This is a genomic window from Streptomyces sp. NBC_01352, assembly GCF_036237295.1.
Lineage (GTDB): Bacteria > Actinomycetota > Actinomycetes > Streptomycetales > Streptomycetaceae > Streptomyces > Streptomyces plumbiresistens.
In genome coordinates this window covers 4745949-4860378 of sequence record NZ_CP108354.1, presented here as the reverse complement: position 1 = coordinate 4860378, position 114430 = coordinate 4745949, and the positions used below count along the sequence as shown (strand labels likewise).

Below are 114430 nucleotides of genomic sequence, written 5' to 3'. Positions count from 1 at the left end.
GGGATGACGGCCGCACTCGCGGCCGCCAAGCGGGGGCTGAGCTGTGTCGTGGTCGAGAAGGCCGCCACCTTCGGTGGCTCGGCCGCCCGCTCCGGTGCCGGGATCTGGGTACCGAACAACCCGGTGATCCTCGCCGCCGGTGTTCCCGACACCCCTGCCAAGGCCGCCGCCTACCTGGCCGCCGTGGTCGGGGCGGACGTCCCCGTCGACCGGCAGCGGGCCTTCCTCGCCCACGGGCCCGCCATGATCTCCTTCGTCCTGGCCAACAGCCCACTGCGCTTCCGCTGGATGGAGGGATACAGCGACTACTACCCGGAGCTTCCCGGCGGGCTCCCGAACGGCCGCTCCGTCGAGCCCGACCAGCTCGACGGCAACCTCCTCGGCGCCGAACTCGCCCGCCTCAACCCGCCGTACCTCGAAGTCCCGGCCGGCATGGTGGTCTTCAGCGCCGACTACAAGTGGCTCGCCCTGACCGCGGTGAGCGCGAAGGGCATCGCCGTCGCCGCCGAGTGCCTGGCCCGCGGCACGAAGGCCGCCGCGCTCGGCCAGAAGCCGCTCACCATGGGGCAGTCGCTCGCGGCGGGGCTGCGCCTCGGACTCCGGGCCGCCGGCGTGCCGGTCTGGCTCGGCACCCCGCTCACCGAGCTGTACGTCGAGGGCGGGAAGGTGACCGGCGCCGTGGTCACCAAGGGCGGCACCCCAGGGCTCGTCCGCGCCCGGCGCGGGGTCGTCGTCGGCTCCGGCGGGTTCGAGCACAACGCGGCGATGCGGGCGCAGTACCAGCAACAGCCGATCGGCACCGAGTGGACCGTCGGCGCGAAGGAGAACACCGGGGACGGAATCCGGGCCGGGCAGCGGCTGGGTGCCGACCTCGCCCTGATGGACGACGCCTGGTGGGGGCCCGCCATTCCCATCCCCGGCCAGCCGTACTTCTGCCTCGCCGAACGCACCCTCCCCGGCGGGCTGCTGGTCAACGCCGCCGGCCGCCGGTTCGTCAACGAGGCCGCCCCCTACGGCGACGTCGTCCACACCATGTACGAGCGGAACCCGACCGACCCCGACATCCCGGCCTGGCTGATCACGGACCAGAACTACCGCAACCGCTACCTCTTCAAGGACGTGGCGCCGACCTTCCCGTTCCCGGACGACTGGTACACCTCCGGTGCCGCGCACAAGGCCTGGTCCCTGGACGCCCTGGCCGCCGCCATCGGCGTGCCCGCGGCCGCCCTCCGCGCCACCGTGGACCGCTTCAACTCCCTCGCCCTGAAGGGCGACGACACCGACTTCGGGCGCGGCGACAGCGCGTACGACCACTACTACACGGACCCCGCCGTCCTCCCCAACTCCTGCCTGGCGCCCCTGTGGCTGCCCCCGTACCACGCCTTCCGCATCGTCCCCGGCGACCTCGGCACCAAGGGCGGCCTGCGCACCGACGCCCGCGCCCGCGTGCTGCGCCCCGACAACTCGGTCATCCCCGGCCTGTACGCCGCCGGGAACGCCAGCGCCGCCGTGATGGGCCACAGCTACGCGGGCGCGGGCTCGACGATCGGTCCGGCGATGACCTTCGGGTACATCGCGGCACTGGACCTGGCGGGAGCGCTCTAGAGAGGACCTGCCCGGACAGGCCCTACCCGGCGGCCTCCAGCGGCTTCCTCACGATCAGGGACGCCTGCGGGGTCGGCTCCCCGCGCGTCTCGTCCGGCTCCCGCACCGTCCGGGCGACGGGGGCGAACCCCGCCGCCGACAGCAGTTCGGCGATGTCCTCCGGCCGCCTGCGCTGGAAGTCCAGCGACACCGGGTGGCCGAAGGGGCGGTCGTGGTGCCGGGGCTCGTCGCCGACCTGGAAGGCGACGAGCAGATGGCCGCCGGGGGCCAGGACGCGGTGGAACTCGGCGAAGAGGTCGGGCAGCCGGTCCACAGGTGTGTGGATGGACGAGTACCAGGACACGACCCCCGCGAGCGCCCCGTCGGCAAGCTTCAGCTCCAGCATCGAGCCCTGCTCGAACCGCAGCCCCGGGTTCTCGCGGCGGGCCACCGCCAGCATCGACTCGGACAGGTCGAGCCCGAACACGGACAGGCCGAGCGAGGCGAGGTGTGCGGTCACCTGCCCCGGCCCGCAGCCCAGGTCCGCCACCTCGCCGCCGGCTCCGACGAGTTCGGCGAACCCGGTGAGCACGGCCCGGTCCAACGGCGTCTTCGCCAGCACGTCATGGAAGCGGGTGAAGTAGTCCTCGGCGATGGCGTCGTAGAAGGTGCGGGTGTCGGTCAGGAAGGCGGTGTCGTGGGTCATGGGCGGGGACCTTAGCGGCGGCCACCGACAGCCACGGCGACCCGACAACCGGATCAGGCCACCCCGACCACCCGCAACCCGGCCGTCACCCCCGCCGCCCCCAGCACCACCACCGCGAACGGCGCCCGCCGCCACGCCAGTACGCCGCCCGCCAGCACTCCGGCCGGCCGGGCCCACCCCGCGAAGCCGCCGCCCTCGGTCAGCGCCCCCGTGGCCAGCAGGGCCACCAGCAGCACGACCGCGCCGGCCGACAGCAGCTCCTGTGCCCGCGCCGGGAGCGTCACGCGCCCGTGGAGGACCGGTCCGACCAGCCGGAAGGCGTACGTCCCGACCGCGAGCGCCACGATCATGGCAACCGTGGCACTCATGTCGCCGACCCCTCCCGCACGTTCGCCGAGTTCCCGCGGCCGTACAGGGCCAGCCCCGCGAGCGCCACCAGCACCGGCACCCCCGCCGGAACGGCCGGCGTCACCGCCAGCGCCAGTGCGGCGCCGAGCAGCGCGGATCGCCGTACGGCCGCACCCTCGCGGAGCGTGGGGAGGACCAGCGCGACGAGTACGGCGGGGAAGGCGGCGTCCAGGCCGTAGGTGGCCGTGTCGCCCAGCGCGCTGCCCGCGAGGGCGCCGGCGAGGACGGTCGCGTTCCACACGACGAACAGGCCGACGCCACAGATCCAGAAGGCGGCCCGGCGCCGGGCCGGGTCCGGCTGGGCGAGGGCGAAGGCCACCGTCTCGTCGGCGACGAGGTGGGCGCCGACGAGACGGGCGAGGCGGCCCCGGCCGATGGTGTCGGCGACGGCGAGGCTGAAGGCGGCCGTACGGGTGTTGAGCAGGAGACCGGTGGCCGCCGCGGCGACCGGGCCGCCCCCGGCGAGCAGCACGCCGACCGCGCTGAACTGGGAGGCGCCCGCGTACACGACGAGCGACATCACCACCGGCACCCAGACCGGGAGTCCGCCGGTGACGGCGATCGCGCCGAAGGAGACGCCGACGACGCCACTGGCCAGCCAGATGAGGGACGCGTCCCGGACCAGCTCCGGGTAGCGCGTGACACGGGGTGTTCGCTCTGCCGTACGCATGTTCTCTACAGTGGACAGAAGAGACCGCGTTCGTCAAGGCGAACGAACATACCGATGGAGCGAACGGAATGGCCGACGGCGCGACACCCCCTCCCCGCCTCCCCCTCGACTGGATCGCCGCCTCCCTGCGCCGTGAACGCACCCGCGCCGGGCTGTCGTTGTCCGAGCTGGCCAAGCGGGCCGGCATCGCGAAGTCGACGTTGTCGCAGCTGGAGGCGGGGAGCGGGAATCCGAGCGTGGAGACGCTGTGGGCGCTGGGGGTGGCGCTGGGGGTGCCTTTCAGCGCGCTGGTGGAACCGCCGGCGTCTTCCGTTCAGGTGATCCGGGCGGGGCAGGGGCCCGCGGTCGCGTCCGAGCGGGCGAACTTCGTGGCCACGCTGCTGTCCGCCAGTCCGCCCGGGGCGCGGCGGGACATCTACCACCTGCGGGCGGAGCCGGGGGCGGCGCGCGAGTCGGAGCCGCACATTCCGGGCACGGTGGAGCATCTGGTGGTGAGCACGGGGCGGGTGAAGGCGGGGCCGCGGGGGGAGGAGGCGGAGTTGGGGCCCGGCGACTACATGACGTATCGCGGGGACGTGCCGCACTCGTACGAGGCGCTGGCGGCCGGGACGACGTTCGTGCTGGTGATGCAGCACGTCTGAATGTCAGGGGGCGCAGGTCCTCTGAACGTCAGGGGGCAAGGGCAGGAGCCCCGTCGCCTTGCGGCGCGGGGCTCCTTGGGTACTGCTGTCGATTCCGGATCAGAGCTTTGGGCTCATGAACTCAGACAGGGGTGACGTTCTCCGCCTGCGGGCCCTTCGGGCCCTGGGTCACGTCGAAGGAAACCTGCTGGTTCTCCTCCAGCGAGCGGAAGCCGCTCGCGTTGATCGCGGAGTAGTGGACGAAGACGTCGGGGCCGCCGCCTTCTTGGGCGATGAAGCCAAAGCCCTTTTCGGCGTTGAACCACTTCACGGTTCCGGTAGCCATAAGCCCTCCTTGGGCCCAAAGGGTTGCCCTGCTCCAGAACCCTGCAAGTGTGAAAACAAAATGCCGCACAACTGCATACGTCTGAAAACGACTAGAGCCCGCGGTTACATGCTCCGCAGGCTCTGTACTGCAAGGGAAACCAAACTGCAACTTGCGGCGAGCCTAGCATGTGGGCAGCCGAAAGCAATAGAGGTCAAGATCACGTCACCCGGACGTTTGAAGGGCCCGTTTCGAGGTTGACAGGACCCGCTTCGGGGTTGACGGGACGGCAGTGAAGCAGAGGTGACGCGTGAGCCACAGACAAGTCACGCTTGAGCCGCACCCGGGCCCTGCACGCTACCCCATGGGGTCTAGTGTCGCGATGTGGACATTTCTCGCACCCGGCCGCGCGTCGGCCACATCCAGTTCCTCAACTGCCTGCCCCTCTACTGGGGGCTCGCGAGAACCGGCACGCTGCTCGACTTCGAGCTGACCAAGGACACCCCGGAGAAGCTCAGCGAGCAGCTGGTGCGGGGCGACCTCGACATCGGGCCCATCACCCTGGTCGAGTTCCTCAAGAACGCGGACGACCTGGTCGCCTTCCCCGACATCGCGGTCGGCTGCGACGGGCCGGTGATGTCCTGCGTGATCGTCTCGCAGGTTCCGCTGGACGAGCTGGACGGCGCCCGGGTCGCCCTCGGTTCGACCTCCCGCACGTCCGTACGCCTGGCCCAGCTCCTGCTGTCCGACCGCTACGGCGTACAACCCGACTACTACACCTGCCCGCCCGACCTCAGCCTGATGATGCAGGAGGCCGAGGCCGCCGTACTCATCGGAGACGCGGCGCTGCGCGCGAACCTGCTCGACGGGCCGAAGTTCGGGCTCGAAGTGCACGACCTCGGTGCGCTGTGGAAGGAGTGGACCGGGCTGCCGTTCGTCTTCGCCGTGTGGGCGGCCCGCCGCGACTACCTGGAGCGCGAGCCCGCCATCACCCGCAAGGTCCACGAGGCCTTCCTCGCCTCCCGCAACCTCTCCCTGGAGGAGGTCGGCAAGGTCGCCGAGCAGGCGGCCCGCTGGGAGGCCTTCGACGAGCAGGTCCTGGAGCGCTACTTCACGACCCTCGACTTCCGCTTCGGCGGCCCGCAGCTCGCGGCGGTCGCCGAGTTCGCCCGCCGGGTGGGTCCGACGACGGGGTTCCCGGCGGATGTGAAGGTCGATCTGCTCCAGCCGTAACCGTGGCGGGTACGGCGCACTACGCTGCTGATGCTTTGGCAGTGGCACGGGGGAGGAGTGACGCCATGCAGCCGCTCGGAGTCGACGAACCCACCGTCGTGGGGCCCTACCGGCTGCTCGGCCGGCTCGGCTCCGGCGGTATGGGCCGGGTCTACCTCGGCCGCAGCGCGGGCGGCCGCACGGTCGCGGTGAAGATCGTGCACCCGCACTTCGCGCTCGACGAGGAGTTCCGCGCCCGTTTCCGACGCGAGGTCGACGCGGCGCGGCGGGTCGGCGGCGCCTGGACCGCGCCGGTCCTGGACGCGGACCCGGAGGCCCCGGTGCCCTGGGTGGCGACCGCCTACGCGGCCGGCCCGTCGCTGTCCGCGGCGGTCGCGGACGGGGGCGCGCTGCCCGCGCACTCGGTACGGGCGCTGGGAGCGGGGCTCGCCGAGGCGCTGACGGCGGTGCACGAACTCGGCCTGGTGCACCGGGACGTGAAGCCGTCGAACGTGCTGCTGACCCTGGACGGCCCCCTGCTCATCGACTTCGGAATCGCGCGGGCCCTGGACGGCACGGCCTCCCTGACCTCCAGCGGCGTCTCGATCGGCTCGCCCGGCTACATGTCGCCCGAGCAGATCCTCGGCAAGGGGGCGACCGGCGCGGCCGACGTCTTCTCCCTCGGCGCGGTGCTGACGTACGCGGCGACCGGGGAGGCGCCCTTCCGCGGGGACTCCTCGGCGGCGCTGCTGTACCGGGTCGTCCACGAGCCTCCCGAACTCGGCTCGCTGGAAGGTGACGTGCGGCCGCTGGTGGAGGCCTGCCTGTCCAAGGAACCCGACGAGCGGCCGACGCCCGCGGAAGTGGCCCGGCGCTTGGCCCCCGAGGGCGCGGCGCGGCTGGTCGCGGGCGGGTGGCTGCCGGGGGCGCTGGTGGAACAGGTCAGCCGGGGGGCCGTACGGCTGCTGAACCTGGACACGGGGCAGGAGGTGGCGTCCGGGCCGGTGGAGTTCAGCAGGACTTCGGATGCCGCGCCGGTGATGGTGAAGCCGTCGCCGCTCGGGGAGTTCGGGCCGCCGCCGGTCATGACTCCGCCGCCTTCTTCCGTTGAGGCTGCGGTGGCCTCGCCCGGGTCCGTCCCCGAGCCCCGTGACGCGCGCGAACCCCGTCCGCACGACACCGCACCCTCCGACCGCGGCCCCGGCAAGCTCTCTGTCTCCGTCTCCGCCACGGCGGCCCCTGCCGCCACCGGCCGAGGGCGCCGGCTCAGCTGCACGGTGGCCCTCGCTGTCGCGGGGGCGCTGGCGGCGGTGACCGTCGGGTCGGTGTTCGTGTTCGACCTGCTGCCGGACAACGACAGGCCAAGCGCCGCGGGCGACTCCGACAGCGGCGCCCACTCCTCGACACCGAGCGCGAGCACCGGCGGCGACGCGGTCGCGCTGCCGGCCCGCTACCTCGGTACCTGGCAGGGCCAGGCCGCCGCACTCGACGGCACGCTTCCCATGGGGACCTTCCGGCTGACCGTCGCACAGGCCGACGTGGGCGAGAAGTTGGGCACCCTGCGGCACACCGATGTGCTCGGCGGGGTCTGCGACGACGTACTGACCCTGAAGAGGGTGACGGACAAGCAGGTCGTGGCGACCGCCGTCGGCGCCGAGTCGAACCGGGGCGTGTGCAGCCAGGCCGCCCACACGGTCCGGCTCACGCCCGTCGGCGACGACCTTCAATACGACTCCGACAGTGAGGACTCGGGGCGGCCGAAGGCACGGCTGTCGAAGGTCGAGCAAGGATGACCGGTCTCTTGGTCACCGTCGCCGTGGTGTGGGGAGCGGCGGCGGGGGCGCTGCTGCCGCGGGCCGCGTACCGGTTCTCGGTGCCCGCGGAGGAAACCTGGCGGGAGCGGTGTCCCGGGGGGCATCCGATCCGGGGGCCGGTCCGTGGCTGGCTCGGGCTGGCCCGGTGCGGGGAGTGTGCGGGCCGGGTTGGGGTGGGGGCGGACGCCGAGACCGTCGTGACCGCGGACGCCGAGACCGTCATGGCGAAGGAGTTCGCGCACGGGACGTACGGCCCCCGCACCCCCGTCCTCGCCCTCACCACCGCTCTCCTCTGTGCCGCCCTCGCCGCCGCCACCGGCACCCGGCCCGAGCTCGCCGTCTGGCTGCTGCTCGCGCCGGTCGGCGTGCTGCTGGCCGTCGTGGACTTCCGGGTGAAGCGGCTGCCGGACGTGCTGACGCTGCCGCTCGCCGGAGTCGCGCTGGTGCTGCTCGGGCTGGTCGCGCTGGTGCCCGAGCATGCCGGGGACTGGCCGTCCGCCGCGCTGGGCGCCCTTGCGCTCGGGGCCGGTTACTTCGTGCTGTGGCTGATCAACCCCGGGGGCATGGGCTTCGGCGATGTGAAGCTGGCGCTCGGGATCGGGGCCGTGCTCGGCTGGTACGGCTGGGGGACGGTGCTGCTCGGTACCTTCGCCGGGTTCCTGCTGGGGGCGTTGTACGGCGGTGCGCTCGTCGTGGCGCGGCGGGCCGGGCGCCGGACGACGATCCCGTTCGGGCCGTTTCTGATCGCGGGGGCGTACCTCGGGCTGCTGATCGGCGCGTACGCGGCCTGAAGTCCGTAGCCGAAAACGGCTGGCGTAGGCTGGTTCGGACCCGTCCTCCCCCCTTGACGAAAGGGACGCCCCCGGTGACCGAGAAGGCCGACCTTCAGTCCGTCCTCGACCGTGCCGCCGAAGGTGGGCGCATCACTCCCGAGGAGGCGCTCCTCCTCTACCGCGACGCCCCGCTGCACGCGCTGGGCGCAGCCGCCGACGCCGTACGGCGGCGCAGGTACGCGGGGACCGAGCACATCGCGACGTACATCATCGAGCGCAACATCAACTACACGAACGTGTGCGTCACTGCGTGCAAGTTCTGCGCCTTCTACGCCGCGCCCAAGGACACCGCCAAGGGCTGGACCCGCGATCTGGACGACATCCTGCGCCGGTGCGCGGAGACCGTCGAGCTCGGCGGGACGCAGATCATGTTCCAGGGCGGTCATCACCCGGACTACGGCGTCGAGTACTACGAGAAGCACTTCTCCGCCATCAAGCAGGCCTTCCCGCAGCTGGTCATCCACAGCCTGGGGGCGAGCGAGGTCGAGCACATGGCCCGGATCTCCAAGGTGAGTGTGGAGGAGGCCATCACGCGGATCCACGCGGCCGGTCTCGACTCCTTCGCCGGTGCCGGTGCCGAGTTGCTGCCCGCCCGTCCGCGCAAGGCCATCGCGCCGCTGAAGGAGTCCGGCGAGCGCTGGCTGGAGATCATGGAGACCGCGCACGGGCTGGGCGTCGAGTCCACGTCCACCATGCTCATGGGCACCGGCGAGACCAACGCCGAGCGCATCGAGCACCTGCGGATGATCCGTGACGTACAGGACCGGACGGGCGGCTTCCGCGCCTTCATCCCGTACACCTACCAGCCCGAGAACAACCACCTGAAGGGCCGTACGCAGGCCACGCTCTTCGAGTACCTGCGGATGATCGCCATCGCGCGGCTGTTCATGGACAACATCGCCCACATCCAGGGCTCGTGGCTGACCACCGGCAAGGAGGTCGGCCAGCTGTCTCTGCACTACGGTGCCGACGACCTCGGCTCGATCATGCTGGAGGAGAACGTCGTCTCCTCCGCCGGCGCCAAGCACCGCTCCAACCGGATGGAGATCATCGACCTCATCCGCAAGGCGGGGCGCGTCCCGGCCCAGCGGGCGACGACGTACGAGCACCTCGTCGTGCACGACGACCCGGCGAACGACCCCGTCGACGAGCGCGTGATGTCCCACATCTCCTCCACGGCGATCGCGGGCGGCACGGCTCATCCGGAGCTGAAGCTGCTGGCGTCCAACTGACGCCGCTGTGCTGACGGTTCACGCCGCCGACCTCCTGATCACGGGGGATCGGCGGCCGCCCGTGCCCGGCGGGGCGGTACTCGTCGAGGGGCGGGAGATCGCGGCCGTCGGGCGGTACGAGGAGCTGGTCGCCGCACATCCGACGGCTCGGGTGCGGCGCTGGCCGGGGCTTCTGACGCCCGGTCTGGTGAACGTCCACGGGCCCGAACTCCTGGAGCGGGCCTACCATCCCGATCCGCGCGAGGCCGACGAACTGGGCACCGAGCCGATCGCCGGCGCGGCCCTCGCGGCGCTCGCCATGACGGACGCGCGGTGGGGTGCGAGCGCTCGGCGCGGAGTGCAGCGGATGCTGGCCCACGGGACCGTCGCCGTGGCGGGGAGCCTGTGGCGGCCCGGCGCCGTCGACGCCGTGTACCGGGCGGGGCTGACGGTCGAGGAGCGGTTCGAGGATCCCCCGGGCCCGCCGACGCTCGACCCGTTGGCCGGGCGGAGCTTGGCGGAGGCGATCCTGCTGCCGTTTCCGCCGGACGGTGTACGCGGCATCGACGCGACCTTCGCCGTGTTCGACGTCTCCGACGAGGCCGTGCTCGCCGAACGCGGAGCCGTGAGCTGCGTGGCGACGGTCGTCAAGGGACGTCTGGTGTACCGGCGCCGGTAGGTGCCGACGCGAGCTCAGCCCGCGAACGCCTCCGCGAACGCCCCCGGACTCTGCTTCACCCCGCTGCAGTCCGTCGCCGCGTCGTCCTCGCCGGAGCTGCCCTCCTCGCACTGCTGGTCGCGTTCGGCCGACCACATCGACACCCACGCGATCCCCTTCTCCTCCGCGAACGACCGCACCTGGGCCGCGTCGGAGAGCGTGAACGTCTCGTTCTCCACGTCGTTGACGCCGATCATCGAGGTCAGCGCCATGCCCCGCCAGGCGGCCGCGTCCGCGAGACCGAACACGTCCTTGAGCTGGGTGTGGGCCGCCTTCGCCGAGGTGAGCGCGTAGCCGCCCATGTCGCCGTCGTACGACTCGGCGTAGTTCATCGTCATGAGGTTGACGGTGGAGACCTGTACGTCGTGCTCGTTGGCCGACTCCAGGAGGGCGAGGCCGGCTTCGTCGAGGCCGGACGGCATGACCGGGAGCGTGAAGGAGACCTCCAGGTCGGTGCGCTCCTCCTGCAACGCGGCGATCGCCTCCGAGCGCAGGGCGACCGAGTCGGAGTCGGTGAGTTCGTCGCCCTCGATGTCGAAGTCGGCCTGGGTGGAGCCGGCCGCGTCCAGCGCCTTGCCGTACGCCTCGGCCAGTTCGGACGCGCTGTCGCAGGTCGCCGCCAACTCCTCGCCGGAGGCGCCGCCGAAGGAGACCCGGACCGTGGCGCCGTCCTCCTTGAGCTGCGCTATCCGGGACTTCACGGACGAGTCATCGATGGCATGCGTCTCGTTCCACTTCGGCGTGCAGCCGCTGCCCTCTGCGATCACGAAGGCCAGGTTGTACGTCGTGGGGGAGGCGGCGGAGTCGTTGTCGGACGCGGTCGTGGCGTTGACGTAGGGGGCGTACGAGGTGGTGGAGACGGGCTCCTGGGCGGGGGACGCGCTCGACTGCGCGGGGGCGGCCGACGCCGCGTCCGAGGTGTCGTCGGACCCCGCTGAGCACCCCGCGGTGGCCAGGACGAACAGGCAGGTGAGCCCGGCCGCCGGCTTCAGGAAACTCCGCATTGAGTATGCTCCCGCTCTCGTGATTTCTGTCTCAGGACGGAAACAAACCGCGTTTCCGAAGTGGAAATGTCTCACACGGAGCAGAGCTCCGGGCGGACGACGACCGCACAGGCGCTTCATGGGCACAAGCGGTCAAAAGGCGCTCAACGGGCGAGCAATTCAGGCATACGACACCTTTCGCTCCGCTCGAAGTCGCGCAGGCTTTCTGGGAATCTCTCAGCGAAAGGAAAGATTTCCGGGTTTCTCATGGTTCTCTCACAAGGAACCCTGAGTTTAGGCCACATAAAGGCTCCCTAATATCCGGGGAATGCATTCCGAGCCTGCCATCGAAAACCGCGCCGCCGCAGTCGTGCGCGGTCGCCGCCGCAAACGCGGCAACGGGTCCCCGACCGAGGGTCCCGTGTTCGTTGACAACTCCGGACGCCGCTCCAAGGCGCTGCGCCGGATCGGCCTCCTGGTCGGTGTCGTCTGCCTCGGGTACGCGGTCGTCCTGGGCATGGCCTTCATGGGCGTCGGCATCTCGGTCAACCCGTCCTCGCTGGTGCCGTTCGGCGGAGGCGGAGGCGGCGGGAGCGGGGCCGGGCCGGGCGGCACGGGCCCCGGCGGCTACCAGCCGCAGGGCGGCATCGGCGACCGGGGCGTCCGGCCCAGCGGGGCCCCGTCGGCGCTGCCCTCGGTCAGCCCCTCGGCCATCCCCTCGGTCACCGCAGCCCCCTCGGCGGCGTCATGAGCACGAACATGAGCCCGAGCCCGAGCCCGAGCCCGAGCCCGAGCCCGAACCCGCCCGCACGCCGCCGCCGGCGTGCCCCCTCCCGGATCGAGCGGGCGGCGGGCAAGGCCGCGGCGTTGCAGAAGCCACGGGTCATCCTCGCCCTGCTGCTCCTCCTCGCCCTGACCAGCATCATGCTGCTCGACGGCTATCTGCGTGCCGAGGTCGGCGGCGACCAGCGGGTACGCGACGGGGCCAGCGCCAACAAGGTGCCGGACAAGATCCTCAACGGCGGGCCCATCGTGAGCTTCCGGGGCGGTCAGGCCACGACACTGTCCGTACCGGACAAGACGATCGCGCTCACCTTCGACGACGGCCCCAACCCGACGTACACGCCCCGGGTCCTGGAGATCCTGGAGAAGTACGACATCCCCGCCACGTTCTTCGTGGTCGGCTCGATGGTCTCGCGCTACCCGGGCATCGTGAAGGACATGGTCGAGCAGGGCAACGAGGTGGGCATCCACACCTTCACCCACGTCGACCTCTCCTACCAGAGCGACGCCCGCATCCGGCGCGAGATGGAGCAGACGCAGCTGGCGCTCGCGGGCGCGGCCGGCATCACGACCACGCTGTTCCGGGCGCCGTACTCCTCGGAGACGGACGCCATCGACAACTACAGCTGGCCCGTCTACCAGCAACTCGGCGCGGACGGCTACACCAGCGTCTTCGTCGACACCGACAGCGACGACTGGAAGAAGCCGGGCGTCTCGAAGATCGTCGAGTGGGCCACGCCGTCGGGGACCGACGGTGCGGCGGTGCTGATGCACGACGCGGGCGGCGAGCGCGAGCAGACGATCAAGGCGCTGCCCCAGTACATCGAGAAGATGCAGGCGAAGGGGTACACCTTCACCACCATCAGCGGTGTCATGGAGCAGCAGAACGGGGGCGCCGCGCAGGCGGCGGGGGCCGTGCAGCCCGGTGGCGTGCCGAACGGGCAGGCGGCCGGTGAAGCGGGGGGCACGGCGGAGGGGCAAGCGGGGGCCCAGGTTTCGGCGTCCGACCGTCTCCAGGCCGCGCACCGCGAGGCCACCGGTGCGACCCTCTACGAGGGCAAGGCCCTCCTCGTGGCCGTCGCCGTCGCCGAGTGGACCGTACCCACCCTGTCGGTCGGGCTGGTCGTCGTGGGCGTGGCGGTCATCGGCCGGTTCGGCATGATGCTGATCCTCGCCCGCAGCCACTACCGACAGCGCAACAGACGCCGGTTCAGCTGGGGAGAGCCGGTCACTCGCCCGGTGAGCGTGATCGTCCCGGCGTACAACGAGAAGGAGTGCATCGCCAACACCCTCAAGTCGCTGGCGCAGAGCACCCACCCGATCGAGATCATCGTGGTCGACGACGGATCGACGGACGGCACCTCCGAGATCGCGCGCAGCGCGGCCGACTCGCTCGGCATGTTCAACGTCCGGGTCATCCGCCAGGAGAACGCGGGCAAGCCGGCCGCCCTCAACAACGGTGTGCGCAGCGCCAGTCACGACCTCGTCGTGATGATGGACGGCGACACGGTCTTCGAGGCGGACACCGTACGACAGCTCGTGCAGCCCTTCGCCGACCCCGAGGTCGGCGCGGTCGCCGGCAACGCCAAGGTCGGCAACCGCGACACGGTCATCGGCGCCTGGCAGCACATCGAGTACGTGATGGGCTTCAACCTCGACCGCCGCATGTACGACCTGCTGCGCTGCATGCCGACCATCCCCGGCGCGATCGGCGCGTTCCGCCGCGAGGCGGTCCTCCAGGTCGGCGGCATGAGCGAGGACACCCTCGCCGAGGACACCGACATCACCATCGCCATGCACCGCGAGGGCTGGCGGGTCGTCTACCAGGAGCACGCGCGCGCCTGGACCGAGGCGCCGGGTTCCCTGAAGCAGCTCTGGTCGCAGCGGTACCGGTGGTCGTACGGCACGATGCAGGCGCTCTGGAAGCACCGCAAGTCCCTCACCGACAAGGGTCCCTCGGGCCGCTTCGGCCGGGTCGGCATGCCGCTCGTGGTCATCTTCCAGATCGTCACGCCGGTCTTCGCCCCGCTCATCGACGTGTTCACCGTCTACTCGATGATCTTCGTCGACTTCCGGGCGGCGCTGCTGGCCTGGCTCGCGGTCCTCGGCGTGCAGCTGTTCTGCGCGGCGTACGCCTTCCGGCTCGACCGCGAGAAGTACCGCTACCTGCTGATGATGCCCCTGCAACAGCTGGCCTACCGCCAGATGATGTACCTCGTCCTCATCCACTCCTGCATCACCGCCCTCACCGGCGGCCGCCTGCGCTGGCAGAAGCTGAAGCGGACCGGCGAGGTGGGCACCCCGGCGGGGGCGCCCTGATGGGGGCACACAGCAAGGGCGGTGTTCGAGAGGTCGACGCCACGACCTCGCCGCGGACCGCCGGACGCGACCGGTACTTCGACACGCTCAGGGCAGTCGCCCTGATCCGTGTCGTCGCCTACCACACCTTCGGGTGGGCCTGGGCCGGCCTGGTCTTCCCCTCCATGGGGATCATGTTCGGCCTGGCCGGCACGCTGATGGCCAAGTCCCTGGAGCGACCGCCGCTCACGGTGGTGAAGAGCCGACTGCGCCGACTCCTGCCGCCGTTCTGGTTCTGGGGCTTCTTCGTAGTCGTCGCGATGCTGGTCCACGGCTGGATGCCGGGCTGGCAGATCGTCTACTGGATCGTCCCGCTCGGCGACCCGCCGGGCAACGCGTGGGGCGTACAGGCCTGGGAGATCCTCTGGTACCTGCGGACGTATCTGTGGTTCGTCCTGCTCTCCCCGCTCCTGCTGAAGGTCTTCCGGCGCGCCCCCGTCCCGGTGCTCCTGCTGTCCCTCTGCCCGATTCTGGTCCTGACCTTCCTCTGGCCGGGCCCGGACAACCGCTTCGGCAGCGCACTGTGGGACCTGTCGACGTACCTCTTCTGCTGGCTCCTCGGCTTCGCCCACCGCGACGGCGTGCTCCAGCGGACGCGGCCCGCCGTGGTGGTCGTGCTGTCGCTCGCCGCGATGGGGTACGGCGGCTGGTACGCGGTCGGCCACCAGGCCGAGTTCGGCACCTACGACCTCGACGAGATCCCCCTCGCGCAGGCCTTCTGGTCGGCCGGTTTCGTCCTGCTCCTGATGTGGGCCAAGGCCCGCTTCCGGATCGACTTCGCCGGGCTCACCCGCTTCCGGCGGCTGGACAGGCTCGTGACGGTCTTCAACGCGCGCGCGGTCACGATCTACCTCTGGCACGAGATCGCGCTGATCCTGGCGGTCCCGCTGATCGACCGGTTCTGGCAGGTGCCGGCCTTCGAGACGTATCTGCCGCTGGAGAGCCAGTGGTTCATGTTCGGCGTCGGCTGGATCCTGATCGCCGGGTTCGTCCTGGGATGCGGATGGGTGGAGGACGTGGCGGCGAGGAGGAAGCCGCGGCTGCTCCCCTGAGCTGGCGCGAGGGGACGTACTGCAACAATGGCCCCGTGACCCGCGCTTCCCTGAACAAGCAGCCGCACGAAGTCGCCTCGATGTTCGACGACGTGGCGGAACGGTACGACCTGACGAACGACGTGCTCTCGCTCGGCCAGGACCGGGTGTGGCGCAAGGAGGTCGCCAAGGCGGTCGACGCCCGCCCCGCGCAGAAGGTCCTGGATCTGGCCGCCGGTACCGCCACGTCCTCGCTGCCCTTCGCCCGCACCGGCGCGTACGTCGTCCCCTGCGACTTCTCCCTCGGCATGCTCCAGGTCGGCAAGCGCAAGCACACCTGGCTGCCGTTCACCGCGGGCGACGCGACGAAGCTGCCCTTCAAGGACGACACCTTCGACGCCGTCACCATCTCCTTCGGGCTGCGCAACGTGCAGGACACCGACACGGCCCTGCGCGAGATGTACCGCGTGACCAAGCCCGGCGGCCGGGTCGTGATCTGCGAGTTCTCGCACCCGAGCTGGGCGCCCTTCCGCACCGTCTACACCGAGTACCTGATGCGCGCCCTGCCGCCGGTCGCGCGCGCGGTGTCGTCCAACCCCGACGCGTACGTCTACCTCGCCGAGTCCATCCGCGCCTGGCCCGACCAGCCCGCGCTGGCCGAGCGTCTCCAGAAGGCCGGCTGGTCGAGGGTGGCCTGGCGGAACCTGAGCGGCGGGATCGTGGCGCTGCACCGGGGTTTCAAGGCGAGTTGAACCCGGCCACGGCGTAGTACGGGGCGCCCGGTTCGTCGAGCTCGCGCTGCATGCCGCCGCCGCCCGGACGCGGCAGGCGCGGCTCGTGCACGCCCGCGCCCCCGCCGCCCTCACCCTCGCCGAACTCGAACCACACGGTCACCACGGCCCCGCGCGGAATCTCGGCGCCGGGTGGCGGGTACTGCCGTACGACGTACTCCACGACCGTGCGACGGAAGTCGGGCCGGTCGGGAGCGGCGAGCAGCACGCCGCCCGCCTCGGCCGCCTCGCGCGCGTCCACGGCCATCAGACCGACCAGCTTCGGCACCCGCACCTCGGGCGATTTGGGTGTTATTCGCACAGATGTCACCCCCAGCGGTACTGGCAGGGTAACCCCGGGTGCGTGCCACCCGGAAGCTCCAAGTGTCTTTCTGTGACAGTCGGTTACTGAGCGTAATCATCGGCTTCTGTGGCCGGCCGATCTCGATCTCGCCCGTCGGCCCCCGGTCCGGGGAGCTCGGTGCACTGGGCAGCCCTTCAGCCGGGTGATCAATTCTGCTGAATAGACTGCCCATGTCCAGTGCCGGTCGGCACGCAGATTCCGAACTTGGGGAGATCCCGCCGTGACCGAGCCCCTCTCCGAAAACACCGCCGATGTGATCGTCGTCGGCGCGGGGCCAGCCGGCTCCACCACCGCCTACCACCTCGCCAAGGCCGGACTCGACGTACTCCTGCTGGAGAAGACCGAGTTCCCGCGCGAGAAGGTCTGCGGCGACGGACTCACCCCGCGCGCCACCAAACAGCTCGTGGCCATGGGCATCGACATCTCCGAGGAGGCCGGCTGGCTGCGCAACAAGGGCCTGAGGATCATCGGCGGGGGTGTGCGGTTGCAGCTGGACTGGCCGGATCTCGCCTCCTTCCCGGACTACGGCCTCGTCCGCAAGCGCGACGACTTCGACGAGCAGCTGGCCCGGCAGGCACAGAAGGCGGGAGCGCGGCTGTACGAGCGCTGCAACGTGGGCGCGCCGATCCTCGACGACCGCACCGGCCGCATCACCGGCGTCCACGCCAAGCTCGGTGACACCGGGGAGAAGCGCGAGGTCACCTTCCACGCGCCGCTGGTCGTCGCCGCCGACGGCAACTCGACCCGGCTCTCCCTGGCGATGGGCCTGCACCGCCGCGAGGACCGCCCGATGGGCGTGGCCGTCCGTACGTACTTCACCTCGCCGCGCCACGAGGACGACTACCTGGAGTCCTGGCTGGAACTGTGGGACCGGCGGGGCGCCGAGGACCGTCTCCTCCCCGGCTACGGCTGGATCTTCGGCATGGGCGACGGCACCTCGAACGTCGGCCTCGGCGTCCTGAACACCTCCGACTCCTTCAAGGAACTCGACTGGCGCGAGGTCCTGAAGGCCTGGTGCGCGTCGATGCCGGAGGACTGGGGCTACACCCCCGACAACATGACCGGGCCCATCCGCGGCGCCGCCCTCCCCATGGCCTTCAACCGCCAGCCCCACTACACCAAGGGCCTGCTGCTGGTCGGCGACGCCGGCGGCCTGGTGAACCCCTTCAACGGCGAGGGCATCGCCTACGCCATGGAGTCCGGCCAGATCGCCGCCGACGTCATCGTCCAGGCCCACGCCCGCTCGACCCCTTCGGGGCGCGAACTGGCCCTTCAGCGCTACCCCCGCGTCCTCAAGGACACCTACGGCGGCTACTACACGCTGGGCCGCGCCTTCGTGAAGCTCATCGGCAACCCGAAGGTCATGAAGATCGCGACCCAGCGCGGCCTGTCGCACCCCCTGCTGATGAAGTTCACGCTGAAGATGCTCGCCAACCTCACCGACCCGACGGGCGGCGACGCGATGGACCGCATCATCAACGGCCTGAGCAAGGTGGCGCCGAAGGCGTGATCAGGCGCTGAGGGCGGCTGTGTTGGCGGCCCGGCGGGCGAAGACCTCTTCGCGCCGGTCCGCCACCTGCCGCAGCGCGTCCTTCCGCTCCCGCTTGGAGAGCCGGTCGAGATACACCTGCCCGTTCACATGGTCGGTCTCGTGGGCGAGGCAGCGGGCGAAGTACCCCGTGCCCTCGATGACGAGCGGCTCGCCGTCCTTGTCGAGCCCGCGCACGACGGCCCGGTCCGGACGCGGTACGTCCATCACGGCGCCGGGCACCGACAGGCACCCCTCGTTGTCGTCGAGCAGCCGTCGCCCGGCCGGGGGGAGCGGATCCAGCACCGGGTTGACGATGTGTCCGACATGCCGGACACCGTCGTCGTCCGGGCAGTCGTAGACGAACAGCCGCAGATCGACGCCGACCTGGTTCGCGGCGAGTCCCGCGCCGTCGGCGACGTACATCGTCAGGAACATGTCGTCGATCAGCGCCGCGAGATCGGGACCGAACTCGGTCACGTCCCGGCACGGCTTGTGCAGGACTCCCTCGCCCACCTCGGTGATACGCCGTACCGACCCGCGCCGGGCGTCGGGTGCGAGCGGGGGATACGAGTCGACGGGCCTGCCCTGTACGAACACGCTCGGCATGGCTGTTTCTCCTGTCGTGTGCGGTGGGGAATCCGGGTTCCGGCCTTCCGGAGCCCCTCCCCACCCTCCGTTGCTCATGACAACAGACCACACACAGCAGCCCCGGAACCAGACCGGCCGGACCGGCCACTCCCGCAGACGGTTCCTGACGGGCGCCGGGGAACCCGCCCCGTGCGACGCCCTGCGGACGGACTGGATCGACGACCGGCTCCGGCCTCGGACGAGCCGGATGGGGCCGCAGCCCTCGAGCGGCTGCGGCCCCATCCGTACTGTTGTCGCTCGCGTCAGAGCACCCGCACCGCTCCGGTCGGCGGGTCGTAGGACAGCGGCTTCTCGGCGACGCCCGTGGACGGGTTCTGCGCGCCGACGAACATGCCGTCACCGACGTACACCGCCACGTGGTACGCGCTGCCCGCGCTGCCCCAGTACAGGATGTCGCCCGGCAGCAGGTTGTCGAGCGAGACCTGGGTGCCGGCCGTCGACTGGTCCTGCGAGACGCGCGGCAGGTCGATGCCGACCTGCTTGAAGGCGGCCTGCATGAGGCCGGAGCAGTCCCAGGAGTTCGGGCCGGTGCCGCCGGAGACGTAGGCGTCACCGACCTGCGCCTTGGCGAAGGCGATGACCGCGGCGGCCGTGCCGGTGGCCGTGGACGTGCTCGTGGACGTGCTGGCGCTCGCCGAGGCGGACAGGGTGGCCCGCTCGGTGGTGCGGGACGCGCGCTCGGCAGCGGCCTTGCGAGCGGCCTCCTGGGCCGCCTTCTTCTTGTCCTCGGCCTTCTGCTTCGCCTCCGCGAGGTCCGCCTTGGCCTGCTTCGCGGCCTTTGCGGCGGCCGCGTCACGCTCGGCCTGCAGCTGGTAGTTCGCCGCCGCCTGCTGTGTGGCGTCGGCGGACTCGGCGACCTGCGTGGCCAGGTCGGCCGTCAGGGTGGGCAGTTCAAGCGTCTGCGTCACAGGCTCGGCAGCGTTCGCCGAACCCGACGCCCCGGCCACTGCCAGGGTGCTGAGAACGCCACCGGCAACTCCGGCCCGCATCGCGATTTTCGACGCGCTGCGGCGGGGCTTCCGGTGGCTGCGTATGTGAGCGGTGTGGGACATGAGAACAACCGGTATCAGGGGCTCCTCCATACCTTCAAGAAACGTGTGGTGCGCCACAGTTGTTCAATCGGTGTTCCGAACGCCGGGCGTGTCGTTCTTTATTGACGCCGTAACGGACATTGCGGACGCGAGTGATCATGCCTGTGATCATGGGCTTTCATTGTTACGCCCGAATTGCCCGCCACCTACCACTGGTTGGGACAGGTGGCCAACCCCGCTTCTCGTGGGCTTCTCGGGGGTGTGGTGGAGGTCACGCAACGGTTACGAGTGCGGGTGCGTCCGGTGTGCGGAACGCGTCGAGCCGAGCTCGTGAATGTGTGCACGCGTCCACACCGCGCACCGCGGCTCCCCCTGATGTGTGAACGCGGTCCTCTATCAAGGTGTCGCGTCCAGCACCAATTTGCATGCAAGGGAAGTCTCTTGATATGGAGACTCACCTTTCGACCTGCACCGACGAGCGAAACTGTCACGTCTGGTGATCACTCGGACGCTTCTCGTACGAAGATCGACACTCGTCCGGCTTCATGATCCTTCGTCAGGTGGTGGAGATCACAAAGCTTGTGCAATACCCCGTGTCGCAGATCACAGAGCGGCAGGCATAAGATGCGAGGCAGTTGGGCTTGTGACCTGCTTCACATGTTCGCGATCTTCGCCGGGACTAGCGGGGCTCTCGGGACATGTGAGGCGGATGTGAGTCCGATGTGCCATCGCCAGCAGTCAGTGCCGACTGAGAGGAGCGAGGAGCGGTGAACGCGTATGCGCCCATCCTCGTACTGGGAGCCCTCGGGGCAGGCTTTGCGATCTTCTCCGTGGTCATGGCCACGCTGATCGGTCCGAAGCGGTACAACCGGGCCAAGCTCGAGGCCTACGAGTGCGGGATCGAGCCGACCCCCACGCCGGCCGGCGGCGGGCGCTTCCCCATCAAGTACTACCTGACGGCGATGCTCTTCATCGTCTTCGACATCGAGATCGTCTTCCTCTACCCCTGGGCCGTCACCTTCGACGCCCTGGGTGTTTTCGGGCTCGTGGAGATGCTGCTCTTCGTGCTCACCGTCTTCGTCGCGTACGCGTACGTATGGCGGCGCGGCGGCCTGGAATGGGACTGAGGGGCCTTTAGCCATGGGACTCGAAGAAAAGCTGCCGAGCGGTTTCCTGCTGACCACCGTCGAGCAGGCCGCGGGCTGGGTGCGCAAGTCGTCCGTCTTCCCCGCCACCTTCGGCCTCGCCTGCTGTGCCATCGAGATGATGACCACCGGCGCCGGCCGCTACGACCTGGCGCGCTTCGGCATGGAGGTCTTCCGCGGTTCGCCGCGGCAGGCGGACCTGATGATCGTCGCCGGCCGGGTCAGCCAGAAGATGGCGCCGGTGCTCCGGCAGGTCTACGACCAGATGCCGAACCCGAAGTGGGTGATCTCCATGGGGGTCTGCGCCTCCTCGGGCGGCATGTTCAACAACTACGCCATCGTCCAGGGCGTCGACCACATCGTGCCGGTCGACATCTATCTGCCCGGCTGCCCGCCACGGCCCGAGATGCTGATGGACGCCATCCTCAAGCTCCACCAGAAGATCCAGTCCTCCAAGCTCGGCGTGAACGCCGAGGAGGCGGCCCGTGAGGCGGAGGAAGCGGCGCTCAAGGCCCTGCCGACGATCGAGATGAAGGGGCTGCTGCGGTGAGCGACGCGAACGGCACCAACGGGGCGTCGAACGGGGTGAATCCCGAAAAGGACCTCGGCGCCTCCAACCTCCCCGGCCAGCGCGGCGAGGGCGGTGAGGAGATCCGCGTCCAGCGCGGCATGTTCGGCGCCAACAACGGCGGCGACACCTCCGGCTACGGCGGCCTGGTCCGCTCCATCCGGCTCCCGGGCCCGACGAGCCGCCCCTACGGGGGATGGTTCGACGAGGTCGCCGACGAGCTGGAAGGCGCGCTGGAAGAGCAGGGCCTCCTCCCCGAGAACGCGATCGAGAAGACGGTCGTCGACCGCGACGAGCTCACCTTCCACATCGAACGCGAGCACCTGTTGCGCGTCGCCCGCACCCTGCGCGACGACCCCGCCCTGCGCTTCGAGCTGTGCACGGGCGTGAGCGGGGTCCACTACCCGCACGACAAGGGTCGCGAGCTGCACGCCGTCTACCACCTGCGCTCGATCACCCACAACCGGCTGATCCGCCTGGAAGTCAGCGCTCCGGACAGCGACCGGCACATCCCGTCGCTGGTCTCCGTGTATCCGACCAACGACTGGCACGAGCGCGAGACCTACGACTTCTTCGGCATCGTCTTCGACGGTCACCCGGCCCTGACGCGGATCATGATGCCGGACGACTGGCAGGGCCACCCGCAGCGCAAGGACTACCCCCTCGGCGGCATCCCCGTCGAGTACAAGGGCGCCCAGATCCCGGCTCCGGACCAGCGGAGGTCGTACTCGTGAGCACTTCCCACGCCTCCCCCAGGGAGACCACCGAAGGCACCGTATACACGGTCACCGGCGGCGACTGGGACGAGGTCGTCCAGTCCGCGGCCCGCGCCGACGACGAGCGCATCGTCGTCAACATGGGCCCCCAGCACCCCTCCACCCACGGCGTGCTGCGCCTCATCCTGGAGATCGACGGCGAGACGGTCACCGAAGCCCGGTGCGGCATCGGCTACCTCCACACCGGCATCGAGAAGAACACCGAGTTCCGCACGTGGACGCAGGGCACCACGTTCGTGACGCGCATGGACTACCTGACGTCCTTCTTCAACGAGACCGCCTACTGCCTCGCCGTCGAGAAGCTCCTCGGCATCGAGGACCAGATCCCCGACCGCGCCACCCTCATCCGGGTGCTCCTGATGGAGCTGAACCGGCTGTCCTCGCACCTGGTGTGCATCGCCACCGGCGGCATGGAACTCGGCGCCACCACGATCATGATCTACGGATTCCGTGATCGTGAAATGATTCTCGACATCTACGAGCTCATCACGGGCCTGCGGATGAACCACGCGTACATCCGCCCCGGCGGACTCGCGCAGGACCTGCCGCCCGGCGCGGTGGACCACATCCGCGAGTTCGTGAAGAAGATGAAGAAGAACCTCCCGGAGTACGACAAGCTCGCCACCGGGAACCCCATCTTCAAGGCCCGCATGCAGGACGTCGGCTATCTCGACCTGACCGGCTGCATGGCCCTCGGCGCCACCGGCCCGATCCTGCGCTCCGCCGGCCTGCCGCACGACCTGCGCAAGTCGCAGCCGTACTGCGGCTACGAGACGTTCGACTTCGACATCCCCACCGCCGATTCCTGCGACTCCTACGGCCGCTTCCTGATCCGGCTGGAGGAGATGCGTCAGTCCCTCAGGATCGTCGAGCAGTGCCTGGACCGGCTGCAGCCCGGCCCGGTCATGGTCGCCGACAAGAAGATCGCCTGGCCCGCCCAGCTCGCCCTGGGGCCGGACGGTCTGGGCAACTCCCTCGACCACATCAAGAAGATCATGGGCACCTCCATGGAGGCCCTGATCCACCACTTCAAGCTGGTCACCGAGGGCTTCCGGGTACCGCCGGGACAGGCGTACGCGGCCGTCGAGTCGCCCAAGGGCGAGCTCGGGGTGCACGCCGTCTCCGACGGAGGCACCCGCCCCTACCGGGTCCACTTCCGGGACCCGTCCTTCACCAACCTGCAGGCGATGGCGGCGATGTGCGAGGGCGGCCAGGTCGCCGACGTCATCGTCGCTGTCGCGTCCATCGACCCCGTGATGGGAGGCGTCGACCGGTGACCACCTCTTCTTCGGAGCGGGGCGTCAGCCTGGGCATGCCCGAGCTGCCCGCGCCCGCATACCCGGACGACGTCCGCACCCGGCTGGAGACGGACGCGCGGGAGATCATCGCCCGCTATCCGGACTCCCGCTCGGCCCTGCTGCCGTTGCTGCATCTCGTGCAGTCGGAGGAGGGCCATGTCACGCGCACCGGGATGCAGTTCTGCGCGGACGTGCTCCGCCTGACCACGGCCGAGGTCACCGCGGTCGCCACCTTCTACACCATGTACCGGCGCCGGCCGAGCGGTGACTACCAGGTCGGCGTCTGCACCAACACGCTGTGCGCGGTCATGGGCGGCGACGCGATCTTCGAGTCCCTCCAGGAGCACCTGGGCGTCGGCAACGGCGGGACCACCGAGGACGGCAAGGTCACCCTGGAGCACATCGAGTGCAACGCGGCCTGCGACTTCGCGCCGGTCGTGATGGTCAACTGGGAGTTCTTCGACAACCAGACCCCGGCGAGCGCCAAGCGCCTCGTCGACGACCTGATCGAGGGGCGGCCGGTCGAGCCCACGCGCGGGGCGCCGCTGTGCACCTTCAAGGAGACCGCCCGGATCCTGGCCGGCTTCCCCGACGAGCGGCCCGGGGCGGTCGACGCGAGCGGCGGAGCGGGACCCGCTTCGCTGGTGGGCCTTCGCCTGGCAAGGGGAGAGGCCGCACCCGCGCGCGTGGTCCATCCGCGCGACGGCGGACCGCACGACGGCGGACCGCACGACGAGCCGCACGACACAGCGGTGCACCACCCGTCACCGACGGAGCACTTGAGCTCGCACGACGCGCCGCAGGACACGTCGGCCTCCGACCCGGCCCACCCGGCAGGGCCTACCGCCGAGGAGGGGGAGTGATGACCTTGGCACCCGAGATCAAAGACACCAGCCCCGAGAAGCTGCTCGCACCCGTGCTGTCGGCCTTCTGGGACGAGGACAGGTCCTGGACGCTGGACGTCTACCGAAGGCACGAAGGGTACGAGGGACTCCGCAAGGCGCTCGCCATGTCGCCGGACGACCTGATCGCGTACGTCAAGGACTCCGGTCTGCGCGGTCGCGGCGGTGCGGGATTCCCCACGGGAATGAAATGGCAGTTCATTCCCCAGGGGGATGGAAAGCCGCACTATCTAGTTGTCAACGCCGACGAGTCGGAGCCCGGAACGTGCAAGGACATTCCGCTCCTCTTCGCGAACCCGCATAGCCTCATCGAGGGCATTGTCATCGCGTGTTATGCCATCAGGTCTTCGCATGCCTTCATCTATCTGCGCGGTGAAGTCGTCCCTGTGTTGCGGCGGTTGCACGAGGCCGTGCGTGAGGCCTACGAGGCGGGCTACCTGGGCGAGAACATCCTGGGCAGCGGACTCGACCTCCAGCTCACCGTGCACGCGGGCGCGGGCGCGTACATCTGCGGTGAGGAGACCGCACTGCTCGACTCGCTCGAAGGCCGCCGGGGTCAACCGCGGCTCCGTCCCCCTTTCCCTGCTGTCGCGGGCCTCTATGCGTGCCCGACTGTTGTGAATAACGTCGAGTCGATCGCGTCGGTTCCCGCCATCCTGCAAAAAGGAAAGGAATGGTTCAGGTCGATGGGCAGCGAGAAGTCCCCGGGCTTCACGCTCTACTCGCTCAGCGGCCACGTCGCCAGCCCCGGCCAGTACGAGGCCCCGCTCGGCATCACCCTGCGCCAACTCCTCCAGATGAGCGGCGGGATGAGGCCCGGGCACCGGCTGAAGTTCTGGACGCCCGGCGGCTCCTCGACGCCGATGTTCACCGAGGAGCACCTCGACGTCCCTCTTGACTACGAAGGAGTGGGCGCCGCGGGTTCCATGCTCGGCACAAAGGCTCTGCAGTGCTTCGACGAGACGACCTGCGTCGTGCGTGCCGTGACCCGCTGGACCGAGTTCTACGCCCACGAGTCCTGCGGCAAGTGCACACCGTGCCGTGAAGGGACGTACTGGCTCGTGCAGTTGCTGCGCGACATCGAGGCCGGCAAGGGCGTCATGTCCGACCTCGACAAGCTGAACGACATCGCCGACAACATCAACGGCAAGTCCTTCTGCGCCCTCGGCGACGGCGCCGCCTCGCCGATCTTCTCCTCGCTCAAGTACTTCCGCGAGGAGTACGAGCAGCACATCACGGGCCGTGGCTGCCCCTTCGACCCGGCCAAGTCGACGGCCTGGGCCGACCACCGCACGGAGGTGAACGCATGACCGTGACCACCAACGCTCCTTCGGGCGGGGGAGAGGCGGCGGTCCCGCCGGAAGATCTCGTGTCGCTGACGATCGACGGCGTGGAGATCAGCGTGCCCAAGGGCACCCTGGTCATCCGGGCCGCCGAGCAACTCGGCATCGAGATCCCCCGGTTCTGCGACCACCCTCTCCTCGACCCGGCCGGCGCCTGCCGCCAGTGCATCGTCGAGGTCGAGGGCCAGCGCAAGCCCATGGCGTCGTGCACCATCACCTGCACGGACGGGATGGTGGTGAAGACCCACCTCACCTCGCCGGTCGCCGAGAAGGCACAGCACGGTGTGATGGAGCTGCTCCTCATCAACCACCCGCTGGACTGCCCGGTCTGCGACAAGGGCGGCGAGTGCCCGCTGCAGAACCAGGCCATGTCGCACGGTCAGGCCGAGTCCCGCTTCGAGGGAAAGAAGCGGACCTACGAGAAGCCCGTGCCGATCTCCACGCAGGTGCTGCTCGACCGTGAGCGGTGCGTGCTGTGCGCCCGCTGCACCCGGTTCTCCAACCAGGTCGCGGGCGACCCGATGATCGAGCTGATCGAGCGGGGCGCGCTCCAGCAGGTCGGCACCGGTGAGGGCGACCCCTTCGAGTCGTACTTCTCCGGCAACACCATCCAGATCTGCCCGGTCGGCGCGCTGACCTCGGCGGCGTACCGATTCCGCTCCCGCCCCTTCGACCTGGTCTCCTCGCCGTCCGTGTGCGAGCACTGCTCCGGCGGTTGCGCCACGCGCACCGACCACCGGCGCGGCAAGGTCATGCGGCGGCTCGCGGCCGAGGACCCCGAGGTCAACGAGGAGTGGATCTGCGACAAGGGGCGCTTCGCATTCCGGTACGCCCAGCAGCGGGACCGGCTCCAGCACCCGCTGGTGCGCAACGCCGAGGGCGACCTCGTGCCGGCGTCCTGGCCGGAGGCGTTGCAGATCGCCGCTCAGGGCCTGCTCGCCTCACGGGCCCGGACCGGTGTCCTGACCGGCGGCCGGCTCACCATCGAGGACGCCTACGCCTACAGCAAGTTCGCGCGCGTGGCGCTCGACACCAACGACATCGACTTCCGCGCGCGCGTGCACAGCCCCGAGGAGGCCGACTTCCTGGCCGCCCGGGTCGCCGGACGCGGCCGGGACCTCGACGGTACGGGCGTCACGTACACCGCCCTGGAGAAGGCACCCGCCGTTCTGCTGGTCGGGTTCGAGGCCGAGGAGGAGGCGCCCGGCGTCTTCCTCCGGCTGCGCAAGGCCTGGCGCAAGCACGGGCAGAAGGTGTTCTCCCTCGCCACGCACGCCACGCGTGGCCTGGAGAAGGCCGGCGGCACGCTGCTGCCCGCAGCTCCCGGCACCGAGACCGAGTGGCTGGACGCGCTCGCGAGCGGGGTCGGTCTGGAGGACGACGGCGCGAAGGCCTCCGAGGCGCTGCGTACCGAGGGCGCGGTGATCCTCGTGGGCGAGCGGCTGGCCGCCGTGGCGGGCGGGCTGACCGCCGCGGTACGGGCCGCTTCGGCGACCGGCGCCCAGTTGGTGTGGATCCCGCGCCGGGCGGGGGAGCGCGGTGCCGTCGAGGCGGGCGCGCTGCCCACGCTGCTGCCGGGCGGGCGTCCGGCCACCGACCCGCGCGCGCGGGACGAGGTCGCCGTGGCCTGGGGCCTGGCCGAACTCCCGCACCGCTACGGGCGCGACACCGGCCAGATCGTCGAGGCCGCCGCCGGCGGTGAGCTCCAGGCGCTGCTGGTCGCGGGCGTCGAGGTCGCCGACCTGCCCGACCCGGCACGCGCGCGTGAGGCGCTGCGAGAGGTCGGCTTCCTGGTGTCGCTGGAACTGCGGCCCAGCGAGGTCACCGAACTCGCGGACGTCGTCCTGCCGGTGGCCGCGGTCGCCGAGAAGGCCGGCACCTTCCTCAACTGGGAGGGCAGGGTGCGCTTCTTCGAGGCCGCGCTCAAGCCCGACCACATGACCCGGCGCCTCGCACCCACCGACGCGCGCGTGCTGCAGATGCTGGCCGACGCCATGGACGTACACCTGGGTCTGCCGGATCTGCGGACCGCGCGTGCGGAGCTGGACCGGCTCGGGGCCTGGGACGGCCCCCGGGCCACCGAACCCCTGGAGACCGCCGCGCAGTTGCCGCGGCCGGCCGCCGGTGAGGCCGTACTGGCCGGGCACCGGCTGCTGCTCGACCAGGGCGTCCTCCAGGAGGGCGACGAGGCGCTCGCCGGGACGCGGCACGCGGCCCACGCGCGCGTGTCGCCCGCAACGGCTGCCGAAGCCGGGGTGAAGGACGGCGACCTGCTCGCTGTGACCGCGAGCACCGGAACGGTCGAACTGCCCCTCAGGATCACCGAGATGCCCGACCGCGTGGTCTGGCTCCCGCTGAACTCCCTGGGTGGCGGCGTCGCCTCCGACACCGGGGCGCTGCCCGGCGCACTCGTCCGCATCGGTCCGGCGACGCTCGCCGCCGAAGCCCCCAAGGAGGTGGAGGCATGAGCCCGTACCTCGCCGCTGAAGACCTCTCGATGTTCGGCACCGACCCCTGGTGGCTGGTCGTCGTCAAGGCGGTGTTCTGCTTCGCCTTCCTGATGGTGACCGTGCTGTTCTCCATCGTCTGGGAGCGCAAGGTCGTCGCCTGGATGCAGCTGCGCATCGGGCCCAACCGGCACGGCCCCTGGGGCATGCTCCAGTCGCTCGCCGACGGCATCAAGCTGATGCTCAAGGAAGACCTCGTCGTCAAGCGCGCGGACAAGGTGGTGTACATCCTCGCGCCGATCGTCGCGGCCATCCCGGCCTTCATGGCGATCGCGGTGATCCCCTTCGGGCCGGCCGGCAACGAGATCTCGATCTTCGGCCACCGCACCGCGATGCAGCTCACCGACCTGCCGATCGCGATGCTCTACATCCTCGCGGTCGCCTCGGTCGGCATCTACGGCATCGTCCTCGCGGGCTGGAGCTCCGGATCCACCTATCCGCTCCTCGGCGGTCTGCGCTCCTGCGCGCAGATGATCTCGTACGAGATCGCCATGGGCGCCGCGTTCGCCTCGGTGTTCCTCTACTCGGGGTCGATGTCGACCTCGACGATCGTCGAGCAGCAGCAGGACCGCTGGTACATCGTCCTGCTGCCGGTCTCCTTCGTGATCTACATCGTGACGATGGTGGGCGAGACCAACCGCGCCCCCTTCGACATGCCGGAGTCCGAGGGCGACCTGGTGGGCGGCTTCAACACCGAGTACTCGTCGATCAAGTTCGCGATGTTCATGCTCGCCGAGTACGTGAACATGGTGACGGTCTCCGCCGTGTCCGTGACGCTCTTCCTGGGCGGCTGGCGGGCTCCATGGCCGGTCAGCACCTTCTGGGAGGGCGCGAACCACGGCTGGTGGCCGATGCTCTGGTTCGTCGTCAAGGTGCAGCTGCTGCTGTTCTTCTTCATCTGGCTGCGCGGCACCCTCCCGCGGGTCCGCTACGACCAGCTGATGAAGCTCGGCTGGAAGGTCCTCATCCCGGTCTCCCTGGTGTGGCTGATGCTCGTGGCCACCGTGCGGACCCTCAGGAACGAGAACTACGACTTCGCCGACATCGCCCTCTACATCGGCGGCGGCGTCCTCGCCCTGCTGCTGCTCTCCTTCGTCGTCGACATGTTCCGCGAGAAGGCGAGGGTGGCCGAGCGGCCCCTCGAGGAACCGGTCGGCTTCGACCCGATGGCGGGCGGGTTCCCCGTGCCTCCGCTGCCGGGGCAGGAGCTTCCGCCGGTGCCGCGGCGCAGTCCGCGCCGCGAGCGCGAGTTGATTGTCAGTGGTGGCCCGGATACTGCGAGTGACGGATCTTCGGATGGAAAGGAGGCGTCCGATGGCTGAGGAGCCCAAGGAGGCCGGGCAGACGAAGCCTGGCTTCCAGAACCCTGTGGCCGGCTTCGGCGTGACCTTCAAGGCCATGTTCAAGAAGCGGCTGACCGAGCAGTACCCGGAGCAGCAGAAGACCACTGCCCCCCGGTTCCACGGACGGCACCAGCTCAACCGCCATCCGGACGGCCTGGAGAAGTGCGTCGGCTGCGAATTGTGCGCCTGGGCCTGCCCCGCCGACGCCATCTATGTGGAGGGCGCCGACAACACCGACGAGGAGCGCTACTCGCCGGGCGAGCGGTACGGCCGCGTCTACCAGATCAACTACGCCCGCTGCATCCTGTGCGGCCTGTGCATCGAGGCGTGCCCCACGCGCGCGCTCACGATGACCAACGAGTTCGAGCTGGCCGACTCCAGCCGCGCCAACCTCATCTACACCAAGGAGCAGCTGCTCGCCGGCCTCGAAGAGGGCATGGTCGACAGCCCGCACTCCATCTTCCCGGGGACGGACGAGCAGGACTACTACCGGGGCCTGGTGACCGAGGCCGCGCCCGGCACGGTGCAGCAGGTCGCGCTCTCCAAGGGAGAGGTTCCGCAGGAGGCCGCGTCGACCTTCGGCGAGGACGAGCCGACGTCGGAGAAGGTGATCGGCCGATGAGCGCGCAACTCGCCGCCTACTCCACCTCCACCGGAGAGGCCTTCCAGTTCTGGGTCCTCGGCACCGTCGCCGTGATCGGCGCCCTGTGCACCGTCTTCATGAAGCGGGCCGTGCACAGTGCGCTCTGTCTCGCCGGAACCATGATCATCCTGGCGGTGTTCTACCTCGCCAACGGCGCCTATTTCCTCGGCGTCGTCCAGATCGTCGTCTACACCGGCGCGATCATGATGCTGTTCCTGTTCGTGGTGATGCTCGTCGGCGTCACGGCGGCGGACTCCCTGAAGGAGACCATCAAGGGCCAGCGCTGGCTGGCCCTGACCTGCGGGCTCGGCTTCGGCATCCTGCTGTTCGCGGGCATCGGCAACGCCTCCCTGACGGAGTTCAGCGGCCTCGCTCAGGCGAACGCGAGCGGCAATGTGGAGGGCCTGGCGGCCCTCATCTTCACGAAGTACGTCTTCGCCTTCGAGATCACCGGCGCCCTGCTGATCACGGCCGCCGTCGGCGCCATGGTGCTCACCCACCGCGAGCGCACCGAGCGGGCCAAGACCCAGCGCGAGCTGTCCGAGGAGCGCGTCCGCGAGGGCAAGCACCTGCCGCCGCTGCCGGCGCCCGGTGTGTACGCCCGGCACAACGCCGTGGACATCGCGGGCCTGCTGCCCGACGGCACCCCGTCCGACCTCACCGTCAGCAAGACGCTGCGGGAGCGCGGCCAGATCCGTGACGTGTCACAGGAGGCGCTCAACGACCTGCGGGCTCTGGAGCAGCGCGCCGAGGAGCGCCTGGAGCGCACCGGGATCGAGCAGGCCAACCTCAAGCGGGCCGAGGAGGCGTCGAAGTGAACCCCGTCAACTACCTCTATCTCGCCGCCCTGTTGTTCACGATCGGCGCCACCGGGGTGCTGATCAGGCGCAACGCGATCGTGGTCTTCATGTGCGTCGAGCTGATGCTCAACGCCTGCAACCTCGCGTTCGTCGCCTTCTCCCGGATGCACGGCAACCTCGACGGCCAGATCATCGCCTTCTTCACGATGGTCGTCGCCGCCGCGGAGGTCGTGGTCGGGCTCGCGATCATCGTGTCGCTGTTCCGTTCCCGCCACTCGGCCTCGGTCGACGACGCCAGCCTGATGAAGCTGTAAGGGGTCGCTGAACCGTGACTAATGCTGAGAACCTGATTGCGCTGCTCGTCGCGGCGCCCCTGCTCGGAGCGGCGGTCCTGCTGTGCGGCGGCCGCAGGCTGGACGCCGTCGGCCACTGGATCGGCACGGCCCTGGCCGCCGCGTCCTTCGTGTTCGGTGCGATCCTCTTCGTCGACCTGCTCGGCAAGGACGCCGAGCACCGGACACTGACCCAGCATCTGTTCAGCTGGGTGCCTGTCGAGGGCTTCCAGGCGGACGTCGCCTTCCAGCTCGACCAGTTGTCGATGACGTTCGTGCTGCTGATCACCGGCGTCGGCTCGCTGATCCACCTGTACTCGGTCGGGTACATGGAGCACGACGAGCGGCGCCGCCGCTTCTTCGGCTATCTGAACCTGTTCCTCGCGGCGATGCTGCTGCTCGTCCTCGCCGACAACTACCTGCTGCTGTACGTCGGCTGGGAGGGCGTCGGTCTCGCCTCCTACCTGCTGATCGGCTTCTGGCAGCACAAGCCCAGCGCCGCCACCGCCGCCAAGAAGGCCTTCCTGGTCAACCGCGTCGGCGACGTGGGCCTGTCGATCGCGATCATGCTGATGTTCACGACCTTCGGAACCTTCGCCTTCGGCCCGGTGCTCGGCACCCATGAGGAGCCGGGACTCGTCGCAGACACCTCCGAGGCCACGCTCACCGGCATCGCACTGATGCTGCTGCTCGCCGCCTGCGGCAAGTCCGCCCAGGTGCCGCTGCAGTCCTGGCTCGGGGACGCGATGGAGGGCCCGACCCCGGTCTCGGCCCTCATCCACGCCGCGACGATGGTGACCGCGGGCGTGTACCTGATCGTCCGCTCCGGGGCCATCTTCAACGCGGCGCCCGACGCGCAACTCGTCGTCACCATCGTCGGCGCCGTCACGCTCCTGTTCGGTGCGATCGTCGGTTGCGCGAAGGACGACATCAAGAAGGCGCTGGCCGGCTCGACCATGTCGCAGATCGGCTACATGGTCCTGGCCGCGGGCCTCGGCCCCATCGGCTATGTCTTCGCGATCATGCACCTGGTGACGCACGGCTTCTTCAAGGCCGGACTGTTCCTCGGCGCCGGTTCGGTCATGCACGGCATGAACGACGAGGTCGACATGCGCAAGTACGGCGGCCTCAGGAAGTACATGCCGGTCACCTTCGTCACCTTCGGGCTCGGCTACCTCGCCATTATCGGCTTTCCCGGCCTGTCCGGCTTCTTCTCCAAGGACAAGATCATCGAGGCGGCCTTCGCCAAGGGCGGCACCGAGGGCTGGATCCTCGGCGGTTGCGCCCTGCTGGGCGCGGCCATCACGGCGTACTACATGACGCGCGTGATGCTGATGACGTTCTTCGGAGAAGAACGCTGGCGTCACACCAAGACGGCCTCTCCGGCCGAGCCGAGTGTGGAGCCCGCAGCCGAGCACCGCGGCGAGCACGCGGAACCGCACCCGCACGAGTCGCCGAGGTCCATGACGATCCCCATGATTGTGCTGGCCTTCGGATCGGTGTTCGCGGGTGGCTTCTTCAGCATCGGCGACCGCTTCCTGCACTGGCTGGAACCCGTCACCGGCCACGACCACGGAAACCCGCCGGTCAGCGCGCTGACGGTCACCCTCGCCACGATGGTGGTGCTGGTCGTCGGCGTGGCGATCGCCTGGGCCCAGTACGGCCGCCGCCCGGTCCCGGTCCTCGCCCCGCGCGGGTCGCTGCTCACCCGGGCCGCCCGGCGCGACCTGCTCCAGGACGACTTCAACCACGTGGTCCTGGTCCGCGGCGGCGAGCACCTCACGCGCTCCCTGGTGTACGTCGACCACACCCTGGTCGACGGCGTCGTCAACGGTACGGCGGCCTCGATGGGTGGCCTCTCCGGGCGGATGCGCAAGCTGCAGAACGGCTTCGCACGGTCGTACGCGGTCTCGATGTTCGGCGGTGCGGCGGTCCTCGTCGCCGCGACCCTGCTGATGAGGGCGGTCTGATTACCGATGTCCTTTCCTCTGCTGACAGTGACGGCGGCGCTCCCGGCCCTCGGGGCGATCGCCACGGCCGCTGTGCCGGCGGCACGGCGCACCGCCGCCAAGTGGCTGGCGCTGCTCGTCTCGCTCGCCACGCTCGTCCTCGCGATCGTCGTCCTGGTCCGCTTCGACCCGGGCGGCGACCGCTACCAGCTCACCGAATCCCATGCCTGGATCGCGGACTTCGGGGTCAGGTACGAGCTGGGCGTGGACGGCATCGGGGTGGCGCTCGTCGCGCTGACCGCGCTGCTGATCCCGTTCATCATCCTCGCGGGCTGGCACGACGCCGACCCGCTGGAGACGGGCGCTGAATCTCTTGGCAGCTTCGCTGCGGGCCGCTGGCGGCCCACCCAGGGCTTCTTCGCGCTGATCCTGGCCGTCGAAGCGATGGTGATCATCTCCTTCGAGGCCACCGACGTCTTCCTCTTCTACATCTTCTTCGAAGCCATGCTGATCCCGATGTACTTCCTCATCGGCGGCTTCGGAGACCGTGCCCACCAACACGGCGAGGAGGCGGCGTCGACGCAACGGTCGTACGCCGCGGTGAAGTTCCTCCTCTACAACCTGGTCGGCGGACTGATCATGCTGGCCGCGGTGATCGGCCTCTATGTGGTCGCCGGGAACTTCTCGCTCCAGGAGATCGCCGAGGCCCGCGCCAACGGCTCGCTGGACATGGCGACCAACACCGAACGCTGGCTGTTCCTCGGGTTCTTCTTCGCCTTCGCGGTGAAGGCGCCCCTGTGGCCGCTGCACACCTGGCTGCCCAACGCGATGGGGGAGGCCACCGCCCCGGTCGCCGTCCTCATCACCGCGGTCGTCGACAAGGTGGGCACCTTCGCGATGCTCCGCTTCTGCCTCCAGCTGTTCCCGGAGGCGTCGAAGTGGGCGACGCCCGTGATCCTCGTGCTGGCGCTGATCAGCATCATCTACGGGGCGCTGCTCGCCGTCGGCCAGCGGGACATCAAGCGGCTGGTGGCGTACGCGTCGATCTCGCACTTCGGCTTCATCATCATGGGCATCTTCGCGATGACCAGTCAGGGGCAGTCGGGTGCGACGCTCTACATGGTCAACCACGGGATCTCGACGGCCGCGTTGATGCTGGTGGCCGGCTTCCTGATCTCGCGGCGCGGCTCGCGGCTCATCGCCGACTACGGCGGAGTGCAGAAAGTCGCTCCGGTCCTCGCCGGCACCTTCCTGATCGGCGGTCTGGCGACCCTGTCGCTGCCCGGGCTCGCGCCCTTCGTGAGTGAGTTCCTCGTCCTGGTCGGCACGTTCGAGCGCTACCCGGTGATCGGGATCATCGCCACCTTCGGCATCGTCCTTGCCGCGCTCTACACCCTCGTCCTCTATCAGAGGACGATGACGGGCCCGGTGAAACCCGAGGTCACGGCGATGCCCGACCTCAGGGTGCGGGAGCTCGTGGTGGTCGCCCCGCTGGTCGTACTGCTGATCTTCCTGGGCGTCTATCCGAAGCCCGTCACCGACATCGTGAATCCGGCGGTCAAGCAGACCATGTCCGACGTGGACAAGAAGGACCCCCAGCCCGAGGTGGAGGCGGCCAAGTGAGCGCAGCAGCCGTCCACAGCCTGTGGACAACCGCGGCGGAACCGATCGCGAAGATCGATACGCCGACGTTCGAATACGGACAACTGTCGCCCACCTTGATCGTCGTCGGCGCGGCGATCGTCGGGGTGCTGGTCGAGGCGTTCGTCCCGCGCAAGTCCCGCTACTACGCCCAGATGTTCGTGTCCGTCGTCGCGCTGGTCGCCGCCTTCGCCGCGGTCGTCGCGCTCGCCGCCGACGGATACGGCACGACCAAGGCGCGCATCGCGGCGATGGGCGCGATCGCGGTCGACGGGCCGGCCCTCTTCCTGCAGGGCACGATCCTGCTGGTGGCCCTGGTCGCCCTGTTCACCTTCGCCGAGCGGCGGCTCGACCCGGAGGCGCACGGCAACCGCGTCGACTCCTTCGCCGCGCAGGCCGCCTCCGTGCCGGGCAGCGACAGCGAAAAGGCCGCGGTCAAGGCCGGGTTCACCACCACCGAGGTGTTCCCGCTGCTGCTGTTCGCCGTCGCCGGCATGCTGATCTTCCCGTCGGCCAACGATCTGCTGACGCTCTTCGTGGCCCTGGAAGTCTTCTCCCTCCCGCTGTACCTGTTGTGCGCGCTGGCCCGCCGCAAGCGGCTCCTGTCGCAGGAGGCCGCGGTCAAGTACTTCCTGCTCGGCGCGTTCGCCTCCGCGTTCACACTGTTCGGCATCGCCCTGCTGTACGGCTACGCGGGCTCGATGTCGTACGCGACGATCGCGCAGGTCGTCGACGGCCAGGTCCAGACCGTCAACCCGGCGCTCGCGGACACCATGGGCAACGACGCACTGCTGCTCATCGGCGCCGCCATGCTGGTGATGGGCCTGCTGTTCAAGGTCGGCGCCGTGCCGTTCCACATGTGGACGCCGGACGTCTACCAGGGCGCGCCCACGCCGGTGACCGGGTTCATGGCCGCGGCGACCAAGGTGGCCGCCTTCGGCGCGCTGCTCCGGGTGCTGTACGTCATCCTGCCCGGCCTGCGCTGGGACTGGCGGCCGGTCATGTGGGGCGTCGCGGTCGTCACCATGCTCGGCGGTGCGATCGTCGCGATCACGCAGACCGACATCAAGCGGCTGCTGGCGTACTCGTCAATCGCGCACGCGGGATTCATCCTCGCGGGTGTCATCGCGACCACGCCCGACGGTATCTCGTCCGTCCTCTTCTACCTGGCCGCGTACTCGTTCGTGACGATCGGTGCTTTCGCGGTGGTCACGCTGGTGCGGGACGCGGGCGGGGAGGCTACGCACCTGTCCAAGTGGGCCGGGCTCGGCCGGCGGTCACCGCTGGTGGCGGCCGTGTTCGCGGTGTTCCTGCTGGCCTTCGCGGGCATCCCGCTGACCTCCGGGTTCGCCGGGAAGTTCGCCGTGTTCAAGGCGGCGGCGGAGGGCGGCGCGGCCCCGCTGGTCGTGGTCGGTGTGATCTCGTCCGCGATCGCGGCGTTCTTCTACATCCGCGTCATCGTGCTGATGTTCTTCAGCGAGCCGCGGCCCGAGGGACCGACCGTGGCCGTGCCGTCGCTGCTGACGACGACCGCGATCGGGGTCGGCGTGGCGGTCACGCTGGTGCTCGGTGTGGCGCCGCAGTACTTCCTGGACCTGGCCAACCAGGCGGGAGTCTTCGTGCGCTGATCCGCGCTGATCTGCGCTGCTCTTGCCTGGTGCGGCCCCGGTTCCCTCGTGGGAGCCGGGGCCGCCTGTGGATAACTCCGATGGTGTCAGTCCGGACCCCTATCGTGGAGGCAGTGGTCGAGGGACGACGTACGGGGGACACGGCAATGGGTGGGACGGGCGGGATCAGCGAGATGCCAGGCACGATCGACAGTGAGGCGCTGGCCACGCTGCACCGCGTCTTCGGGTACGGGGCCTTCCGCGGCGAGCAGGAAGCGGTCATCGAGCATGTGGTGGCCGGCGGCGACGCCGTGGTCCTCATGCCGACCGGCGGCGGCAAGTCGCTGTGCTACCAGATCCCGTCCCTGGTCAGACCCGGTACGGGCATTGTGGTCTCGCCGCTCATCGCGCTGATGCAGGACCAGGTGGACGCGCTGCGGGCGCTCGGCGTGCGCGCCGGGTTCATGAACTCCACGCAGGACTTCGACCAGCGGCGGGTGGTGGAGGCCGAGTACCTGGCCGGGGAGCTGGACCTGCTCTATCTGGCACCGGAGCGGCTGCGCCTCGAGTCGACGCTGGACCTGCTCTCGCGGGGCAAGATCGCGGTCTTCGCCATCGACGAGGCGCACTGCGTGTCCCAGTGGGGCCACGACTTCCGCCCCGACTATCTGTCCCTGTCGCTGCTCGGCGAGCGCTGGCCCGACGTCCCGCGGATCGCCCTCACGGCGACGGCCACGGACGCCACGCACAAGGAGATCACCCAGCGGCTGAACATGCCGACGGCCCGCCACTTCGTGGCGAGCTTCGACCGGCCCAACATCCAGTACCGGATCGTGCCCAAGGCCGACCCCAAGAAGCAGCTGCTGGGCTTCCTGCGCGAGGAGCACGCGGGCGACGCGGGCATCGTGTACTGCCTCTCGCGCAAGTCCGTGGAGGCGACGGCCGAGTTCCTGTCCCGCAACGGCATCGAGGCGGTGCCGTACCACGCGGGCCTGGACTCGGGCACGCGCGCCGCCCACCAGTCCCGCTTCCTGCGGGAGGACGGCCTGATCGTGGTCGCGACCATCGCCTTCGGCATGGGCATCGACAAACCTGACGTCCGCTTCGTCGCCCACCTCGACCTGCCCAAGTCGGTCGAGGGCTACTACCAGGAGACGGGCCGCGCCGGCCGCGACGGACTGCCGTCCACGGCATGGATGGCGTACGGGCTCAACGACGTCATACAGCAGCGCAAGATGATCCAGTCGAGCGAGGGCGACGAGGCGTTCCGGCGACGGGCCGCCGCCCACCTGGACTCGATGCTGGCGCTGTGCGAGACGGCCCAGTGCCGGCGTGGGCAGCTCCTCGCCTACTTCGGCCAGGACCCCGACCCGGTGGGCTGCGGCAACTGCGACACGTGTCTGACGCCGCCGGAGACCTGGGACGGCACGGTCGCGGCCCAGAAGGTGCTGTCGACGGTGGTGCGGCTGCAGCGGGAACGCGGACAGAAGTTCGGCGCGGTGCAGATCGTCGACATCCTGATGGGAAAGCGCACGGCCAAGGTCATCCAGTTCGACCACGACCAGCTGTCCGTGTTCGGTATCGGCGAGGAACTCTCCGAAGGGGAATGGCGGGGCGTCGTACGGCAGTTGCTGGCGCAGGGGCTGCTCGCGGTCGAGGGGGACTACGGCACGTTGGTGCTGACCGAGGCGAGCGGGGCGGTGCTGCGGCGGGAGCGGGAGGTGCCGCTGCGCAAGGAGCCGAAGAAGGCGGTGACCGCGCGGTCGGCGGCGGGTTCGGGGTCCTCGGGCTCCGGACGAGGCGAGCGCAAGGCCAAGGCGGCGGTGGCCGAGCTGCCCGAGGCGTTGGTGCCGGCGTTCGAGGCGTTGCGGGCGTGGCGAGCCGAACAGGCCCGTGAGCAGGGCGTTCCGGCGTACGTCATCTTCCACGACGCGACGCTTCGGGAGATCGTCACGGTGTGGCCCACGTCCGTCGCACAGCTGGGCGGGGTCGGCGGGGTCGGCGAGAAGAAGCTGGTGACCTATGGAGAGGGCGTGATCGGAGTGCTCGCCGGGTTGGGCGGGGTTCCAGGGAGTGCGGCGCCGAGTCCGGAGGGGGACGCGGGACCGAGTGCGGACGACTGGCCGGAGATGGATGCGGAGCCGGGGCCGGACGAGGACTGGATGCAGTAGAGGGCGTCGGCTGGTTCGGTGTCTGGTGCCTGGTGCCTGGTGCCTGGTGCCTGGTGCCTGTGCCCGGTGCTGCGGCTGAGCGGAGGTGGGTCGCCCAGCCCGGCGCTGACCGGGTGCCCGCAGGTTGACGGGGTCCCGGGGTCCGGGCGTTCGTCGTTACGACAGTGCCGTCAGGCCCGGGGCGAAGGCGATCAGCAGGGGGAGCAGGGGGATCAGGGCTGCCACCGTCGTCGTGAGGGCTCGGTGGCGGGGGCCGAGGCGGGGCTGGGGTTCCAGGAGGCGGTCCACTCGTTCGCCGAGGAGGCGGTGGGTGGAGGCGCAGGAGAGGACACCTCGGTGTTGGTTCAGCTCGATGAGGGCCAGGGCCGTGGTCAGGTGACCGCAGCGGCGGGAGGCCGTGTCGTCGGCGGAGAGTTCCACCAGACGGTGGGTCTGGTCGCAGAAGTGGGCGAAGAGCGGGATACGGGGGAAGCCGGTGGCAAGGGCGGTCGAGAGGTGGAGCAGCCAGTCGTGGCGGGCGCGGGCGTGGCCGCGTTCGTGGGTGAGGACCGCGTCCAGCTGGTGGTCGGTGAGGCGGTGCAGGGCGCCGGTCGTGACGATCAGCTGGGGCGGGTTGCCGGGCATCCACCAGGCGTCCGGATACTCGTCCTCCAGGACGAGGAGAGGGCCGCGCGCGGCGGGCAGGCCGGCCGGCAGGTCGGGGGCGCGTTCGCGCAGGTGGGCGCGGGCCTGGCCACGGCGACGGCGGGCCTCGACGAGCTCGCGGGCGAGCATCGCGGTCGTCCAGGCGGCCCCGCAGGCCAGCAGCAGGGTGAGGGTGGCGGCCCAGGGCGGAGCGGCGGAGAGGTCGTACGCCGCGGTCACGGCCGGCGGCGCGGGTGCGAAGACATGGTGGCGGACGGTGTGGAAGACCGCCGCGGTGCTCAGCACAAGGGCCGCCAGACAGCACAGCAGGACGGTGGCGACCAGGCACTGCCACACCCACAGCGCGACCACGGGGTCCCGTTCGGGCCACGCGGCCCGGGTCAGCGCACGGGGAACCGGCACGGCGGCCGCCAGGGCGACGGCGCTCAGCAGGAGCAGGCAGACAGTCATTGCCACGGGCTCCGGATCCTGGTCGGAAGAAACGGCTGCTTTGGGCGCGCAGTGCGCGAAGGGCAAGCACCGCACGGGATGTTCGGGTGGCGAGGGTGTCGTCCTCACACGCCACGCCGCCCGTCGCCAGTATGACGGCGGCGGGCGGCGTACGGCAGGTGTCGGGAGTGGTTCAGTGGGGTGCGGGGTGGGATCCGGGGCGGGATGCGGACGGCACCACCCGGCCGGTGACCTCCCCCAGGCCCACCCGGACGCCGTCCGGACCGGGGGCCCAGGCAGTCAGAGTCACCACGTCGCCGTCCTCGAGGAACGTCCGCTTGCCGTCGGGGAGTTCGAGGGCGTCGCGGCCGTTCCAGGTCAGTTCCAGCAGCGATCCCCGTTCGTGCTCGGAAGGGCCGCTCACCGTCCCGGAGCCGTACAGGTCGCCGGTGCGAAGGGAAGCGCCGTTGACGGTCATGTGGGCCAGCTGCTGGGCGGCCGTCCAGTACATGGTGGAGAAGGGGGGCTCGGAGACGACGTGGCCGTTGACGGCGACCGAGATGCGCAGGTCGTAGCCGCCGGGTTCGTCGTCCGTGTCGTCCAGGTACGGCAGCAGCGGGTGCGTTCGCTCCGGGGGCGTCACCAGCGCCGACTCCAGGGCGTCCAGCGGGGTGATCCACGCCGACACGGAGGTGGCGAAGGACTTGCCGAGGAACGGGCCGAGCGGGACGTACTCCCAGGCCTGGATGTCGCGAGCGGACCAGTCGTTCAACAGGCAGAGCCCGAAGACGTGCTCGCGGAAGTCGGCGAGTGCGACCGGTTCGCCCCTGCGGGAGGGCGCACCGACCACGAAGCCGACCTCGGCCTCGATGTCCAGGCGGACCGAGGGCCCGAAGACGGGCGCCGGGTCGGAGGCGGCCTTTCGCTGCCCCGACGGGCGTACGACGTCCGTGCCGGACACCACCACCGTGCCGGAGCGGCCGTGGTAGCCGATCGGCAGGTGCTTCCAGTTGGGGGTCAGGGAGTCGGCGGCGTCCGGGCGGAACATCCGGCCGACGTTCCGGGCGTGGTTCTCGGAGGCGTAGAAGTCGACGTAGTCCGCCACCTCGAAGGGGAGGTGCAGGGTCACGGCGGACAGGGGGTGGAACAGCGGCTCGATGATCTCGCGGTGCGACGGCACCGTCACCCATCCCGTCAGCGCGCGTCGTACGTCCGACCAGGCGGTGCGGCCCGCGGCGAGCAGCGGGTTCAGGGAGGGGCGCGCGAGGAGGGAGACGTACGGGGAGCCGAGGGCCGCGGCCGCCGCGCCCGCGTCCAGGACGTGGTCACCGAGGCGGACACCCACCCGGCGATCGTCGGATCCGGGGAGCGAGAACACGCCGTACGGGAGGTTGTGCGGGCCGAAGGGGTCGCCCTCGGGGACATCGAAGGGGGGCATGGGTGCTGCCTCACTCTCGTGCGTACCTGCGTTCGATGTGGTCGCGCCACACGCTGTCGGGCCACACGTTACGGCTGAGTTGCCTGTTCTGGGCAGGCCACACCCCTGGCGCACCCCTTGCGCAGGTCACGGTCCCTCGGCCGCCCGCTGCCAGGTCAGGAAGTCCGCGATCAACTCCGGTGGGTTGGCCGCTTCGGTGGCCTCGATCTCCCAGCCGGGGCAGTCCATGTCGAAGACCACCACGGGCAGGCCGCGGCCGAAGAGCTTCTCGATACGGCCGTCCGCGTGGAGATGCCGGGCGAGGTCGATGCAGGCGTCGGCGAAGTGGAGGTTGAGCAGGTCGCGTTGGGCGTCGATCTTGTCGTCGTCCCCTGTGAGCGGCAGATCCTCGTCCTCACCCTCGTACCAGAGGCCGAGCCGCTTGATCTCGTCGACGTACAGCTCGGCACCCGTCGGGTCCTGAGGGATGTTGCCCAGCATCTCGAAGCCGTCGAGGAGCCAGCAGGCGTAGTTCCAGCGGGCCTCGCCCGGGTCCTCCGGGCGTTTCTCCAGCTCGTACTGGCTCTCGGTGTTGTAGCCGATGGCCACGTACGGGCGGCGGTCGTCGTAGTCGATGCGCCAGATGCGGAAGGAGAGGGCGTAGATCTCGGACCGCAGGGCCTCGGGGAAGCGGTCCAGGATGCCGGCGGCGGCCTCCCGCAGATGCGTCTGGAAATCGCTCGGCGATTCCTCCGGCCGACCTGTCACAACCGCTGCCTCCGACCCGTCAGTGCAGTGAGACCGAGAACAAGAACGAGAACGAGCACGACCACACTGACACAGGAGGCACACCATGCAGGCACGGATGACGAACCCGGCGTACGTCCTTCCCGGCGCCATGAAGGGCATCGGCACCCTGTTCCAGGCGATCGGCGAGTCAGGACTGTCGCAGGAGGTGGCGGAGATCGTCGGGCTGCGCGCCAGCCAGATCAACGGCTGCGGCGCCTGCGTCCACGGTCATGTGCACAACCTGCGCAAGGGCGGGACGAGCGAGGAGCGCATCGCGTCCGTCGCCGCCTGGCGCGAGGCGCCCTACTTCTCCGACGCCGAGCGGGCGGCGCTCCAGCTGACCGAGTCGGTCACCCGCCTCGCCGACCGCTCCCACGAGTCGGTGCCGGACGCGCTGTGGGACGAGGTCGCCGACCACTTCGACGAGAAGGAACTGTCGGCGATCATCCTCACCATCGCCCTCACCAACCTGTTCAACCGCATCAACACCACCATCAAGGAGCCGGCCGGTACGACCTGGGGATGACGGCGAGCGCCGGTCCGGGCTTTGGCCCGGACCGACTCACGAGGTGCAGACGTCCTTCAGTTCGTCGGCCGCCGCGTCGATCTCGCTGGTGTCCGGGTTCGTGTCGCCGTCCAGGATGGCCTTGTTGTAGTCCTTGATCGCCTGGTTCAGGTCGTCGGCGGCCTTGTCGACCTTGTTGTCGTCCGTGTCGTCGTTGATCTTGTCGAGGTTCTTCTCGATCGTGTCGATCGACTCGTCCGTGCGCGAGGGGTCCTTCGCCGCGTCCCAGCCGGCCTCGTGGATCTCCTTGAGGCTGTCGGAGATCGTGTCGGCGTTGGACAGGCAGCCCAGCGAGTTGTCGAAGTCGTCGGGGTCGCAGGCGGTGGCGAGCCCGACGGTCAGGACGACTCCGGCCACGGCGGTGGCGAGGGTGGTGACACGGCGGCGGCGCGGACGGTTCGCGGACATGGGGCTGGTCCTTTCGTAGAGGATCTCTGCCCCTTACGATCCCGTCGCCCGCCCGCCGCCACGAGGGAACGGCCACCCGTATCCGTGGTGTAGTCCGCTACACCGGTCCCCGCCGGTCCCCGCCGGTCCCCGCCGGTCCCTGCCGGTCCCCGCCGGTCCCTGCCGGTCCCTGCCGGTCCCTGCCGGTCCCTGCCGGTCCCTGCCGGTCCCCGCCGGTCCCTGCCGGTCCCTGCCGGTCCCTGCCGGTCCCCGCCGGTCCCCGCCACACCTGACAGGCCCCGCGGCCCGCCCCACGACCGGTAGCGCCCCAGGGTCCTCAGCCTCGGTAGCGCCCCAGCGTCCTCAGCCCCGGTAGCGCCCCAGCGTCCTCAGCCCCGGCAGTACCCGGTCCTCGAAGTCGAACAGCGCGAGGTTCTCCCACGCGTTGCCGGAGGTCGGATCCTGTGGGTTCCAGCCGCTGCCGGCGCGGTAGGTCCACACGCCTTCCCAGTAGCAGTAGCCGAGCCCCTGCCCGCCGGGGACGGCGGCCGCGAGGTCGGCCACCGCGCGCAGCCAGGCCGCCTGGCCCGCGGGCGTGGCGGGGTAGCCGGGCGTGAGCTGCGAGGGGTCGTTCATGATGTCGTTGATGTCGTCCTCGCTCTCCAGCGTGAACGGGTACGCCGTCTCGGCGATGACGCACGGCTTGCCGTAACGGGCCGTGATGTCGGCCATGTTGGCGGCGGCCTGCTCCACCGACCCGTGCCAGAAGGGGTAGTAGGAGAGCCCGATGATGTCGAAGTCGACGCCGTAGGAGACCGCGTTGTCGAACCACCACCGGTAGAGCCCGTTGTCGCCGCCGTTGGCCAGGTGGAGGATCGTGCGGATGCGCGGCTGGGTGTCGCGGGCGGCGCTGAGGCCGGCCTTGAGGAAGGCGGCGAGGTTGTCCCAGTGCTCCCAGTTGCCGTCGGGCCAGAGCATGCCGCCGTTCAGCTCGTTGCCGATCTGCACCAGCTCGGCCGGGGTGCCCTGCCGGCGCAGTGCGCCGAGGACGTCGGCGGTGTGGTCGTAGACGGCCCTGCTCAGGCCCGCCACGTCCAGGTCGGCCCAGGCGGCCGGCTTGGTCTGGTGCGCCGGGTCCGCCCAGGTGTCGGAGTAGTGGAAGTCGACCCAGATGCCGATGCCGGCCCGCTTCAGGCGCCGGGCCAGCGGGAGGACGCGGGCCTTGTTGTTGTAGCCGTCGGCCGGGTTGACCCACACCTTGAGGCGGGCGTGGGTGACGCCCGAGTCGGCGAGGATCCGCACGGGGTCCTGGCGGCGGCCGTCGGCCGTGCGGAACACGGCGCCGTGGTCCTCGTTCTTCGGCAGCGAGGAGATGTCGACGCCGCGGATCTCCAGGCGGCGACGATCCCCGGCCGTCGAGGCGATGGCGGGCGCCGCGCCCAGCACGGGAATCGCCAGTGCGGCGGCTCCGGCGGCGGTCAGAACACTGCGTCTGCGCATGTCAGGTCCCTTCAAGGTGCAGGTCACAGGGGAAGGAAGGATTCAGAAGAGCGAGCTCAGCGAGGCTCGCGAAACACCTCGACCGCTCCGGCCGGCACGGCGGCCCGGCTCCCGTCCGCCAGCACCACCTTCACGTCGGCACCGCTGTGGTTGATGGCGAACCGGAAGGAGCCCGACTCGCCCTCGCGTACGACGAGTTCGACGTCCCGGGGCAGGTCGACGGGGACGATGCCCGCGTCCGCGAGGGCGAGGTCCACCACCGCCGCCAGATCGTCCCCGGTCAGCCGGGTGGCCAGATACCAGGCGGCCCCGTCGCCGAGCGCGCGCCGGGTGAGCGCCGGCCGTCCCGCCGTACGCCCGTCGGCGAAGACGGCCACGGTCTCGCAGCCGTCGCCGGGGACGACGTACTCGGACCACACATCGGCCTCGAACACCTCCCCGGACGTTGTCCGTACGGCGATCCGCTCGCCCGGCAGCAACGGGTCGAACTCCTCGACGGTCAGCCCGAGTACGTCCCGCAGCGCCCCCGGATACGCCCCGGGGTGCACGGCGTCGTGTTCGTCGACGATGCCGGAGAAGTAGGAGACCAGGAGGGTGCCGCCGCGCGCGACGTACCGCTCCAGGTCGGCGGCGACCGAGGCGGGCGCCGAGTACAGCTGGGGGACGACGAGCAGCGGGTACCGCGAGGGATCGACCCCGCCCAACCTGGCCGGCGCGAAGAAGTCCACGGTCAGATGCCGGTCGTACAGGGCCTCGTAGAACGCGTCCAGCCGCTCCCTGGCGTCCAGGGCCTCGCTCGGCCGCCACTCCAGTCCCTGGGCCCACCAGGAGTCCCAGGACCAGACCATGGCCACGTCGGCGCGGGTGCGGGTACCCCGGAGATCCGCCAGGTCCGCGATCCGGCGGCCCAGATCGGTGACCTCCCGCCACACACGCGTCCCCGTCCCGCCGTGCGGCAGCATCGACGAGTGGAACTTCTCCGCGCCGCTGCGGGACTGCCGCCACTGGAAGAACAGCGCGCCCTCGGAGCCGCGGGCGACGTGCCCGAGGGAGTTGCGGGCCATCTGGCCCGGCTCCTTGGCGGGGTTGTGCGGCTGCCAGTTGACGCCCGACGGGGAGTGTTCGAGCAGCAGCCAGGGGCCGCCGCCCGCGACCGAGCGGGTGAGGTCGGCGGCGAGGGCGAGGTTGACGTGGGTGCGGCGGCCGTCGGTGATCAGGTAGTGGTCGTTGGTGACGAGGTCGACCTCGTCCGCCCAGGCCCAGTAGTCGATGGAGGCGCACTGGCTGGGCGCGACCATGAAGTTGGTGGTCACGGGCACGCCGGGGGACAGCCGGTGCAGGATGTCCCGCTCGGCGACGAAGTTGGCGCGGGCCTGGCCGTCCGCGAACCGCTGGAAGTCCAGCTGCTGGGCCGGGTTGCCCACCGTCGGCGTGGCCCGGGGCACGCCGATCTCCTCCCAGTCGCCGTAGAGCTGGCCCCAGAAGGCGGTGCCCCAGGCCTGGTTGAGGGCGCCGAGTGTGCCGTAGCGGTCCTGGAGCCAGGCCCGGAAGGCGTCGGCGCAGGTGTCGCAGAAGCAGCTGAGCACGGGTGCGCCGTACTCGTTGTGGACGTGCCACATCGCTACCGCCGGATGACGGCCGTAGCGCTCGCCGATCCGTGAGGTGATCGAAGCGGCAGCCGCCCGGTAGTCCGGGTTGGAGTGGCAGATCGCCCCGCGTGATCCGAACGCCAGCCGCACGCCCTCCCGGGTCACGGGCAGCGCCTCCGGATGGGCGCGGTAGAACCAGGCGGGCGGTACGACGGTCGGTGTCGCCAGGTCCACACCTATCCCGGCCTCGTCGAGCATGCCGATGACGTGGTCGAGCCACTCGAAGTCGTACTCGCCGGGCCGGGGCTCGATCCTCGACCACGCGAAGATGCCGAGCGAGACCATCGTGACACCGGCCTCGCGCATCAGCCGTACGTCCTCCTCCCACACCTCCTGCGGCCACTGCTCGGGGTTGTAGTCGCCCCCGAAGGCGAGTGGCAGGCGGTCGTGCGGGGCGGCGGAGGGCATGCGGTGGCTCCCAGGATCGAGGACAGGGATCGAGGACAGGGATCGAGGACGGGATCGGCAGAGGTGACGCCAGGTTTCTGTGATCGTGCACAGTACCGAAGGCGGCGGACATCGGCGGGCAACAAGTAGGTAACCCCAGGCACCCGCCATTGACAAGGGGCCGAAACAATTCTCTACTGTGCACGATCACAGAGCCGCGCGGCCCTCGCGCACAGCCCCTCGGTCACGTCCGCAGAACCTCCCCCCACGGCGGTTGCCGCGTACGCGGGACGTTGACGAGGTGGGCTCGTCCAAGTCAGGGGAGATGAAGATGTCGATCAACCGCCGCCAGATCAGCAGGCGCAGCATTCTCGCCGGGGCCGCCGCCCTCGGCCTCACCAGCACCCTCGCCGCCTGCGGCGGTTCCGACGACGAAGACTCCGGCGAGAGCAGCGGGCCGGTCAAGCTGACCTACTGGTCGTGGGCGCCGAACATGGAGAAGGTCGCCGCGATCTGGAACAAGAAGAACCCGGACATCACGGTCACCGTGTCGAAGCAGGGCAGCGGCGCCGAGATCCTCACCAAGGTGATCACGGCGAAGAAGGCGGGCAACGCGCCCGACCTGATCCAGGCCGAGTACCAGTCGCTGCCGACCCTGGTCTCCAACGACGTCCTCGCCGACATCTCGAAGTACGTCGGTGACGCCAAGGGCGACTTCGCCGCGGGCCTGTGGGACATGGTCACCCTCGGCACCGACGCGGTCTACGGCGTCCCGCAGGACTCCGGGCCGCTGATGTTCTACTACCGCGAGGACCTCTTCAAGGAGCACGGCCTGTCCGTGCCGAAGACCTGGACGGAGTTCGCCGAGACCGCGCGCGCCGCCAAGAAGGCCCTTCCGGACGCCTACTTGACCACCTTCTCCTCCAACGACCCGGGTCTGTTCGCGGGCCTCACCCAGCAGGCCGGCGCCAAGTGGTGGACGGTCGACGGCGGCGGCAAGTGGACGGTCGGCATCGACGACGCGGCCAGCCAGCAGGTCGCCGAGTTCTGGGGCGGCCTGGTCCAGGAAGGCGTCATCGACAACCAGCCGATGTACACCCCGGCCTGGAACAACGCCCTGAACAAGGGCACCCACATCGCCTGGGTCTCCGCCGTGTGGGCGCCCGGTGTGCTGGTCTCCTCGGCTCCCGAGACCGAGGGCAAGTGGCGGATGGCCCCGCTGCCGCAGTGGAAGGCCGGCGAGAACGTCACCGGCAGCTGGGGCGGTTCCTCCACCGGTGTCTCCACCGACTCCAAGAACGCCGAGGCCGCGGCGAAGTTCGCGCACTGGATCAACACCGACCCGGAGGCGCTGGCCGCCCTGGTCAAGGAGGTCGGCATCTACCCGGCGGCCACGAGTGGCCAGTCCGGCGACATCCTCACCACGCCCGCCTTCTTCCCGAACCAGAAGGACTTCTACACCACGGCCGCGGAGATAGCCGCCACCACGGCCACCGCCGCCTGGGGCCCGAACGTGCAGACCGCCTACACCGCCTTCAACGACGGCTTCGGCAAGGCCACCAAGGCGAAGAAGGAGGCCCAGTTCACCTCTGCGCTCAGCACCATGCAGTCGAAGACCTTCGACGACATGAAGAAGCAGGGCTTCGAGGTGACCGAGGCATGACCAGCGCTCCGCTCAAGGGCTCCGACCGCGTCACGGTCGGGCCCTTGGCGGACGGCACCGGCACCGCCACGTCCGTCCGCCCCAGCCGCCCCCGCCGCCGTGGCCGTGGTCGCAGCGCACCGTACTGGTTCCTGATGCCGACCCTGGTCCTGTTCGCCGCCTTCACCGTCGTTCCCATCGGGTACGCGATCTGGCTCAGCCTGCACAAGGTCCAGGTCAAGGGCATCGGACTCGGCAAGGGCGCCCGCGAACAGGTCTGGAACGGCTTCGGCAACTACACCGACGTGTTCCAGGACTCCGAGTTCGGCCACAGCGTGCTGCGCGCCTTCGGCTACGGCCTCATCGTCATCCCGACGATGCTCGGCCTGGCGCTGCTCTTCGCGCTGATGCTCGACACCCCGAAGGCGCGCAGCGCGTCCTTCGCCCGGCTGATGATCTTCCTGCCGTACGCGGTGCCCGGCATCATCGCCGCCCTCATGTGGGGCTTCCTCTACCTCCCGGCCGTCAGCCCCTTCTACTACCTGCTGGACAAGTTCGGCCTCCCGCAGCCGGACCTGTTCGACGGCGGCAATCTCTACCTGTCCTTCGCGAACATCGCGGTCTGGGGCGGCACCGGCTTCAACATGATCGTCATCTACACCGCGCTCAGGGCGATCCCGCCGGACATCTACGAGGCCGCGCGCATCGACGGCGCCTCCGACCTCAAGATCGCGCTCAGGATCAAGATCCCGATCGTCATGCCCTCCCTGGTGCTGACCTTCTTCTTCTCGGTGATCGCCACCCTCCAGGTCTTCACCGAGCCGATGGCGCTCAAGCCGCTGACCAACGGCCTCTCCACCACCTGGAGTCCGCTGATGGCCATCTACGACAGCGCCTTCCTGAAGTCCGACATCTACGGCGCGTCCGCCACCGCGGTGGTCCTGGCCCTGGCCACCTACCTCATCTCCTTCACCCTGCTGCGCGTCTCCGACCGCTACACCCGGGAGGACCGGGCATGACCCCCCTCACCCTCACCGCCGACACCACCGGCAAGCCCCCGGTCACAAGCCGTGCGCGGCGCACGGCCTGGGTCCCCACCCTCGTGCTGCTCCTCGGCGCGCTGTACTGCCTGGTCCCCATCGCCTGGGTGGTGATGGCGGCGACCAAGGACCGGTCGGAGCTGTTCTCCACCTTCACCTTCGCGCCCGGCACCGGCTTCTTCGACAACCTGAGCGAACTGACCGCCTACCGGGACGGCATCTACTGGACGTGGATGGGCAACTCCGCCCTCTACGCGGGCTTCGGTGCCCTGCTGTCCGCCGCGGTCTCGGCCGGCGGCGGCTACGCGCTGGGCCGGTTCGCCTTCCGGGGGCGGGAGTTCATCTTCAAGCTGATCCTGGCCGGCGTCCTGGTGCCCAGCATCGTGCTGACCGTCCCGCAGTACCTGCTGCTGTCGAAGATGGGCATGGCCGACTCGTACTGGTCGATGCTGCTGCCGTCCATCCTCTCCCCGTACGGCGTCTACCTGGTCCGCATCTACGCGGCCGCCGCGGTGCCCGCCGAACTCCTGGAGGCCGCCCGCATGGACGGCGCGAGCGAGTGGCGGATCTTCTCGCGGATCGCCGTACCGATGATGATGCCGGGCCTGATCACGGTGTTCCTCTTCCAGTTCGTCGCCATCTGGAACAACTTCCTGCTGCCGTACGTGATGCTGGCCGACGACACCAAGTTCCCGCTCACCCTCGGGCTCTACACGCTGCTCGCGCAGGGCGCCTCGCAGCCCGCTCTCTACACCCTGGTCATCACCGGATGTCTGCTGGCGATCATTCCGCTGATCGCGCTCTTCCTGGTGATCCAGCGGTTCTGGTCCCTGGACCTGCTGAGCGGTTCGGTCAAGGCCTGAGGCATCCGCCGACCCCACCGTCACGAACGAGGAACATGACCACCAGCGCCAACGGACGCCGCCGACCGCCCACCATCCACGACGTGGCGCGGGAGGCCGGCGTGTCACGGGGCACCGTCTCCCGCTTCCTGAACGGCGGCCACTACGTCTCCCCGGCCGCCCGCCGGGCCGTCGAGGCCGCCATCAGGAAGACCGGGTACGTGGTCAACCGGCATGCCCGCAGCCTGAGCACCGGACGCTCGGACTCGGTGGCCTTCCTGCTGACCGAGCCGCAGGAGAAGTTCTTCGAGGACCCCAACTTCAACGTACTGCTGCGGGGTTGCACCGAGCGCCTCGCCCAGCACGACATCCCGCTGCTGCTCATGCTGGCGGCGAGCGACGACGACCGGCGCCGGCTGACCCGGTACATCACCTCGGGCCACGTCGACGGCGTGCTGCTGGTCTCCAGCCACAGCGGAGACCCGGTCGCCGCCGAACTGCGCGACGCCGGCATCCCGTTGGTGGCCTGCGGCAAGCCGCTCGGTCTGGGCTCCAAGGTCAGCTATGTGGCGGCCGCCGACCGCGACGGCGCCCAGGAGATGGTCCGCCACCTCCTCGCCGGCGGCCGCCGCCGCATCGGCATGATCACCGGCCCGCTGGACACCCCGGGCGGTACCGACCGCCTGGCCGGCTACCGCGACGTGCTCGCCGAGGCGGAACTGCCCTACGACCCGGCGCTGGTGGTGGAGGGCGACTACCGCCGCACCGGCGGCGAGCAGGCCGCCCGTCGGCTGCTGGCGCAGGCGCCCGACATCGACGCGGTGTTCGTCGCCTCCGACCTCATGGCCGCCGGAGTCGTCAACGCCCTGCACCAGTCCGGCCGTTCGGTCCCCGATGACATCGCTGTCGGCGGCTTCGACGACTCGGCCGCGGCCACCGCCGTCACCCCGGCCCTCACCACCATGCGCCAGCCCTACGACCGCATCAGCGCCGAGATGGTCCGCATGCTGCTCGCGCAGATCGCGGGGGAGGACACAGCGGGAGTGATCCTGCCCACGGAACTGGTGGTACGGGACTCCGCGTGAGGGCGCCAACTGCCCTAACCGGAGCGCGTGTCAACGCATGTGAAGGCTGTAGCCGTCCGGTTCGCGTCGAGTCGATGCGGCGTTCCATCCGTATTCTCTGATCATGGCCGCACCCACCGCATATTCACTCATCGCCACCGACCTGGACGGAACGCTGCTCCGAGGCGACGACACGCTGTCCGACCGGTCGCTCGCCGCGCTCGCGCGGGTGGCGGCGGCCGGGGCCCGGCATCTGGTGGTGACCGGCCGCCCGGCGCCCAGAGTGCGGCCGCTCCTCGACGACCTGGGCAGCAAGGGGCTCGCGGTGTGCGGGCAGGGCGCGCAGGTGTACGACGCCGGCGCGGACCGTCTGCTGTGGTCGGTCACCCTGGACCGGGAGCTGGCCGAGACCGCGCTCGGCAAGATCGAGGCCGAGATCGGCCAGTTGTACGCGGCCGTCGACCAGGACGGCGTCGACGGGCTGACCCTCATCGAGCCCGGCTATCTGATGCCGCACCCGACCCTGCCCGCCGTCCGGGTCGGGCGGCGCGACGACCTGTGGAGCGCGCCCATCAGCAAGGTGCTGCTGCGCCATCCCGACCTGTCCGACGACGAGTTGGCGGCCACGGCGCGTTCGGTGGTGGGTTCCCTCGCCACGGTCACCATGTCGGGCCCCGGGACCGTCGAACTCCAGCCATGCGGCATCACCAAGGCGACGGGCCTCGCCCTGGCCGCCGACCATCTCGGGCTCGGCCCCGAACACACCATCGCCTTCGGGGACATGCCCAACGACATCCCCATGTTCGACTGGGCCGGCCACGGCGTCGCCATGGCCAACGCCCACCCCGAACTCAAGTGCGTGGCCGACGAGATCACCTTGTCCAACGAGGACGACGGCATCGCCGTCGTCCTCGAAAGACTGTTTCCTCAGCGGTAGTCGGGCTCAGTACGCCCCGAAGACGTTGTCGATCGAGCCGTACCGCGCGGCCGCGTAGTTGCAGGCGGCGGTGATGTTCGCGACCGGGTCGTACGGGTCCCACGACGTGCCCTCGACGTGGTACGCCTGGAAGGTCGGGTCGATGGTCTGGAGCAGGCCCTTGGAGGGGGTGCCCGCGGCGGCGTTGGAGTCCCAGTTGTTGATGGCCTGGGGGTTGCCGGACGACTCGCGGATGATGTTGCGGTAGATCCCGTCGTACGAGCCGGGGATGCCCTTCTGCGCCATGATGTCCATCGCCTCGCGGATCCAGCCGTCGAGGTTGTCCGCGTACGTCTTGGCGGAGGCCTGGGTGGCCTTGGCGACGGACTGGGCGGACTTCTTGGCGGACGTCGAGGCCTTGTCGGCCGTCGTGCCGGACTTCTTCGCCGTCTTGACCGTCAGCTCGACGTCCGGGTGGATCAGCCGGGGGTTGTCGCCGACGGCCTTGCGGTTGTCCTTGTACAGCTGGCGCCAGCCGCCGGGAGTGTCGTACTTGTCCGCGATGCCGTAGAGCGAGTCGCCCTTGACCGTGGTGTACGTGACGGACTTGACCTGTGCCGCGGCCGGCGCGGCGGCGGGGGCCTTGGCCGGCTGCGCGGCGCTCGCGGTGGTCGCGCCCAGGAGCGGGAGGGCGAGGGCGGCGACGCCTGTTCCGGCGGTGACGACGCCTCGGGTGAGCGGGTTGGTGCGGGTACGACGGTGCTTGCCTGCGGGCATGGCGCTGTTCCTCTCCGGCGCCTACGAGGTGAGCTGTCGGGTTCGGGCGGGAGCTGCCCGGCCGTACCGCCGTGAGGCGGCGCGACTTAACCCCTAGCCGTTCCGGCGTGATGTCCGGTGCGGCGCTTACCTGGGTCCCCCGCTCCTGCCGTGCGGTGTTGGTCGATGAGTGTTCTGTGGGCGGCGGCAGGATTAGGCGTCCGCCCGACAGGCCCGGAACGTATGCGAGAGCACATGGCCGAAACAAGTGGCTGATTCACACTTCAGGGCTATGACCTTGGTCTGAGGCATTTGGGGTGCTTGATCCTTTGCGGTTGCCAAGTCTCAACTGGCGCGAAAGGCAAGGCGAAACGCGGGCGTGCGGAGGTGTGGCCGCAGCCGGCCGCAAGTGACCCAACTCACGGGCGAGAACAAGGGTGGCCAAAACGGGCAATGAGCCCAACTCGTGGTCAACCGGCCGTCCGTGGAATCCGCTTCTCCCACGTCCGGTGGAAGACGACCTCGTCGCCGTCCGTGCAAATCACCTCGTTTGAGGTGGAAAAGTCCGTTCCGTCACAGCTGATCTCCGACCGTGTGCGGACCGTCGCCCGCCAGGCGAGCTCCGGCCGGTGCAGCTCGACCGTCCAGTCCGAGCGGGCCCGGGCCGACAGGGGGTCCGACTCGTTGATCGTGTACGTCTCCAGCGCGTCCTCGGTGAACTCCAGACCGTCGGGATACACGCGGGTGCCGCCGTAGCGCGGGTCGACCTCCAGTCGCCACTCACCCTTGGCCACATCGCGGACGACCAGCCGCTCGGGGCGCGGTTCGTCGAGCGTGACGGGGACGTTGACGCCGAGCGGCTCGGACTGCTCCGGTTCCTCGAACGCGATGCCGGAGGCGGACTCCCTTGTGCGCACCGGGAGTTCGAGGAAGCTGCCCTCCGGGTCCAGGGTGAAGCCGGCCGCCGAGTCGGGCTGCGGCCAGATCCACGGCCAGTACGCGGAGGAGACGGCCAGCCGGACGAGATGACCGGCCGGGAAGGCGTGCCCGATGCCGTTCAGCTCGAACTCCACGTCCTCGGTGACGCCCGGCTCCCACGGCACCGCCCGGTCCCGCCCCTGCCGCGCCGACAGGTTCAGTACGCCGCGGGTGACCAGCGTCGAGGCGCCGTCCGGGGCGACGTCGCACACCCGGGCGATCACCTGGCCGCGCGGCACCTCACAGGTCAGCCTGAGCCGCACCCTCGGCCGCCCCAACACCCAGGTCTCCTCGTCGGCTTGGAACTCGAAGCACACCGACCGCGCGTCCTCCTCCCGCTGGTCGGGCGGCAGGTCGGCGTCGTTCCCCAGGGGGAGGAAGCGGCCGGCGTCGACACCCGTGTGCTGCGGGGAGCGGACCAGGAGAGGGGTGCCCTCGAGGGCGTGCGAGACCATCGAGACGTTGGGGGAGGGCCAGGCGGGCTCGCCGACCCAGCGGCCGGGCAGGGTGTCGTAGACCGTGGCCGGGGGGTGGGAGTCGCTGACGTAGGCACGGAGCAGCGGCTCGCGCATCGCGCCCGATTCGACCCCTTTCAGCCAGTGGTCCCACCAGCGCAGGGTCTCCTGGAGGAAGCCGATCGCCGGGCCGGGCGGCAGACCGCGGTCGGGGTACTGGTGGGACCAGGGGCCGATCAGGCCGCGGACGCGGTCGGCGGGCAGGTGCTCGACGAGGTGGAGGACGGTGTCGCGGTACGGGTCGTGCCAGCCGCCGACCGCGAGGACGGCGGCGTCGATAGCGCCGTAGTCCTCGCGGACGCTGCCGTGCTGCCAGTAGCGGTCGCGGGTCTGGTGGTCGAGCCAGGTGTGGATGAGGGGGGCGACCTCCTCCAGGCGCTTGAGCCACATGTCCCGCCAGGCCTCGCCGACGTACCGCGGATCCGGCGGGCGGGAGACGAGGGCCAGCAGGGTGGCCGCCCAGGCGTGCATGTCCACCGCGAGGACGGAACCTCCCAGGTAGTGCACGTCGTTGTCATAGCGGTCGTCGGTGGAGCAGACGGTGACGACCGCCTTGAGCGGCTCGGGTGCGAGGGCCGCGATCCGGAGGGAGTCGAAGCCGCCCCAGGAGATGCCGAACATGCCGACCTTGCCGTCGCACCAGGGCTGGGCCGCGAGCCATCGGACGACCGCGACGCCGTCCGCCAGCTCGGTGGCCGAGTACGCGTCGCCCGGCATGCCCTGACTGTTGCCGTGTCCGCGTACGTCCACTCGTACGGAGGCGTACCCGTGGCCCGCGTACCAGGGATGGCGTTGCCAGTCGCGGGGTGCGGTCCAGTCGGTCAGGCGGTAGGGCAGGTATTCGAGGATCGCGGGTACTGGTTCGTCCGTGAGGGGGCGCCACACGCGCGCGTAGAGGAGCGTCCCGTCCGGGAGCGGGATGCGGAGGTCCTCGTGGGTCGTCTCGTAGGGGAAGGACGTACGGATGTGCATGAGCGTGACCCCGTGAGTTCAGTGGACCGGGTGCGTGGTGTCCGGGGCGAGGGCGGATTCGGCCGCGTGTGTGCGTCCGGTCGGGTGACGGCCGCCCGTCACGCACAGGACCGGGCCGAACTCCGGAGGCGGCCGGCTTCCGGGCTCGGTATCGACGGTGGTTCGCGACACGCTCCACCACTTCCATGTAAATCGGCAGATATCCATTCTTTTCAAGTGATCAAAAACATACCCGTCGTGATCCGATACCGCCCGGGCTGCACGGGCGGGCGCTAGCGGTGATCGAAACGTGACCGGATACGCTGACTTGAGTGATGGCAGCGACCTATCGACAAACCGTGTAATCGCCAGTAGACACAGCAGACAGGAGATCCCTCGTGACCGTCGTCGGGCCGTTCGGGCTGAGCGTGCGGGACCAGGCTCTGGAAGCCGATGTCCAGGCCGGATTGGCGGCTGTCGAGGAGGGACTGCTCGAAGCCACCAAGAGCGAGGTCCCCTTCATCACGGAGGCCGCCCAGCATCTGGTGCGGGCGGGCGGAAAGCGGTTCCGGCCGCTGCTGGTGATGCTGTCCGCCCAGTTCGGCGACCGTTACGCGCCGGGGATCGTGCCGTCGGCGGTGGTGGTGGAGCTGACCCACCTGGCGACGCTGTACCACGACGACGTGATGGACGAGGCCGAGGTCCGGCGCGGGGTCGCCAGCGCGAACGCCCGCTGGGGCAACTCGGTCGCGGTCCTCACCGGCGACTTCCTGTTCGCGCGCGCCTCGCACATCCTGGCCGACCTCGGGCCCGAGGCGGTCCGGGTCCAGTCGGAGGCGTTCGAGCGGCTGGTGACCGGGCAGATCCTGGAGACCGCCGGTCCCACCGACGGCCGTGACCCGGTCGAGCACTACCTCGACGTCCTCGGCGGCAAGACGGGATCGCTGGTGGCGGTGGCGTGCCGCTTCGGGGCGATGATGTCCGGCGCCGACGAGACGGTCGTCGACGTGCTGACCCAGTACGGCGAGCGGCTCGGCGTCGCCTTCCAACTCGCGGACGACGTCCTGGACATCGCCTCCGACTCCCACGAGTCCGGGAAGACGCCCGGGACGGATCTGCGCGAGGGCATCGCGACCCTGCCGGTCCTGCGGCTGCGCGAGCGCGCGGCCCGGCTGGGGCTGGCCGAGGACATCGCCCTGTGCGAGCTCCTGGACTCCGACCTGACCGACGACGCCCTGCACGCGAAGGCGCTGGAGGGCCTGCGGGCGCATCCCGCGCTGGAGCACGCGCGGCGTGACACGGTGCGGTACGCGAAGGACGCGCGGGCGGCATTGGCTCCGCTGCGGGAGTGCGATGCGAAGGCCGCGCTGATGGAGCTGTGCGACGCGGTGGTACACCGGGCGGGCTGACCCCGCCCCCGCTCCAGGGGGCTCCGCCCCCTGGACCCCCGGCCTTCGCCCACCCACCGCCCGACTCGGTGGGTCGAGGGGTGAACCATTCAAGAGACCGAGTCGGGCGGTGGGTGGGCATAGGCCCGGGGTGTCTGGGGGCGGAGCCCCCAGAGACGCGCACCCCCACACACCCGCAGAGAAGAGTGACACAGGTCACACCCGCGCCCCGAGTCCACACTGACATCAGCCCGTATATCTGCCCATGCGCATGAAAGCGATCGTCACCGCCGTCGCCGTGGCCGCCGGCGGCCTCGCCGCCACAGCGACCCCCGCCGTCGCCTCCGCCTCCACCGCCGGAGGCGACGGCACCGTCCTCGCCGCCAGCCTCCGAGGCACCAACGAGGTACCCGCCGTCGGCGACCAGGACGGCGCCGCGCTCCAGTTCGTCAAGGTCGACGGCGACAAGGTCTCCGTCGCCGTCAAGTGGCGCGGCACCGACAAGCCGACCGCCCTCCACATCCACCAGGGCGCCAAGGGCACCAACGGCGGCGTCAAGGTGGACTTCACCGAGCTGCTCAAGAGCAAGGGCAAGAGCAAGAGCAAGGCCCGTACCGTCACCGGAACCGTCAAGGTCAACGACCCGGCCCTGCTCGACGCCCTCAAGACCGACCCCACCTCCTTCTACGCCAACCTGCACACCGCCGAGTTCCCCGGCGGAGCCGTCCGCGGCCAGTTCCACAAGGTCACCGTCGCCGCCTTCGACTTCCGCGACGCCCTCGACAACTTCCAGGCGTCCGTCCTCAAGGGCAAGCAGATCTACGAGTGCAAGCCGGTCGAGGGCGGCGGGTACGCCTTCGCCCAGCGGGACGTCAGCGCCGTACTCGGCGCCGGCATCGCGCACTCCTTCGTGGCGCCCAACTCCGGCACGCCGCAGTGGATCGCGCCCGACCGCAGCGCGGTCACCGGGGCCGTCATCTCCAGGACTCCCAACGGCGCCGGCAACATCCCCGAGCTGGACATCAAGGCCACCCAGTCCGGCAAGCAGCACGGCCTGTTCGCCGGCACCACGGAGATCCTGCGGCTGAACACCGTCGGCGGAGTCGCCCCGGCCGGCTCCTGCACGGCGGGCACGATCGTCGGCGTGCCGTACCAGGCGGACTACGTGTTCCTGCGCGGCTGAGCAACCGACCACCCGACGGCGGCGTCTGCACCCCAACCCTTACGGGTCGGGGGAGGCGCCGCCTCCGCGTGTCATACCCCAGGTGTACGCGGAGTTGAGCCCGCGGGCTGACGAATCATCGCGGCGGATTTGGTCAGATGGACATCAGAGAAAAACACCACTCCTCACCGATTCGGGTGAGAATGGCGGCTACGGGGTTGACGTACGGGAGTTGGACCAGCCGCCGCCGACGACGGAGGTAAGGCACACATGGCACCGATCGAAACCGACGACAGCACGACCGCCGCGGAGGCCGCGGAGGCCGCGGACCTGCGCGCGGCGCGGCGACGCAAGGCCGCTCGGTACGTCGTCCCGGTCGCGGTGATAGGGGTGGCGGCGGCGACCATCGGGCTCGTTCCCGCGCTCGCCGACTCCGGCGACCCCGACCTGCCGAAGGTCAGCGCACAGGAGCTCATCGAGAAGATCGCCGCGTCGGACGTGGAGCAGCTGTCCGGCACAGTGAAGATCAGCACGGATCTCGGACTGCCCGACCTCGGCGGTCTGGAGAGCAGCCTGACCTCCGGCGCCATGGACTCGGGCGACGGCGGCTCCTCCGCCGACCCGTCCGCCAAGCTCACCGAGCTCGCGACCGGCACGCACACCCTGCGGGTCGCGGCCGACGGCCCGGACAAGCAGAAGCTGTCGCTCCTGGAGAGCGGCTCCGAGTACAGCGTGATCCACAACGGCAAGGACGTCTGGGGCTACGACAGCAAGTCCAACGAGGTCTACCACTCGACCACCTCTGACAGCGGCTCCGACAGCGGCAAGGCCGAGAAGGGCCAGGACGTCCCGGCCACGCCGAAGGACATGGCCGAGGAGGCCCTGAAGGCGGTCGACGACACCACCTCCGTGACCGTCGACGGCACCGCGCAGGTCGCCGGCCGCGACGCCTACCGGCTCGTCATCAAGCCCAAGGCTTCCGGGTCCACGGTCGGCCAGATCACCGTGGCCGTCGACTCGAAGACCGGGCTGCCGCTGAAGTTCACGCTGACCCCGGCGAGCGGCGGCGCCGCCGTCATCGACGCCGGTTTCACGCAGGTCAGCTTCGCCAAGCCGGCCGCGTCCACGTTCGACTTCACGCCGCCCAAGGGCGCGAAGGTCACCGAGGGCGAGACCATCGAGAAGGGCGCGCACGGCGAGCACGACGGCTCGGCGAGCGGGAAGCCCGAGGAGGACCTCGGCAAGGGCCTCGACGGCCTCAAGGTCATCGGCGAGGGCTGGAACTCCGTCGCCACCTTCGACACCGGCGGCGAGGGCATGCCCTCCGGCTCCGAGGTCGGCGGCGACATGGGCGGCTTCCTCGACTCCCTCGGCGACAAGGTGACCGGCAAGTTCGGCTCGGGCACGGTCTTCTCGACCCGTCTGGTCAACGCGCTGATGACCGACGACGGCAAGGTCTACGTCGGCGCCGTCAGCAAGGACGCCCTGGTCAAGGCCGCGAACGCCGGGTAGTAAGACACCCATGAGTGAAACGCCGGCCACGGAGCCGGAACCGGAGCAGCAGAGCGCGGGTGACGGCGTCATCGTCACCCGCGCGCTCACCAAGCGCTACCGCGGCGGGCAGCTCGCCGTCGACGGTCTGGACCTGGCCGTCCCGGCGGGCAGCGTCTTCGGCTTCCTCGGTCCGAACGGCTCGGGCAAGACCACCACCATCCGCATGCTGATGGGCCTCATCGAGCCCACCTCGGGGTCGGCCCGCGTGCTGGGCCGGCCCATGCCGCGCTCGGCGCGCGCGGTGCTCCCGCACGTGGGCGCGCTCATCGAGGGCCCGGCGCTGTACGGCTTCCTCTCCGGCCGCGACAACCTGCTGCGCTACGACGCCGCCGACCCGACCGCCGACCCGCGCACCCGGCGCACCCGCGTCGCAGCGGCGCTGGACCGGGTCGGCCTCGCGGCGGCGGCGGGCAAGAAGGCGAAGGCGTACTCGCTCGGCATGAAGCAGCGGCTCGGCCTCGCCGCGGCGCTCCTCCAGCCGCGCAGGCTGCTCGTCCTCGACGAACCGACCAACGGACTCGACCCGCAGGGCATGCGCGAGATCCGTTCCCTGATCCGGGAGCTGGCCTCGGACGGCACCACGGTCTTCCTCTCCTCCCACCTCCTCGACGAGATCGAGCAGGTCTGTACGCACGCGGCGGTGATGGCCCAGGGCCGCCTGATCACCCAGGGCCCGGTGGCCGACCTGGCGGCGGGCACCCGCGGCCGGCTCGTCGTGACGACCCCGGACCCGGCGGACACGGCCCGGATACTGAAGGAGCAGGGCGCGGCCGACGTGGTCATCGCCGAGGACCGGGTGAGCGCCGAGCCGCCCCAGGACCGCGACCTCGCCGAGGTGAACGCCGCACTGGTGACGGCGGGCGTCCGCGTCCGCGGCTTCGGCGTCGAACGGCCCTCGCTGGAGGACGCGTTCGTGGCGCTGACGGGGGAGGGCTTCGATGTCGCAGGCTGAGGCCGTACGTACGTCGACGGCGCAGGCTCAGGCTGTCCGTACGCCGAGCGTGCTGTGGACCTTCGGGTTGCTCCGCAACGAAATGTGGACCACCTTCCGCCGCTGGCGCACCCTCGCCCTCCTCGGCGTGCTGGCGGCCGTGCCGATCCTGGTCGGGATCGCCGTGAAGATTGAGACAGGCGACGGACCGGGGCCCGGCGGCGGAGGTGGCGGAGGAGGCCCGGCGTTCATCTCGCAGATCACCAACAACGGCCTGTTCCTGGTCTTCACCGCGCTCGCCGCGACGCTCCCCTTCTTCCTGCCGATGGCCATCGGCGTCATCGCCGGCGACTCGATCGCCGGCGAGGCCAACGCGGGCACCCTCCGCTACCTCCTGGTCGCCCCCGCCGGCCGCACCCGCCTGCTGCTCACCAAGTACGCGACGGTGCTGGCCTTCTGTCTGCTGGCCACTCTGGTGGTCGCCGTCTCGGCCCTCACGGTCGGGGCGCTGCTCTTTCCCCTGGGCGACCTGACGACCATCTCCGGCACGCAGATCAGCTTCGCCGAGGGCCTGGGCAGAGCGCTGCTGATCGCCCTGGCCGTCGCCGCGTCACTGGTGGGCATGGCGGCCCTGGGCCTGTTCGTGTCGACCCTCACCAGCAGCGGCATCGCGGCGATGGCGACCACGGTCGGCCTGCTCATCACCATTCAGATCCTCGACCAGATCCCCCAACTGCACGCGATCCAGCCGTACTTCTTCTCCCACTACTGGCTGTCCTTCGCCGACCTCATGCGCGAGCCCGTCTACTGGGACGACCTGGTGAAGAACCTCGGCATCCAGGCCCTGTACGCGGTGGTGTTCGGCTCGGCGGCCTGGGCGCGGTTCACGACGAAGGACATCGCGTCTTAGCGGTCACCCGGTCTCGTACGGCCACCCGGTCTCGTACGGCCACTCGGTCTCGTACGGTCACTCGGTCTCGTACGGTCACTCGGTCTCGTACGGTCACTCGGTCTCGTACGGTCACTCGGTCTCGTACGGTCACTCGGTCTCGTACGGTCACTCGGTCTCGTACGGTCACTCGGTCTCGTACGGAAAGCGCGCGAGCGGCGTCTCCCGCGCGAAGAACGTCTTGGCGCGCGTCAGCGCCCCGGTGTCCTTCAGTACGTCACCCGGCTTGCTGCCGTTGCCGAGCAGCACCCCGCCGAAGTGCATCCCCATGTACGCGGCCGAGTGGTTGAGCGTGCCGACCAGCGGATCGGCGACCTCCTCTTCCTCGTGCGCGAGCACGGTGACTCCCCACAGCGTGCGCCTGGCCAGCGTGGCCTTGAAGTCCACACCGGGCGTGCGCAGCCAGCCCGACCAGTAGTCCAGGTAGCGCTTGACGGGAGCGGAGACCGAGTACCAGTACAGCGGCGACACGATCACGATGTCCGTCGCCGCGAGCGTCGCGTCGAGCAGCAGCGCCACCTCGCCTTCCGTCGGGCGGACGTGGTCGCTGTCGTGCCGCAGGTCCACGAAATCGGGCAGCGGATGCTCGGCGAGACTGATCCACTCCTGTTCGACGTCCGCGGGAAGCTGATCTGCGGCCTTGCGGGCCAGCATCTCGGAGTTGCTCTCGGTGCGGCTGCTGCCCAGGACGAAGAGGAAGCGGCGGGTCATGAGGTCCCCCAGATGGTCGGCGTGCGACGACTACTTGCGCTTGCAGTATATGCGTACGCATTCAATATGCAATCGTACGGAGCAACAGGTCCTCCCGCCCGTGCGGCGCCACGATCTGGAGCCCGACCGGACACCCGTCGCCGCCGAACCCCGCCGCCATGCTGACCGCTGGGTGCCCGCTCAGGTTGAACGCCCAGGTCAGAGCGGTCGAGTAGCGGTCGCCCGGGCCTTCGTGGCCGTGCGGGAGGGTGGGGGTCGTCGGGGTCAGCAGCAGCTCCGCGTCGGCGAAGAGGGCGGCCAGGCGGCGGTCGTTCTCCGCGCGGGTGCGGTGGGCGGAGGCGAGGTCCGCGCCGGGTGACCGGAGGGCGAGCCAGGCCCGGGCGGGGTCTTCGAGGCGGAGGGGCGCGGACGGCCGTACGAGCCGCAGGGCACCGCTTTCCGCGAGGCGTACGGCGGCGGCGTGGGCGACCGCCGCGACGTCCGGGTCGAGATCGGGGCCGGCGAAACCGAGGTCGGGCGACCAGACGGCGGTGGGGGAGTGCGAGCCGCCCGCCACCGGCCCAGTCCCGGCCGCCCGCTCCGCAGGCGCGTCCCCCGCCGCCACCCGCCACCAGGCCGCCGCATCCGACGCGCACCGGGCCAGCACGCCGGGCGCCGTGAGCCCCGTACGGTCGGCCGTCGGCAGCCGTCCGTTCGTGACCTTCAGCCCCACCACACCGCACCAGGCCGCCGGAATCCGCACCGACCCCGCCCCGTCGCTCCCGGTCGCGAGCGGCACCAGTCCGGCGGCCACCGCGGCGGCCGACCCGGCCGAGGAGCCGCCCGGCGTACGGTCGGCCCGCCACGGGTTGACGGTACGGCCATGGGCGCCAAGTCCCCAGGTCTGCCAGGGAGTTCCGGGACCGGGCACGGCCGTCGCACCCACCGCGACACACCCGGCCGCGAGCAGCGGAGCCGCAGTGCGCAGCCCGTGCCGGCCCTTCACCCCGACCGGCACCCCGGCCAGCGGCAGCCACTCGCCCGCCGCCACGCGCGCGTCCACCTCACCCGCCCGCCGCAGCGCCTCCTCACCCCACACCTCGACGAACGCGCACAGCTCCGGGTCCACCCGCCCGATCCGCCCCAGCGCGGCCGCGACCACGTCGACCGCACACAGGGCACGCGAGCGTACGGCGGCGGCGGTCTCCTCCGCCGAGAGGGCGGCGAGGTCGGAGAGGAAGGAGCGGATGGCGGGTACGGCGGCTGTCATACGGCGAATTCTCGGCGATGCCCGACTCTCGCCAACGTCGTTGAGGTGGCAGGGAGTTGGAGTTGGACCGCCGCTCAACGCGACCGCCCCGCCGCCCCCGTCAGGCGGACCAGCGCCTCCGTCTCCCGAGGCGGTGTACCGGTCAGGTCGCCCAGGCGCCAGGCCGGCACCCACGGGACGCGGTGCACGTCGATCGCCGAGTCGATCACCTTGATCCGCTGGGCGAGCGGGCGCGGCAGCCGGCCGGGGGCGTCCGCGACCAGGACGACCGCGTCGAGGCCGAGGCCGGGCGGAGCCTCACCCCGCCGGAAGAGCTCCAGGGTGTGCAGGGCGGCGCTCAGTCCGGACGCGTGGGTACGGGCGACGAGCAGGACCGACCGCGGGGCGGTGGGGCCGGGCCAGTCGCGTCCGCAGTCGTGGCCGCCGTAGACCCTGGCGAGGGTGGAGGTGCCGGCCCCGCCATGCGCACTGACGAAGGAGTGGAGCGGAGAGCCGCCGGCGCCGAGGACAGGCTCCGGTGGCCGGCCCTCCGGTGTGGCCGCCGGCCCGCGCAGCCAGATCTCAGGCCCTCGCCGTACGTCCCTCCGTATGTCACTCCGTACGTCCGTCCCCATGTCCCGCTCCTCCTCCTCGCCGTCCCCGATACCCGCCTGCTACCCGCTGTTGCCCGGTGACGCGCACGGCATCGGGCACGTGTTCTGACGTGGCATGAGTTCCTGGAACGAGTCTGTGACGTCGCAGTGACGTGAGAACCGTGGGGGAGCGGAGAGACTCGACAGTACGTGTACGACCGGATCATGCGCTGAGGGTGCGGAAGCCCGACGCGGGAGGGAGCACCATGGAACCCGAACGCGTTGTCCGGCGACTCCCCGACACATCCGAGTGAGGGAACCGATGGCTCGACTCAGCCGCGACAAGAAGCGGGACCAGCAGCGCGCCGCGCACCCGGCCACCCCCGCACCGACGCCGATCGACGTCCACGTCCCGGCGTCCGGTACGGGTGCGGGCGCGGCGTGGGTCGGTGACGTACGGATCGTCGCGGCCCCGGGCGAGGAGGTTCAGCAGGCCGTCCTCACCCACCTGCACCACATCGCCTTCAGCACCGGCCACGCCGTCCACGCCACGATCCACGACGAGCGCATCGGCTACGTCGTCCCCCTCCAGGTCGACCCTGACGGCGCGAGCCACTTCACGGCAGACCCGGTACCGATGGCTCCGCCGGTGGAGCGGGGGTCTTCCGCGGGGGCCGATTCCGAGCAGCCTGGTGGGCCTGGGGTGTCCGGTGTGCCCGTACCGCCCGGCATGCCGGCTTCCTCAGACGGCCCCCCGGCCGCCGTCGAGCCGCAGCAGCCCCGGCGTGATCTGCCCACGCACCTTCTACGGCCGGTCGACGAGCCCGTGCGGGACGCGGTCCCCACCTTCCGGATGCGGGCGGTGCCGGAGGCGGAGGCGGAGCCGGCCGACGAGGCGGGCCGCGGCCTTCCCCCGGGAGCGGCCGCCGAGCCCGAGCCGCAGGGGGACGCGGCCCCCACGTTTCCGCCCCCGACCGGAGAGTCGTCCTCGACCGGAGAGCCGTCCTCTGCCGGAGAGCCGTCCCCGGCAGGTGAGTCCCCCCGTGCCGGTGAACCGCCGTCGACCGGGTACTCCCCTCCGACCTTCCCCCTCCACTCGCTCCCGGACCCGCCCCCCGGTCACGCCCCCGGCACCGTCGCCCCGCCGACCGGCGTGTTCGGCCCGCCGCCGGTGATGGACGCGAGGCCGGAGCCCACAGAGTCCGCGCCCCCCGCCCCGCCCGGGCACCCCGCCCCCCGCGAGCAGGCCACCCCGCCCGCGCAGTCCTTCCAGCCCGTACAGTCCACCCCGCCCCCGCACGCCACTCCACCCGAGCAGGCCACTCCGCCCGCGCCCCCCACCACACCCGCGGCCCCCACCACACCGGCCGCCCCCACCACACCCGCGCGCCCAACCAGGCCCGCCTCCTTCCTCCTCCCCGACCTCGCCCCCGAGCCGGCACCGGACCCCGACCCCAAGCCCACCCCGCCCCGCGGCTTCGACGCCGTCGCCGAAGCCGTGCTCGGGGACGGTCCGTTGACCGTCGCGGCCGGCGACGGCACCGCACCCCCGCTGCTCGCGGAGCCACTCGCTCACATCAACGAGGCCGTGAAGGCGGGGCGGACGGACGCGGCGGCGGAGTTGGCGGACCGGACCCTGGCGCAGGCGTCCGGGGCGCTGGGGCCGGAGCACCCCGAGGTGCTGCACCTGCGCGAACTGGCCGCGTACATCGCCTACTTGGCGGACGACCCGGTCCGCTCCTTCCAGCTCTCCCTCGACCTCGCCCACGCCCGCCGCCACACGCGGGACGCGGAGGCCGCGTACGGCAACATCCAGAGCGCGTTCACCGCCTGGCGTGCCGTACGCGACCCCCAGCTGGGCCTGGAACTGGGCCACGCGTTGATCGGCCTGTGGACCGAGCTCACGGCCGAGGACGGCCCCGCCGCCGACGACATCGAGCAGTTGGACAAGGCCCGCGCCCGCATGGGCCGCCTGACCGAACGTGCTCAGAGCGCCCGTTGAGGGGATGTCCCACGCCGACAGCTCCCGCACCGCCGCAGATCATCCGCGCTCATTGCACGCAGAACTCGTTCCCCTCCGGATCCGCCATCACCACCCACTCACCCCCCGCTTCCTTCACCTCCCGCAGCACACTCGCCCCGAGCCCCGTCAGCCGCTCGACCTCGGCCGCGCGCCGGCCCTCGCCCGGGTGCAGATCGAGATGGAGCCGGTTCTTGACCGTCTTCGCCTCCGGCACCCGCTGGAACAGCAGCCGCCGCCCCAGCCCGGTCCCGCTGTCCTTCTCATACGGGTCGTCCGGATGCCGTACGGCGATCAGGTCCCGGAAGGCGAGGCGGGCGTGGAACTCGACGGTGGCCTCGCGCGGCAGGGCGCCGAGCTCCAGCAACCGCTGGATGAGCGCGTCGTTGTCCTCGACCAGGTAGTTCAGCGCGGCCGCCCAGAAGTCGGCCTGCGCGTGCGGGTCACCGGCGTCGATGACGAGCTTCCAGTGCACGGGTGCGGGTGTGACTGCGGGTGTCTGTGTCATGCCCACCAGTTATAGCGGCCGGGTCCGACAGTGCCGGGTCAGTGAAGGGCAGCGGCGTCCGCTTCCCGCACGTCGTACGCCGCCCGTGCCACCGCGATCTCCTCCTGGTGGACCTCCGTCCACTTCACCAGGGACTGGATCGTGGCGTGCAGCGTCCCGCCCAGCGGTGTCAGCTCGTACTCGACCCGCGGCGGCACCACCGGATGGACCGTCCGCTTCACCAGCCCGTCCCGCTCCAGCGAGCGCAGGGTCACGGTCAGCATCCGCTGGCTGATCCCGTCGATCTCCCGGCGCAGCTCGGTGAACCTGAGCCGCCGGTGCTCCAGCAGCGCGATGACCAGCAGTGACCACTTGTCGGCCACCCGGTCGAGGATCTGCCGTACCTGGCAGTCCTCCCGGGTGTCCCACTGGAAGGGGTCGGCATCGCCGTAGTCCACGGTGCCCGCGCAGTTACTCGGTGACTTTGAAGTGCCTTCTTCCATGTCTGTCGATGCTGCCGCACGCTGAAGTCGGTTACAAGAGGGAACCGACCCTCATCCCCGTAACCGTCCCTAGATGTGGAGTACTGCCATGGGCACGCGCGCGTGGGCGCTGTTACTCGTCCTCTGCGGAACGATCTTCCTGGAGGGCATCGACGTCGCGATGATGGCGGTCGCGATCCCGTCGATCAGATCCGACCTGGGCCTCACGACCGGCACGGCGGCCTGGGTGATGAGCGCCTATGTCCTCGGGTACGCCGGTTTCACCCTGCTCGGCGGCCGGGCCGCGGACCTGCTCGGCCGCCGCCGGATGTTCCTGATCTGGCTGACCGTCTTCCTGCTCTTCTCGGGGCTCGGCGGCTTCGCCACCGAGGGCTGGATGCTGGTCGTCGCCCGCTTCGTGACCGGCGTGTCCGCCGCGTTCATGACGCCGGCCGCCATGTCCCTGATCACCACCTCGTACGAGGAGGGCCCGCGGCGCGACAAGGCCCTGCTGGTCTTCGCCGGCACCGCGGCCGGCGGCTTCTCGCTCGGCCTCGTCGTCGGCGGCCTGCTCACCCAGCTCGGCTGGCGCTGGGTGTTCTTCGCGCCCGTGCTGCTGGCGGGCGCGCTGCTGCTGGCGGCCGTACGAGTGGTGCCGGCGCAGGATGCTCCCGTAAGGCGGCGCCGTGGCTTCGACCTCCCCGGCGCGAGCACCGCCGCCGGCGCCATGCTGCTGGCCGCCTACACCGTCGTACGCCTGGAACACGGTCTGGACGGCTGGCAGTTGACCACCGCGTCCGCCCTCGCGGCGCTGCTGCTGGCCGCCGTCTTCGTCGCCGTGGAGCGCCGGACGGCCGCCCCGCTGGTCCGGCTCGGCATTCTGCGGATGAGCTCCGTCGTCCGCGCGGACCTCGGCGCGCTGTTGTTCGTCGGGGCCTTCTTCGGCTTCCAGTTCGTGGTGACGCTGTACTTGCAGGAGCTGCGCGGCTGGTCCTCGCTCCAGACAGCGATCGCGCTGGTGATCATGGGGTGCGACGCGGTGCTCGCCCCGACCCTCACCCCGAAACTGGTCGCCCGCTTCGGCAACACCCGCGTGATCGTCGGCGGCTTCGTGCTGGCGGTCGTCGCGTACGGGCTGTTCCTGCCGGTCGGCATGGACTGGTCGTACGCCGCGATGTTCCCGACGCTGATCATCGCGGGCACGGCCTTCGCGCTGGCGTACGGGCCGCTGGCGATCGCGGCGACGGACGGGGTCGCCGAGTCCGAGCAGGGGCTGGCGAGCGGGCTGCTGCACACCGCCACGCAGTTCGGCTCGGCGATCGGGATCTCGGCGGTGACGGCTGTCTACGGCTTGGCGTCCACGGGGTCGGGCCCCGAGGCGACGCTCTCCGCGTTCCGTACGGCACTGCTGGTGCCCGTCGGGATGGTGGCGCTGGGCCTGTTCATCTCGACCCTGAGCGTGCGGGCGGAGCGGCGGGCGGTGCGCAGGGCGTCCCAGGTGAGCAGCGTCAGTGCCAGCCAGACCAGCGCGAACCCGGCCCAGCGCTCGGGCGGCATGGCCTCGTGGAAGTAGAAAATGCCGAGCAGGAACTGGAAGACCGGGGCCAGGTACTGCAGCAGCCCCAGCGTGGACAGGGGCACACGGATCGCGGCCGCGCCGAAGCAGACGAGGGGGAGCGCGGTGACGACGCCGGTCGCGACGAGCAGGGTCGCGTGGCCCGCGCCCTCGCCGGTGAAGGTGGAGTCGCCCTGCGCGCCGAGCCACAACAGGTAGCCGAGCGCGGGCAGGAACTGGATCGCGGTCTCGGCCGCCAGCGACTCGACGCCGCTGAGGTTGACCTTCTTCTTCACCAGGCCGTACGTGGCGAAGGAGAAGGCGAGGGTGAGGGAGATCCACGGCGGGCGGCCGTAGCCGACGGTGAGCACGAGGACCGCGGCGAGACAGACGCCGACCGCCGTCCACTGCACGGGCCGCAGCCGCTCCTTCAGGAGCAGGACGCCCATGGCGATGGTGACCAGCGGGTTGATGAAGTAGCCGAGCGAGGCCTCGACGACGTGGCCGGAGTTCACCGACCAGATGTAGAGCCCCCAGTTCACGGTGATGACGGCCGCGGCCACGGTGATCAGCGCGAGCCTGCGCGGCTGCCGCAGCAGCTCACCGACCCAGGCCCAGCGCCGGATGACGACGAGCGCGACGGCCACGAAGGCCAGGGACCACACCATCCGGTGGGCGAGGATCTCGACCGCTCCGGCGGGCTTCAGCAGAGGCCAGAAAAGGGGTACGAGCCCCCACATCCCGTACGCCGCGAAGCCGTTCAGCAGACCTATGTGCTGCTCGCCCTTCGACGTCCCGGCCACGGACCCCTCCTTCTCACATCCAGCTCGCCTGCAAGAAGGTAACGCCGAGCACCCCCGTCTGTCATGTCCGTATCGGCATACGGTCATGACAGACGGGGGTCTGTTTCAGCGCGGGGTCAGCCCTTGAGCGCGACGGCGATCGCCTCGGCGAGCGGCGTGGTCGGGCGGCCGGCCAGACGGGACAGGTCGCCGCTGGACACGACCAGCTCGCCCTTCTCGATCGACGCGTCCACGCCGGCCAGGGTCGCGGCGAACGGCTCCGGCAGCCCGGCGCCGGTCAGGATGCCGATGAGGGCGTCGGTGGGGACAGCGGAGTAGCCGATCTCCTTGCCGGTCTGCCGGCTCAGCTCGGCCGCGTACTCCTCGAAGCTCCACGCCTCGTCGCCACCCAGCTCGTACGTCTTGTTCTCGTGCCCCTCGCCGGTCAGTACGGCGACCGCGGCGGCCGCGTAGTCGGCGCGCGAGGCGGAGGAGACCCGGCCCTCACCGGCGGCGGCGACGACCGCGCTGTGCTCCAGCACCGGGGCGAGGTTCTCGGTGTAGTTCTCGTGGTACCAGCCGTTGCGCAGCAGCGCGTACGGGACACCGGAGGTGGTCAGGGCCTCCTCGGTGCCACGGTGGTCGTCGGCGAGCGCGGCGGTCAGGGTGCCCGGGGCGCTGGTGTAGGCGAGCAGCGCCACACCGGCCGCCTTCGCGGCGTCTATGACGATCGTGTGCTGCTGGACGCGGCCCTTGTCGAACTCGTTGCCCGAGATGAGCAGCACCTTGTCACCGGCCGCGAACAGCCCGTCGAAGGAGGCCGGGGCGTTGTAGTCGGCGAGCGCGATCTTCACGCCGCGCGCCGCGAAGTCGGCGGCCTTCTCCGCGTTGCGGACGACGGCGGTGATCTGCTCGGCCGGGACCTTCTCCAGCAACTGCTCCACGACGTGGCGGCCCAGGCTTCCGGTGGCTCCGGTGACGACGATGCTCATGATCTGCGATCTCCTTGTGGGGTGCGGGGTCTGACGCTAACCCTAGGGTGTGCGCTAACTCTGCGAAAGTACCCACTTTGAAGTAAGGTACTGGTATGGCAGTAAGCAATGAGGTGAGCGTCCCGTCGATGGGTCCCTTGGTCGCCGAGGAGATGTGTCCGCACCGCCTGGTTCTGGAACACGTCACCAGCCGCTGGGGTGTCCTGGTCCTGATCCAGCTCCTCGACCGCCCGCACCGCTTCAGCGAGCTGCGCCGGGCCATCGGCCGCGTCAGCGAGAAGATGCTCACCCAGACCCTCCAGACCCTGGAGCGCGACGGCCTCGTCCACCGCGACGCCAAGCCGGTCATCCCCCCGAGGGTCGACTACTCCCTCACCGACCTGGGCCGCGAGGCGGCCGAACAGGTGCGGGCGCTGGCGGTGTGGACCGACGCGCGGATGGGGGAGGTGCAGAAGGCGCGGGAGGTGTACGACGCGCGGAAGAGGGGTTCTGAGCAGGCGTGACGCGTGGGGTGGGCCCTCTGAAGGAATGCGGACGGCGCCAGGGGGCACACATGTGTCAGGGCGTTGGCCGACTTTCGAGATACGTCCTTCCATGCGCCCCCTCTCCGCCTCCCGCGCCGACTTGAGTCGCCGGGCACGCTGGATGCGGAGTGCTGCACCCGCCCGCGCGCCACCCGCGATGCCACCCTCCGGTGCGCGGTTACCGAATCCAGGGGGATGCCTTGACATGGCCACACAGAAACGGGCGGCGCGCAGTATCGGTTCTGCGGCCACCGCGGGGCTCGGCCTGATGCGGGCGCTGTTTGCTCGTGGCCCCCGCCGTCGACGGCAGGAGGAGATCCTGGCCGAGTTGCTCCAGCAACTCACCCTGATGACCGACGAGATTCACCGCGCGAATGTCATCCAGCAGTACCGCCTCACCGTGGACCAGATGGACCGCATGGTCGACGACCCGTCCCTGGCGGACACCGCGAGCACACTGCCGGGGCTCTCCAAGGGCAGGCGACGTCAGATGATCTTCGCCAATCGGCAGTACGGCAATTTGCTGTTGGCCCACCGCGTCGGCGTGTGTGACTGGGATGAACTACTGGGCCATTTACGTGTGTTGTGCAGAAATGAGATCTTTGCCGAGTATTGGGACCGCACGGTCGAGCACCGCAGGAGCCTTCCGGCGGACTCGATGGAGGCGCGGGTCGGTGCCGCCGTCGACGTCATGCTGGAGGAGCTGGCGGACGACCCTGACGAGTGGTGGATCGTAGGGCCCGCGCCGGCTGCCGGCCTACGTCCTGACGAGCCGTCTGCCGGGCCTGTGGCCTGACGGGGGCCGGTCGTTTCGGTGATGCGCACGGCGCGCAGTGATCGTCAATGGATTGCCGTGACTCCTGCAAAAGGAGGTAATTCCGGGGAATCCGAAGCAGGTGAAGCGATCTTGCCGTAGCCTTTGCGTGCCCCGGCCGACCTGGGGCTTTCCGGTCTAGAGAAGGTCCGAGTGCCCCGCGAAATCTCTGCTCTCAGTGTTGTCCGCCGTATCGGCGACCCGCCCAAGCTGCGAGGCAGTCAAACCGTCGAGACCTGTCCGGACCTCTTCGAGCTGAGCGACGGCAGGTTCGCGGTCATCGGCACGGAGGCCACCGCCGACCTGGACCCTCTCCTTCCCCCGGACGCGGCGCGGGCCGACTACGAGCGGATCGTCGTGATCGACCGCGAGACCCTCATCCGCGCCAAGCGGGACATTCCTGACGCCTGACGCGGTGCATCCACCCGTGCGCCCCCTTTCCGCCTCCCACGCCGGCTTGTGCAGCCGGGCGCTCTGATGGTTCCGGGCGAATTCGTGACATGGGGGCGCCGACATGGCCGGACCAGTTCAAGAGGACCTCTTCCCGGCGCGGGAACTGCGGCTCGCGAACGAGATCCGGATGCATGGCTTGTTCGTCGGGCAACTGGACCAGGCGATCGCCGACCCAGTGCTCGAACCGGAGAGATTGTCGTCAAGCCGGGTTGCGACATGAAGTCGCCGCACGAGCTTTGTTCCGATCCTGTCGAGGCCGAGGCGCTGAAGGTCCGACTCGACGATCCGCACCGGGCGAAGATCCGGCTCGCTGATGAGGTGCTCGTAGTCGGCGACTACATCGGAGACAGCACCCGAGCCGAAATCGCCTACGCCCGGTCGCTGGGCAAGCCCGCGCGGTTCACGCACCCCGAGGTCGACCCCGACGCCTGACCGCCCACCAAACACGTCGTGCTCTGCGACAGCTGCCAGCAGGCGCGTGTGCTGTGCGACCTGGTCCCCGACCCGATCAGCCACAGGCAGTCAGCGGCCGGGAGTTCAGCGCCGACTGCCTGGTGGACCGCTCCGGTCGCGCCTCGGTGGTGCTGCGGGAGCGGCTGATCGTCAAGGGTGGGCCTGTCGATGGTCGCCCGCACGATCCACGATGACGAAGCCACCCAGCTTGTTCGCCGAGATGCTGGCCGGCATGGACCGCGCCATCGCCGAGGGCGCCGAGGACCGCACGACCGAGGTGGTCCGGCGCCTCGCCGGGCGGCCACCGCACGACTTCCGCACGGTGGTCGCCCGGGAGTCGACGGGCCTCGGCTGAAGTCCGGTCAGAACACGCCCTTGTACCCCTGCCACCCGGTCGCGATCTTCGTACGGGCCCCGAACGACCCTTTGCCGTTACCGGTGTTGCGCCACACCGCGCCCGAGGTGTCCCGGGAGATGATGTCCCCTCTGGCGTCGCCGGTGATGTCGCCGACGCCGACGATGACGTTGTACGACGAGCCCCAGTTCGCGGCGAGCTTCACCCGCGCCTTGAAGCCGCCGGTGCCGTTCCCGTCGTACCGCCACAGGGTGTTCGACTTGTCCTGGGCCAACAGGTCCCCGCGGCCGTCGCCGTTGAAGTCGCCGACGCCCACGATCTTCTTGTACGTCTTCCAGTTGTCGTAGAGCTTCACCCGCGCCGACAGCTTCCCCGTGCTGGTGCCCTTGTAGAGGTACACGGCGCCGGTGGAGCTGTTGCGGGCGATGAGGTCGGGCCGCCCGTCGCCGTTGACGTCCCCCGGCGAGGTCAGGACGTCGTACTGGTTCCAGCCCTTGCCGAGCGAGGTGCGCGGGGTGTCCGTGAGGAAGGCCTGGCCGCGCCAGGTGCGGTAGACGCGGAGTTCGCCGCTGCTGAAGCGGACGAGGACGTCGTTCTGGCGGTCACCGTTCAGGTCGCCGAACGGGACCAGGGTGACCGAGGAGGGCCAGCCCGAGGCGGACATGGCCTTGCCGAGGCCTCCCGTCCCGTTGCCCGGACGGTAGCTGATGACACCGGACGGGCTGAGGGTCATCACGTCGCCGATCCCGTCGGGCGCCCAGGTGTCGTAGTTGATGAAGTCGCGGCGTACGACGGCTCCGTAGGACACGCGCACCGTCTGGGTGACGGTCATCGCGGGCCCCGACCCGTCGGCGGGCTGGGCCGTCAGCCTGAAGGTGTACGTGCCGTTGGGGACGTAGGCGCCCTTGCCGTCGCGGTCGTCCCACCGCGCGGTCACGTTGCCCGACACCTCGCCGCCGGAGAGCGTACGGACCACCGTGCCGGTGGCCTTGCTGGTGAGCGTGGCCTTCCAGGAGGCGGCGGGCTTGGAGAGCAGTCCGCGCCACTGCCACCACGGGTTGCCGCCGAAGCTGCTCGTCACCTCGGACTCGATCACTCCGAGGGCCTGGGTGGCGGCCCCGCTGGGCACCAGGTGGATCCGCCGGTCCGCGTCGACGTAGGCCACGGGACCGCCGAACTTGTCCACGGTCCAGGTCACCCCGCGCCGGCTGGAGCCGCCCGCCGCGAGGTCGCCGATCTTCCGGGTGGCTGCGGTGCCGTCGGCGAAGGAGGTGAGCAGGAGCGCGCCGGCCGCGCGGTCGTGCCGTACGACATAGCCGTCGCCGAGCAGGGCCTCGCCGGACGGGACGGCGATGTTCTTCTTCGCCGTACGGTCCCACACCCCGGCCGTCGAGGTCGGGCCGCAGGACCAGTAGATCCAACGGCCTACCGCCTGAAGCTCCTTGGCGACGCAGGGGGCGCCGGTGGCGATGGTGTCGGTGACCTTGCCGGTCTTCAGGTCCTTCGCGGTGACGACACCCGTGCCGGAGCCCGGCGTCCACAACTTGGTGCCCCAGACGGAGGCGGCCGTGACCGAACGGGTCACGATGGGCTGGAGGTCGGAGTACACGCCGAGGTCGCCGATGTACTGCTTGGCGGGGGAGGAGCCGTTGACGATCGCGTAGCGGCCGGTGACGTCGAGGAGGGCCCCGGAGGCGGAGGGCACCCGGAAGAAGCCCGCCGCGTCGTCCTCGAAGACGGACTGGACGTACGAGCCGCTGGTGGGGTCGGAGTCGGCGGTGAACGTCACCGCGCGGCCGTCCCCGGTGGAGTACGGGCCCACGTTGTAGCCGTCCCAGTCCTGCCAGGTGGGTGCGCCCGGCGTGCCGTCGGCAGCGATCGGCCTGGTGTAGTACGCACCCATGAAGCTGGCGTCGGCCTCGTCGGTGGCCAGCGTGCCGTTCTGCAGCGACAGCCGGTCGATCCTCGCGGCGACCGGCGGTACCGCGGTCAGTTCCCTCAGCGTCGGGGCGGCCGCCCCCGTGTCGGCGACCCGGCGCACCGCCCAGGCGCCGGAGTCGGTGCCGCCCACGGCCAGCAGGCCGCCGTCCGGCGCGGTGACGAGGGAGGTGTTCGCGTGCCGGAGCAGGGTGACCGGGTCACCGCCCGTCAGGGGTACGGCCATCAGCCGCTCGCCGGACTTGTCGACCCAGTCCTGCGGGCTCGCCGGCACGGAACGGGCCACCACCAGCCAGTTCCCGGCGATGCCCACGGACGGGGTGCCCTCCGTGCCGGGCAGCTTCAGCGCCGTCGCGGGGGCGGAGAGGTCGGCGCGGTCCAGGACATGGGCGGACCAGAGGCCGGACCACCAGACCAGCCGGTCCGCGCTCAGGGCGACGCCGGTCGGCACGACGTTCAGGGTCACGTCGCCGGTGACCTTCGCGGTGGCCAGGTCGACCAGCATCAGGTGCTGCATACCGTTCGGCTGGGCGTAGTTGAGGACGGCCGTGGTGCTGTCGCCGGCCAGGACGGTGAAGTCGGTGGTGACGCCGGTCGGCCATCCCTCGACGGGGGTGCCGTCGGCGGGCGTGCCCGCGCCGTAGAGCCACGGCGTGCGGTTGCCGTCGGCGTCCCGGGCCTGGGTCAGCACGTGGGTGCCGAAGGTGGCCTGGTAGGTGCCGTTGGTGAGGGCGACGTCCGTGCTGGTACCGGCGGCCATGTCCCTGAGGACGACCTTCTCGGTGGGCGAGACGACCTCGGCGACGATGTCGGACGACGAGCCCAGGTACCCGGGGATCTCCAAGGAGGGCAGGTCGCCCAGTTCGGTCGTCGCGCCAGTGGCGTACGACGTCCACAAGTAGCCGGAACGGCCCTCCTGGGCATGCAGATAGCCACTGGGCCCCGCGCTGCGGATCCGGTCCGCGCGCGGGGCGTAACGGTTGGACTGGAAGACCTTCTCCGCCGCCAGGGCGTTGCCGGCGGAGGCGGTGGCCGCGCCGGTGATCCCTCCGGCGGTCGCGGCGAGGACCGCCAGTGCGGCTATGACCCCGCGGGCAGTGGTGCGTCTGGCCAACGTCGGCTCCTGGGCCTCTGGTCGGGACGAAGGCGGAGCATGACGGGACGACGGCGGCTCAACAGGCGCACGTCACATGAACGTTGGAATGTTCCCGGCCCCCCGGCCGTCCCCCCAAGCACAGCCGCATGAGGCTAACACCAGCCTGTGCGGCCGTACCGGGCACTCCCCCTGCGATGGGCTCGCCCTGGTCGTTGGCGACCGAGTCCAAGGTGTTGCCCCAGCCCTTGTCCAGGCGGAAGGAGTTGCCGCCGTAGCCGTTGTCCGCGAAGAGGGCCTGGGCGCATTACCGAACCCAGGCCCTCGACCGTCACGTCAAACCCGCGGTCAGCCCACGACCGTCCAGGTGTCCCCGCCGGCCAGCAGCGCTCCCAGGTCGCCCTTGCCGTTCTGCTCGATCGCGGTGTCGAGCTGGTCCGTCATCTGGGTGTCGTACACCGGTCGCTCCACGGAACGGAGCACCCCGATGGGGGTGTGGTGGAGGGTGTCCGGGTCGGCCAGGCGGGAGAGGGCGAAGGCGGTGGTGGGGGACGTGGCGTGGGCGTCGTGGACCAGGACGTCCGCCTCGTTGTCCGGGGTCACCGTGATCACCTTCAGGTCGCCGGTCGCAGCGTCGCGTACGACGCCGCGGGTGCCGTCGGTGCCGAAGCGGATGGGCTTGCCGTGCTCCAGGCGGATCACGGCCTCCTCGGCCTGCTGCTTGTCCTTCAGTGCCTCGAAGGCGCCGTCGTTGAAGATGTTGCAGTTCTGGTAGATCTCGATCAGCGCGGTGCCCGGGTGAGCGGCGGCCTGACGCAGGACCTCGGTGAGGTGCTTGCGGTCCGAGTCGATCGTCCGCGCCACGAAGGAGGCCTCCGCGCCGATTGCCAGGGACACCGGGTTGAACGGGGCGTCCAGGGAGCCCATCGGCGTCGACTTGGTGATCTTGCCGACTTCGGAGGTCGGGGAGTACTGGCCCTTGGTCAGGCCGTAGATCCGGTTGTTGAACAGCAGGATCTTCAGGTTGACATTGCGGCGCAGGGCGTGGATGAGGTGGTTGCCGCCGATCGACAGTGCGTCTCCGTCACCGGTGACCACCCACACCGACAGGTCCCGGCGGCTGGACGCCAGGCCGGTCGCGATCGCGGGGGCACGGCCGTGGATGGAGTGCATGCCGTAGGTGTTCATGTAGTACGGGAAGCGGGACGAGCAGCCGATGCCCGAGACGAAGACGATGTTCTCCTTCGCCAGGCCCAGCTCGGGCATGAAGCCCTGGACCGCGGCGAGGATGGCGTAGTCACCGCAGCCGGGGCACCAGCGCACTTCCTGATCGGACTTGAAGTCCTTCATGGACTGGCGGGCCTCGGCCTTGGGGACGAGCGAAAGCGCCTCGATCGTGCCCGTGCCTTCCGTGGACGTCTCAGCCATCGATGGCCTCCTTCAGAGCCGTGGCGAGCTGTTCTGCCTTGAACGGCATGCCGTTGACCTGGTTGTAGGAGTGGGCGTCGACCAGGTACCTCGCCCGGACCAGGGCGGCGAGCTGGCCGAGGTTCATCTCGGGGATCACCACCTTGTCGTAGCCCTCGAGGACGGCGCCGAGATTGCGCGGGAAGGGGTTGAGGTGGCGCAGATGGGCCTGCGCGATGGCCTCGCCGGCGGTGCGCAGCCGCCGTACCGCCGCCGTGATCGGCCCGTACGTGGAGCCCCAGCCCAGCACCAGGGTGCGGGCGCCGTGCGGGTCGTCGACCGTCACGTCCGGTACGTCGATGCCGTCGATCTTGGCCTGCCGGGTGCGGACCATGAAGTCGTGGTTGGCGGGGTCGTAGGAGATGTTGCCCGAGCCGTCCTGCTTCTCGATGCCGCCGATCCGGTGCTCCAGGCCCGGCGTGCCCGGGATCGCCCACGGGCGGGCCAGGGTCTGCGGGTCGCGCTTGTACGGCCAGAAGACCTCGGTGCCGTCGTCCAGGGTGTGGTTGGGGCCCTGCGCGAACTGCACCCGCAGGTCGGGGAGCTCGTCGAGGTCGGGGATCCGCCACGGCTCGGAACCGTTGGCCAGATAGCCGTCCGAGAGCAGGAAGACGGGCGTGCGGTACGTCAGCGCGATCCGGGCCGCCTCCAGGGCCGCGTCGAAGCAGTCGGCCGGGGTGCGCGGGGCCACGATCGGCACCGGCGCCTCACCGTTGCGCCCGTACATCGCCTGCAGCAGGTCCGCCTGCTCGGTCTTGGTCGGCAGACCCGTCGACGGGCCGCCGCGCTGGATGTCGATGACCAGCAGCGGCAGCTCCAGCGACACCGCCAGCCCGATCGTCTCGCTCTTGAGTGCCACGCCCGGACCGGACGTCGTCGTCACCGCCAGCGAACCACCGAACGCCGCACCCAGCGCCGCCCCGATCCCGGCGATCTCGTCCTCCGCCTGGAAGGTACGCACACCGAAGTTCTTGTGCTTCGACAGTTCGTGCAGGATGTCGGAGGCCGGGGTGATCGGGTACGAGCCCAGGAACAGCGGCAGGTCCGCCTGCCGGGACGCGGCGACCAGCCCGTAGGACAGCGCCAGGTTCCCGGAGATGTTTCTGTACGTGCCGGTCGGGAACGCCGTCGTCGCCGGCGCGATCTCGTAGGAGACCGCGAAGTCCTCCGTCGTCTCACCGAAGTTCCAGCCCGCGCGGAAGGCGGCGATGTTCGCGGCCGCGATGTCCGGCTTCTTGGCGAACTTCGAGGTCAGGAACTTCTCGGTGCCCTCGGTCGGCCGGTGGTACATCCACGACAAGAGGCCGAGCGCGAACATGTTCTTGCTGCGCTCGGCCTCTTTGCGAGTGAGGTCGAAATCCTTGAGAGCCTCGACGGTCAGGGTGGTCAGGGGGACCGGATGGAGGTGATAACCGTCGAGGGACCCGTCCTCCAGCGGCGAGGCCGCGTACCCCACCTTCGCCATCGCCCGTTTGGTGAACTCGTCCGTGTTGACGATGATCTCCGCGCCGCGCGGCAGATCGGCGATGTTCGCCTTCAGCGCCGCCGGGTTCATCGCGACCAGCACATTCGGCGCATCACCCGGCGTGAGGATGTCGTGGTCGGCGAAGTGCAGCTGGAAGGAGGAGACACCGGGGAGAGTGCCGGCGGGGGCCCGGATCTCGGCCGGGAAGTTCGGCAGGGTCGACAGGTCGTTGCCGAAGGACGCCGTCTCCGAGGTGAAACGGTCACCGGTGAGCTGCATCCCGTCACCCGAGTCACCCGCGAAACGGATGATGACCCGGTCCAGACGGCGGACGTCCTTCACGCCTGCCGCTTTGCGCTGCTCTCCCACGACGGTTCCGTCGGCCTGCTCCGCTGGACTACTGACCTGCGTCACTGAACTGGACCTCCCTCGAGGCGGCTGTCTGGGAGCGGCCTTCCCGCAGGCCCTCCCAGGATCAACCCTACGACCGTAAGGGTCGCCTTCCCTGGGTCATTCGCATGATGGACACGCTTTTGAGATGGTTGGGCACCCCGACTTGTCACGATTTACTCGCCCCCAGCGCTTGCCCTTGAAGACGCTGCCCCTCATTCTTCGGTTCTCGGGATCGGCGGGCCCGCACATCCCGCTCAGCGGGCGCCCCATTTCTGACAGGGTGTCAGAAATTCAGGAGTTCAAGTAGGTGAGGACCGCGAGGACGCGCCGGTGGTCGCCGTCGCTCGGGGACAGCCCCAGCTTCAGGAAGATGTTGCTGACGTGCTTCTCGACGGCCCCGTCGCTCACGACCAGCTGCCGGGCGATCGCGGAGTTGGTCCGGCCCTCGGCCATCAGCCCCAGGACCTCACGCTCCCTGGGGGTGAGTCCCGCGAGCACGTCCTGCTTGCGGCTGCGCCCCAGCAGCTGCGCGACGACCTCGGGGTCCAGGGCCGTACCTCCCTGGGCCACCCGTACCACCGCGTCCACGAACTCACGCACCTCGGCTACCCGGTCCTTGAGCAGATAGCCGACCCCGTGGCTGGAACCGGCCAGCAGTTCGGTGGCGTAGCGCTCCTCCACGTACTGCGACAGCACGAGCACACCGAGTCCGGGGTGCGCCTTGCGCAGCTGTACGGCGGCCCGCACCCCTTCGTCGGTGTGCGTCGGCGGCATTCGTACGTCCGCCACCACGACGTCCGGCAGCGCACCCTCCGCGTCCAGCTCGGTGATGGTCTTGATCAGCGCGTCCCCGTCACCCACCCCGGCGACCACATCGTGCCCCCGGTCGGTCAGCAACCGGGTCAGGCCCTCCCTGAGCAGCACTGAATCCTCGGCGATGACCACGCGCACCCTGTCCTCCACGATCTACGGCCCCCCACAGCCCCGACTCCACCGCCCGCCCGGACGACAACGTCCAGCATCCCAGCATTCGGACCCGGACGGGCGTGCATGAGCCATCCAGCCCGTCCGGCGCTTGAGGAGCAGGCCTGGATCCAGCCCGTCCGGCGTTGTGAGGACGAGGCCTGGATCCAGCCCGTCCGGCGCTTGAGGACGAGGCCGTTCAGGCCGACGGGGGTCCAGGGGGCGGAGCCCCCTGGCGGGGTCGAAGGGGCAGAGCCCCTGGGGATGGGAACGGGTAAGGGCGGCGGGGGCGAAACACACCCACCGCCACCCCGTCACCCACCCGCGGAGCTCACCGCATCGCCGGCTCCGCCCGCCAAGGCAACTCCGCGGTGACCCGGGTGGGCCCGCCCTCCGGCGAGTCCACCACCAGAATCCCGTCCACCGCGTCCAGCCGCTCCGCGAGCCCGGCCAGCCCCGACCCGCCGGCCGTGTCCGCCCCGCCCACCCCGTCGTCCACGACCTGCAGCATCAGCCGGTTCTCGACCCGCCACACATCCACCGACGCCCACGTCGCCCGAGCGTGCTTGCTGATGTTCTGCAGCAGCTCCGACACCGTGAAGTACGCGATCCCCTCGATCGCCGCCGCCGGCCGCGCGGGCAGATCCACCTCCACCTGCACCGGCACCGTGCACCGCGACGCCACCGCCGACAGTGCCGCGTCCAGGCCCCGGTCCGTCAGTACCGCCGGGTGGATCCCGCGTGCCAGGTCCCGCAGTTCCTGGAGAGCCGTCTTCACCTCACCGTGCGCGTCGTCCACCATCCGTGCCGCCGCCTGCGGGTCCTCCGTGAGCTTCTCCTTCGCCAGCCCCAGATCCATGGCCAACGCCACCAGCCGTGCCTGCGCCCCGTCGTGCAGGTCCCGCTCGATGCGCCGCAGGTCCGCCGCGGCGGTGTCCACGACGACCCCGCGGTCCGACTCCAGCTCCACCACCCGCGCCGACAACCGCGTCGGCCCGAGCAGCCCGTGCACCAGGACCCGGTCCACCATCGTCAGCGCCCGCACGATCCACGGCGTGACCATCGTGAACAACAGCCCCACCAACGCCGTGACGCCGATCTCGAAGGCGTTGTCCAGGTAGATGTGGTGGCTTTCGTCGCCGTACAGCTGGAGCCCGTCCTGACCGCCGTACATCGGGAAGAGCCAGAACCACAGCGGGTACGTCATCAGCGACCACCCGATCGACCAGAAGGTCACCGAGACGACGAAGGAGAACACCGACCACGGCAGGTACAGCAGCGCGTACAGCAGGGTCCGCCAGGAGGTGCCGCTCCCGAGGACGGCTCCCATCCAGCCCATCACGCCCTGCTTCCGCATCCGCAGCGGCTCCGGGTCGCCCACCTCCAGACCCAGCAGCGCCCGCGCCCGGCCCCGCTCCAGCGCACCGAACCCCCGGCACCCGGCGAGCCCCGCCGCCAGCACCGGGATGCCGAGGAACGTCACGAGCAGTCCCGCACCGAGGGAGACCATCGTGACGGCGTACGTGAACAGGAGCACGCCGATCGGCAGGCCCAGCAGCACATACGCCAGCTCGCTCCAGCTGCGCGCCTCGAACGGCGCCCGCAGCGCGGAGGGCAGCCGATGCCCACGCGTCCCCTCCGCGAACCCGAGCTCGCTGTCGTGCCCGTAGCCCTGTCCGTAGTCCGTGGCCATCGGCGTCGTCCGTTTCTACTCGTCCTGAGGCTCCGCAGACCCTGCTGGTCCACCTGCTGGTCCCGGGGCTGTGCCGTCGTATCTCCACCCTGCTCGGCCGCAGGTCCGCGGACCATGGAGTCAGTCGGCGTCCTGGACGGGGGGTTTTCCCTACCTCCGGGACCGCCTGGGCTCCCCGGCCCCCCTGGGCTCCCGCGCGTCGAGCGACCGGTCCCGCCACGGCAGCTCCGCCGTGACCACCGTCGGCCCGCCCGGCGGCGAGTCGATGACGAACAGGCCGTCGACGGCGCCCAGCCGGTCGGCGAGGCCGCGCATCCCCGTACCGCCGTCGAGACGCGCGCCGCCATGGCCGTCGTCCCACACCTGGATCAGCAGCCGGTCGTCGGCCTGCCACACGTCGACCGACGCGGTCCTCGCCCCGCTGTGCTTGCTGATGTTCTGCAGCAGCTCCGAGACGGTGAAGTAGGCGATGCCCTCGATCGCCGCGGCCGGTCTGGTCGGCAGGTCGGCCGTCACCTTCACCGGCACCGTGCAGCGCGAGGCGACCGAGGACAGGGCCGCGTCCAGGCCGCGGTCCGTCAGTACGGCGGGATGGATGCCCCGGGCCAGATCCCGCAGCTCCTGCAGCGCGAGCTTCACCTCGCCGTGCGCCTCCGCGACCATCGCGGCCGCCGTGTCGGGGTCCTCGAGGAGCTTCTCCTTGGCGAGGCCCAGGCCCATGGCCAGGTTGACCAGCCGGGCCTGCGCCCCGTCGTGCAGATCGCGCTCGATGCGCCGCAGATCGGCCGCGGCCGTGTCGACCACGACCCCCCGGTCCGACTCCAGCTCGGCGATCCGCCGCTCCAGCTCGTCGGACGGCGACAGCAGGCCGCGCACCATCGCCCGGTCCACGTTGGTCAGCCCCCGCGCGATGAACGGCAGCACCGGCCACAGCACGAACAAGGAGGTCAGCGTGATGGCGAAGGTGAAGACACCCCAGGGCAGCCGGACGAAGTCGTACAGCACCGTGCGCCAGCCGACCGGGTCCTTGATCCCCATCCACAGCTGCACGAAGAAGCCGTTCTTGCGGCTGCGCAGGGGCAAGGGGCTCGGCTCGTCGATCCGCACGCCGAGCAGCGCCCTGGCGCGCGCCCGCTCCAGCTTGCCCAGCTGCCGGGCGCCCATCAGGCCGGCCGCCAGCAGCGGGAAACCGATCACCGTGACGGTCAGCCAGAAGCCGGTGACCAGCACCGTCATGACGTAGGTGAATCCGAGCAGGGCCACCGGGAGGTTCGCCAGGAGGTGCGCGATCTCCTTCCAGGTGTGCCGGTCGAAGGCGAAACGGACAGGCGGCAGGCGGTCGCTGTCCGCTTCCCCGCTGGGTCTCGAGGACGGGAGACGTTCGGTCATATGGGTTAGCGTGCCGCGCGGCGGGCCGCCGCGCCATGAGGCGGACCGCCGCGATCCCCTGGGGATAACCCCACCCCGGCGACCTGTGGCTTGTGCCAAGGCGTGACGGGCTGCTTACGGTCTCTTTAGCAGGGCCTAGACTCCCGTGCGTACAGATCGTCGAAGAGCGTCCAGTGTCGTCCAGATGTCGTCCAGTGTCAGGGAGCGAGGGACTGACGTGCCGGAACCGACCGTCGTCGTTGCGGCGGACTACTTCCAGTCGTACTCGGTCGTCGGGCTGCTCGCCGTCGTCGGCGTCCTGTTCGTGGCCGTCGCCTTCGGAGCCGGGCGGCTGCTGCGACCCGTGGTCCCCACGCCCGAGAAGCTCCTGACGTACGAGTGCGGCGTCGACCCCGTCGGCGAGGGCTGGGCCCACACCCAGGTCCGCTACTACGTCTACGCCTTCCTGTACGTCATCTTCGCCGTCGACTCGATCTTCCTGTTCCCCTGGGCGACGGTGTTCGCCGCCCCCGGCTACGGCGCGACGACGCTCGTCGAGATGTTCATCTTCCTCGGCTTCCTGGCCGTGGGCCTGCTGTACGCGTACAAGAAGGGCGTACTGGCATGGACGTGACACCAGAAGTGACTCCTTCGGAGCCCGTGTACCTGCCGGAGCCGAAGCGCCTCGGCGTGCTCTCCCGGCTCGCCCCCGAGCCGATGAAGGTGGTCCTCAACTGGGGCCGCCGCTACTCCCTGTGGGTCTTCAACTTCGGCCTCGCCTGCTGCGCGATCGAGTTCATCGCCGCGTCGATGGCCCGCCACGACTTCATCCGCCTCGGCGTGATCCCCTTCGCGCCGGGCCCGCGCCAGGCCGACCTGATGGTCGTCTCCGGCACGGTCACCGACAAGATGGCGCCGGCCGTGAAGCGCCTCTACGAACAGATGCCCGAGCCGAAGTACGTCATCTCCTTCGGCGCCTGCTCCAACTGCGGCGGCCCGTACTGGGACTCGTACTCCGTCACCAAGGGCGTCGACCAGATCATCCCGGTGGATGTGTACGTCCCGGGCTGCCCGCCGCGCCCCGAGGCGCTGCTCCAGGGGATCCTCAAACTCCAGGAGAAGATCGCCCGGGAGTCGCTGGGGGAGCGGTACGGGACGGTCCGGCCGTCGGCCGCGGCGCTGCAGAGCGGGCTGGTGCGGCCACCGGCCGCTGAGTCGGCTGTTGAGTCGGCTGTTGAGCCGACTGTTGAGGGGGACGCGCGATGACGGTGGTCGGCTGGCTGCCCGCGCCCGCCGAGGACCTGTTCGGCGCGGAGGCCACGGCGGAGGAGTCGTACGAGGTCCTGACGGTGGACGTGCCGCCGGCCTCCTGGATCGCGGCGCTCGAAACGGCCCGCGACCGTCTCAGCTGCACCTACTTCGACTGGCTGAGCGCGGTCGACGAACCGGGCACGGGCTTCCGCGTCTCGGCCCACGTCGTGGCCCTCTCCCCGGTACGCCGCCTGCTCGTCCGTACGACCGTCCCGCACGAGGCCCCCGCCCTGCCGACCGCCGTCGACGTGTACGCGGGCGCCGCCTGGCACGAACGCGAGACCCACGAGATGTTCGGCGTCGCCTTCGAGGGCCACCCCTCCCTGGACCACCTCCTTCTCCCGGACGGCTTCGAAGGCCACCCCCTCCGCAAGGACTTCGTCCTCGCCTCCCGAGTCGCCAAGGCCTGGCCCGGCGCCAAGGAACCCGGCGAATCCGAACACGGCGGCCCCAAACGCCGTCAGATGCTCCCCCCAGGCGTCCCCGACCCCAACGAATGGGGCCCCCTGAAGGGCCAACTCCCGCCGGCCCCAACCCGCCCGGCACGGGGCGCGGGTCGCGCGGGGGCGGGGGAACGCCCGGTGCGCGGTGGTACTGGGGATCGCCCGGCACGAGGTACTGCGGATCGCCCGGTGGCGGACACGGGCGAACACCCGGCGCGCGCGGCCGGCGAACGGCCCGTACGGCGTGCCCGTACGGCGGCTGAGGGGTCGGCGAGTCAGGCGTCGGCCGCTCCGGTGGAGGCGGCCGGGTCTGCGGGTGCGGCGGGTCAAGTGGAGGAGGCTCCGCCCGCGGGTGCGCCGACTGAGGGCGCGCCCGCTGTACCGAGGCGTTCCCGCACCGCGGCGGAGGGCTCGGCCAGTCAGAGCGAGGCGTCCAGGGCCACGGAGACGTCGGCCACGGGCGCCCCGCCCCCGGCTGCCCCGGCCGGCGATGCGCCCGGTGCCCGGCGTCGGCCCCGCACCGCGTCTGAGGGGTCGGCGAGTCAGGGAGCCACGCCCGGCGCGGCGGATTCGGCCGGCGACACCGGCGAGGCCGCCGCACCTCCGCAGACCGAGGGCACGCCCCCGAAGGCACCCACCACTCCGCGCAGCCCGGACGCCCCCTGGCACCACTCCCGCCCGGCCTTCGACGAACGGGAACCCGAGCGAGGCGCTGAGCCCGAGCCCAACGCCGAGAGCGAGGCAGCGGCCGGCCAAGCACCCAATGCCGAGCAGGCACCGGAAGCCGAGCCGGACCACGCAGTCGAGGCCGAAGCCGAAGCCGAGGCCGGGGCCGAGGCCGGGGCCGAGGCCGGGGCCGGGGCCGAGGCGGATACCGAAGCCGAACAGGCACCCGACCCCAAGCACCCCCCAAGGCCCGGCCCTGTCCCCGACCCCGAGCCCGGCACCCCCGAAGACCCCTCAGGAGGCCCGCAGTGAACGACGCACTCGACGTCGCCCTGCGACTCGTGATCGTCTTCGTCGTCTTCCTCACCTTCCCCCTGATCGTGGGCCAGACCGAGCACAAGGTCATGGCCCACATGCAGGGCCGGCTCGGCCCGATGTACGCCGGTGGCTTCCACGGCTGGGCCCAACTCGTCGCCGACGGCGTGAAGTTCGCGCAGAAGGAAGACATCGTTCCCGCGGGCGCGGACCGCCGTATCTTCCAACTCGCCCCCGCCGTAGCCCTCCTCCCGTACCTCCTGGTCCTCCTCGCCATCCCCATCGGCCCCGGCGAGGGCGCCGTCGGTGAGGTCATCGACGCGGGCGTCTTCTTCGTCCTCGCCGTCATGGGCGTGGGCGTCCTCGGCTCGCTCATGGCCGGCTGGGCCTCCGCCAACAAGTTCTCCCTCCTCGGCGGCCTGCGCACAGCCGCCCAGCTCCTCGCCTACGAACTCCCGATGCTGCTCACCGCCGCCTCGGTGGCGATGGCGGCCGGCACCGTCTCGATCCCCGGCATCCTCGACGCCTTCGAGTGGTGGTGGCTGCCCTGGCAGATCGTCGGCGCGATCGTGTTCTTCGTCGCCGGCCTCGCCGAACTCCAGCGCCCGCCCTTCGACATGCCGGTCGCCGACTCGGAGATCATCTTCGGTGCCTACACCGAGTACACCGGCCTCCGCTTCGCCCTGTTCCTCCTCGCCGAGTACGCCGGAATCGTCGTCCTCTGCGGCCTGACCACCGTCCTCTTCCTGGGCGGCTGGCACGGCCCCTGGGGTGCCGACGGCCTCGGCTGGGTCTGGACCCTCCTGAAGGCGGCCGTGCTGGCCTTCCTCGTCATCTGGCTCCGCGTCACCTACCCACGTCTGCGCGAGGACCAGCTCCAGAAGCTCTCCTGGACCCTCCTCGTCCCCCTCTCCCTCGCCCAGATCGCCCTCACCGGCATCGTCAAGGTGGTGATCCAGTAACCATGGCCCCCATTCCTGGCAGTGGCCTCGCCAAGGGCCTGGCCGTCACCCTCCGCACGATGACGAAGAAGACCGTCACCGAGCAGTACCCGGACGTCCAGCCCGACCTCCCGCCCCGCACCCGTGGTGTGATCGGCCTCTTCGAGGAGAACTGCACGGTCTGCATGCTGTGCGCCCGCGAGTGCCCGGACTGGTGCATCTACATCGACTCCCACAAGGAGACGGTCCCGGCGGCGGCCCCCGGCGGCCGCGAACGCAGCCGCAACGTCCTCGACCGCTTCGCCATCGACTTCGCCCTGTGCATGTACTGCGGTATCTGCATCGAGGTCTGTCCTTTCGACGCCCTGTTCTGGTCCCCGGAGTTCGAGTACGCCGAGACCGACATCCGCGACCTCACCCACGAGCGCGACAAGCTCCGCGAGTGGATGTGGACCGTCCCGGCCCCGCCCGCCCTCGACCCCGCCGCGGAGGAGCCGAAGGAGATCGCCGCCGCCCGCAAGACCGCCGAGAAGCTGGCCGCCCAGCAGGAGGCCCAGCAGGAGGCCCAGCCGGAGGTCCAGTCGCCGACCGAGCCGCACGCCGACGAGCAGGCCCGCGCGGCCGAGCAGCCCACCCGGCCGATGGGTGAGTCGAAGCAGCAGACGGACCAGCCCCTGCAGGAGGGAGACGCATGACCCTCGCCGCAGCCGCCGGCTCCCTGACGGCCGCCACCGAGACCCACGGCTTCCTCTCCCCGACCGGCGTCGAGATCGCCTTCCTCCTCGTCGGCCTGGTCACCTTCGGCGCCGCGCTGGTCACCGTCACCACCAAACAGCTGGTGCACGCCGCCCTGTGGCTGGTGGTCACCCTCGGTGGGCTAGCCGTCGAGTACCTCCTGCTCACCGCCGAGTTCATCGCCTGGGTGCAGGTCCTCATCTACGTCGGTTCCGTCGTCGTCCTCCTCCTGTTCGGTCTGATGCTCACCAGGGCCCCCATCGGCCGCTCCCCGGACGCCGACTCCGGCAACCGCTGGGCCGCCCTCACCGTGGCCGTCGCCTCCGCGGCCGCCCTGGTGTGGGTCGTCGTCGACGCCTTCCGCACCACCTGGATCGACCTGGACGGCCCGGCGGCCGGCTCCACCGAGGCCACCGGCGCCAGCCTCTTCCAGAACTGGGTCCTCCCCTTCGAGGCCCTCTCCGTCCTCCTCCTCGCCGCTCTGGTCGGCGCGATCGTCCTCTCCCGCAAGACCAAAGCGGACGCGGCGGGCACCGGCCCGGCGGCGAGCACCGGCCCGGGTGTCCCCGGCGCCGCGGACACCGGACGTGACACGGAAGGGGCCCGCTGATGCACCTCGCCTATCCCGCCGTCCTCTCCGCCCTCCTGTTCTGCACCGGCCTGTACGGCGTCCTCGCCCGCCGCAACGCGATCCTGGTCCTGATGTCGGTCGAGCTGATGCTCAACGCCGTCAACCTCAACCTCGTCGCCTTCGACATCTGGCTCAGCCGGGCCGCCGAGGAGACCCTGCACTCCGGCCAGGCCCTGACCCTGTTCACCATCGCCATCGCCGCCGCCGAGATCGGCATCGGCCTGGCGATCGTCCTCGCCGTCCACCGCAACCGCGGCACCGCGGACATCGACAAGCTCCGCGACACCGCCGAGGGCCACGAGAGCCACCCGACGGACGGTTCCGACGGCTCTGACGGCTCCGACAGCGACGCCCGCACGGCCGGCCCGGCCGACCGGGCCGGGAAGGCTGAGGCCACCGCGTGACCACGACCACCCTCGCCGTCCTCGTCCCCCTCCTTCCGTTCCTGGGCGCCGCGGCCGGCCTGCTCCTGGGCCGCACGGCCCCCGGCTTCGTCCGCCCGCTCGCCGTCCTGCCGACGCTCACCTCCCTCGCGCTCGCCGCGGTGGTCGCCGTGCGCCAGGGCGGCGACCAGGCGGTGAACGCCGCCACCGAGCTCACCCCCACCGGCTCGGTCCCGATCGAACTCGCCCTGCACGTCGACGGCTTCGCCGCCCTCGTCGCCGTCCTGGTCGGGCTCGTCGCCACCTGCGTGCAGATCTACTCCACGGGCTACCTGCGCGACGACCCGCGCTACCCCTCGTACGCCGCACTCGTCTCCCTCTTCACCTCCGCGATGCTGCTCGTCGTCTACTCCGGCGACCTGATGGTGCTGCTGGTCGGCTGGGAGATCATGGGCATCTGCTCGTACTTCCTGGTCGGCCACTACTGGGAGACCCCGGAGGCCCGCGCCGCCTCTCTCAAGGCCTTCCTGGTCACCAAGCTCGGCGACGTCCCCTTCCTGATCGGCCTGTTCGCGCTGGCCACCGACGCCGGGTCGTTCCGCATCACCCGCGTTCTCGGCGCCGTCGCGAACGGCGGACTCGACCACCCGACCCTGATCGCCCTGCTGCTCCTGGCCGGCGTGGCGGGCAAGTCGGCGCAGTTCCCGCTGCACACGTGGCTCCCCGACGCGATGGCGGGCCCGACACCTGTCTCCGCGCTGATCCACGCCGCGACGATGGTCGCCGCCGGTGTCTACTTCATCGCCCGGCTCCTCCCGGTGTTCGAGGCCTCCCAGGCCGCGATGGTCGTCCTCGCCGTGATGGCCGCCGTCACCATGGTCGGCTCGGCGCTCGCCGCGCTCGCCCAGGACGACATCAAGCGTGTTCTCGCCTACTCGACGATCGGCCAGCTCGGCTACATGACCGGCGCCCTCGCCGTCGGCGACCGCGGTGCCGCCGTCTTCCACCTCCTCACGCACGGCGCCTTCAAGGCGCTGCTGTTCCTCGCGGCCGGCGTGATCATCCACGCCGCCGGCACCAACTCGCTGGCCGCCATGTCCCGCATGAGCAACCTGCGCGACCGCGTCCCCGACGCCTTCTGGACGATGACCGTGGCGCTCCTCGCGCTCGCCGCGATTCCGCCTTTCAGCGGCTTCTTCTCCAAGGAGTCCGTCCTCGGCGCCGCCGAGCACGTCGCCACCGGCCACACAGAGCACGCCCCCGGCGCCGCCGGCTGGACCGTCCTCGTGGCCGGCCTGCTCACCGCCCTCCTCACCGCCGCCTACGCGGCGCGCCTGTGGCTGCTTGCCTTCCACGGCCGCGGCGCCGAGGCCCCCGACCACGGCCGGCAGCCCCTCACCATGACCGTGGTGCTGTGGGTGCTCGCCGTTCCGTCCCTCGCCGTCGGCGGATTCACCTATCGCACGCTGCCCGACTGGTTCGACGGCCGTGACCTGGCCCCGACCCTGACCACCTCCGTCCTCGGCACGGGCGTGGCCCTGGTCGGCGGTCTCGTCACCTACGCGGCCTGGCGGCACACCACCGCTCTCGCGGCCCGCGTCCCGCTGGGTGCGGTCGCGGCCCACCCCGAGGGCGACGCCGGCCAGGTCGAGGCCGAGGCCATCGCCAGCCACAAGCCCGCGTACGGAGACGTGGCCTACGCGCCCGACCCGGCGGACCCGGGCCGTCTCCTGCTCGGCCCGCTGCACCGCCACGCGGCCGTCGGCTTCCACCTCGACGCCGTGTACACGGCCCTCTTCGTCCGTCCGGTCCAGGCCGGAGCAAGCCTCGTCCGGTTCCTCGACCGCGAGGTCGTCGACACCTACGTACGCGGCGCGGGTGCGCTGCCCCGCCTGCTGGGAGCCGCCGTACGGCGGGCCCAGACCGGCAATCTGCAGACCTATGTGAGCGCGCTGCTCGCCGGCACCGTCGTCCTGGTGGTCGCCGCCGTCCTCGTCGCCACGGGAGCGTGAGCAGGCGTGATCGATATCAACGAGTCCGTGATGCAGGTCCTTCTGGCGTTCATCGTGGTCGGCCCGCTTCTCGGCGCCGCCACCGCTCTGCTGCCGGCCCCGCCCGGGCTGAAGGGGAAGTCACCCGAGCAGGCCGTGCTGCGGCACGGTGTGACGGTCACCGGCGCGATTCTCATCGCCGCGGTCGTCCTCACGCTCGGCTTCGACCACGACCACCCGTCGAAGATGCAGGCCACGACCGACATCAGCTGGATTCCCGCACTCGACGTGCGCATCCACCTCGGCATCGACGGCATCTCCCTCCCCCTTCTGGTCCTGACCGCGCTGCTGACCTTCCTCTGCGCGCTCTACTCCTACTTCAAGATGCCTGCGGGACCGACCCCGAAGGCCTTCGTCGCACTGCTGCTCGTCCTCGAGTCCGGCACCCTCGCGACCTTCGCCGTCCTCGACCTGCTGCTCTTCTTCCTCGCCTTCGAGATGGTCCTCATCCCGATGTACTTCCTCATCGCCCGCTGGGGCGGTGAGCAACGGACCCAGGCGGCCTGGAAGTTCATCCTCTTCACGCTGCTCGGTTCCGTGGTCATGCTGCTCGGCCTGCTCCTGATCGGAATCAAGGCGGGCACATTCGACATGGTGGCACTCGCCACTGACAACGGCCGGTCGCTGACCACATCCGTGCAGGTCATCGCCGTTTTGGCGATCGGGATCGGGCTCGCGGTCAAGACGCCGATGTGGCCGCTGCACAGCTGGCTGCCCGACGCCCACACAGCCGCCCCGACCGTCGGCTCGGTCCTGCTGGCCGGCGTACTGCTGAAGATGGGTACGTACGGATTCGTCCGGATTCTGCTGCCGATCACGCCGGACGGCTTCCGCACCTTCGCGCCCTACCTCGCCGCCTTCGCAGTCGTCGGAATCATCTACGGATCGCTGGCCTGCCTGGCCCTGGCGAAACAGGGAGCGAAGGGCGATCTCAAGCGGCTCATCGCCTACTCCTCCGTCGGCCACATGGGCTTCGTCCTGCTCGGCATCTCGACCATGACCCCGACCGGCGTGAACGGCGCGCTGTTCGCCAACATCGCCCACGGCCTCATCACCGGCCTGCTCTTCTTCCTGGTCGGCGCGCTGAAGGACCGCACCGGCACGTCCGATCTCGACGCCCTCGCCGAGGCCACCGGCGCCGCGCTCTACGGCAAGGCACCCCGTCTCGGCGGCCTGCTCGCCTTCGCCGCCGTCGCCTCGCTCGGCCTGCCCGGCCTCGCCGGATTCTGGGGCGAGATGCTGGCGCTGTTCGGTGCGTTCGACCCCGCCGACGGTCTCAGCCGCCCGGCCTTCCTCACCTTCATGGCGATCGCGGCGTTCGGCACGCTGCTGACGGCCGCGTACATGCTGATCGTGGTCCGCCGCGTCTGCATGGGCGCCGTAGGGCAGGAAGCGCCGAAGCTCGCCGACGTCCAGACATACGAGTTCGCGGCCTGGACTCCGCTCGTCGTCCTCACCGTCGTCGCCGGCCTCTGGCCGAAGGCCCTCCTCGGCCTGACCGACCCGGCCGTGCAACAGCTCCTCGCAGGAGGCACCCGATGAGCTCCCCGGTCCAGCCGCTGGCCGTGAATCTCGTCCAGTCCGTCGACTGGCTCGCCATCGCGCCGCCCACCATCGCGGCGGTCGTCGGACTCGTCGTCCTCGTCGCCGACCTGTTCGTCGGCGAGAAGAAGAAGGCGCTGCTCGGCTGGGGGTCGGTCGCGGGCCTCGCCGTCTCGACGCTCATGCTGCTGCCCCTCCTGGACGGCGACCGCAGCACCTTCTGCCTGACCGGCGCCCCCGATGTCTGCAGCTACACCGCCGACCGCTTCACCCTCGTCCTGCAGCTCCTGGTCCTCGGCGGCGCCCTCCTCGCCGCCCTCCTGTCGGTCACCGCCCTCAAGGACGCCGACAAGGGACTCCCCGAAGGGGAGTACTGGTTCCTCCTGCTGTCCTCCGCGGCCGGCGCCGCCCTCCTGCCCGCCTCCCGGGACTTCGCGACCCTGATCGTCGCCCTGGAAGTCGCCTCCCTGCCCGCCTTCGCCCTCGTCGGCCTCAGGCACGGCGACCGGAAGTCCTCCGAAGCCGCCCTGAAGTTCTTCCTGTCCTCGGTCACCGCGACCGCGGTCAGCCTCATGGGCATCAGCTTCGTGTACGCCTCCACCGGCACCCTCTACCTCACCCAGATCGCCGACCGCATCCAGAACGTCGACGGGCAGCTCCACACCCTCACCCAGACCGGCGTCGTCCTCACCCTCATCGGCTTCGCCTTCAAGACGGCCGCCGTGCCCTTCCACTTCTGGGTGCCGGACACCTACGTGGGCGCGCCCCTCCCGATCGCCGCCTACCTGTCGGTCGTCGGCAAGGCGGTCGGCTTCTCCGGCCTCATCCTCATCACCGTCGTCGCCCTCCCGTCGTACGCCGACGTCTGGGGCCCGGCCCTCGCCGCGCTGGCCGCCCTCACCATGACCGTCGGCAACGTCGGCGCCCTCCGCCAGCAGGCCACGCGCGCGTACAGCGCGGTACGGCTGCTCGCCTGGTCGTCCGTCGGCCAGGCCGGCTACCTCCTCGTCCCGATCGCCGCCGCCGCGTACTCCGACGACGCCGAGAAGTCGATCGGCTCCACGGTCGCGTACGCCCTCATGTACGCCGCCGTGAACCTGGGTGCCTTCGCGGTGGCCGCACTGGTCGGCCGTACGAAGTCCCTCAACCGCGTCTCCGACTACCGCGGCCTGTACGCGTCGAACCCCATCGCGGCCCTCCTCCTGGCCTTCTTCCTGCTCTGCCTGGCCGGACTGCCGCCGGGCATCATCGGGCTCTTCGCGAAGGTCACCGTGTTCTCCGCGGCCGTCGACGCGGGCCTCGGCTGGCTCGCCGTGGTCATGGCCGTCAACGTCGTGATCGCGCTGTTCTACTACCTCCAGTGGACGACCCTGCTGTTCCGCGCCCCGGAGGGCGAGGCCGCCGCCCACCGCGTCCCGGCCCCCCTCACCGCCGCGATCGCCCTCACCGGCGTCCTCGGCATCGCCCTCTCCGGAGCACCTCAGCTGGTCCTGCGCTTCACCGACACCGGGCTCTTCTGAGCGCTCACGACTGCCCTCACCCGGACGGCCCACGCAGGCCGCCGTACGCACAAGGGAACTAGAGGCCCTCGCCTGGCGTTGACCAGAACGGGAGGGTCCACTGGACGTGACACCACGACACCGGTGGCATCGGAGTCAGTAAGCAAGATCATCCAGCGAGACCAGCAAGCAAAGGGTTCCCCTGCTGCGCGACTTGGAGGGCGTACCGTGCACCGCCGGCACAACGGGCTTAGGACCGCAGTACTCCTCGGGGGACTGTCCGCACTCATCATCGTCATCGGCAGCTTCTTCGGCCGCATGGGGCTCGTCGTAGCGGTCGTGATCGCCCTGGGGACCAACGCGTACGCGTACTGGAACAGCGACAAGCTGGCTCTACGCGCGATGCGTGCCCGCCCCGTCAGCGAGTTCGAGGCCCCGGGTCTCTACCGCATGGTCCGTGATCTCTCCACCCAGGCCCGCCAGCCCATGCCCCGCCTGTACATCTCCCCGACGGAGGCACCGAACGCCTTCGCGACAGGCCGCAACCCGCGCAACGCCGCCGTGTGCTGCACGGAGGGCATCCTGCGCATCCTGGACGAGCGCGAGCTGCGCGGCGTCATCGGCCACGAACTCAGCCATGTCTACAACCGCGACATCCTGATCTCCTCGGTCGCCGGCGCCCTAGCCTCCGTGATCATGTTCCTGGTCAACTTCGCCTGGCTGATCCCGATCGGCCGCTCCAACGACGACGACGGACCCGGCCTCCTCGGCATGCTGCTGATCATGATCCTGGGACCGCTCGCGGCCAGCCTCATCCAACTGGCCATCAGCCGCTCCAGGGAGTACGAGGCCGACGCGTCCGGCGCCCAGCTCACCGGCGACCCCCTCGCCCTCGCCAGCGCCCTGCGCAAGCTCGAACTGGGCACCAAACAACTCCCGTTGCCCCCTGAGCCCCGCATCGAGACCGCGAGCCACATGATGATCGCGAACCCCTTCCGCCCGGGCCAGGGACTCTCCAAGATGTTCTCGACACACCCGCCGATGGCAGAACGCATCGCCCGGCTCGAGAAGATGGCAGGTCGACCCCAGTGAAAACCATTCTGAACGTCATATGGCTGGTCCTGAGCGGCTTCTGGCTCTTCCTCGCCTACCTGGCCGCGGGCCTGCTCCTGTGCATCACCATCATCGGCATCCCATTCGGCATAGCGGCCTTCCGTATCGGCGTCTACGCCCTGTGGCCCTTCGGCTACACCACGGTCGAGCGCCGCGACGCGGGTGCCCCGTCCTTCCTCGGCAACGTGCTCTGGCTGGTCCTCGCCGGCTGGTGGCTGGCCATCGGCCACATCGTCACCGGCCTCGTCCTGTGCCTCACGATCATCGGCATTCCGTTCGGCATCGCCAACTTCAAGCTGATCCCGGTCTCGCTGTTCCCACTGGGCCGCGAAATCGTGCCGAGCGACCAGCCGTTCACGACCCGCTGACAGGCGGATCCGGGGGTGGGGGAGCCGAAGTACCTCCTGCTGTCGTACGACGGACAGGCCGAGTTCGAGGGCGAGGAGGGCTACGAGGAGACGTGGGCCCTGTGCCAGGACTCCGACGACCTCTTCGCCGACCCCCCTCCGCCCACGCGGGACAGGTACGACCTGCTGGGCTGTGCACCTGAGGGAGAGCTCTCCGAAGCCCTCGCACGCGTGCGTGCCGAGGGCTCGGTACCGCTCGGCGTCCTCACCCTGGAGATTCTCGACAAGTCCGGGACGGCGGTCGGGGAGTGGTACGTCGAAGACGCCCGCGTTCTCGACGTCCGCCCCTGCGCCCGTGACCTGAGCCTGCGCGACGTCACGATCGAGGCTCGAGAACCCGACGACAACCCTTACGACTATCCGCAGTGCCCGCCGCTGTCCCCGGGCTACCGCCTGCTGGACGCGGAGTGCCAGCCATGGGGCACCTGCCGTGACCTGGCCCGTGTGCGAGAGGTCGAGGACGAACCCCTGGAGCCCCCGCTGCGCCTCCTGGGCTGTGCGCCGAGAGGAGCCCTGCGCACCGCACTGGACGCCGGCGAGGAGGATCTCGGCCAGGTGAAGGTCCTGCGCATCGACTCCTCCGGCCGGCCCGTGCAGGCCGCCGCCGAGGGCGAACTGCGGGCCTGGATCCCCTCCGCCCGCGGTGCGGGCCTGGTCGACCTCACCCTCGACCTGTGGTCGGAGCGGCCGCCACTGGCGGCTCGTGAGGTCTGGGAGCTGTGGGAGGACGGGCGGCCCGCGGAGCCCAACCGATGGGCGGGGTGCGGCCCGGAAGGCCGTCGGTTCTGGCTGCGCACGGCCCTGGACAACCACGTGCACGAAGCGCCGGACAAGCCGTCCGACACGGTCTACGACCTCGACGGCCGCCACATCACCGATGCCATCGGCTTCTTCTGTGCGGTGGGCGAGGCGGTGAACGGTCCCGGTGGTTACTTCGGCTGGGGCCTCAGCGCCATGGACGACTGCCTCCGAGGCCGCTGGGGTGCCGCCCCGCCCTTCACTCTCGTCTGGCACGACGCCCACATCGCCCGCGCCTGCCTCGGCGTCACCCCACTGCCCGACGACCGCCCGCCGACTTTCGACGAGCTGCTCGCCTTCCTGACCGAGAGAGGCGTAGAAGTCCGCCTCGCCTGAGCGCCGGACTTTCCACACGCGGGGTTTTCCACAGGCCGGCGGTTGTCCACAGCCCCGCCTGATTGTCAGTGGGGCCTTGCATGATGAACCCATGGCCGAGAGCGCCCGGCTGTCGACACGGATGGGCGCCTGGGAATGCCGTCACACACTCCCGCCCACCGACCTCCCGACCCCTCGGCCGCTACTGCCCGCGACCCGACACCCCCCGGCGTACCCCGTACGCGACCGCACCCACCGCCAGCACACCCGCCCCCACCACTACCGACACTCCCGGCAGCGCGAACGCCAGCACCACACACCCGAGCAGCCCCACCGCCGGCACCACCCGCGCCGCCGGAGCCGAACCGAGCGTCCAGGCCGACGCGTTGGCCACCGCGTAGTACGCCAGCACACCGAAGGAGGAGAACCCGATCGCACCCCGCACATCCACCGTGGCGGCGAGGACGGCGACCACCACGCCCACGGCCAGTTCCGCCCGGTGCGGCACCTGGTACCGCGGATGCACGGCGGCCAGCGCGCCGGGCAGATGCCGGTCCCGCGCCATGGCCAGCGTGGTCCGCGAGACGCCCAGGATCAGGGCGAGCAGCGAGCCCAGCGCGGCCACGGCGGCACCCACCCGCACCACCGGCACCAGCCCCGGCACCCCGGCCGCCCGCACCGCGTCGGCCAGTGGCGCGGTCGCGTCGCCGAGACCGCCCGCCCCGAGTACGGAAAGGACAGCCACCGCCACACACGCGTACACGACCAACGTGATGCCCAGGGCCAGCGGGATCGCGCGAGGGATCGTGCGCGCCGGATCCCGCACCTCTTCGCCGAGGGTCGCGATCCGCGCGTACCCCGCGAACGCGAAGAACAGCAGACCGGCCGCCTGGAGCACCCCGCCCACCCCGCCCGACGCCCCGATGTCCAGCAGCCCGGCATCGGAGGCCCCGGACCCCAGACACACGACCACCACGCCGGCGAGGATCGCCAGGACCACCGCCACGATCGCCCGGGTCAGCCAGGCCGACTTCTGGACCCCGCCATAGTTCACCGCGGTCAGCGCCACTACCGCCGCGACCGCCACCGCATGCGCCTGCCCCGGCCAGACGTACGTCCCGACCGTGAGCGCCATCGCCGCACAGGAGGCCGTCTTCCCGACCACGAACGACCAGCCCGCGAGATAACCCCAGAACGGCCCGAGCCGCTCGCGCCCGTACACGTACGTGCCGCCGGACGCCGGATAGAGGGCCGCCAACCGAGCGGAGGAGGTGGCATTGCAGTAGGCGACCAAGGCGGCGACCGCCAGCCCGAGCAGCAGTCCGGACCCGGCCGCGTGCGCCGCGGGCCCGAGAGCGGCGAAGATGCCGGCGCCGATCATCGAGCCCAGCCCGATGACCACCGCGTCTCCCACCCCCAGGGTGCGCCGAAGTCCGGCTTCGGAAGGTGTCATGTGCGGCACCCTACTGATCGCTGCAACCGCGGGATGCAGCAGTGACGTCCTCTTCATCAACGCAGCACGAACACTCGCGCACAGCGGTACGTGCACCGCCCGCAAGGACAGCCTGCCGCGACGGAAGTCACAGGCCGAAGACAGTGCGGGCACAGAACGGAAGGGCAGGTTCAGGCCATGGGCATCATCAGCTGGATCATCCTCGGTCTGTTGGCCGGAGCCATCGCCAAGTTCCTGCTGCCGGGCCGCGACCCGGGCGGCTTCATCGGCACGACACTCATCGGCATCGCGGGCGCGTTCATCGGCGGCTGGATATCGGCCCGCTGGCTGGACCACCCGGTCACCAAGGAGTTCTACGACGGTACGACCTGGGCGGCGGCGATCGGCGGCTCCCTCGTCCTCCTGATCGCCTACCGCCTCCTGTTCGGCAACTCGCGCAACTGACCGCGCGGAACACCCCTCGGACCGCAGCCAGCAGGCGAGAAGGGTGGGCACCCACCGGGAAACCGGCGGGCGCCCACCCTTCCTCGTACAGAGCGGTCCGCTCGCAGTTCGGGAATGCCTACCGGTAGTTCACGAACTGCAGCGCGAAGTCGAAGTCCTTGCCCTTCAGGAGGGCGATGATGGCCTGCAGGTCGTCGCGGCTCTTCGAACTGACCCGCAGCTCGTCGCCCTGCACCTGCGCCTTCACGCCCTTCGGACCCTCGTCGCGAATGATCTTCGCCACCTTCTTCGCGTTGTCCTGGGAGATGCCCTCCTCGATCGTCGCGAAGATCTTGTACTCCTTGCCGGAGAGCTGCGGCTCGCCCGCGTCCAGCGCCTTCAGTGAGATCCCGCGCTTGATCAGCTTGGACTGGAAGACGTCGAGGACAGCCATCACCCGGTCCTCGGAGTTCGCCTCCATCAGGATCTTGTCACCGGACCACGAGATCGAGGCACCCACGCCCTTGAAGTCGTAGCGCTGCGAGATCTCCTTGGCGGCCTGGTTGAGGGCGTTGTCGACCTCCTGCCGCTCGACCTTCGAGACGATGTCGAAACTGGAGTCGGCCATGTCCTGTGGCTCCTTGTATCGGGGTGCGTAACGGGGTGCGTACGTGCGTATCGGCGTACGTGGAGGCGAGCGCCGAGCCCGGTGTGGTCCCGGGCCGCATCCGGACAAGCCTAGCCACCCACCGACCTCCGAGCGCAGATCAATCGGGTGGCGAAGCACCCCTCCCCATCGGGTATCGTTTACGTCGTTGCCACGGAGCACCGCCGAAAAGCGGTTCGAAGGGCGGCAAACCCCGGCGGTGTGCCCGAGCGGCCAAAGGGAGCAGACTGTAAATCTGCCGGCTCAGCCTTCCCAGGTTCGAATCCTGGCGCCGCCACATGAAGGTAGACCCCCTCCGAACTGCGGAAACGCAGGACGGAGGGGGTCTCTTCGCGTTCGAGGGCAATCTCTCGAGTGGAATCGAAAGTAGGCGACTTGTCCCCCCCGGTTGCACCCGGATCCGGGGCAGGCGCCCTGCGCTCAAGGCGCCTGCCGCGGGCCGGCTGGGTTCAGACGAGGGCGTGAACCGCGCGTCGGCTCGAACTACTCACCGGCGTGGACGAGTTCGATGTCATGGTCGTCCACATCACCGCCGGAGATCGTCACCGAGGCTGCCCGCGGCGGGTAGCCCGTCGCGATGACCGTGTACGCGCCGCTGTCCAGGTCGGAGAAGGCGTACGCCCCGTCGGGGCCGGTCGTGGCCGTGGCGACGACGTTGCCCGCGGCGTCCACCAGGGTCACCAGCGCGTCACCCAGCGGGATGCTCGCTCCGCGTACCGTGCCCCGCACCTGCGCCCCCGGCCGCAGCTCGACCTCTGTCCGGGTGGTCCCGGTGCCGCCGATCTCGACGGGCAGGGCCAGCGGGCGGTGCTTGGGGGAGTTGACCGCCAGGGTCACGGTCCCCGGCACCAGGTCGGCGATGGCGAACTCGCCCAGAGCGTCGGTGCGTGCGGTGGCCAGGACGTCTCCGCGGACGTCGGTCACGATGACCACGGCCTCCGCGACCGGGGCCCCGCTGTCGGCGGACAGCACCACACCGGCGAGGCCGCTGGTGCCGCTGAGCAGGATGTCGTACGGAACCGGCGCGTCACCGGCGACGACGATCGTCGAGGCCTGCGGCTGGCAGCCGTCGGCGGAGGCGATCAGGACGTACGAACCGGCGCCGGGCGCGTCCACGCCGTACGAACCGTCGCTCCGCGAGACCGACCGGCCGAGCTGCTTCCCGCCGAGGGAGATCAGAGTGACCGCAGCCGCGGCCACGGGGACGCGCTCGGCCCCGAGGATGTGTCCGCTAACCGTGACGCCGACGCCGACGCCGACGGGGCCGGTGAGTGAGCCGCTCGGACCGTCGTCACCCTCGGCGCTCGCCACGGAGGCGAGCGCCCCCGCCCGCTCCGGCGCCACGCCGACGGCCTGCCCGGCCTGCCCGACCGCAACCGGCTTACCGTCCGGCGTCCGAGGTCCCGCAACTACCGGACCTTCAACTGCCGGCGCCGCCACTACCGGACCCCCGTCGCCATCCACCGCCCCCACCTCGCCCGCCCCCCTGCGCGGAATGAACGCGGCGAGGCCGAAGGCAAGCAGCGCCGCGCACCCGCCAATGGCGAGGACGGTCTTGAAGCCGTCCTCGGAGGGCAGGGCGACCGAGCCGAGGTCGGTGGTCATCTGGGCCAGGATGACGCCGGCGACGGCGCTCGCGACCGATGTACCGATGGACCGCATCAGGGTGTTGAGGCTGTTCGCGGCGCCGGTCTGGGACGGCGGTACGGCGCCCATGATCAGCGCGGGCATGGCGCCGTACGTGAAGCCGATGCCGGTGCCGATGACGCAGGAGACCATCACGAACTGCCAGACCTCGTCCATCAGGAGGATCTGCAGGCCGTAGCCGGCGGCCACTATCAGGGCGCCGAGCATCAGGCTCACCTTCGGGCCCTTGGCCTTGGACAGGGCCGCGGAGACCGGTGCGATGACCATCATCACCAGGCCGCTGGGCGCCATGACCAGGCCCGCGGTGAGCAGCGACCTGCCCAGACCGTAGCCGGTCGCCTCAGGCAACTGCAGGAGCTGCGGAAGGACCAGGGACATCGCGAACATGCCGAAGCCGAGGGCGATCGACGCGAGGTTGGTGAACAGCACCTGGCGGCGGGCGGTGGTGCGCAGGTCGACCAGCGGCTGCTCGGTGCGCAGTTCCCACCAGCCCCACACCAGCAGGACCACGACGGCCGCCGCGAAGAGCCCGAGGATCGTGCCACTGCCCCAGCCCCAGTCACCGCCCTTGGAGATGGCCAGCAGCAGGCAGACCAGGCCGACCGCCATGCCGAGGCCGCCGACCAGGTCGAAGCGGCCGCCGGTGCGGACCTTGGACTCGGGTACGAGGAGCAGGACCAGCAGGAGGGCGACGGCGCCCATGGCCGCCGAGCTCCAGAACAGCATGTGCCAGTCGAAGTTGTCGGCGATCAGCGCGGCGGCGGGCAGTCCGAGGGCGGCGCCGACCCCCAGGGACGCACTCATCAGAGCGGTTGCGGAACCGAGCCGTTCGGCGGGCAGTTCGTCCCGCATGATGCTGATGCCGAGCGGGATCACACCGCCTGCCATGCCCTGCAGGACGCGTCCGACGATCATCGGGGTCAGGGAGTCGCTGAGGGCGGCGGTGACCGATCCGGCCACCAGCAGGACCAGGCTCATCAGGAGCATGCGGCGCTTGCCGTACATGTCACCGAGCCGCCCCATCATCGGTACGGCGACGGCGGCCGCGAGCAGCGTGGCGGTGACGGCCCACGCGGTGTCCGAGGCCGGGGCGTTCAGGAGCTGCGGCAGCTCCGGGACGATCGGGATCACCAGGGTCTGCATCAACGAGACGACGATCCCGCCGAAGGCCAGGACCGCGACGACGGTGTTGGCCCTGGGGCCCGCGACCTCTCCGTCGTCGGTGGGGCGGGGGAGCGCGTGGGACATGGGCCGAGCCTCCGGGTGGGATTGGGGGGCAGCGCGACATGTCCAAACTAAGTCAGTTGATTGACTTAAGCAAGTGTGGTCGGTTTTCGGGGAGGAGTGGTGAAGGGATTGGGGTCGCCAGCTGCCTCGTTTCCCTTCCGGCGCCCGTACCGCGAAGACCCCCCGGGCCCACACTGATTCCGGTACCGCGCAGACCCCCGGGGCACACTGATCCCATGTCCACCCGCCGCAGACACTGCCCCGAATGCCGTCGCGAGATCGCCGTCGTCGCCGGACGCTTCGCCCGGCACGACCCGCCCGGCGCGCGCGAGAACGGCGTACTCGTCTCGTGCCCCGGTTCCCGACGGCAGGCGGAACTCGGAGCCGCGCAGCCCACGTTGGACGGGTACGCAGTCCCCGTCTATCCAGGGCAGCTGCCCCTGTTCTAGGAGGCCCTAGGAGGTTCTAGGAGGTTCCAGGACGTGTCTGGGAGGTTCTGGGCGCGAGCCCCGCGGCCGAGTTACCGGTACCGCTACGAACCGGCCCGTACGTCCATCCGCGCCACCAACCCGTCCCCGTCGAACCGGTACACATGCTCGACGGTCCCGGCCCAGTGCTCCCCGCTCGCGTCCCGCATCCCGAGTCGTACGGTCGCCACCACCGCCTCGCCGTCCCCGTCGAGCCGGAGCCCCTCCAGCCCTACGAGGGGATGCCCGGCCGCGAACTGCCGTGCCCAGTACGCGCGTACCGCCTCGCGGCCGTGCAGCCGGACCCCGTCCAGCATGTTCGGCCAGTCCACGTCCGGGGCCAGGCACCGCGCGAGAAAGACGTCCCGCTCGTCGGTGGAGAACACCTCGTACATCCGCCGCAGCAGCGCCTCCCGCGCGGCCGGCACCCCCTCGGCGGCCATCTTCAGTTCCCCGCCACCGACTTCACCGCCACCGACACCGGCGAGGGCCCGCTGACCAGTTCCAGGGTCAGCCCGGCAGTCGCCGGGGAATCCACCAACTCCGCGAGTACGGCGGCCACATCGTCCCGCGGCACCGCGCCCCGGCCGGTGTGCGCCTCCAGCCGTACGAGACCGGTGCCGGCGTCGTTCGTCAGTGAACCGGGGCGCAGGATCGTCCAGTCCAGGGCGTCCAGTCCGCTCACGTACGCGTCCGCCTCGCCCTTGGCGCGCTGGTAGACGTCGAAGACCTCACTGCCCTCGTGTGCCGGATCCGCGCCCATGGACGACACGACCACGAAGCGCCGTACGCCCGCCCGGACCGCCGCGTCCGCGAACAGCACCGCCGCACCCTTGTCGACCGTGTCCTTGCGGGCCACCCCGCTGCCCGGACCCGCGCCCGCCGCGAAGACCGCCGCGTCGGTGCCCCGCAGCTGCGCCGCGACCTCCTCGACCGAGGCCGACTCCAGGTCCAGCAGCACCGGTTCGGCGCCGGCCTCCCGCAGATCGTCGCCCTGTTCGGCGCGGCGGATGAGCCCCGCGACCTCGTCTCCGCGCGCGGCGAGCAGACGCTCCAGCCGCAGCGCGATCTGACCATGACCACCAGCGATGACAATGCGCATGCTTCCGACCGTACGCCCGAACAGCCGCATCCGCCGCACGACTCCGGCCACACCTCAGGGCCTGCACATCAGGCACACGGCCCGGTGACCGCCCCCTACGACAACTGCCCGCGCCCTTGCCGAGGCAGCCCCAACTCCGCCGACGCAGCCGTGTCGCAGTACTCCCGTACCGCGCTCGTCCGCGCCACCACGCGCCCCCGGTGCACCACGATGCGGCTGTACGCGAGCGAGAGCGCCCCCGCCAGTCGTTCACCGCGTACCGCGAGCAACTCGGCCGGGAACCCGGCCTCCACGCGTACCTCCGGCAGACCCAGCACCGCTCGGGCCGACACGCTCACAGTGTCGTACGCCTCCTCGGGCCGCAGGCCGTAGCGGGAGGCCAGGAGATAGGCCGCCTCCAGCGGGTCGCCGCGCCCGACGGGGTTCGAGACGTCCCGCAGAGCGCCGCTGCCCGCGGCCACCCGCACTCCGGCCGCGCGCAGCAGCCGTACCGGAGCCGTGCCCCGCCGGTCGACACCCCCGCAGCCCCCCTGTGGCAGGCACACCACCGCCACGCCGGCCGCCGCGAGCTGGTCGGCGGTCCGGGACGCCACCTCGGCGGGCAGGCGCCCCAGACCACCGCAGGGCGCGAGGGTCACTCCGGGGCGCAGTCCGCCCGCCATGGCCGCGAGCCGGGACAGGCGGGCCGGGTCGGTGGCGTCGGTGTGCAGGTCCACGGGGCAGCCGTGTTCGGAGGCGACGTCCAGGACGGCCTGCACATAGCCCGTCGGATCGGGGTCGAGATCCGGACAGCCGCCCACCACGGAGGCGCCCATCTTCATCGCGTCCCGCAGCATCGCGAGCCCGTCGGCCCCGGCCACCCCGGTCAGCACCCTCGGCATCGCCACGGTCGTCAGCTCGGTGAACCCGCGCAGCGCCCGCTGTGCCTGGAGTACGGCGGCCAGCGTGCCGAGCCCCGGGACGTCGCCCACGCGCACGTGTGCCCGCAGCGCGGTGGCCCCGTGCCCGAGTTGCAGCAGGGCGGCCTCGGTGGCCCGACGCTGGACGTCCTGGATGTCGTACGAAACCGGACCCTCGTCGTCGGCGGACAGCGCGGTGTCGGCGTGGGCGTGCGGCTCGACCGGGGCCGGCAGGAGCAGATAGCCACCGAGGTCCAGACGCGCGCCACGCGCGCGTGCCCCGCCCGCCGAGAGACTCCCCGCCGTACCGACCGCCTCGATGCGCCCACCGCCCAGCCGTACGTCCACGGCCCGGCCGTCCGCGAGCCGCGCGCCGCACAACAGGAGAGAGGCCCCCTCGGCCCGTCCGGACGGCGAACGCGACGACGAACCGGACGAGGACGAGGACGACGACGGACCGGACGGGGAGGGGGGCGGCTGCGGCTGACTGTCGGGCATCGCGCTCCAGGGGCTCGGGGGCTGCGGGGCTCGGGAACTGCGGGCTCGGGGACTACGGAGGGGGCTCGGCGACTGCTGGCTATGGACTGCGGAAGGGATCGCAAGGGGACGCAAGATCACGCAGAGTGAGTCGAGCCTAGGGTGACCACCCGCTCGCTACAGGGAGGAGCGCAATAGTCGTACCGGTGTGGTCCACCGCACCGGAGGGGCCTGCGAGGCCCGTGGGAGGACCGCAGATCGGGGCAGGACGGGAGCCGCGAAACGGATTTGGGCGAACGGCGGGCGAGCGTGTAATGTCTTCATCGCTCGCCCCAATAGCTCAGTCGGCAGAGCGTCTCCATGGTAAGGAGAAGGTCTACGGTTCGATTCCGTATTGGGGCTCTGGTGTGAAAGGTTCCCGTCGCAAGGCGGGGCCCGATCGCATCTCAGCGGTGTAGCTCAGTCGGTAGAGCAAGCGGCTCATAATCGCTGTGTCACCGGTTCAAGTCCGGTCACCGCTACTGACAGTAGCCGATTGTGGGGTCGGTCCTTCGATCGGCTACTCTTCTATGCGTTAATGCTTAAACCGTCCCATCCGTTCGTCAAGGAGCACTCCTGTGGCTGCCACCGACGTCCGCCCGAAGATCACGCTGGCCTGCGTGGAGTGCAAGGAGCGGAACTACATCACCAAGAAGAACCGGCGTAACAACCCGGACCGACTGGAGATGAAGAAGCACTGCCCGCGTTGCAACGCGCACACCGCGCACCGCGAAACGCGATAAATCAGGCTCGTACGTGAGGCCGCCCCCGCAGTCGGGGGGCGGCCTCACGTCGTTTCGGTACAGCAGACTTCAGGAGGTGCCGAGCCATGGCGCTCGACCAGTCCTTCGTCGGGCGGAGCTACCCGCCCACCGACCCCTACGAGGTGGGCCGGGAGAAGATCCGTGAGTTCGCGGAGGCGGTGGGGGACGCCAACCCGGCGTACACGGACCCGGAGGCCGCCAAGGCGCTCGGTCACCCCGATGTGATCGCGCCGCCGACCTTCGTGTTCTCGATCACCTTCAAGGCGGCGGGACAGGTCGTCCAGGACCCGCAGCTCGGCCTTGACTACAGCCGGGTGGTGCACGGTGACCAGAAGTTCGAATACGTCCGCCCTGTGCGCGCCGGCGACCGGCTCGCTGTCACCTCGACCATCGAGGCGATCAAGTCCATGGCGGGCAACGACATCCTGGACATCCGGGGAGAGGTCCACGACGAGGCCGGCGAGCACGTCGTGACCGCCTGGACCAAGCTCGTGGCCCGTGCGGCCGAGGAGGCGTGAGCAGATGACCGCCAAGATCGCGTACAGCGATGTCGAGGTCGGCACCGAGCTGCCCGCCCAGACCTTCTCCGTGACGCGGGCCACCCTCGTCCAGTACGCCGGCGCCTCCGGCGACTTCAACCCGATCCACTGGAACGAGAAGTTCGCCAAGGAGGTCGGGCTGCCGGACGTCATCGCGCACGGCATGTTCACCATGGCCGAGGCGATCCGGGTGGTCACCGACTGGGCCGGCGACCCGGGATCGGTCGTCCATTACGGCGTCCGCTTCACCAAGCCCGTCGTCGTCCCGAACGACGACCAGGGCGCCACCATCGAGGTCAGCGGCAAGGTCGCGGCCAAGCTCGACGACAACACGGTCCGCGTCGACCTCACCGCGACCAGTGCCGGGCAGAAAGTGCTGGGGATGTCGCGGGCGGTCGTACGACTGGCCTGACCCTGGAGCAGCGGTAAGGGGCGTCCTCCATTGCGGGGCGCCCCTTACGCACAGGTGCATCTCGCCACTTAAGAGGCTGAGTCCGGCAGCCTTGACGTGGTTAGTGATTGAGTACTAACTTACTGGCATGGTCAGGATGAGCGCAGAAGAGAGGCGCGAGAGTGTCATCCGTGCGGCGACGGCCGAGTTCGCCCGTGGTGGATATCACGGCACTTCGACCGAGGCGATCGCCAAGCGGGTCGGCGTCTCGCAGCCGTACCTCTTCCGGCTCTTCCCGGGAAAGAAGGCGATCTTCCTCGCGGCGGCCGAGCGGTGCGTGGAGGACACCATCCGCACCTTCAAGGAGGCCGCCGATGGGCTGGAGGGCGAAGAGGCCCTGCATGCCATGGGGAACGCGTACACCAAGGTCATCGCGGAGCGGCCCGATCAGCTGATGATGCAGATGCAGATGTACGTCGCCGTGGCTGCCGCCGAGGAGGCCGGTGAGCACGAGTTCGGCGAGGCGGTGCGGGCCGGCTGGATGCGGCTGTGGGACACCGTCCACCTGCCCCTGGGGGCCGACGTCAACGAGACGACGACCTTCCTGGCGTACGGAATGCTCATCAACTGCCTGGCGGCCATGGGCTTCCCGCCCGAGCACCGGGTCTGGGAAGGGCTCTATCCGTCGGCGCGGGCCAAGGGCCGGCTGGAGCACTAGGAAACAGGAAACAAGAAGGCGTCATAGGCGCCTTTTTATGCGCGTGAAAGTTAGTCATCAATAACTAACTGACCTTGGTGATCAGTCGCTCAACGCTCTCTGGTCACTCTCCGATCACTCTCTGGGGGAGAGATGTCACAGCAGACAGCACGTCGCGGGGGAGCCGTCTGGGCCCTCGTCATCACCAGCGTCGCCGGATTCATGGCGGCCCTCGACAACCTCGTCGTCACCACCGCCCTGCCCTCCATCCGCGAGGACCTCGGGGGAGCGCTGGACGACCTGGAATGGACGGTGAGCGCCTACACGCTCACCTTCGCCGTCTTCCTCATGTTCGGCGCGGCGCTCGGCGACCGCTTCGGCCGCCGCCGGCTCTTCATCATCGGCACGGCGGTCTTCACCGCAGCGTCCGCCGCGGCGGCCATGGCGCCCGGCATCGACTCCCTCATCGCGGCCCGCGCGGTCCAGGGTGTGGGAGCGGCGATCATGATGCCGCTGACGCTCACCCTTCTCACAGCGGCCGTGCCCGCCGCCAAGCGCGGAATGGCGTACGGCATCTGGGGCGCCGTCAACGGACTCGCCGTCGCCTCCGGCCCGCTCATCGGCGGCAGCCTCACCGAACACATCTCCTGGCAGTGGATCTTCTGGCTGAACGTCCCACTGGGCATCGCCCTGCTGCCGCTCGCCCGGCTCCGACTGGCCGAGTCCCGCGGCTCCGATGCCCGGCTCGACGTACTCGGCACCGTGCTCGCCAGTAGCGGCCTCTTCGGGATCGTCTACGGCCTGGTCCGCAGCCCCGTCGACGGCTGGACCAGCCCTCTCGTCCTGACCGGCCTGTTCGCCGGGACGGCGCTGCTCACCGGCTTCGTCTTCCACAGCATCCGCGCCAAGCACCCCATGCTGCCGATGCGGCTGTTCCGCTCCCGCGCCTTCTCCGGGATCAACGCGGCCAGCCTCCTGATGTTCCTCGGCATGTTCGGTTCGATCTTCCTGCTCAGCCAGTACATGCAGGGCGTGCTCGGCTACTCGCCCACCGAGGCGGGCCTGCGGATGCTGCCCTGGACCGGCATGCCGATGCTCGTGGCGCCCATCGCGGGCATACTCTCCGACCGCATCGGCGGCCGCCCCGTCGTCGCCGCCGGACTCTTCCTCCAGGCGGCCGGCCTCGCCTGGATGGCCTCCGTGGTCACCGCCGACGCGTCCTACGGTGCCCAGCTGCCCGGCCTGATCATCAGCGGCGTCGGCATGGCCCTGTACTTCGCTCCCGCCGCCAACCTGGTGATGTCCAGCGTCCGCGCCCACGAACAGGGCATCGCCTCCGGCGCGAACAACGCGCTGCGAGAGGTCGGCGGCGCGCTCGGCATCGCCGTCATGGCGTCGATCTTCGCAGCGCAGGGTGGTTACGAGAGCGGGCAGGCCTTCGTCGACGGGCTGCGGCCGGCGTTGGTGACGGGCGCGGCGGTTGTGGCTGTCGCCGGGATCGCGGCGTTGCTGATCCCGGGACGGAAGAGTGCCGCGCGGCTGGCGGCGCCGGAGGATGCGGTGGCGGCGCCGGTGAGGGAGACGGCCTCTCGGTGAGTGTCGCGGGGTCGGTGTCGGGTGGTGGCCTGGGTTCGGGTACCCCGTGTTCCCAGTCACCGGCGCGGGCGCGGGCGTCCCTGGGGGCTCCGCCCCCAGACCCCCGACCTATGCCCACCCACCACCCGACTCGGTGGGTCGAGGGGTGGGCCTCACCCCTGAGGCTGCGCCCCCAGGGGCGGGTGGGGGCTGGGGATGGTCTCCACCTGCCACCCGACTGGGTTGGCCGAGAGGTAGCGGGGCTTGTCCTGGACTGCGCCGCCAGTGTGGGTGAGGGCTGGGGACGGTCTCCACCCGCCACCCGACTCGGTTGGCCGAGAGGCGAGCGCCGCCCTGGAGGCTGCGCACGGTCGAAAGGTGGGCCTCACACCTGGGGCTGCGTCCCCGCGGGTGGATGGGGGCTAGGGACGGTCCCTGCCACCCGACTCGGTTGGCCGACAGGGAGCGTCGCCCCGAAGGGTGGTCGGTCGGAAGGTGGGCGCTCCCGCGGTCGCGTACGGCGGGAAGGGGACGTGTCGGGGGGTGTCCGCCCGCAGCGGTTGGCGCGTCAACGCCGGTACCTCCCTGGCCGACCGATTCCGCGCCGTTCCGAGGACGGACACCCCCCGACACGTCCCCGACCCACCACCCAACCGAAGGCGCTACGCGCACCCAACCCGCACAGGCCGCCGCAGGCACAACGCCCCGCCCCCCGTCTCGTACTCTTGAGCGCGTGCAGGAACTCCACGACGCCCCCCTCGCCCCGCTGACCACCTTCCGGCTGGGCGGTCCCGCGGCCCGGCTGGTCACCGCGACGACCGACGCCGAGGTGATCGCCGCAGTCCGCGAGGCGGACGACAGCGGGACGCCCCTGTTGCTCATCGGCGGCGGATCGAACCTGGTCATCGGCGACAAGGGCTTCGACGGCACCGCGCTCGTCATCGCCACGCAGGGCTTCGCCCTCGACGGCACCCGGCTGGAGCTCGCCGCCGGCGAGGTGTGGACCGACGCCGTGGCCCGCACCGTGGAGGCCGGACTCGCCGGCATCGAGTGCCTGGCCGGCATCCCCGGCTCCGCCGGCGCGACCCCCATCCAGAACGTGGGCGCGTACGGCCAGGAGGTCTCCTCGACGATCACCGAGGTGATCGCCTACGACCGGACCACGCACGAGACGGTCACGATCCCGAACGCCGACTGCGCCTTCTCGTACCGCCACAGCCGCTTCAAGGCAGCCCCCGAGCGTTACGTGGTCCTGCGCGTCCGCTTCGAGCTGGAGGACGCCGACGGACTGTCCGGCCCGGTCAAGTACGCCGAGACGGCCAGGGCCCTGGGCGTGGAACCCGGCGACCGGGTGCCCCTCGCGGACGCCCGCGAGACCGTCCTCAAGCTGCGTTCCGGCAAGGGCATGGTCCTGGACCCCGAGGACCACGACACCTGGTCGGCCGGGTCCTTCTTCACCAACCCGATCCTCACCGAGCAGGAGTTCGCGGCGTTCCACGCGCGCGTGCACGAGCGCCTCGGCGACGGCGTGGTGCCGCCCGCCTACCCGGCGGGTGAGGGCCGCACCAAGACCTCCGCCGCCTGGCTGATCGACAAGGCCGGCTTCGGCAAGGGATACGGCACCGGCCCGGCCCGCATCTCCACCAAGCACACCCTCGCCCTCACCAACCGCGGCTCGGCGACCACCGAGGACCTCCTCACCCTGGCCCGCGAGGTGGTCACCGGTGTCGAAGACGCCTTCGGGGTCACCCTCGTCAACGAACCGGTGACGGTCGGCGTCAGCCTCTAAAGGCCCCGGCCGTCAGCCGGCCAGCCAGTCCTCCACCCCTGCCAACAGCTTCCCCTTCATGTCCTCGGGCGCCGCCGACCCACGAATGGACTGACGGGCCAGCTCCGCCAGCTCCAGGTCCGTGAAGGCATGGTGCCGGCGGGCGATCTCGTACTGGGCGGCCAGACGAGAGCCGAACAGAAGCGGATCGTCCGCCCCCAACGCCATCGGCACACCCGCCTCGAACAACGTCCGCAGCGGCACGTCCTCAGGCTTCTCGTACACACCCAGTGCCACGTTCGACGCCGGACACACCTCACACGTCACGCCCCGCTCCGCGAGCCGCTTCAACAGGCGCGGATCCTCCGCTGCCCGGACCCCGTGACCGAGCCGGTTCGCATGCAGGTCGTCCAGGCAGTCCCGTACCGAGTACGGCCCTGTCAGCTCGCCCCCGTGCGGCGCCGACAGCAGACCGCCCTCCCGCGCGATGGCGAAGGCCCGGTCGAAGTCCCTCGCCATGCCCCGGCGTTCGTCGTTGGAGAGGCCGAAGCCGACGACGCCCCGGTCGGCGTACCGCACCGCGAGACGGGCCAGCGTGCGTGCGTCCAGGGGGTGCTTCATGCGGTTCGCGGCGACCAGGACGCGCATGCCCAGCCCGGTCTCCCGCGAGGTCGTCTCCACCGCGTCCAGGATGACTTCCAGGGCCGGGATCAGTCCGCCCAGCCTCGGGGCGTACGAGGTCGGGTCGACCTGGATCTCCAGCCAGCCCGAGCCGTCCTTCACATCCTCCTCCGCGGCCTCCCGCACCAGCCGCTGGATGTCCTCGGGCTCTCTCAGGCACGAGCGCGCCGCGTCGTACAGGCGCTGGAAGCGGAACCAGCCCCGTTCGTCCGTCGCCCGTAGCTTGGGCGGTTCCCCGCTGATCAGGGCTTCGCTGAGCGTCTCGGGCAGACGCACGCCGTACTTGTCGGCCAGTTCCAGCACGGTGCCGGGCCGCATCGAACCGGTGAAGTGCAGGTGCAGATGGGTTTTCGGCAGCTCAGAGACATCACGTACACGCTCCATTCCAGGATCCTGCCGTACGTCCCTGCCGTCCCGGTAGCGCTTTCCCCTTTAGTGGTCTTGCTCGCACAAACAAACAGGGCGGCCACCTCCGAAGAAACCGGAGTCGGCCGCCCTGTGACCAAAGCTCAGTCCCGCGCCTCCGCCAGCAGCTTCTGGATCCGCGAGACCCCCTCGACGAGGTCCTCGTCCCCCAGGGCGTACGACAGCCGCAGATAGCCCGGCGTACCGAAGGCCTCGCCCGGAACGACCGCGACCTCGGCCTCCTCCAGGATCAGCGCGGCCAGCGCGACGGTGTCCTGCGGGCGCTTGCCGCGGATCTCCTTGCCGAGCAGACCCTTCACCGAGGGGTAGGCGTAGAAGGCGCCCTCGGGCTCGGGGCAGACGACGCCGTCGATCTCGTTCAGCATCCGCACGATCGTCTTGCGGCGGCGGTCGAAGGCCTCCCGCATCGTCGCGACGGCGTCCAGGCCACCCGACACCGCGGCCAGCGCCGCGACCTGCGCCACGTTCGACACGTTCGACGTGGCGTGCGACTGGAGGTTCGTCGCCGCCTTCACGACGTCCTTCGGGCCGATGATCCAGCCGACCCGCCAGCCCGTCATGGCGTACGTCTTCGCGACACCGTTGACCACGATGCACTTGTCGCGCAGCTCCGGGAGGATCGCGGGCAGGGACGTGAAGGTCGCGTCGCCGTAGACCAGGTGCTCGTAGATCTCGTCCGTCATGACCCACAGGCCGTGCTCGACGGCCCAGCGGCCGATCGCCTCGGCGTCCTCGGCGCTGTAGACCGCGCCGGTCGGGTTCGAGGGGGAGACGAAGAGGACGACCTTCGTCTTCTCGGTACGGGCTGCCTCCAGCTGCTCGACGCTGACGCGGTAGCCGGTCGTCTCGTCCGCGACCACGTCGACCGGCACACCGCCGGCCAGCCGGATCGACTCGGGGTACGTCGTCCAGTACGGCGCCGGGACGATGACCTCGTCGCCCGGGTCGAGGATCGCGGCGAAGGCTTCGTAGATGGCCTGCTTGCCGCCGTTGGTGACGAGGATCTGCGCGGGGTCGACCTCGTAGTTCGAGTCGCGCAGCGTCTTCGCGGCGATCGCGGCCTTCAGCTCGGGCAGACCACCGGCCGGCGTGTAGCGGTGGTACTTCGGGTTCTTGCAGGCCTCGACGGCCGCCTCGACGATGTAGTCCGGGGTCGGGAAGTCGGGCTCACCGGCGCCGAAGCCGATCACCGGCCGCCCGGCGGCCTTCAGGGCCTTGGCCTTGGCATCCACGGCGAGAGTGGCGGACTCGGAGATCGCGCCGACTCGGGCGGAGACCCGGCGCTCGGTGGGAGGGGTTGCAGCGCTCATGGGGCCCATCGTTTCAGACCGGAAACCACCCCGGCACGCGGGTTTCACAGACTGAACATGTACGGGCAAACCCCTGAACACCCGCCCGCATCCCGCTCGCATCCCGGCCGCGGCCAGGGCGATCCACAGTCGATCTTCCGCCGTTCTTCCGTCGACAGGGCGCCCACGGGCACTTTCTGTTCGACGATGGGCCACAGAACACGTACACTCTCACCTCGTTGGCCTTCAGCAGGCTGCGCTCAATCGGTGCACACCGAGCACTCGGTCGGATGCGGTACGTTGTTGGGGAACACACAAAGGGTCGTAGCTCAATTGGTAGAGCACTGGTCTCCAAAACCAGCGGTTGGGGGTTCAAGTCCCTCCGGCCCTGCTACACACTCCTTCGCCAGGATGTGTGCGCATGTACGTACAGCAGCAATGCACCGCCGTGCGGCTCAGACCGGGCGCGGCACGGCCACGACCCGGAATCAGGTGAGGACGAGTGACGGACGCCGTGGGCTCCATCGACATGCCTGATGCCGAGGACGAGGCGCCGGAGTCCAAGAAGAAGACTCGTAAGGGCGGAAAGCGTGCCAAGAAGGGCCCGCTGAAGCGCCTCGCTCTCTTCTATCGTCAGATTGTCGCCGAGCTGCGCAAGGTCGTCTGGCCTACGCGCGGCCAGCTGACGACGTACACGACCGTCGTGATCGTCTTCGTCGTCATCATGATCGGCCTGGTCACCGTGATTGACTATGGACTCGACCACGCCGCCAAGTACGTCTTTGGCTGAGCCAAGAGCGAAGGGCGCCGTCACCGGCGCCCCTTTCGCGTGTTCCACCCCCATGTATCCAGGAAGAAGCAGCCACCGTGTCTGACCCGAACCTGAACGAGGCCGTCGAGCCGGACGAGTCCGTGGAAGACGAACTCGACATCGTCGAGGGCGCGGACGAGGATCTGGACGAGGTCGAGGCTGCCGACGCCGACGCTGGTGAGCCCGCCGAGGACGCCGCCGTGCACGTCGAGGACGAGGACGAGACCGTCGCGGACGAGACTGACGCCGACGAGTCCGCCGCCGACGAGACCGTCGCGGAAGACGAAGCGGAAGCGGAAGAGGACGTCGAGGAGGAGCCGGCCGAGCCGGTCGACCCCGTCGCCGCCCTGCGCGAGGAACTGCGCACCCTCCCCGGCGAGTGGTACGTCATCCACACCTACGCCGGTTACGAGAACCGCGTGAAGACCAACCTCGAACAGCGTGCCGTCTCGCTGAACGTCGAGGACTTCATCTTCCAGGCCGAAGTGCCGCAGGAAGAGGTCGCGCAGATCAAGAACGGCGAGCGCAAGACCATCCGCCAGAACAAGCTCCCCGGCTACGTGCTGGTGCGCATGGACCTGACGAACGAGTCCTGGGGCGTCGTCCGCAACACCCCCGGCGTGACCGGCTTCGTGGGCAACGCCTACGACCCGTACCCGCTGACCCTGGACGAGATCGTCAAGATGCTCGCCCCGGAGGCCGAGGAGAAGGCCGCCCGCGAGGCCGCCGAGGCCGAGGGCAAGCCAGCTCCGCAGCGCAAGGTCGAGGTCCAGGTGCTGGACTTCGAGGTCGGCGACTCGGTCACCGTCACCGACGGCCCGTTCGCCACGCTGCAGGCGACCATCAACGAGATCAACCCCGACTCGAAGAAGGTCAAGGGCCTCGTGGAGATCTTCGGCCGCGAGACTCCGGTCGAGCTCTCGTTCGACCAGATCCAGAAGAACTAACGCCTTCGGCGACAAAGCCACCGTTCAGGTCAGACGGCTTCGCAGCCTGTCTGACCTGCTCGGTTTTTAGCCGCGCAGAGA

103 protein-coding genes, 4 tRNA genes, 2 pseudogenes and 1 riboswitch (1 of these 110 running past the window's edge) are annotated in these 114430 nt (G+C 70.3%); of the genes and pseudogenes, 72 read left to right on the top strand and 37 right to left on the bottom strand.

The annotated features are described in order from the left end of the window. Nucleotides 1-1605 carry the 3' portion of a 3-oxosteroid 1-dehydrogenase gene (gene kstD, locus OG252_RS22445; protein WP_329338203.1) on the top strand. Its footprint begins 189 nt before the window's first position, so the window shows 1605 of its 1794 coding nt (coding positions 190-1794); the start codon falls outside the window, past its left edge; it ends in the stop codon at nt 1603-1605. 22 nt (nt 1606-1627) lie between these two features. On the opposite strand, the gene OG252_RS22440 is transcribed toward kstD, so the two are convergent. From OG252_RS22440 to OG252_RS22430, 3 genes are read right to left on the bottom strand one after another with little or no spacing between them, the layout of a single operon-like run. Further along, the gene (locus tag OG252_RS22440) at nt 1628-2290 is read right to left on the bottom strand and encodes a class I SAM-dependent methyltransferase (RefSeq protein ID WP_329338201.1); all 663 of its coding nucleotides are present in this window, start codon (nt 2288-2290) and stop codon (nt 1628-1630) included. A 53-nt stretch (nt 2291-2343) separates the two neighbouring features. Then, entirely contained in the window at nt 2344-2658 is a 315-nt protein-coding gene (locus OG252_RS22435; RefSeq protein ID WP_266435390.1) for an AzlD domain-containing protein, read from the bottom strand. After that, on the bottom strand, nt 2655-3368 hold the full coding sequence (locus tag OG252_RS22430; protein ID WP_329338199.1) for an AzlC family ABC transporter permease: 714 nt from the start codon (nt 3366-3368) through the stop codon (nt 2655-2657). The genes OG252_RS22435 and OG252_RS22430 overlap by 4 nt, the downstream gene beginning before the upstream one ends. 68 nt (nt 3369-3436) lie before the next feature. On the opposite strand from OG252_RS22430, the gene OG252_RS22425 reads away from it, so the two are divergent. Further along, a complete protein-coding gene (locus OG252_RS22425; RefSeq protein ID WP_329338197.1) occupies nt 3437-4009 on the top strand; it encodes a helix-turn-helix domain-containing protein in 573 nt (190 codons plus the stop codon). Nucleotides 4010-4130: 121 nt separating this feature from the next. Here the strand turns inward: OG252_RS22425 and OG252_RS22420 are convergent, their stop codons facing one another. After that, nucleotides 4131-4334, bottom strand: a complete 204-nt coding sequence (locus tag OG252_RS22420; protein WP_003992177.1) for a cold-shock protein — start codon at nt 4332-4334, stop codon at nt 4131-4133. Between the two features lie 363 nt (nt 4335-4697). On the opposite strand from OG252_RS22420, the gene OG252_RS22415 reads away from it, so the two are divergent. The 5 genes from OG252_RS22415 (at nt 4698) to OG252_RS22395 (ending at nt 10062) form a co-directional block, all read left to right on the top strand. Then, complete coding sequence (locus OG252_RS22415; protein ID WP_266435385.1) at nt 4698-5546, top strand: menaquinone biosynthetic enzyme MqnA/MqnD family protein; 849 nt, start codon at nt 4698-4700, stop codon at nt 5544-5546. A 65-nt stretch (nt 5547-5611) separates the two neighbouring features. Next, a complete protein-coding gene (locus OG252_RS22410) occupies nt 5612-7318 on the top strand; it encodes a serine/threonine-protein kinase (protein WP_329338194.1) in 1707 nt (568 codons plus the stop codon). Continuing rightward, a complete protein-coding gene (locus tag OG252_RS22405; protein ID WP_329338193.1) occupies nt 7315-8130 on the top strand; it encodes a prepilin peptidase in 816 nt (271 codons plus the stop codon). Before OG252_RS22410 ends, OG252_RS22405 begins: the two co-directional genes overlap by 4 nt. Nucleotides 8131-8204: 74 nt before the next feature. Further along, a complete protein-coding gene (mqnC, locus tag OG252_RS22400) occupies nt 8205-9404 on the top strand; it encodes a cyclic dehypoxanthinyl futalosine synthase (protein WP_266435379.1) in 1200 nt (399 codons plus the stop codon). 7 nt (nt 9405-9411) lie between these two features. After that, nucleotides 9412-10062: an amidohydrolase family protein gene (locus tag OG252_RS22395; RefSeq protein WP_329338190.1), complete on the top strand. Its 651-nt coding sequence runs from the start codon at nt 9412-9414 to the stop codon at nt 10060-10062. 14 nt (nt 10063-10076) lie between these two features. On the opposite strand, the gene OG252_RS22390 is transcribed toward OG252_RS22395, so the two are convergent. Further along, nucleotides 10077-11105 carry a chitinase gene (locus OG252_RS22390; protein WP_266435375.1) on the bottom strand — a complete coding sequence of 343 codons (1029 nt, stop codon included), beginning with the start codon at nt 11103-11105 and terminating at the stop codon, nt 10077-10079. Nucleotides 11106-11412: 307 nt separating this feature from the next. Between OG252_RS22390 and OG252_RS22385 the strand changes: the two genes are divergently transcribed. From OG252_RS22385 to OG252_RS22370, 4 genes are read left to right on the top strand one after another with little or no spacing between them, the layout of a single operon-like run. Further along, complete coding sequence (locus OG252_RS22385; protein WP_329338188.1) at nt 11413-11835, top strand: hypothetical protein; 423 nt, start codon at nt 11413-11415, stop codon at nt 11833-11835. An 8-nt stretch (nt 11836-11843) separates the two neighbouring features. After that, nucleotides 11844-14186, top strand: a complete 2343-nt coding sequence (locus OG252_RS22380) for a bifunctional polysaccharide deacetylase/glycosyltransferase family 2 protein (RefSeq protein WP_329338186.1) — start codon at nt 11844-11846, stop codon at nt 14184-14186. Then, a complete protein-coding gene (locus tag OG252_RS22375; protein ID WP_329338184.1) occupies nt 14186-15277 on the top strand; it encodes an acyltransferase family protein in 1092 nt (363 codons plus the stop codon). The genes OG252_RS22380 and OG252_RS22375 overlap by 1 nt, the downstream gene beginning before the upstream one ends. A gap of 35 nt (nt 15278-15312) precedes the next feature. Further along, on the top strand, nt 15313-16008 hold the full coding sequence (locus OG252_RS22370; RefSeq protein WP_266435369.1) for a demethylmenaquinone methyltransferase: 696 nt from the start codon (nt 15313-15315) through the stop codon (nt 16006-16008). Here the strand turns inward: OG252_RS22370 and OG252_RS22365 are convergent. Then, nucleotides 15995-16321: a PASTA domain-containing protein gene (locus tag OG252_RS22365; protein ID WP_329345178.1), complete on the bottom strand. Its 327-nt coding sequence runs from the start codon at nt 16319-16321 to the stop codon at nt 15995-15997. The two genes, OG252_RS22370 and OG252_RS22365, sit on opposite strands and share 14 nt — an antisense overlap. A gap of 289 nt (nt 16322-16610) precedes the next feature. Here OG252_RS22365 and OG252_RS22360 point away from each other — a divergent pair, with 289 nt between their 5' ends. Continuing rightward, nucleotides 16611-17900, top strand: a complete 1290-nt coding sequence (locus tag OG252_RS22360) for a geranylgeranyl reductase family protein (protein ID WP_266435365.1) — start codon at nt 16611-16613, stop codon at nt 17898-17900. On the opposite strand, the gene def is transcribed toward OG252_RS22360, so the two are convergent. Together def and OG252_RS22350 are read right to left on the bottom strand one after the other, a co-directional pair. Continuing rightward, nucleotides 17901-18527 (bottom strand): peptide deformylase, encoded by a 627-nt coding sequence (gene def / locus OG252_RS22355; RefSeq protein ID WP_329338182.1) that lies wholly within the window; start codon nt 18525-18527, stop codon nt 17901-17903. It lies immediately after the preceding gene. A 284-nt stretch (nt 18528-18811) separates the two neighbouring features. Then, a complete protein-coding gene (locus tag OG252_RS22350; RefSeq protein ID WP_266435361.1) occupies nt 18812-19621 on the bottom strand; it encodes a C40 family peptidase in 810 nt (269 codons plus the stop codon). A gap of 746 nt (nt 19622-20367) precedes the next feature. Between OG252_RS22350 and OG252_RS22345 the strand changes: the two genes are divergently transcribed. The 15 genes from OG252_RS22345 to recQ all read left to right on the top strand — a co-directional run bounded on the left by OG252_RS22345 (nt 20368) and on the right by recQ (nt 38625). Beyond that, nucleotides 20368-20727: an NADH-quinone oxidoreductase subunit A gene (locus OG252_RS22345; RefSeq protein ID WP_007383963.1), complete on the top strand. Its 360-nt coding sequence runs from the start codon at nt 20368-20370 to the stop codon at nt 20725-20727. A gap of 13 nt (nt 20728-20740) precedes the next feature. After that, a complete protein-coding gene (locus tag OG252_RS22340; protein ID WP_018528252.1) occupies nt 20741-21295 on the top strand; it encodes a NuoB/complex I 20 kDa subunit family protein in 555 nt (184 codons plus the stop codon). Beyond that, the gene (locus tag OG252_RS22335) at nt 21292-22047 is read left to right on the top strand and encodes an NADH-quinone oxidoreductase subunit C (RefSeq protein ID WP_266435357.1); all 756 of its coding nucleotides are present in this window, start codon (nt 21292-21294) and stop codon (nt 22045-22047) included. The genes OG252_RS22340 and OG252_RS22335 overlap by 4 nt, the downstream gene beginning before the upstream one ends. Then, nucleotides 22044-23366, top strand: coding sequence for an NADH-quinone oxidoreductase subunit D (locus OG252_RS22330; protein WP_266435355.1), 1323 nt, complete (start codon nt 22044-22046; stop codon nt 23364-23366). Before OG252_RS22335 ends, OG252_RS22330 begins: the two co-directional genes overlap by 4 nt. Next, nucleotides 23363-24250 (top strand): NADH-quinone oxidoreductase subunit NuoE, encoded by an 888-nt coding sequence (gene nuoE, locus OG252_RS22325; protein WP_329338179.1) that lies wholly within the window; start codon nt 23363-23365, stop codon nt 24248-24250. Before OG252_RS22330 ends, nuoE begins: the two co-directional genes overlap by 4 nt. Beyond that, nucleotides 24247-25599, top strand: a complete 1353-nt coding sequence (nuoF, locus tag OG252_RS22320) for an NADH-quinone oxidoreductase subunit NuoF (protein WP_329338178.1) — start codon at nt 24247-24249, stop codon at nt 25597-25599. The genes nuoE and nuoF overlap by 4 nt, the downstream gene beginning before the upstream one ends. Then, the gene (locus tag OG252_RS22315) at nt 25596-28100 is read left to right on the top strand and encodes an NADH-quinone oxidoreductase subunit G (protein ID WP_266435349.1); all 2505 of its coding nucleotides are present in this window, start codon (nt 25596-25598) and stop codon (nt 28098-28100) included. Before nuoF ends, OG252_RS22315 begins: the two co-directional genes overlap by 4 nt. Then, entirely contained in the window at nt 28097-29461 is a 1365-nt protein-coding gene (nuoH, locus tag OG252_RS22310) for an NADH-quinone oxidoreductase subunit NuoH (RefSeq protein WP_266435347.1), read from the top strand. The genes OG252_RS22315 and nuoH overlap by 4 nt, the downstream gene beginning before the upstream one ends. After that, nucleotides 29454-30104 carry an NADH-quinone oxidoreductase subunit NuoI gene (gene nuoI / locus OG252_RS22305; protein WP_266435345.1) on the top strand — a complete coding sequence of 217 codons (651 nt, stop codon included), beginning with the start codon at nt 29454-29456 and terminating at the stop codon, nt 30102-30104. Before nuoH ends, nuoI begins: the two co-directional genes overlap by 8 nt. Beyond that, complete coding sequence (locus tag OG252_RS22300; RefSeq protein ID WP_266435343.1) at nt 30101-30943, top strand: NADH-quinone oxidoreductase subunit J; 843 nt, start codon at nt 30101-30103, stop codon at nt 30941-30943. The genes nuoI and OG252_RS22300 overlap by 4 nt, the downstream gene beginning before the upstream one ends. Then, nucleotides 30940-31239, top strand: coding sequence for an NADH-quinone oxidoreductase subunit NuoK (gene nuoK / locus OG252_RS22295; protein WP_004927567.1), 300 nt, complete (start codon nt 30940-30942; stop codon nt 31237-31239). Before OG252_RS22300 ends, nuoK (OG252_RS22295) begins: the two co-directional genes overlap by 4 nt. Before the next feature lie 14 nt (nt 31240-31253). Further along, the gene (nuoL, locus tag OG252_RS22290) at nt 31254-33227 is read left to right on the top strand and encodes an NADH-quinone oxidoreductase subunit L (protein ID WP_266435341.1); all 1974 of its coding nucleotides are present in this window, start codon (nt 31254-31256) and stop codon (nt 33225-33227) included. Nucleotides 33228-33233: 6 nt separating this feature from the next. Then, entirely contained in the window at nt 33234-34829 is a 1596-nt protein-coding gene (locus tag OG252_RS22285) for an NADH-quinone oxidoreductase subunit M (protein WP_266435339.1), read from the top strand. Then, nucleotides 34826-36475: an NADH-quinone oxidoreductase subunit NuoN gene (nuoN, locus tag OG252_RS22280; protein WP_266435337.1), complete on the top strand. Its 1650-nt coding sequence runs from the start codon at nt 34826-34828 to the stop codon at nt 36473-36475. The genes OG252_RS22285 and nuoN overlap by 4 nt, the downstream gene beginning before the upstream one ends. A gap of 146 nt (nt 36476-36621) precedes the next feature. After that, nucleotides 36622-38625 carry a DNA helicase RecQ gene (recQ, locus tag OG252_RS22275; protein WP_329345177.1) on the top strand — a complete coding sequence of 668 codons (2004 nt, stop codon included), beginning with the start codon at nt 36622-36624 and terminating at the stop codon, nt 38623-38625. 156 nt (nt 38626-38781) lie between these two features. Here the strand turns inward: recQ and OG252_RS22270 are convergent, their stop codons facing one another. From OG252_RS22270 to OG252_RS22260, 3 genes are all read right to left on the bottom strand, one after another. Beyond that, nucleotides 38782-39720, bottom strand: coding sequence for a M56 family metallopeptidase (locus OG252_RS22270; protein WP_266448191.1), 939 nt, complete (start codon nt 39718-39720; stop codon nt 38782-38784). A 172-nt stretch (nt 39721-39892) separates the two neighbouring features. Next, complete coding sequence (gene fahA, locus OG252_RS22265) at nt 39893-41137, bottom strand: fumarylacetoacetase (protein WP_329338173.1); 1245 nt, start codon at nt 41135-41137, stop codon at nt 39893-39895. Between the two features lie 126 nt (nt 41138-41263). Next, nucleotides 41264-41884 carry a hypothetical protein gene (locus tag OG252_RS22260; protein ID WP_329338170.1) on the bottom strand — a complete coding sequence of 207 codons (621 nt, stop codon included), beginning with the start codon at nt 41882-41884 and terminating at the stop codon, nt 41264-41266. A gap of 85 nt (nt 41885-41969) precedes the next feature. Between OG252_RS22260 and OG252_RS22255 the strand changes: the two genes are divergently transcribed. Next, complete coding sequence (locus OG252_RS22255) at nt 41970-42431, top strand: carboxymuconolactone decarboxylase family protein (RefSeq protein WP_266435331.1); 462 nt, start codon at nt 41970-41972, stop codon at nt 42429-42431. A 36-nt stretch (nt 42432-42467) separates the two neighbouring features. Here the strand turns inward: OG252_RS22255 and OG252_RS22250 are convergent, their stop codons facing one another. From OG252_RS22250 to OG252_RS22240, 3 genes are all read right to left on the bottom strand, one after another. Then, nucleotides 42468-42878, bottom strand: a complete 411-nt coding sequence (locus OG252_RS22250) for a hypothetical protein (protein ID WP_329338168.1) — start codon at nt 42876-42878, stop codon at nt 42468-42470. A 342-nt stretch (nt 42879-43220) separates the two neighbouring features. Further along, nucleotides 43221-44357, bottom strand: a complete 1137-nt coding sequence (locus OG252_RS22245; protein WP_329338166.1) for a glycoside hydrolase family 53 protein — start codon at nt 44355-44357, stop codon at nt 43221-43223. Nucleotides 44358-44413: 56 nt separating this feature from the next. Further along, complete coding sequence (locus tag OG252_RS22240) at nt 44414-46414, bottom strand: beta-galactosidase (RefSeq protein ID WP_329338164.1); 2001 nt, start codon at nt 46412-46414, stop codon at nt 44414-44416. Nucleotides 46415-46718: 304 nt separating this feature from the next. Here OG252_RS22240 and OG252_RS22235 point away from each other — a divergent pair, with 304 nt between their 5' ends. The 5 genes from OG252_RS22235 (at nt 46719) to OG252_RS22215 (ending at nt 51918) form a co-directional block, all read left to right on the top strand. Continuing rightward, complete coding sequence (locus OG252_RS22235; protein WP_329338163.1) at nt 46719-48056, top strand: ABC transporter substrate-binding protein; 1338 nt, start codon at nt 46719-46721, stop codon at nt 48054-48056. Beyond that, nucleotides 48053-49054 carry a carbohydrate ABC transporter permease gene (locus tag OG252_RS22230; protein ID WP_266435323.1) on the top strand — a complete coding sequence of 334 codons (1002 nt, stop codon included), beginning with the start codon at nt 48053-48055 and terminating at the stop codon, nt 49052-49054. The genes OG252_RS22235 and OG252_RS22230 overlap by 4 nt, the downstream gene beginning before the upstream one ends. Continuing rightward, nucleotides 49051-49938, top strand: coding sequence for a carbohydrate ABC transporter permease (locus OG252_RS22225; protein WP_329338159.1), 888 nt, complete (start codon nt 49051-49053; stop codon nt 49936-49938). The genes OG252_RS22230 and OG252_RS22225 overlap by 4 nt, the downstream gene beginning before the upstream one ends. Nucleotides 49939-49973: 35 nt before the next feature. After that, nucleotides 49974-51002, top strand: a complete 1029-nt coding sequence (locus tag OG252_RS22220; protein ID WP_266435319.1) for a LacI family DNA-binding transcriptional regulator — start codon at nt 49974-49976, stop codon at nt 51000-51002. 103 nt (nt 51003-51105) lie between these two features. Further along, a complete protein-coding gene (locus OG252_RS22215) occupies nt 51106-51918 on the top strand; it encodes an HAD family hydrolase (RefSeq protein ID WP_266435294.1) in 813 nt (270 codons plus the stop codon). 6 nt (nt 51919-51924) lie between these two features. Here the strand turns inward: OG252_RS22215 and OG252_RS22210 are convergent, their stop codons facing one another. Both OG252_RS22210 and OG252_RS22205 read right to left on the bottom strand, forming a co-directional pair. Next, nucleotides 51925-52674, bottom strand: a complete 750-nt coding sequence (locus OG252_RS22210) for a transglycosylase SLT domain-containing protein (protein ID WP_266435292.1) — start codon at nt 52672-52674, stop codon at nt 51925-51927. Between the two features lie 5 nt (nt 52675-52679). After that, a riboswitch (cyclic di-AMP (ydaO/yuaA leader) is annotated at nt 52680-52848 on the bottom strand. Between the two features lie 275 nt (nt 52849-53123). Then, nucleotides 53124-55118 carry a CocE/NonD family hydrolase gene (locus OG252_RS22205; protein WP_329338154.1) on the bottom strand — a complete coding sequence of 665 codons (1995 nt, stop codon included), beginning with the start codon at nt 55116-55118 and terminating at the stop codon, nt 53124-53126. 377 nt (nt 55119-55495) lie between these two features. On the opposite strand from OG252_RS22205, the gene OG252_RS22200 reads away from it, so the two are divergent. The 5 genes from OG252_RS22200 (at nt 55496) to OG252_RS22180 (ending at nt 61042) form a co-directional block, all read left to right on the top strand. Continuing rightward, nucleotides 55496-56506, top strand: coding sequence for a polyprenyl synthetase family protein (locus OG252_RS22200; RefSeq protein WP_266435288.1), 1011 nt, complete (start codon nt 55496-55498; stop codon nt 56504-56506). Nucleotides 56507-56750: 244 nt separating this feature from the next. Next, the gene (locus OG252_RS22195) at nt 56751-57668 is read left to right on the top strand and encodes a CHRD domain-containing protein (RefSeq protein ID WP_329338152.1); all 918 of its coding nucleotides are present in this window, start codon (nt 56751-56753) and stop codon (nt 57666-57668) included. Nucleotides 57669-57917: 249 nt separating this feature from the next. Further along, nucleotides 57918-59159, top strand: a complete 1242-nt coding sequence (locus OG252_RS22190; protein ID WP_329338150.1) for a LolA family protein — start codon at nt 57918-57920, stop codon at nt 59157-59159. Between the two features lie 10 nt (nt 59160-59169). Beyond that, a complete protein-coding gene (locus OG252_RS22185; protein WP_329338148.1) occupies nt 59170-60153 on the top strand; it encodes an ABC transporter ATP-binding protein in 984 nt (327 codons plus the stop codon). Beyond that, the gene (locus OG252_RS22180; protein WP_329338146.1) at nt 60140-61042 is read left to right on the top strand and encodes an ABC transporter permease; all 903 of its coding nucleotides are present in this window, start codon (nt 60140-60142) and stop codon (nt 61040-61042) included. Before OG252_RS22185 ends, OG252_RS22180 begins: the two co-directional genes overlap by 14 nt. A 165-nt stretch (nt 61043-61207) precedes the next feature. Here OG252_RS22180 and OG252_RS22175 read toward each other — a convergent pair whose 3' ends face one another. The 3 genes from OG252_RS22175 to OG252_RS22165 all read right to left on the bottom strand — a co-directional run bounded on the left by OG252_RS22175 (nt 61208) and on the right by OG252_RS22165 (nt 63655). Further along, on the bottom strand, nt 61208-61792 hold the full coding sequence (locus OG252_RS22175; protein WP_329338144.1) for a flavodoxin family protein: 585 nt from the start codon (nt 61790-61792) through the stop codon (nt 61208-61210). Nucleotides 61793-61853: 61 nt separating this feature from the next. Beyond that, nucleotides 61854-63041, bottom strand: a complete 1188-nt coding sequence (locus tag OG252_RS22170) for an amidase (RefSeq protein ID WP_329338142.1) — start codon at nt 63039-63041, stop codon at nt 61854-61856. A 74-nt stretch (nt 63042-63115) separates the two neighbouring features. Continuing rightward, nucleotides 63116-63655, bottom strand: a complete 540-nt coding sequence (locus OG252_RS22165; RefSeq protein WP_329338140.1) for a DUF6668 family protein — start codon at nt 63653-63655, stop codon at nt 63116-63118. Between the two features lie 280 nt (nt 63656-63935). Here OG252_RS22165 and OG252_RS22160 point away from each other — a divergent pair, with 280 nt between their 5' ends. Then, nucleotides 63936-65615: a tetratricopeptide repeat protein gene (locus OG252_RS22160; RefSeq protein ID WP_329338139.1), complete on the top strand. Its 1680-nt coding sequence runs from the start codon at nt 63936-63938 to the stop codon at nt 65613-65615. A 49-nt stretch (nt 65616-65664) separates the two neighbouring features. Here the strand turns inward: OG252_RS22160 and OG252_RS22155 are convergent, their stop codons facing one another. Together OG252_RS22155 and OG252_RS22150 are read right to left on the bottom strand one after the other, a co-directional pair. Next, complete coding sequence (locus tag OG252_RS22155; protein WP_329338137.1) at nt 65665-66141, bottom strand: VOC family protein; 477 nt, start codon at nt 66139-66141, stop codon at nt 65665-65667. A 38-nt stretch (nt 66142-66179) separates the two neighbouring features. Continuing rightward, on the bottom strand, nt 66180-66623 hold the full coding sequence (locus tag OG252_RS22150; RefSeq protein WP_266435268.1) for a winged helix-turn-helix transcriptional regulator: 444 nt from the start codon (nt 66621-66623) through the stop codon (nt 66180-66182). A 73-nt stretch (nt 66624-66696) separates the two neighbouring features. Here OG252_RS22150 and OG252_RS22145 point away from each other — a divergent pair. Then, nucleotides 66697-67866: pseudogene (locus OG252_RS22145) on the top strand (MFS transporter); the annotation flags it as partial. Between the two features lie 80 nt (nt 67867-67946). Here the strand turns inward: OG252_RS22145 and rarD are convergent. Both rarD and OG252_RS22135 read right to left on the bottom strand, forming a co-directional pair. After that, nucleotides 67947-68960, bottom strand: a complete 1014-nt coding sequence (gene rarD, locus OG252_RS22140) for an EamA family transporter RarD (protein ID WP_323185988.1) — start codon at nt 68958-68960, stop codon at nt 67947-67949. 116 nt (nt 68961-69076) lie between these two features. Next, entirely contained in the window at nt 69077-69931 is an 855-nt protein-coding gene (locus OG252_RS22135) for an SDR family oxidoreductase (RefSeq protein WP_266435264.1), read from the bottom strand. A gap of 95 nt (nt 69932-70026) precedes the next feature. Between OG252_RS22135 and OG252_RS22130 the strand changes: the two genes are divergently transcribed. The 5 genes and pseudogenes from OG252_RS22130 (at nt 70027) to OG252_RS22110 (ending at nt 72530) form a co-directional block, all read left to right on the top strand. After that, nucleotides 70027-70434: a winged helix-turn-helix transcriptional regulator gene (locus tag OG252_RS22130; RefSeq protein ID WP_266435261.1), complete on the top strand. Its 408-nt coding sequence runs from the start codon at nt 70027-70029 to the stop codon at nt 70432-70434. Nucleotides 70435-70660: 226 nt separating this feature from the next. Continuing rightward, on the top strand, nt 70661-71251 hold the full coding sequence (locus OG252_RS22125) for a DUF6082 family protein (RefSeq protein WP_266435259.1): 591 nt from the start codon (nt 70661-70663) through the stop codon (nt 71249-71251). Between the two features lie 171 nt (nt 71252-71422). Then, nucleotides 71423-71680, top strand: a complete 258-nt coding sequence (locus tag OG252_RS22120; RefSeq protein WP_266435257.1) for a hypothetical protein — start codon at nt 71423-71425, stop codon at nt 71678-71680. Nucleotides 71681-71908: 228 nt separating this feature from the next. Next, nucleotides 71909-72154: pseudogene (locus tag OG252_RS22115) on the top strand (hypothetical protein); the annotation flags it as partial. Nucleotides 72155-72365: 211 nt separating this feature from the next. Continuing rightward, entirely contained in the window at nt 72366-72530 is a 165-nt protein-coding gene (locus tag OG252_RS22110; protein WP_406494647.1) for a hypothetical protein, read from the top strand. Between the two features lie 7 nt (nt 72531-72537). Here OG252_RS22110 and OG252_RS22105 read toward each other — a convergent pair whose 3' ends face one another. The 6 genes from OG252_RS22105 to OG252_RS22080 all read right to left on the bottom strand — a co-directional run bounded on the left by OG252_RS22105 (nt 72538) and on the right by OG252_RS22080 (nt 82931). Beyond that, nucleotides 72538-75582 carry an FG-GAP-like repeat-containing protein gene (locus OG252_RS22105; protein ID WP_329338132.1) on the bottom strand — a complete coding sequence of 1015 codons (3045 nt, stop codon included), beginning with the start codon at nt 75580-75582 and terminating at the stop codon, nt 72538-72540. Between the two features lie 327 nt (nt 75583-75909). Next, a complete protein-coding gene (locus tag OG252_RS22100) occupies nt 75910-76989 on the bottom strand; it encodes a 2-oxoacid:ferredoxin oxidoreductase subunit beta (protein ID WP_329338129.1) in 1080 nt (359 codons plus the stop codon). Then, nucleotides 76982-78907 carry a 2-oxoacid:acceptor oxidoreductase subunit alpha gene (locus OG252_RS22095; protein ID WP_266435251.1) on the bottom strand — a complete coding sequence of 642 codons (1926 nt, stop codon included), beginning with the start codon at nt 78905-78907 and terminating at the stop codon, nt 76982-76984. The genes OG252_RS22100 and OG252_RS22095 overlap by 8 nt, the downstream gene beginning before the upstream one ends. A 270-nt stretch (nt 78908-79177) precedes the next feature. Then, the gene (locus OG252_RS22090) at nt 79178-79837 is read right to left on the bottom strand and encodes a response regulator transcription factor (RefSeq protein WP_307680173.1); all 660 of its coding nucleotides are present in this window, start codon (nt 79835-79837) and stop codon (nt 79178-79180) included. Between the two features lie 343 nt (nt 79838-80180). Then, entirely contained in the window at nt 80181-81542 is a 1362-nt protein-coding gene (locus OG252_RS22085; protein ID WP_266435247.1) for a sensor histidine kinase, read from the bottom strand. A 150-nt stretch (nt 81543-81692) separates the two neighbouring features. Beyond that, complete coding sequence (locus OG252_RS22080; RefSeq protein ID WP_266435244.1) at nt 81693-82931, bottom strand: sensor histidine kinase; 1239 nt, start codon at nt 82929-82931, stop codon at nt 81693-81695. A 184-nt stretch (nt 82932-83115) separates the two neighbouring features. Between OG252_RS22080 and OG252_RS22075 the strand changes: the two genes are divergently transcribed. From OG252_RS22075 to OG252_RS22015, 13 genes are all read left to right on the top strand, one after another. After that, the gene (locus OG252_RS22075; RefSeq protein ID WP_266435242.1) at nt 83116-83544 is read left to right on the top strand and encodes an NADH-quinone oxidoreductase subunit A; all 429 of its coding nucleotides are present in this window, start codon (nt 83116-83118) and stop codon (nt 83542-83544) included. After that, nucleotides 83535-84176: an NADH-quinone oxidoreductase subunit B gene (locus tag OG252_RS22070; RefSeq protein WP_329338124.1), complete on the top strand. Its 642-nt coding sequence runs from the start codon at nt 83535-83537 to the stop codon at nt 84174-84176. Before OG252_RS22075 ends, OG252_RS22070 begins: the two co-directional genes overlap by 10 nt. Continuing rightward, nucleotides 84173-85642 (top strand): NADH-quinone oxidoreductase subunit C, encoded by a 1470-nt coding sequence (locus OG252_RS22065; protein ID WP_329338122.1) that lies wholly within the window; start codon nt 84173-84175, stop codon nt 85640-85642. The genes OG252_RS22070 and OG252_RS22065 overlap by 4 nt, the downstream gene beginning before the upstream one ends. Continuing rightward, complete coding sequence (locus tag OG252_RS22060; RefSeq protein ID WP_266435236.1) at nt 85639-86607, top strand: complex I subunit 1/NuoH family protein; 969 nt, start codon at nt 85639-85641, stop codon at nt 86605-86607. The genes OG252_RS22065 and OG252_RS22060 overlap by 4 nt, the downstream gene beginning before the upstream one ends. A gap of 2 nt (nt 86608-86609) precedes the next feature. Continuing rightward, entirely contained in the window at nt 86610-87281 is a 672-nt protein-coding gene (locus tag OG252_RS22055) for a NuoI/complex I 23 kDa subunit family protein (protein ID WP_329338120.1), read from the top strand. Further along, a complete protein-coding gene (locus OG252_RS22050) occupies nt 87278-87931 on the top strand; it encodes an NADH-quinone oxidoreductase subunit J family protein (RefSeq protein WP_266435231.1) in 654 nt (217 codons plus the stop codon). Before OG252_RS22055 ends, OG252_RS22050 begins: the two co-directional genes overlap by 4 nt. Continuing rightward, nucleotides 87931-88356, top strand: coding sequence for an NADH-quinone oxidoreductase subunit NuoK (nuoK, locus tag OG252_RS22045; RefSeq protein WP_329338117.1), 426 nt, complete (start codon nt 87931-87933; stop codon nt 88354-88356). Before OG252_RS22050 ends, nuoK (OG252_RS22045) begins: the two co-directional genes overlap by 1 nt. Continuing rightward, entirely contained in the window at nt 88353-90347 is a 1995-nt protein-coding gene (locus tag OG252_RS22040) for an NADH-quinone oxidoreductase subunit 5 family protein (RefSeq protein ID WP_329338115.1), read from the top strand. The genes nuoK (OG252_RS22045) and OG252_RS22040 overlap by 4 nt, the downstream gene beginning before the upstream one ends. A gap of 6 nt (nt 90348-90353) precedes the next feature. Continuing rightward, nucleotides 90354-91928 (top strand): NADH-quinone oxidoreductase subunit M, encoded by a 1575-nt coding sequence (locus tag OG252_RS22035; RefSeq protein ID WP_329338113.1) that lies wholly within the window; start codon nt 90354-90356, stop codon nt 91926-91928. Continuing rightward, nucleotides 91925-93448: an NADH-quinone oxidoreductase subunit N gene (locus tag OG252_RS22030; protein ID WP_266435222.1), complete on the top strand. Its 1524-nt coding sequence runs from the start codon at nt 91925-91927 to the stop codon at nt 93446-93448. Before OG252_RS22035 ends, OG252_RS22030 begins: the two co-directional genes overlap by 4 nt. 207 nt (nt 93449-93655) lie before the next feature. Then, complete coding sequence (gene htpX / locus OG252_RS22025; RefSeq protein WP_266435220.1) at nt 93656-94519, top strand: zinc metalloprotease HtpX; 864 nt, start codon at nt 93656-93658, stop codon at nt 94517-94519. Beyond that, entirely contained in the window at nt 94516-94908 is a 393-nt protein-coding gene (locus tag OG252_RS22020; RefSeq protein WP_266435218.1) for a YccF domain-containing protein, read from the top strand. Before htpX ends, OG252_RS22020 begins: the two co-directional genes overlap by 4 nt. 15 nt (nt 94909-94923) lie before the next feature. Next, complete coding sequence (locus OG252_RS22015; RefSeq protein WP_329338109.1) at nt 94924-96081, top strand: barstar family protein; 1158 nt, start codon at nt 94924-94926, stop codon at nt 96079-96081. 181 nt (nt 96082-96262) lie between these two features. Here the strand turns inward: OG252_RS22015 and OG252_RS22010 are convergent, their stop codons facing one another. Then, the gene (locus OG252_RS22010; RefSeq protein WP_329338107.1) at nt 96263-97513 is read right to left on the bottom strand and encodes an APC family permease; all 1251 of its coding nucleotides are present in this window, start codon (nt 97511-97513) and stop codon (nt 96263-96265) included. 177 nt (nt 97514-97690) lie between these two features. Here OG252_RS22010 and OG252_RS22005 point away from each other — a divergent pair, with 177 nt between their 5' ends. Continuing rightward, complete coding sequence (locus OG252_RS22005; protein WP_266435211.1) at nt 97691-97957, top strand: GlsB/YeaQ/YmgE family stress response membrane protein; 267 nt, start codon at nt 97691-97693, stop codon at nt 97955-97957. A gap of 118 nt (nt 97958-98075) precedes the next feature. Here the strand turns inward: OG252_RS22005 and OG252_RS22000 are convergent, their stop codons facing one another. Then, nucleotides 98076-98564: a YajQ family cyclic di-GMP-binding protein gene (locus tag OG252_RS22000; protein WP_266435209.1), complete on the bottom strand. Its 489-nt coding sequence runs from the start codon at nt 98562-98564 to the stop codon at nt 98076-98078. Nucleotides 98565-98798: 234 nt separating this feature from the next. On the opposite strand from OG252_RS22000, the gene OG252_RS21995 reads away from it, so the two are divergent. After that, nucleotides 98799-98880 (top strand) — tRNA-Tyr (locus OG252_RS21995). A 206-nt stretch (nt 98881-99086) separates the two neighbouring features. Here OG252_RS21995 and OG252_RS21990 read toward each other — a convergent pair. Further along, a complete protein-coding gene (locus tag OG252_RS21990) occupies nt 99087-101498 on the bottom strand; it encodes an MFS transporter (RefSeq protein WP_329338104.1) in 2412 nt (803 codons plus the stop codon). A 215-nt stretch (nt 101499-101713) separates the two neighbouring features. On the opposite strand from OG252_RS21990, the gene OG252_RS21985 reads away from it, so the two are divergent. Continuing rightward, entirely contained in the window at nt 101714-101926 is a 213-nt protein-coding gene (locus OG252_RS21985) for a hypothetical protein (protein WP_266435177.1), read from the top strand. A gap of 83 nt (nt 101927-102009) precedes the next feature. Here the strand turns inward: OG252_RS21985 and OG252_RS21980 are convergent, their stop codons facing one another. The 3 genes from OG252_RS21980 to OG252_RS21970 form a co-directional block, all read right to left on the bottom strand. Continuing rightward, nucleotides 102010-102387, bottom strand: a complete 378-nt coding sequence (locus tag OG252_RS21980) for a nuclear transport factor 2 family protein (RefSeq protein ID WP_266435175.1) — start codon at nt 102385-102387, stop codon at nt 102010-102012. A gap of 2 nt (nt 102388-102389) precedes the next feature. After that, nucleotides 102390-103046: an SDR family oxidoreductase gene (locus OG252_RS21975; RefSeq protein WP_329338102.1), complete on the bottom strand. Its 657-nt coding sequence runs from the start codon at nt 103044-103046 to the stop codon at nt 102390-102392. A 95-nt stretch (nt 103047-103141) separates the two neighbouring features. Further along, nucleotides 103142-104443, bottom strand: coding sequence for an amidohydrolase family protein (locus OG252_RS21970; protein ID WP_266435171.1), 1302 nt, complete (start codon nt 104441-104443; stop codon nt 103142-103144). A 308-nt stretch (nt 104444-104751) separates the two neighbouring features. Here OG252_RS21970 and OG252_RS21965 point away from each other — a divergent pair. The 8 genes from OG252_RS21965 to OG252_RS21930 all read left to right on the top strand — a co-directional run bounded on the left by OG252_RS21965 (nt 104752) and on the right by OG252_RS21930 (nt 110216). After that, a tRNA-Thr gene (locus OG252_RS21965) sits at nt 104752-104824 on the top strand. Between the two features lie 46 nt (nt 104825-104870). Beyond that, nucleotides 104871-104943, top strand: a tRNA-Met gene (locus tag OG252_RS21960). Between the two features lie 96 nt (nt 104944-105039). Then, on the top strand, nt 105040-105204 hold the full coding sequence (gene rpmG / locus OG252_RS21955; protein ID WP_003948671.1) for a 50S ribosomal protein L33: 165 nt from the start codon (nt 105040-105042) through the stop codon (nt 105202-105204). Between the two features lie 86 nt (nt 105205-105290). Next, a complete protein-coding gene (locus tag OG252_RS21950) occupies nt 105291-105743 on the top strand; it encodes a MaoC family dehydratase N-terminal domain-containing protein (RefSeq protein ID WP_266435169.1) in 453 nt (150 codons plus the stop codon). Between the two features lie 4 nt (nt 105744-105747). Continuing rightward, nucleotides 105748-106176 carry a MaoC family dehydratase gene (locus tag OG252_RS21945; RefSeq protein ID WP_266435167.1) on the top strand — a complete coding sequence of 143 codons (429 nt, stop codon included), beginning with the start codon at nt 105748-105750 and terminating at the stop codon, nt 106174-106176. Nucleotides 106177-106303: 127 nt separating this feature from the next. Next, complete coding sequence (locus tag OG252_RS21940) at nt 106304-106873, top strand: TetR/AcrR family transcriptional regulator (protein WP_266435165.1); 570 nt, start codon at nt 106304-106306, stop codon at nt 106871-106873. 132 nt (nt 106874-107005) lie between these two features. Beyond that, nucleotides 107006-108448, top strand: coding sequence for a DHA2 family efflux MFS transporter permease subunit (locus tag OG252_RS21935; RefSeq protein ID WP_266435163.1), 1443 nt, complete (start codon nt 107006-107008; stop codon nt 108446-108448). Between the two features lie 712 nt (nt 108449-109160). Then, a complete protein-coding gene (locus OG252_RS21930) occupies nt 109161-110216 on the top strand; it encodes a UDP-N-acetylmuramate dehydrogenase (protein ID WP_266435161.1) in 1056 nt (351 codons plus the stop codon). Nucleotides 110217-110228: 12 nt separating this feature from the next. Here the strand turns inward: OG252_RS21930 and OG252_RS21925 are convergent, their stop codons facing one another. After that, nucleotides 110229-111260, bottom strand: a complete 1032-nt coding sequence (locus OG252_RS21925) for an adenosine deaminase (RefSeq protein WP_329338096.1) — start codon at nt 111258-111260, stop codon at nt 110229-110231. A 125-nt stretch (nt 111261-111385) separates the two neighbouring features. After that, a complete protein-coding gene (locus OG252_RS21920) occupies nt 111386-112612 on the bottom strand; it encodes a pyridoxal phosphate-dependent aminotransferase (protein ID WP_266435156.1) in 1227 nt (408 codons plus the stop codon). Between the two features lie 297 nt (nt 112613-112909). Between OG252_RS21920 and OG252_RS21915 the strand changes: the two genes are divergently transcribed. The 3 genes from OG252_RS21915 (at nt 112910) to nusG (ending at nt 114349) form a co-directional block, all read left to right on the top strand. Beyond that, nucleotides 112910-112982, top strand: a tRNA-Trp gene (locus tag OG252_RS21915). A gap of 111 nt (nt 112983-113093) precedes the next feature. Then, nucleotides 113094-113381, top strand: a complete 288-nt coding sequence (gene secE / locus OG252_RS21910; protein ID WP_266435154.1) for a preprotein translocase subunit SecE — start codon at nt 113094-113096, stop codon at nt 113379-113381. A gap of 77 nt (nt 113382-113458) precedes the next feature. After that, nucleotides 113459-114349, top strand: a complete 891-nt coding sequence (nusG, locus tag OG252_RS21905) for a transcription termination/antitermination protein NusG (protein WP_307676694.1) — start codon at nt 113459-113461, stop codon at nt 114347-114349. Nucleotides 114350-114430: the final 81 nt, after the last annotated feature.

Bases quoted from the DNA above. Each gene is read 5' to 3' on its own strand.
- OG252_RS22300 (WP_266435343.1), top strand. From the start codon at position 30,101: ATGAGCGCGCAACTCGCCGCCTACTCCACCTCCACCGGAGAGGCCTTC.
- OG252_RS22340 (WP_018528252.1), top strand. From the start codon at position 20,741: ATGGGACTCGAAGAAAAGCTGCCGAGCGGTTTCCTGCTGACCACCGTC.
- OG252_RS22085 (WP_266435247.1), bottom strand. From the start codon at position 81,542: ATGGCCACGGACTACGGACAGGGCTACGGGCACGACAGCGAGCTCGGG.
- OG252_RS22245 (WP_329338166.1), bottom strand. From the start codon at position 44,357: ATGCGCAGACGCAGTGTTCTGACCGCCGCCGGAGCCGCCGCACTGGCG.
- OG252_RS22195 (WP_329338152.1), top strand. From the start codon at position 56,751: ATGCGCATGAAAGCGATCGTCACCGCCGTCGCCGTGGCCGCCGGCGGC.
- OG252_RS22030 (WP_266435222.1), top strand. From the start codon at position 91,925: ATGAGCTCCCCGGTCCAGCCGCTGGCCGTGAATCTCGTCCAGTCCGTC.
- OG252_RS22010 (WP_329338107.1), bottom strand. From the start codon at position 97,513: ATGACACCTTCCGAAGCCGGACTTCGGCGCACCCTGGGGGTGGGAGAC.
- OG252_RS22430 (WP_329338199.1), bottom strand. From the start codon at position 3,368: ATGCGTACGGCAGAGCGAACACCCCGTGTCACGCGCTACCCGGAGCTG.
- OG252_RS22230 (WP_266435323.1), top strand. From the start codon at position 48,053: ATGACCAGCGCTCCGCTCAAGGGCTCCGACCGCGTCACGGTCGGGCCC.
- OG252_RS22425 (WP_329338197.1), top strand. From the start codon at position 3,437: ATGGCCGACGGCGCGACACCCCCTCCCCGCCTCCCCCTCGACTGGATC.
- OG252_RS22255 (WP_266435331.1), top strand. From the start codon at position 41,970: ATGCAGGCACGGATGACGAACCCGGCGTACGTCCTTCCCGGCGCCATG.
- OG252_RS22050 (WP_266435231.1), top strand. From the start codon at position 87,278: ATGACCCTCGCCGCAGCCGCCGGCTCCCTGACGGCCGCCACCGAGACC.
- recQ (WP_329345177.1), top strand. From the start codon at position 36,622: ATGGGTGGGACGGGCGGGATCAGCGAGATGCCAGGCACGATCGACAGT.
- OG252_RS22285 (WP_266435339.1), top strand. From the start codon at position 33,234: ATGTCCTTTCCTCTGCTGACAGTGACGGCGGCGCTCCCGGCCCTCGGG.
- OG252_RS22175 (WP_329338144.1), bottom strand. From the start codon at position 61,792: ATGACCCGCCGCTTCCTCTTCGTCCTGGGCAGCAGCCGCACCGAGAGC.
- OG252_RS21920 (WP_266435156.1), bottom strand. From the start codon at position 112,612: ATGAGCGCTGCAACCCCTCCCACCGAGCGCCGGGTCTCCGCCCGAGTC.
- OG252_RS22390 (WP_266435375.1), bottom strand. From the start codon at position 11,105: ATGCGGAGTTTCCTGAAGCCGGCGGCCGGGCTCACCTGCCTGTTCGTC.
- OG252_RS22225 (WP_329338159.1), top strand. From the start codon at position 49,051: ATGACCCCCCTCACCCTCACCGCCGACACCACCGGCAAGCCCCCGGTC.
- OG252_RS22210 (WP_266435292.1), bottom strand. From the start codon at position 52,674: ATGCCCGCAGGCAAGCACCGTCGTACCCGCACCAACCCGCTCACCCGA.
- OG252_RS22440 (WP_329338201.1), bottom strand. From the start codon at position 2,290: ATGACCCACGACACCGCCTTCCTGACCGACACCCGCACCTTCTACGAC.
- OG252_RS22185 (WP_329338148.1), top strand. From the start codon at position 59,170: ATGAGTGAAACGCCGGCCACGGAGCCGGAACCGGAGCAGCAGAGCGCG.
- OG252_RS21985 (WP_266435177.1), top strand. From the start codon at position 101,714: ATGTCCACCCGCCGCAGACACTGCCCCGAATGCCGTCGCGAGATCGCC.
- OG252_RS22055 (WP_329338120.1), top strand. From the start codon at position 86,610: ATGGCCCCCATTCCTGGCAGTGGCCTCGCCAAGGGCCTGGCCGTCACC.
- OG252_RS21945 (WP_266435167.1), top strand. From the start codon at position 105,748: ATGACCGCCAAGATCGCGTACAGCGATGTCGAGGTCGGCACCGAGCTG.
- nuoI (WP_266435345.1), top strand. From the start codon at position 29,454: ATGGCTGAGGAGCCCAAGGAGGCCGGGCAGACGAAGCCTGGCTTCCAG.
- OG252_RS22130 (WP_266435261.1), top strand. From the start codon at position 70,027: ATGGCAGTAAGCAATGAGGTGAGCGTCCCGTCGATGGGTCCCTTGGTC.
- OG252_RS22005 (WP_266435211.1), top strand. From the start codon at position 97,691: ATGGGCATCATCAGCTGGATCATCCTCGGTCTGTTGGCCGGAGCCATC.
- OG252_RS22125 (WP_266435259.1), top strand. From the start codon at position 70,661: ATGGCCACACAGAAACGGGCGGCGCGCAGTATCGGTTCTGCGGCCACC.
- OG252_RS22155 (WP_329338137.1), bottom strand. From the start codon at position 66,141: ATGACACAGACACCCGCAGTCACACCCGCACCCGTGCACTGGAAGCTC.
- OG252_RS22420 (WP_003992177.1), bottom strand. From the start codon at position 4,334: ATGGCTACCGGAACCGTGAAGTGGTTCAACGCCGAAAAGGGCTTTGGC.
- nuoH (WP_266435347.1), top strand. From the start codon at position 28,097: ATGAGCCCGTACCTCGCCGCTGAAGACCTCTCGATGTTCGGCACCGAC.
- OG252_RS22065 (WP_329338122.1), top strand. From the start codon at position 84,173: ATGACGGTGGTCGGCTGGCTGCCCGCGCCCGCCGAGGACCTGTTCGGC.
- OG252_RS22235 (WP_329338163.1), top strand. From the start codon at position 46,719: ATGAAGATGTCGATCAACCGCCGCCAGATCAGCAGGCGCAGCATTCTC.
- OG252_RS21925 (WP_329338096.1), bottom strand. From the start codon at position 111,260: ATGGAGCGTGTACGTGATGTCTCTGAGCTGCCGAAAACCCATCTGCAC.
- OG252_RS21975 (WP_329338102.1), bottom strand. From the start codon at position 103,046: ATGCGCATTGTCATCGCTGGTGGTCATGGTCAGATCGCGCTGCGGCTG.
- OG252_RS22350 (WP_266435361.1), bottom strand. From the start codon at position 19,621: ATGTCCCACACCGCTCACATACGCAGCCACCGGAAGCCCCGCCGCAGC.
- OG252_RS22180 (WP_329338146.1), top strand. From the start codon at position 60,140: ATGTCGCAGGCTGAGGCCGTACGTACGTCGACGGCGCAGGCTCAGGCT.
- OG252_RS21935 (WP_266435163.1), top strand. From the start codon at position 107,006: ATGTCACAGCAGACAGCACGTCGCGGGGGAGCCGTCTGGGCCCTCGTC.
- OG252_RS22160 (WP_329338139.1), top strand. From the start codon at position 63,936: ATGGCTCGACTCAGCCGCGACAAGAAGCGGGACCAGCAGCGCGCCGCG.
- OG252_RS22000 (WP_266435209.1), bottom strand. From the start codon at position 98,564: ATGGCCGACTCCAGTTTCGACATCGTCTCGAAGGTCGAGCGGCAGGAG.
- OG252_RS22435 (WP_266435390.1), bottom strand. From the start codon at position 2,658: ATGAGTGCCACGGTTGCCATGATCGTGGCGCTCGCGGTCGGGACGTAC.
- def (WP_329338182.1), bottom strand. From the start codon at position 18,527: ATGCCGAGCGTGTTCGTACAGGGCAGGCCCGTCGACTCGTATCCCCCG.
- OG252_RS22075 (WP_266435242.1), top strand. From the start codon at position 83,116: ATGTCGTCCAGTGTCAGGGAGCGAGGGACTGACGTGCCGGAACCGACC.
- OG252_RS22220 (WP_266435319.1), top strand. From the start codon at position 49,974: ATGACCACCAGCGCCAACGGACGCCGCCGACCGCCCACCATCCACGAC.
- nuoK (WP_329338117.1), top strand. From the start codon at position 87,931: ATGCACCTCGCCTATCCCGCCGTCCTCTCCGCCCTCCTGTTCTGCACC.
- OG252_RS22410 (WP_329338194.1), top strand. From the start codon at position 5,612: ATGCAGCCGCTCGGAGTCGACGAACCCACCGTCGTGGGGCCCTACCGG.
- OG252_RS22250 (WP_329338168.1), bottom strand. From the start codon at position 42,878: ATGTCCGCGAACCGTCCGCGCCGCCGCCGTGTCACCACCCTCGCCACC.
- OG252_RS22190 (WP_329338150.1), top strand. From the start codon at position 57,918: ATGGCACCGATCGAAACCGACGACAGCACGACCGCCGCGGAGGCCGCG.
- OG252_RS22240 (WP_329338164.1), bottom strand. From the start codon at position 46,414: ATGCCCTCCGCCGCCCCGCACGACCGCCTGCCACTCGCCTTCGGGGGC.
- OG252_RS22205 (WP_329338154.1), bottom strand. From the start codon at position 55,118: ATGCACATCCGTACGTCCTTCCCCTACGAGACGACCCACGAGGACCTC.
- OG252_RS22170 (WP_329338142.1), bottom strand. From the start codon at position 63,041: ATGACAGCCGCCGTACCCGCCATCCGCTCCTTCCTCTCCGACCTCGCC.
- OG252_RS21990 (WP_329338104.1), bottom strand. From the start codon at position 101,498: ATGTCCCACGCGCTCCCCCGCCCCACCGACGACGGAGAGGTCGCGGGC.
- OG252_RS22315 (WP_266435349.1), top strand. From the start codon at position 25,596: ATGACCGTGACCACCAACGCTCCTTCGGGCGGGGGAGAGGCGGCGGTC.
- OG252_RS22135 (WP_266435264.1), bottom strand. From the start codon at position 69,931: ATGAGCATCGTCGTCACCGGAGCCACCGGAAGCCTGGGCCGCCACGTC.
- OG252_RS22405 (WP_329338193.1), top strand. From the start codon at position 7,315: ATGACCGGTCTCTTGGTCACCGTCGCCGTGGTGTGGGGAGCGGCGGCG.
- fahA (WP_329338173.1), bottom strand. From the start codon at position 41,137: ATGCCCCCCTTCGATGTCCCCGAGGGCGACCCCTTCGGCCCGCACAAC.
- OG252_RS21940 (WP_266435165.1), top strand. From the start codon at position 106,304: ATGGTCAGGATGAGCGCAGAAGAGAGGCGCGAGAGTGTCATCCGTGCG.
- OG252_RS22215 (WP_266435294.1), top strand. From the start codon at position 51,106: ATGGCCGCACCCACCGCATATTCACTCATCGCCACCGACCTGGACGGA.
- OG252_RS22380 (WP_329338186.1), top strand. From the start codon at position 11,844: ATGAGCCCGAGCCCGAGCCCGAGCCCGAGCCCGAGCCCGAACCCGCCC.
- OG252_RS22100 (WP_329338129.1), bottom strand. From the start codon at position 76,989: ATGGCTGAGACGTCCACGGAAGGCACGGGCACGATCGAGGCGCTTTCG.
- OG252_RS22080 (WP_266435244.1), bottom strand. From the start codon at position 82,931: ATGACCGAACGTCTCCCGTCCTCGAGACCCAGCGGGGAAGCGGACAGC.
- OG252_RS22375 (WP_329338184.1), top strand. From the start codon at position 14,186: ATGGGGGCACACAGCAAGGGCGGTGTTCGAGAGGTCGACGCCACGACC.
- OG252_RS21980 (WP_266435175.1), bottom strand. From the start codon at position 102,387: ATGGCCGCCGAGGGGGTGCCGGCCGCGCGGGAGGCGCTGCTGCGGCGG.
- OG252_RS22270 (WP_266448191.1), bottom strand. From the start codon at position 39,720: ATGACTGTCTGCCTGCTCCTGCTGAGCGCCGTCGCCCTGGCGGCCGCC.
- OG252_RS21950 (WP_266435169.1), top strand. From the start codon at position 105,291: ATGGCGCTCGACCAGTCCTTCGTCGGGCGGAGCTACCCGCCCACCGAC.
- OG252_RS22110 (WP_406494647.1), top strand. From the start codon at position 72,366: ATGACGAAGCCACCCAGCTTGTTCGCCGAGATGCTGGCCGGCATGGAC.
- OG252_RS22150 (WP_266435268.1), bottom strand. From the start codon at position 66,623: ATGGAAGAAGGCACTTCAAAGTCACCGAGTAACTGCGCGGGCACCGTG.
- OG252_RS21970 (WP_266435171.1), bottom strand. From the start codon at position 104,443: ATGCCCGACAGTCAGCCGCAGCCGCCCCCCTCCCCGTCCGGTCCGTCG.
- OG252_RS22385 (WP_329338188.1), top strand. From the start codon at position 11,413: ATGCATTCCGAGCCTGCCATCGAAAACCGCGCCGCCGCAGTCGTGCGC.
- OG252_RS22070 (WP_329338124.1), top strand. From the start codon at position 83,535: ATGGACGTGACACCAGAAGTGACTCCTTCGGAGCCCGTGTACCTGCCG.
- OG252_RS22165 (WP_329338140.1), bottom strand. From the start codon at position 63,655: ATGGGGACGGACGTACGGAGTGACATACGGAGGGACGTACGGCGAGGG.